This window comes from Hydrogenophaga sp. GW823-FHT04C09, from assembly GCF_058796355.1.
In genome coordinates this window covers 547,118-656,635 of sequence record NZ_JBXAIO010000003.1, presented here as the reverse complement: position 1 = coordinate 656,635, position 109,518 = coordinate 547,118, and the positions used below count along the sequence as shown (strand labels likewise).

Below are 109,518 nucleotides of genomic sequence, written 5' to 3'. Positions count from 1 at the left end.
CGTTGAGACGGTTCACGTCCAGCAGCGTGGAGAACAGGCGCGGCACGCCGCTGCCCGGCGTGCCCACGTTCACGCGCCAGCCCTTGAGTTCGGAGAGCTTGCTCACGGTGGGCGACTTGCGCAGGCGCTTGGCGGCGTCCTCCCGGTAGAACAGCCAGAGCGGTTCCACGAACAGGCTGCCCAGGGAGGTGATGGAATCTTCGTCGTCGTAGCCGATGTCGGCCGTGCCGCCCTGCACGAAACCCAGGTCGGCCTGGCCGGTGCGCAGCAGCTCCAGGTTGGCGGACGAACCTTCGGACGGCAGCAGCTCGACCGTGATGCCGTTGCGCGCGAGCGCCTCGGCGTAGCGTTTGCCGAAGGCTTCGTAGGCGCTTTGCGCGGGCCCGGTGGCCAGCACCACGCGGTCCGGCGGGTTGGGCTTGAGCCACCAGTAGGTGAAACAGAGCAGGGCGACCGTGAGGATGGCGAACGGGCCGGCAGACAGCAGCATCTCGCGCAGGGAGAGCAGGGTGTATCGCAGGGTCTTGGGCATGGCGCGACATTAGCATGCCGACCCCCTGCGCCTGCTGTGACAGGATGTTCGGCCGGTGTCCGCTTTTCTCCTGGCGGAATCCGCCCAATCTCGCTTTGACGCCCTGGAACGCGCTTCCTACGATGGGCTCCATCGCTGCCTGTGGCGCAGCAGATTCCAACGGAGACACCATGAAGACCCTCGCCTGCGGCGCATTCGCCGCGATCCTCGCCTGCGGTGCCGCGCACGCGCAGCAGGATTTCCCGAACCGCAACGTGACCCTGGTGGTGGGCTACGCCGCCGGTGGCGCGATCGACCAGTCGGCCCGCCTGGTGGGCCAGGCGCTGGCCGCGCAGTGGGGGCAGTCGGTGATCGTGGAGAACCGCGCCGGTGCCAATGGCACCATCGCCGCGGCGGCGGTGGCCCATGCCAAGCCCGATGGCTACACCCTGCTGGTCACGGCCACCAGCCACACGCTCAACAAGTTCGTGGTCAAGGGCCTGCGCTACGACGTCGAAAAGTCGTTCGCACCCATCGCGCTCACCGTCGATGTGCCCAACGTGCTGGTGGTGAACGCCGCTTCGCCCTACCAGAACGTCGGCCAGCTGGTGGCCGCCCTGCGCGCGAAGCAGAAGTCCTTCAGCTACGCCTCGCAGGGCGTCGGGGGCATTCCGCACCTGGCCGGCGAGATCTTCAAGTTGCGCACCGGCACCGACATGCTGCACGTGCCCTACAAGGGCGCGGCACCGGGCATGACCGACCTGGTGGGTGGCGTGGTCGACATGTCGTTCCCGTCGCCTGGCTCGATCACGGCCTTCGTCACGGCGGGCAAGCTGCGCCCGCTCGCGGTCACGTCCAGCCAGCGCTTCCCTCATCTCAAGGACGTGCCCACTTTCGCCGAAGCCGGCATCGCCGACTTCACCATCGGCACCTGGCACGGCGTGCTCGCGCCGGCCGGCACGCCGCCCGCGATCGTGGCGAAGATCAACGCCGACATCAACGCGATCATCCAGACGCCCGAGTTCCGCGACGCCCTGGCCAAGCAGGGCAACGTCGCGGCCCAGCCGGTGACGCCGGCACAGTTCGCCGCCAAGCTCGCCGGCGAACTCAAGGCCTTCGAGGCCGTGGCGGCGAAGATCGACCTGAGCGCGAACTGAAGGCCGCTCAGGCCCGCACGGCGCCCGCGCGCTGCTGCAGGCGGAAGACGCGCACCGCGTCGTTCATCACCTGGGCCTGGGCCTGCAGGGAGCCCGCGGCGGCGGCGAGTTGCTCGACCATGGCCGAGTTCTGCTGGGTCACCGCGTCGAGCTGGCCCACGGCCTGGTTGATCTGGCCCAGGCCCAGGGCCTGTTCCTGCGTGGCGTGGGTGATGTCGGCGATCAGGCCGTTGACCTGTTCGACCGACTGCACCACCTCGGTCATGGTCTTGCCGGTGCTGTGCACCAGCTCGCTGCCGGCGGTCACCTGGCCCGTCGACTCGTCGATCAGCGCCTTGATTTCCCTGGAGGCGGTCATGGTGCGCTGGGCCAGGCTGCGCACCTCGCCGGCCACCACCGCGAAACCCCGGCCCTGTTCACCCGCGCGCGCCGCTTCCACCGCCGCGTTCAGGGCCAGGATGTTGGTCTGGAAGGCGATGCCGTCGATCACACCGATGATTTCGCCGATGCGCTTGGACGAGCGGCTGATGTCGTCCATGGTGTGGATCACGCGCGCCATGGCATCGTTGCCTTCGCGCGCCACGCTGGCCGAGCGCTGCGACAGCACCGAGGCCTCGCGCGAGGCGTTCGCGCTCTGCTGCACCGTGCTGCTGAGTTCTTCCACCGAGGCGGCGGTCTGCTCCAGGCTGCTGGCCTGCGACTCGGTGCGCGAGGACAGGTCCTGGTTGCCGGCGGCGATCTGGCTGGAGGCCACCTGCACGCCCTCGACCTCGTGGCGCACGTCGGCCACGACGGCCTGCAGGTTCACATTGAGCTGGTTCAGGGCCTTCGTGAGTTCGCCGAATTCGCCATTGGCGTGGCCCTGGATGCGCGCGGAGAGATCCCCCGCGGCCATCTGGTTGGCAAAGGCCACTGCCCGTTGCAGGGGCGTGAGCATCTGCTGGCGCAGCAGGAGCGCGGCCACCGAAGCCACGGCGAGCAGGGCCACGCCGGCACCGAGGTGCGCCATGGCGCCGAAGGGGGCGGCGAGTTCGCCCATGACCAGGCCTGCCGCCGCCATGCCCACCGAGCACAGCGCGATGCGTTTGCCCAGCGTGAGCCGGGTGATGTCCTGCAGCCGGCCGAGCCAGCCGCCCTGCACCACATGTCCTTGCCGCAGCGAGAGGGTGGGGCGCCCGTCCTGGCCTTCGGCCCGCATGCGGGCATAGAGGGCTTCGGCCTGCTGCACCTTGTCGCGGCTGGGCGCGGTGCGCACCGACATGTAGCCCACGGTCCGGCCGTTTTCCAGCACCGGGGTGGCGTTGGCTTCCACCCAGTAGTGGTCGCCGTTCTTGCGCCGGTTTTTCACCAGCGCCGACCACGGCGAACCGCTGGCCAGGGTGGCCCACATGTCCCGGAAGGCCTCGGTGGGCATGTCGGGGTGGCGCACGATGTTGTGCGGCTGCCCCAGGAGTTCTTCGCGATCGAAACCGCTCACGGCCACGAAGGCCGGGTTGCAGTAGGTGATGCGGCTTTGCAGGTCGGTGGTGGACACCAGCGTGACCCCTTCGGGGATCACGTATTCGTTGGGGGTGACGGGCAGGTTGTTGCGCATGGGATGGTCATCGGCCATTGCGGCCGAAACCGAAGGGGAAAAACGCAGCAGCCGGCCCAGACTGGCCGCGGTTTGACGCAGATCAAACCGCGGACCACCCACCCCCGCCGGCTCAGGGCGCCGGTTCGAGGCTCATCACGGTGTAGGCGCCGTTGACCTTGTCCGCCGTGAAGCGCACCTTGTCGCCGGCCTTCACCTTGCCCAGCAGGGCCGGGTCGCGCGCCTGGAAGACCATGGTCATGGGCGGCATGTCCAGGTTCCTGATCTCGCCGTGCTTGAGCGTGATCTTGCCGGCGGCGGTGTCGACCTTGCGCACCTCGGCCTCGCTGGCCGGCAGCGCGCCGGCCGCCGCATCGCCCGAGGTCGGTTTGAAGCCGCCGGTGGCCGCGCCCGCGTGGCGCTGGAACACGCGCGAGCTGCCGTCGCGCTGCACCAGCAGCACGTCGTAGGCGTCGCGCCGATCGCCGTACACCGGGCCGTCCATGCCCGGGCTGCCCACCGGCATGCCGGGCACGGCCAGGCCGATCGCGTCGGGTTTCTCGGCAAGCAGGCGGCGGATCTCGCTGGCCGCCACATGGCCTTCGACCACGTAGCCACCGACCAGGGCGGTGTGGCACGAGCCGTACTTGGCGGGCAGGCCCAGGCGCTGGCGCACGGCGGTGTTGCCGGTGTCGAAGACCTGGACCTGGAAGCCGTCGGCGCGCATGAGCTCGACCCAGTCTTTGCAGCAGCCGCAGTTGGGGTCTTTCCAGACCTGCAGCGCAGGGGTGGCGGGCGTCTGGGCGAAGGCGCCGCTGGCCGCCAGGGACAGGCCGATCGCGGCGCTGAGCAGGTGTCGTCGTTGCATGGGGTGCTCCTGAAGGGTGGGCATCAGGCCTTGGGCTTGACGCGGATGGTGCCACGCATGCCGGCTTCGAAATGGCCGGCGATCAAGCAGGCGAACTCGAAATCGCCGGGGCGGTTGAAGGTCCAGACGATGTCGCCGGTCTTGCCGGCGGGCACGTGCGCCATGTAAGGCTCGTCGTGTGCCATGCCGGGGTGTTTCTTCATCATCTCGGCATGGGCCCGCAGGTCCGCGCCCGTGCCGAGCACGATCTCGTGCATCACCTTGCCCTTGTTGATGGCGCGCAGGCGCAGCGTCTCGCCCTCGCGCACCTCCAAGTGGTTGGGGCTGAGCTTCATGTCGTCGGTCATGCGGATGTCGATCGTGCGCGTGGCGGCGCCGGGTTCGCCCGCGATGCCCCAGGGCTTCTGCTCCTTGACCACCGTGCTGGCGGCTTTGCCGTGCTGGTCGCCGTGCGCGTGCGCGGCGGGCAGGGACAGGGCCCAGGGCAGGGCGAGCAGGCCGAGCTGGAACTGGCGGCGGGTGGTGGTGTTCGTCGTGTTCATGGTGTGTCCTTTCAAAAATGGAATCAGTGTTGGTGGTGGCCCGCGTCGGCGGCGGGTTTGCGCACGGTGGCGCTGGCGGGTGAGGATGCAGAAGGGGTCGGGCGCGCGGCCGCGGGTGCCGCGCCGGTCTCGACCAGGCGGGCCTGGGTGCCCGGCGGCATGGCGTAGGGTCCCGGATCGCTGTAGTCGCCGGCCTTCTGATCGGCGCGCACCTTGAAGGTGGTGAACATGCCGCCCATCTCGATCGGGCCGTAGGGGCCGGTGCCGGTCATCATGGGGAAGGTATTGGCGGGCAGCTCCATCTGCATCTCGCCCATGTCGGCCATGCCGCGCTCGCCCATCACCATGTAGTCGGGCGAGGCGCGCTGCAAGGGTTTGACCAGGCCTCGGTGGTCGGCGCCGATCATGGTCGGCACGCTGTGGCCCATGGCCCCCATGGTGTGGTGGCTCTTGTGGCAGTGCATGGCCCAGTCGCCCGGCTCGTCGGCCACGAACTCGATCTGCCGCATCTGGCCCACGGCCACGTCGGTCGTCACCTCGGGCCAGCGCGATCCCTTGGGCGTGGGGCCGCCGTCCGTGCCGCTCACCTCGAACTCGATGCCGTGGATGTGGATCGGGTGGTTGGTCATGGTGAGGTTGCCCACGCGCACGCGCACCCGCTCGCCCAGGCGCGCCACCAGCGGCGTGATGGCGGGGAACACGCGGCTGTTCCAGGCCCAGATGTTCTGCTCCAGCATGGTGTTGACCTGCGGCGTCATGCTGCCGGGCTCGACATCGAAGGCGTTGAGCAGGAAGCAGTAGTCGCGCTGCACGTCTTCAATCAAGGGATGCTTTTGCCTGGGGTGCGTGACCCAGAAGCCCATCATGCCCATGGCCATCTGCACCATCTCGTCGGCGTGCGGGTGGTACATGAAGGTGCCGGGTCGGCGCGCGGTGAACTCGTAGACGAAGGTCTTGCCTGCCGGGATGGCGGGCTGGTTCAGGCCGCCCACCCCGTCCATGCCATTGGGCAGGCGCTGGCCGTGCCAGTGGATGGTGGTGTGTTCCGGCAGTCGGTTGGTGACGTAGAGGCGCACGCGGTCGCCTTCCACCACCTCGATGGTCGGCCCCGGGCTCTGGCCGTTGTAGCCCCACATGTTGACCATGAAGCCGGGTGCCACCTCGCGCACCACGGGTTCGGCCACCAGGTGGAACTCCTTCACGCCCTTGTTCAGGCGCCAGGGCAGGGTCCAGCCGTTGAGCGTGACCACCGGGTTGTAGGGCCGGCCCGCACCGGTCACGCCCGGCGGCGTCCACGGCGCGGCGGTGTCGGCCGAGGTCTGCTGCACGGCTTCGGGCAGGGCGGCGAGCGCCACGCGGCTCACACTGGTGGCGGCGACCGCCGTGGCGGCCGCGCCGGCAAAAAAATGTCGTCGGTTGAGGGAGGGGGTCATGTCAGTGTCCTGCGGCGGCGGCCGTGCCATTGCCGGATGAAGAGGAGGGGGTGTCGGGGCCGGCGTAGTCGGCGCCGGCGAGCAGGGCCTGCCAGTCGGCCTGCGCGAGCCAGTAGCCACGGCGCGCCTGCAGCGCGGCATCGAGCGCGCCCATGCGCTCGCGTGCGCTGGCCAGCAGCTCCCAGGTGCTTTGCAGCATGCCGTTGTAGCGCAGCTGGGTGTCCTGCTCCAGGGCGGTCTGCAGTTGCGCCACCACGGTCTGCGCGTGCTGGGCGCTCGCATGGCGCACCTGCAGCGCGGTCCAGGCCTGGCGCGCCATGGAGCGCCGCTCGGCCGCCTGGCGCAGCAAGGCCGCTTCGGCGCTCACGGCGCGCTCCAGCGTGTGGTCGCGCAGCAGGCTCAGGTTGTCGATGCGGGGTGGCGCCGAGTCCGCGCCGGTGACGGTGTCGAGCGCGGCATCCACCGCCTCGTTCCAGGCCTGTCGGCGCGCGGGTGACGGTGGGGCGATGTCGCGCCCGGCCAGCAGCCGGCTCTGTGCCAGCGTCGGGTGACCGCGCAGCACGGCGGCTTCCAGCGCGGCCTCGCTCACGCCCTCGCCGGGCGAGGCTTTCGCGGGCAACTCCGGCAGGCTGGTGGGCAGCTGCTCGCCGAGTTGCGCCACGGCCTGCGCGTCCCACAGGCCCAGCAGGCGGGCCAGCCGCTCCTGCGCGGCCAGGGTGGTGCCGCGCGCGTTCACGCTGGCCTGCCAGGCGCTGGCCTCGATCAGTTGCTCGCGCATCTGCCGGGCCTGGCTCCAGTTGCCCGCCACCACCATGCGCCGGCCCAGCTCGCTGCCGGTGCGCGTGGCGTCCAGCACCTCGGCGAGCAGGCGCTCGCTCTGGCGCGCGGTCACGGCGTCGATCCAGGCGCGCTGCACGTCCCGCACGTGCGCCGCATAGGCCACGGCCACCTGGCGTTGAGCCAGGGGGTTCATGTCGGCGTGGGTGAAGAGCTCCGGCCGGTGCCGCAGCGAGAGCCGCAGCGCCTGCGTGAGGTCCAGGGTCGGCCCGCGCCGGGGCTCGGCGCGGGCTTCACCGGGCTGGGCCGATTCCCAGCGCAGCAGGTCGGCGTGGCCGCGCGGAAACTCGGCCACGCGCTGGTTGGCGCGTTGCCAGATCGCGCGCGCCGCGGCGATGTCGGTCGGTAGCGCGGGCAGCTCGGCGTTGCCGGTGGGCGGGAGCACCAGGGGCGGTGCGGTGACGGGGCGGGCCGGGTCGGCCGCGCCGAGGGCGTCGGAAGACTGCGCATGGGCCGACGCGAGGGCCAGGGCACAGCCGATGAAGAGGCCGGCCCGCGCGCGGGTGGGCCCAGGTGGCGACGTTCGCCAGAAAAGGGTCATGGAAATCTCCTGAAAACACAAACCAGCGCCCATCGCGCGCCCTCATCGGGCGGCGGCGGACGCACCTCGGGTGTGTGCGCTCAGGAAATGGGTGGCTTGATGCCTTGGTGCGGCTCGGAGCTGACGAAGCGCTCGGCCGGTGGCGCGAGCAGGCCGTGCCGTGGGGACAGGGTGGGCACGGCGGGCACCGAGAGCGCCATCGCCGGGCCGTTGCAGACCTCGCAGCTCTTGTGCGTGTGTTCGCCGCCGCCGTCGGCCTGCATGTCGGCACCGTGCTCGGTCATGCCGGCGGCGCCCTGGTCATGGCCCTGGGCGTGCCCGGCAGGCATGGCGTGGTCGGTGCCGGCCGCGGCGGGGTGGTGCATGGTGGCCTGCGCCGGCGCGACCAGCATCGACAGCGCCATGGCGTCGCCCATCCAGCCGCGAATCGGCAGCAGGGCGATCATGAGGGCGAGCAACAGGTGGCGCATGGACTGGAATGATACGGCGCGGGCCGATTTGGTTCCCGAGGTCAGGGCAACTGCGGCGCGACGCCGAAGCGCGGGGGTGGCGAGGGGAGGATCTCTTCCACCGGCGCGGGGGCCTTGGCCGCGCGCACCGCCACCTGCGGCGGCAGGGTCATGCCGCGCGCCTGCATCACCGCGCGCAGGCGGTCGGGGTAGTCGGTGATGATGCCGTCCACCCCCCAGTCGATCAGGCGCGCCATGTCCTGGGTGTCGTTCACCGTCCACGGGATCACGCGCAGCTCCAGCGAGCGGGCGCGCTGCAGCAGGTGCTGGTCGACGTCGTTGAAGTTGGGCGACCAGAGCTTGCCGCCCGCGGCGGCCACCATGCCGGGCGCGTCCTCGAAGTCGGCCAGCCGCAGGCCGGCCGTCCACTCGCTGCTCTTGAGCGTGTTGCGCGACGACAGGTAGGACAGCGGCATGCCGGGCGCGAGCTGGCTGGCCACCTTCTGGATGCGCCAGTCGAAGCTCTGCAGGCTCACGCGCTGGCTCATGCCATGGGCCTTGATGACCGCCAGCACCGCGCGCACGAAGGTGTCGGGGTGGGGGGATTCTTCCGGGCGGCTGGGGTTGATCTTGAGTTCGATGTTGAAGCGCACCTGGTGGGCGCCCAGCTGGCGCACGCGCTCGAACAGCGCGGCCAGGGTCGGGATGCGCTGGCCGTCCTGCGCCTGCTGCTCGGCGAAATCGCGCGCGTAGCGGCTGGCCGGGTTGATGCGGCCCACGTCCCAGGCGCCGATCTCGGCCAGCGTGAGGCGGTGGAAGGGCTGGCCGCGCGCCTGCAGCCAGCGGCCGTCGGCGTCGCGCGTGAGGTCGGGGTTGGGGGCGATGTCGTGCGAGATCACCGGCACGCCCTCGGCGCTGAGCACCACATCGAGTTCGAGCGTGCTCACGCCCACGGCGAGCGCGCGCTCGAAGGCCGCCAGGGTGTTTTCGGGAGCGAGGCCGCGCGCGCCGCGATGGCCCTGCACGTCGAATGCGAGCGCTGCGCTCGCGCACCACAGCGACAGGCCCAGGGCGGTGGTGCAGCTCCAGCGGATCCAGGTCAGGCGTTGCACGCCCTGCGGGGTGGGTTCGTTCATGGGGGCAGTCTGACAGCCTCCCATGTCCGATGCAAGACAGCTCAATGACCGAGGATTTTGGACAGGAAATCGCGGCTGCGTTCGTTCTGCGGGTGGTTGAAGAATTCGGTCGGCGTGTTCTGCTCGACGATCTGGCCCTGGTCCATGAAGATCACGCGGTCGGCCACCGCCTTGGCGAAGCCCATCTCGTGCGTCACGCAGATCATGGTGATGCCCTGGTTGGCCAGCTCGATCATCACGTCGAGCACTTCCTTGATCATCTCCGGGTCGAGCGCCGAGGTGGGCTCGTCGAACAGCATGATCTTGGGCGTGAGGCACAGCGCGCGCGCGATGGCCACGCGCTGCTGCTGGCCACCCGAGAGCTGCAGCGGGAACTTGCGGGCCTGCTCGGCGATGCGCACGCGCTGCAGCTGCTGCATCGCCTTTTCTTCCGCCTCCTTTTTCGGCAGCTTGCCGACCCACATGGGCGAGAGCGTGAGGTTCTCCAGCACGCTCAGGTGCGGGAACAGGTTGAACTGCTGGAACACCATGCCCACGTTCTTGCGCACGCGGTCGATCGCCTTGATGTCGTCGGTCAACTCGATGCCGTCCACCGTGAGCTGCCCCTGCTGGTGTTCCTCGAGCCGGTTGATGCAGCGGATCAGCGTGGACTTGCCCGAGCCCGAGGGCCCGCAGATCACGATGCGTTCGCCCCGGGCCACGTCCAGGTCGATGTCGCGCAGCACGTGGAAGTCGTTGCCGTACCACTTGTTGACCTTGTCGAATCGGATGATGGAATCGGACATGTGTGTTTTCTTTCAACGGGCCTTGCTGGCGCTGAGCTGTGTTTCGACCCACAGGCTGTAGCGCGACATCGAGAAACAGAACGTGAAATACACCAGGGTGATGAACAGGTAGGCCTCGATCTTGAAGGGCCGCCAGTTCACGTCGGAGTTCAGCGCGAGCGCCAGCGCGCCGGTGAGCTCGTAGAGCGAGACGATGGTGACCAGCGAGGTGTCCTTGAACACCGAGATGAAGTTGTTCATCATGCTCGGCACCACCATGGCCAGGGCCTGCGGCAGCACGATCTTGCGCTGCGTCTGCCAGTACGACAGGCCCAGCGTGTCGGCCGCTTCCAGCTGGCCCTTGGGGATGGCCTGCAGGCCGCCGCGGATGATCTCGGCCATGTAGGCCGCCGCGAACAGGGTGATGCCCACGATCACGCGCACCAGCACGTCCAGCGTCACGCCCTGCGGCATGAACAGCGGGAACATGAACGAGGCCATGAACAGCACCGAGATCAGCGGCACGCCGCGGATGAGCTCGATGTAGACGATGCAGGCCGAGCGGATCGCCGGCAGCTGGCTGCGCCGGCCCAGGGCCACCACGATGGAGAGCGGGAAGGCCATGAAGAGCGAGAGCGTGGCCAGCATCACCGTGAGCGGCAGGCCGCCCCAGAGGTCGGTGCGCACCGGGCTCAGGCCCAGCACGCCGCCGCGCATGAGCGTGAAGAACACCACCAGCACGCCGAGCCAGAGCAGCGGCAGCCAGGGCTTCCAGAAGGCGCGCATGCAGCTGAGCACCAGGCCGCCGAGCATGACGGCGGTGGCGATCAGCGGTCGCCATTGCTCGTCGTAGGGGTAGCGGCCGAACAGGATGATGCGGTACTTCTCGGTCACCACGCCCCAGCACGCGCCGATGCCGCGCGCGGCCTGGCAGGCGTCCGCGTCGTTGACGTAGACGGCGCGCAGGAACGCCCAGTGGATCAGCCCGGGCAGCAGGTAGACGATGAGCGCGCCGACGAACAGTGTGGTGAGGGTGCTGCGCCAGTCGGCGAACAGGTTGCGCCGCGCCCAGGGCACGAAGCCGGTGGTCCTGACCGGCGAGGGGCGGGGCGCGATGGGCACATAGGTGTCGGCCATGCTCAGCGCTCCTGGATGGCCACGCGCTGGTTGTACCAGTTCATGAAGGCCGAGGTGGACAGCGAGGTGGTGAGGTAGACCAGCATGATGATGGCGATGCACTCCACCGCGCGCCCGCTCTGGTTGATGGTGGTGTTCGCGATCGAGACCACGTCCGGGTAGCCCACCGCCACCGCGAGCGAGGAGTTCTTGGTGAGGTTGAGGTACTGGTTGGTCAGCGGCGGGATGATCACGCGCATGGCCTGCGGCAGGATCACCAGGTTCATCTTCTGCTTGGGGTTCAGCCCGAGCGCGGCCGCCGCCTCGTCCTGCCCGCGGCTGACCGACTGGATGCCGCCGCGCACCACCTCCGCCACGAAGGCCGAGGTGTAGATCACCAGGCCGATCAGGATGGCCATGAACTCGGGCGTGGCGCTCACGCCGCCATCGACCATGAAGGCCAGCTGCTCGGGGATGTTCCATTCGCGCGGCATGCCGGCCACCAGCCAACCCACCAGCGCGAAGACCGCGATGAGCGCGATCGGCGCCCAAACGCGGTCGGCGTTCTGGCCGGTGCGCTCGAAGCGCTTCTGCACGCCCTGCCGCCACGCCCAGGCCGCCACCAGGCCCAGGCCCACGCCCGCCAGCACCTGGCCCACGCCAGCCGAGGGAAACGGGAACGAGAAACCGCCCTTGCTCAGGTAGAACAGGTGGCCCAGGTTCCAGGCTTCGTTGGAGGGTGGCAGCAGCTCGATGAACACCAGGTACCACATCAGCAGCTGCAGCAGGATGGGCACGTTGCGGAACACCTCCACGTAGCCGTAGCACAGGCCACGCACCAGCGCGTTGCGCGAGAAGCGGCCCACGCCGAGCAGCACGCCCAGCAGCGTGGTGAGCACGATGCCGATGACGGCGACCTTGAGCGTGTTGAGCACGCCCACCCCGATTGCCTTGCCGTAGCTCTCGCTCGGGCTGTAGGGAATCAGCGTCTCGCCGATGTCGAAACCGGCGGCGGCGCCCAGGAAGTCAAAGCCGCTCTGGATGCCGCGAACGCGCATGTTTTCCTGCGTGTTGTGCGCAAGAAACCACACGCCCGCGGCGATCAGGAGCAGGGCGATGGCCTGGAAGATGAGACCGCGCGTGGCCCGGCTGTTGAGCGACCACGTGCGTTTCTTCGGCGGCGGCGCGGCGCTCAACTCAGCGCACCGGCGGGGCGTACATCAGGCCGCCCTGGGTCCACAGGTTGTTGGTGCCGCGCGGCAGGCCGATGGCCGTCTTGGGGCCGACGTGGCGCTCGAACTGCTCGCCGTAGTTGCCGCCGGCCTTGATGGCGCGCAGCGCCCATTCCTTGTCCAGGCCCAGCAGCTTGCCGGTGTCTTCGGTGCCCGCGCCCACCAGCCGCATGATGTTGGGGTTGGTGCTGCTCTTCATGGAGTCGGCGTTGGCCTGGGTGACGCCGTATTCCTCGGCTTCGATCAGCGCGTAGCCGACCCACTTCACGATGCTGAAGAACTCATCGTCGCCGCGCCGCACGGCCGGGCCCAGCGGTTCCTTAGAAATCAGCTCGGGCAGGATCACGTGCTCGTCGGGCTTGGGCGTTTCCTTGGCGCGGATCGAGGCCAGGCCCGAGGCGTCGGTGGTGTAGGCCTGGCAGCGGCCGGCCACGTAGGCGGCGGTGGCGGCCTCGACCTTCTCGAACACCACGGGCTTGAGCGCGAGGTTGTTGGCGCGCGAGAAGTCGGTCAGGTTCAGCTCGGTGGTGGTGCCGGACTGCACGCACACCGTGGCGCCCTTGAGTGCCTTGGCGCTCTTCACGTTGAGCTTCTTGGGCACCATGAAGGCCTGGCCGTCGTAGAAGTTCACGCCGGTGAAGGTCAGGCCCAGCGAGGCGTCGCGCGTCAGCGTCCAGGTGGTGTTGCGCGCCAGCATGTCGACCTCGCCCGACTGCAGGGCGGTGAAGCGCTGCTGCGCGTTCAGCGGCACGTAGCGCACCTTGTCGGCGTTGGAGAGGATGGCGGCGGCCACGGCGCGGCACACGTCCACGTCCATGCCGCTCCACTTGCCCTGGCTGTCGGCGGCCGAGAAGCCCGCCAGACCGGTGTTCACCCCGCAGATCAGCTCGCCGCGTTTCTTGACCGCGTCGAGGTCCTTGCCGGCGTGGGCCGGCAGGCCGATCAGGGTGGCGGCTGTGCCCAGGCCCAGGGCCGCCAGTTTCAGGGAATGCTGTTTCATCGGGGTCTCTCCAGTGGTAAGTGAAAGGGCAATGGCCGTCCCGCGAAACGCACCTGTTGGGTGCATGTTGCGGTGGCCACCGAAATGTAGACCCGCCTTTTTGGGGTAGGGATCGGGGTTTACGTGGGCGGATCATGCAAATTGCACATGAGGGCATCACGCTGCAGATTCCGTGCCATCGCGGTCTCTCGCGCGACAAACGCGGGTTTCGGCGGGCGAAGGCGCCCCGTATGCTTGTCCCACAACACCCGTCACGGAGACATGTGGTGAGCAGCACCACTCCACCGTCATGACGGGCAGACTACCTGCTGCGTCGGCACACACGCTTCCGGATCCAGTGGTGGTGGAGGCGGTGGTGGCGGGCAAAGCCGCCTCCTTTCCTCATACTCCGCTCGTTCCTCCAGATAGCGCTCATAGCGACGAAACTCTTCTGTCGCATGGGCGCGCTGGGCTGCCAGCCACGATTCATAGGCCTCCTGGTTCTGCAGCACGCCAGGTTTGATCGTGTAGGACTCATTCCACACGCGCTCACCCTGCATGCCCGTGAACCCGCGCAGGATGGCTCCCGACATGAAGCCGACCGATGCATCAGTTGCGCTGACGCCCACCACCCCCAGACGCAGGCCCAGATAAGTCATCGTATTCAAACGCACGACCGTGCCCTTCGGGGCGTCTTTGTACGCAGCCAGTTCCTCAGGCAACGCCGGACCATACGACCTATATCCGAGAGGCACTCTCTCGAAGACACATTCAAAAGTCGGCTGAGCGCTCGCCCATCCTTCCACGTGCTGTTCGCCCCACAAACACTGTCGAGAGCCACCCATGCCCTTCCCTTGGAAGAGCTTTCGGCTCCACCCACTCTTTGACTCTTCGGGTGGCGCGAGCGACCAATATCCACCACCTGCGCTGACGAACACCGTCGCAGCACTGCTTTGATCAACGACTTTCTCCAATACATGCGACGCATCGTCTGGCGTCCGCACCACCACAGGCGCCGAGCCACCCGTCCACGGACGGGCCACGAAATCCGGAAACGGCGGCATGGGTTGGCGCGGCGGCGACTCCAACCCCCGCAGTGCGGCCAACACATGTTCGCGAATGCGGCCAGCCGTGGGCACCGCGGGATTGAGGTAAATCTCAAGCAGCCCATGCCCGATCAGATCGCGCAGGCCATTGAGGCCTGCGGGTCGACTGAAATACGGAGGAATGTCCGTGGTGTTGGGAACCACGGCGCCCACGGTCCTCAAGCCATTGATGACCAAGTCCTTGTCGGCCAGCGTGTGTGGGCCGGACAACATCGGCGATGCTGGCGCTACATGCACCACCCTGACCGACTTCGCATCGGTCCTGCTGAGGGCATGCGCATAGGCCATGTTGACAAACAGATTGCCTTGCGAGTGCGCGAAGAAGAGCATCTTCTTCTCAAGGCGCGCCCAATGATCGATCTGTGCCCGGTGGCGACCGGCCACTTCGGCCATGTTCGGGTTCCCGAGGTTGGCGGTCAGCTCGGTCATCAGTGCCGCCCGAGACAGATCAAACAAGGAATCCAGAAAACCGACCAGACTGGGGATGGCCGACGTGATCGCTCGCCACCAAGCCCCCTCACCGCGCGTGGCAGAGAAGAACAGTTCGAAGCGGCCGGCCAGCAGGCCCCCATGTTCGTGAAGACGCTGGTCGAATGTCTCCACGAAATCGGCGAAGCCTTGGGTGTCGTTGTAGAACAGGTCGTACGTGATAGGTTCGCCGTTGGGGGTGGTAGATCCATAGAGAACAGAAATATGTTGACGCACCGCACGTTGCGCATCGCCTTCTTGCGTCTGAACTCCGTTGAAAAACCCGAACACCACTCCATTGCGCTCACATTGTTCTTGACCAAATGCATTCGACGCAGATATGACGCTGAGCACTAGTACCCATCGTCGCCACCACCCCAGAAGAGATCGGTCAGTCACAGCTATCCACCTTCGGCATCGAGGAAACAGAACCACTGCGAGCTGCGTTGTATGCGAGGAAGGCTTGGAGCCGCTCCTTGGTGTTGGTCGTCATTGCCTTGATTTCTTGAGCCATCTCCCAACTTTGTGTTGAGCCCTCTGGCCCGGAAAAAGCCAGTGATTCACACCCCACGGCCCTCCACGACGCTTGCGACACGCGCTCAAGCGCCACCGCATCGTTCTTGTCCACCAACAGCATTTGCTGTAACGCTCGCGCCGTCTGCATCGCAGCCTTTCTTTGTGCCGGGTCCGTGTACTTGCGATGAATGTGGGTCTCGATGTCATCCCGCACGCCGTTGCCATTCGCGTCCATGCCTTCAACGCTGGGCAGGCGCTCGAGCTTGGGCAATTCGCCGCTCGCTTCCAGTTGCTCGATCACTTGTTGAGGCGTGCGCGCTGCGTCGCCACCCTCCGCACGCTTGTCCCCCCCGCAACCAATTAGTGCGAGCGTCCCAATCAACGCGCTTACCTCTCCGAAGACTTTGCGTATTTCGCGACGCGCATCATTCGCCTGCAGGTATGTCGTTTGTACGCCATTGAAGAAGCCCAAGGTAACGCCGCTCCTGTCGCACGGCTCTTGACTCATGGCGGAATGGTGCATCAACAATCCGCAGATCGTTGCGCGCAATAGGCGGTTGCGAAGCAGCATCTCAATCACAGCCGCGACTTTCATAGGACGAAGTTACGGAGCCACTTACAGCCTTGTTGAACGCAAGGTACGCATTCAGCCTCTCTTTGGTATTGGTGGTGATGGACTCCAACTCGTTGGACATCCGATAGCGGTGCTTCTCGTTGTCGGCTCCTGCAAAGATGTCAAAAGAACAGTCAACCGCTTTGGCTATTGCCTGTGCTGCCGCAGTACTTGCGATGAATGTGGGTCTCGATGTCATCCCGCACACCATTGCCATTCGCGTCCATGCCTTCAACGCTGGGCAGGCGCTCAAGCTTGGGCAGCTCACCACTCGCTTCCAGTTGCTCGATCACTTGTTGGGGTGTGCGCGCTGCGTCGCCACCCTCCGCACGCTTGTCTCCCCCGCAACCAGCCAGCGCGAGCGTCCCAATCAACGCGCTCACCCCCAGCCCTTTGGCCAACTTGCGACCCTGTTTCATTTCAATGCCCTCCTTGAATATTGCAACTGCTGAGTGGTCGACACATGCCGCGTTCGACTCCAGTCAAAGTAAATGTAGTCCAATAGAACTACACATACTCCAGGGAGCATTGCTGCAGCTGCGTGCCCTGTTGGATGCATGAAAGACATGAACTTGGATCGTAGGGGTCGTCATTGCCCTGATTTCTTGAGCCATCTCCCAACTTTGTTTTGAGCTGCCATCGCGGTCTCTCGCGCGACAAACGCGGGTTTCGGCGGGCGGAGGCGCCCCGTATGCTTGTCCCACAACACCCATAACGGAGACATGTGATGAGCAGCACCACCGAAGGCGGGCGCGCCGCGTCCACGCCCGATCCGCACGCGCACCACCGCTTCTGGCCCACGCGCCTGCCGCACCGCATCACCACGCCCGCCACCTCGCTCTGGTGCAACCTGGACGTGAGCGCGCAGCGTTACCCGGACAAGCCCGCGCTGGTGTTCTTCGATCACGTGCTCAGCTACCGCGAGCTGCGCGCGCAGGTGGAGCGCCTGGCGGCGCACCTGCGGCAGCAGGGTGTGCAGGACGGCGACCGCGTGATCCTGTTCATGCAGAACTGCCCGCAGTGGGTGGTGGCGCACTTCGCCATCCTGCGCGCCAACGCGGTGGTGGTGCCGGTCAACCCCATGAATCGGGCCGAGGAGCTCAAGCACTACCTGATCGATCCCGACGCGCGCGTGGCCATCGCCGCGGCCGACCTGGCCGGTGAACTGCTCAAGGCCAACAGCGAGGTGCGCGAGGGCGACCGCCTGCGCCACCTCGTGGTCTCGCACTACAGCGACGCCATCGGCCCGGCCGCCGAGATCCCACCGGCCTGGGCCGACTGGCTGGGCACGCGCCACCCCACACCCTCGCTGCCCGGCGGCACGGTGAGCGACTGGGCCGAGGCGCTGGCCTGCGGCGGCAGCGCGCCCGCGCACAACCGGGGCCCGGACGACCTCGCCGTGCTGCCCTACACCAGTGGCACCACCGGCCTGCCCAAGGGCTGCATGCACCCGCACCGCACCCTCATGCACAACGCGGTGGGCGTGGGCCTGTGGACCAACAGCACGTCGGAGAACGTGGGCCTGCTGGTGGTGCCCATGTTCCACATCACCGGCATGGTGGCCGGCATGCACGCGGGCGTGTACAACGGCGCGACCATGGTGGTGATGCCGCGCTGGGACCGCGAGCTCGCCGGCCGGCTCATCTCGCGCTGGCGCTGCACCCACTGGACCAACATCCCCACCATGGTGATCGACCTGCTGGCCAGCCCGAACTTCGACCAGTACGACCTCTCCAGCCTGGTGCTGGTGGGCGGCGGCGGCGCGGCCATGCCGCAGGCCGTGGCGCAGCGCCTGCTCGACCAGTTCGGCCTGCGCTACTCGGAAGGTTATGGCCTGACCGAGACCGCCGCGCCCTCGCACAACAACCCGCCCGACCACCCCAAGCAGCAATGCCTGGGCATTCCTTTCCTGGGCACCGACGCGCGCGTGGTCGACCCGATCACGCTGCAGGAAATGCCGCAGGGCGAAGCGGGCGAGATCATCATCCACGGCCCCGAGGTGTTCGACGGTTACTGGAAACGCCCCGAGGCCACCGAGGCCGCCTTCATCACCTTCGAAGGCAAGCGCTTCTTCCGCTCGGGCGACCTCGGCCGGGTGGACGAGGACGGTTACTACTTCATCACCGACCGGCTCAAACGCATGATCAACGCCAGCGGCTTCAAGGTCTGGCCGGCCGAGGTCGAGGCGCTGATGTTCCGGCACCCGGCGATCGCCGAGGCCTGCGTGATCGCGACCCAGGACGCCTACCGGGGCGAGAGCGTCAAGGCGGTGGTGGTGCTGCGCGAAGCCGCGCGCGGACAGACCAGCGAGCAGGCCATCCTGGACTGGTGCCGCGAGAACATGGCGGCCTACAAGTGCCCGCGCACGGTGGAGTTCGTCACCGCGCTGCCCAAGAGCGGCAGCGGCAAGGTGATGTGGCGCCTGCTGCAGGAGCAGGAGGCCGCGAAGGCACCGCCCAGCACCGCCTGAGGTTCAGCCCGACAGCTCCGGGTGTTTCGAGAACAGCTCGGCGACCCATTCCACGAAGGCCCGCACCTTGGCGCTGAGGTGGCGGTTCGGCGGGTACACCACGTAGAGCGGAATGGTGTGGGTCGACCAGTCGGCGAGCACCCGCACCAGCTCGCCGCGCTCGATCAGCGGCACGGCGGTGAAGGCCCCCATCTGCGCCACGCCCAGGCCCGCGAGCACCGCCGCGGTCATGGCGTTGCTCTCGTTGACGGACAGCCGGGTCGGGCCCGTGATCTCCACCGTCTGGCCGTCCTTCTCGAACTCGTTGATGAAGGGGCGGCCGTTGCGCGGGGAGAAGTAGTTCAGCATCGTGTGCTCGCTGCCCAGCTGGTCCGGGTGCGTGGGCGTGCCGTGCGCCTGGAGGTAAGCCGGCGAGGCCACGGTCATCAGCGCCATGTTGGCCACGCGCCGGGCCACGAGCGACTGGTCCAGCAGTTCGCCGCCGCGGATCACGCAGTCCACGTTGTCGGCGATGAGGTCCACCGCGCGGTCGGAGACACCCAGGTCGAGCTGGATGTCGGGGTAGCGGCGGTAGAAGTCGGCGAGCGCGGGAATGATGATGTGCTGCGCCACCGAGGTCCCCACGTCCACGCGCAGGCGCCCGCTGGGGCTGGCCTGGGCGTTGGTCATGCTGGCCTCGATGTCGTCGAGGTCGTTGAGCACGCGGGCCGTGCGCTCGTAGTACGCCGCGCCATCGGGCGTGACGGTCACGCGCCGGGTGGTGCGGTTGAGCAGCTTGACCTTCAGCCGCGACTCCAGGTGCTGCACCATCTTCGTCACCGTGCCCTTGGGCAGGTCCAGCGACTCGGCCGCCTTGGTGAAGGTGCCGGCCTCCACCACCCGCGCAAATACCCTGATCGATTGGATCTGATCCATGCCCTCTGTCCTTGATGTGCTTTGTGGCGGGATTGTTCATGCAATGGAAACAGACAACTGGCGGCAGGTGGCTTTATCCGCAGAAAGGGTGTGTCTATAGTTCAGGTCATGGTTTCAACTGCCTCATCCTCTGCCGCCGTGCCGCCCGCACGCACCTTGTCGGTGCCTGGCAAGCCCCCGCTGGCGCTGCGCGTCTGGGGCGCGAAGCCGCGCGGCGGCGTGGTGCCGCTGGTGCTGCACTTCCATGGTGGCGCCTTCATCTCGGGCGATCTGGACAGCGGCGCCTGCCTGGCCGAGCTGCTGGCGAGCTCGGGCGCGGTGGTGGCGTCATTGGCCTATCCGCTGGCGCCGGCGCACCGGTTTCCCGATGCGGTGGAGGCCGGCTACACCACGCTGGAATGGCTGTTCAAGCAGCGCACGCGCCTGGCGGGCACGGGCGCGCCGCTGTTCGTCGCGGGTGAGGAGGCCGGCGGCAACATCGCGGCGGCCGTGGCCATGATGGTGCGCGACCGCGCGCACCCGCCGCTGGCCGGCCAGATCCTCGTCGCGCCCATGCTGGACCCGTGCGGTGCCACGCCCTCGCTGCGCCAGACCATGGGCGAATCCACCGGCTGCAAGTGGATGGATGGCTGGCAGCAGTACCTGCGCGGCCCGATGGACGCGGAACACCCCTATGCCGTGCCCTGCCGCGCGCAACGGCTGGCCGGCCTGCCGCCCGCGCTGATCCTCACCGGTGGCGACGACCCGATGCGCGACGAGGCCCTGGCCTACGCCGATCGCCTGCGCGAGGCGGGCATCGCGGTGCACAGCGGCCTGCTGCCCCCCACCACCGGCTGGCCCGAGTCGCTGAGCGAACAGCCCGCCGGGGAATGTCCGTGCGCCATCGAGGTGCGTGGTCACGTCCGGGCCTTCTTCCAGGCCGCGACGCCCCCGCCGTCCTGACGGACCCGCACCCCCCTTTCCCATCCACCTGAAATGCCCACCCCGGTGATCCACCGGGGGCGGCCCCGTTCGCCCTCAAAAAGGAAAAAACATGTCCGACCTGTCCCAATTCAAGCGCCGCGTCTGGTGGCCCACCGCCGCCGCCCTGGCCGTCCTCATCGTCGCGGGCGTCGTGCTCGTCCAGGAAGCGAGCCCGGCCCGGGCCAGCGCACCGGTGGGCGCACCCCCGCCCATGCCGGTCTCCGTGGCCACCGTGGCCGAGAGCGACGTGGCCGCCTGGCAGGAGTTCTCCGGCCGCCTCGAGGCGGTCGAGCGGGTGGACATCCGCTCCCGTGTGGTCGGTGTGGTGCAGGCCACGCATTTCCGCGAAGGCGCGCTGGTGGCCAAGGGCGACCTGCTGGTGTCCATCGACCCCGCGCCCTACGAAGCCGAGTTCGCGCGCGCCGAGGCCCAGGTCATCGCCGCGCAGGCCCGCGTGACCCACGCCAGCAACGAACACGCCCGCTCGCGCCGCCTGTGGGACGACAAGGCGATCGCCCAGCGCGAGCTGGACGATCGCGAGAACGTGCTGCGCGAAGCCGAGGCCAACCTCAAGGCCGCGCAGGCGCAGCTGCAGGCCGCGCGCCTGAGCCTGGGCTACACCCAGGTGCGCGCGCCGGTGGCCGGGCGCATCGGCAAGCTGGAGGTGACCGTGGGCAACCTGGTCGCCGCCGGCCCCGGCGCGCCGGTGCTCACCACCCTGGTCTCGGTCAGCCCGATCTACGCCAGCTTCGATGCCGATGAAAGAACCGTCTCCGGCGCGCTGCAGGGCCTGGCCGGCGGCGCGCGCCCGGCGGTCGAGCGCATCCCCGTGCAGATGGGCACCTCGGCCACCAGCGACACGCCTTACGCCGGCCAGCTGCAGCTGATCGACAACCAGGTCGACCCGCGCAGCGGCACGGTGCGCGTGCGCGCCGTGTTCGACAACAAGGACGGCCGCCTGATGCCCGGGCAGTTCGCGCGCATCCGCATGGGCCAACCGCAGACCGCGCGCACCCTGCTGGTGAGCGAGCGCGCCGTCGGCACCGACCAGGACAAGAAATACGTGCTGGTGGTGGGCGAGGGCGACAAGACCGAGTACCGCGAGGTCACGCTGGGCGCGCCGGTCGACGGCCTGCGCACCGTGCTCAGCGGCCTCAAACCCGGTGAGCGCATCGTCGTCAACGGCCTGCAGCGCGTGCGCCCGGGCGACGTGGTGCAGCCGCAAGCCGTGCCCATGAACAACGCCCGCGCCGGCACGCCCGAGCGCGCGGTGGCGGTGGCCAGGTCCTGAGCCCCGCGCGTGAAAAGAACACCATGAACCTCTCGAAATTCTTCATCGATCGGCCGATCTTCGCGGGCGTGCTCTCGCTGCTGATCCTGATCGCCGGCCTGGTCGCGCTGCGCGGCCTGCCGATCTCCGAGTACCCCGAGGTGGCCCCGCCTTCGGTGGTGGTGCGCGCCCAGTACCCGGGCGCCAACCCCAAGGTGATCGCCGAAACCGTGGCCACGCCGCTGGAGGAATCCATCAACGGCGTGGAGGGCATGCTCTACATGGGCAGCCAGGCCACGACCGACGGCGTGATGACGCTGACCGTGACCTTCAAGCTCGGCACCGACCCCGACAAGGCCCAGCAGCTGGTGCAGAACCGCGTGTCTCAGGCCGAGCCGCGCCTGCCCGAGGAAGTGCGCCGACTGGGCGTGACCACGGTCAAGAGCTCGCCCGACATCACGATGGTGGTGCACCTGGTCTCGCCCAACGACCGCTACGACATCAACTACCTGCGCAACTACGCGGTGCTCAACGTGAAGGACCGGCTCGCGCGCATCCAGGGCGTGGGCCAGGTGCAGATCTTCGGCGGTGGCGACTACTCCATGCGCGTCTGGCTGGACCCGCAGAAGGTCGCGCAGCGCGGCCTCTCGGCCAGCGACGTGGTGAGCGCGATCCGTGGCCAGAACGTGCAGGCCGCCGCCGGCGTGGTCGGCGCCTCGCCGGGCCTGCCCGGTGTGGACATGCAGCTCTCCATCAACGCGCAGGGCCGCCTGCAGACCGAAGAGGAGTTCGGCGACATCATCGTCAAGACCGGTGGCGACGGCGCCGTGACCCGGCTGCGCGACATCGCGCGGCTGGAGATGGGCGCGGCCGACTACTCGCTGCGCTCGCTGCTCAACAACCAGCCCGCCGTCGGCATGGGCGTGTTCCAGGCGCCGGGTTCCAACGCGCTGGACATCTCGGCCGAGGTGCGCGCCACCATGGCCGAGCTGCAGAAGAACATGCCCGAGGGCGTGGAGTTCCGCATCGCCTACGACCCCACGCAGTTCGTGCGCGCCTCGATCCAGTCGGTGATCACGACCCTGCTCGAAGCCATCGCGCTGGTGGTGCTGGTGGTGATCCTGTTCCTGCAGACCTGGCGCGCCTCCATCATCCCGCTGCTGGCGGTGCCGGTGTCGGTGGTGGGCACCTTCGCGGTGCTGCACCTGCTCGGCTTCTCGATCAACGCGCTCTCGCTGTTCGGGCTGGTGCTGGCGATCGGCATCGTGGTCGACGACGCGATCGTGGTGGTGGAGAACGTGGAGCGCAACATCGAGGCCGGCCTGTCGCCGCGCGACGCGACCTACCGCGCGATGAAGGAGGTCTCCGGACCCATCATCGCGATCGCGCTGGTGCTGGTGGCGGTGTTCGTGCCGCTGGCCTTCATCAGCGGCCTCACCGGCCAGTTCTACAAGCAGTTCGCGGTGACCATCGCGATCTCCACCGTGATCTCGGCCATCAACTCGCTCACGCTCTCGCCCGCGCTCGCGGCCCTGCTGCTGCGCGGCCACGACGCGCCGAAGGACGCGCTCACGCGCGGCATGGACCGGATCTTCGGCGGCCTGTTCCGTGGCTTCAACCGCTTCTTCCACCGCGGCGCCGAGGCCTACAGCGGCGGCGTGCGGCGCGTGATCTCGCGCAAGGCGCTGATGATGGTGATCTACCTCGCGCTCGTGGGCGTGACCTTCGGCCTGTTCAAGGCCGTGCCCAGCGGCTTCGTGCCGGCGCAGGACAAGCAGTACCTGATCGGCTTCGCGCAGCTGCCCGACGGCGCCACGCTGGACCGCACGGAAGACGTGATCCACCGCATGGGCGAGATCACCAAGCAGAACCCGAACGTGGAAGACGCGATCGCCTTCCCCGGCCTGTCCATCAACGGCTTCACCAACAGCTCGAACTCCGGCATCGTGTTCGCCACGCTCAAGCCCTTCGCCGAGCGCCGGCGCGCCGACCAGAGCGGCGGCGCCGTCGCGGGCCAGCTCAACCAGGCCTATGGCGAGATCCAGGACGCCTTCATCGTGATGTTCCCGCCGCCCCCGGTGGCGGGCCTGGGCACCACGGGGGGCTTCAAGCTGCAGCTGGAAGACAAGGCCTCGCTCGGCTACGAAGCGATGGACGCGGCGGTGAAGGCTTTCATGGCCAAGGCCTACCAGACGCCCGAACTCGCCGGCATGTTCACGAGCTGGCAGGTCAACGTGCCGCAGCTCTACGCCGACATCGACCGCACCAAGGCGCGCCAGCTCGGCGTGCCGGTGACGGACATCTTCGACACCATGCAGATCTACCTCGGCAGCCTGTACGTGAACGACTTCAACCAGTTCGGCCGCACCTACAGCGTGCGCGCCCAGGCCGACGCGCCCTACCGCGCGCGCGCCGAAGACGTGGGCCTGCTCAAGGTGCGCTCGACCTCGGGCGAGATGGTGCCGCTGTCGGCGCTGATGAAGGTGAACTCCAGCTTCGGCCCCGAGCGCGCCATGCGCTACAACGGCTACCTCTCGGCCGACATCAACGGCGGGCCCGCGCCCGGCTTCTCGTCCGGCCAGGCGCAGGACGCGATCGAGCGCATCGCCGCCGAGACGCTGCCGCAGGGCATCGGCTTCGAGTGGACCGAGCTCACCTACCAGGAGATCCTGGCCGGCAACTCCGCGCTGTGGGTGTTCCCGCTGGCCATCCTGCTGGTGTTCCTGGTGCTCGCCGCGCAGTACGAAAGCCTCACGCTGCCGCTGTCCATCATCCTGATCGTGCCCATGGGCCTGCTCGCGGCCATGACCGGCGTGTGGCTGGACGGCGGCGACAACAACGTGTTCACCCAGATCGGGCTGATCGTGCTGGTGGGGCTGTCGGCGAAGAACGCGATCCTGATCGTGGAATTCGCGCGCGAGCTGGAGTTCGCCGGGCGCTCGCCGGTGCAGGCCGCCATCGAAGCCAGCCGCCTGCGGCTGCGCCCCATCCTCATGACCTCGCTGGCCTTCGTGATGGGTGTGCTGCCGCTCGTGCTCGCCACTGGCGCGGGCGCCGAGATGCGCTCGGCCATGGGCGTGGCCGTGTTCGCCGGGATGATCGGCGTGACCGCCTTCGGCCTGTTCCTCACGCCGGTGTTCTACGTGCTGCTGCGCCGCCTGGCCGGCAACCGCGCGCTCAAGCTGCACGGCACCGTGCCGCACCTGGAGGGTTTCGCCTCCGGCGGTGGCGGCAGCGCCCGCGCCGTGCCCGCCGCTCCCCTGACCCATTGAAGACCCGGAAGGTGAACCCTGTGAAACATTTTCATCGCCTGCTGACGCTGACCGCCGCGCTCGTGCTGGCCGGTTGCGCCACCGCGCTGCCGCCCTTGCCGGCGTCGGTGCCCACGCCGCCGCAGTTCAAGGAACAGCCGCGCCAGAACGAACACTGGACCATCGCCCAACCCGCCGAAGCGCAGGCCCGGGGCACCTGGTGGAAGGCGTTCAACGACCCGGTGCTCGACGACCTGGCCGAACGCGCCGCCGCCGGCAACACCAGCATCCACGAAGCCGCGGCCCGCCTGGCCCAGGCGCGCTCGCTGGTGCGCGGCGCGCAGGCCGATCGCCTGCCGCAGATCGGTGTGGGCGCCGACGCCTCGCGCGGCGCCGGTGCCAACACCGCCAACGGCACCACGCCGGCCACGCTGCTGCAGGCCGGCGTCAACCTTTCCTACGAGCTCGACCTGTTCGGGCGCCTGGCGGGGGCGCGCGACGCGGCCGCGCTGGACGCGCAATCGCGCGAAGCCCTGCTGCAGAGCACGCGCCTGCTGGTGCAGGCCGAGGTGGCCCAGACCTACCTGGCGCTGCGCGCGGTGGACACCGAGCGCACCCTGGTGCAGGACACCGCCGCCGCCTATGCGGACACGCTGCGCCTCACGCAGCGCCGCTTCGAGGCCGGCGACGTGGCCGAGCTGGACGTGATCCGCATCCAGACCGAGCTGGCCGCCACCGAGGCCGAGGGGTTCGCGCTCGGCCGCAGCCGCGCCGAACTCGAACACGCGCTGGCCGTGCTGGTGGGCGAGCCGGCCTCCGGCTTCGCGCTGGCGCCCGCCGACGGTGCCCGGGTGCTGCCCGTGATCCCGGCCGGCGTGCCCGGCACCGTGCTCACCCGCCGGCCCGACGTGGCCGCCGCGCAGGCCGCGCTGCTGGCCGCCCAGGCCCGCGTGGGCGTGGCGCAGGCGGCGTGGTTCCCCAGCGTGTCGCTCACGGCGGCCGCGGGTTATGCCTCGCCCGACCTCGGCGACCTGTTCAAGTGGTCGGCGCGCGCCTGGGGCGTGGGCGCGCTGCTGTCGATGCCGCTGTTCGACGGCGGCCGGCGCGAGGCCGGTGTGCAGGGCGCGCAGGCGCAGCTCGACGCCGCCGCCGCGAGCTACCGCGGCCAGGTGCTCACGGCCTTCCGCGAGGTCGAAGACCAGCTCTCCGCCCTGCGCTGGCTGCAGGACCAGTCCCTGGCCCAGGGCCGCGCGGTCAGCGCCGCGCAGCGCGCCAGCGCGATCTCGGAAACGCGCTACCGCAACGGCCTGGTGAGCCAGCTCGAATTGCTCGACGCGCGCCGCAACGAGCTGATCAACCGGCGGCAGGCCCAGCGCGTGGAGGCCGCCCAGCAGCAGGCCACGGTGCGGCTCATCCGCGCCATCGGCGGCGGCTGGGAGGCGGGCGCCCCCGCCCGGGGCGCCTGAGCGACCTCGGCGGCGGGCCGGGGCCGGCACAATAGGGCATGCCGTCCCCGTCCGAGACCCTCCGCCGCCTCTGGCAGCCGCACCGTGGCCTGTTCTGGCTCATGGTCGGCCTGCAGCTGCTGTCGTCCTGCATCGTGCTGTTCGTGCAGCTCACCGACCCGCCCGACGCGCTGCGCCTCGTGCTCGGTCTGATGGCGCTGACCGATTCGCTGCTGGCCTGGTGGCTCACGGTGCGCCTGTGGCGCGAGTCGGCCCCTGCCACCCCTTCCTAGGAGATGCCCGTGTTCGAAGCCCTGCTGATCACCCGACCCGAGTCGGGCTACCGCTGCGAACTCACGCAGCTCGACGAGGCGCAACTGCCCGCCAGCGGCGACGTGACGGTGCGCGTGGACTGCTCCACCATCAACTACAAGGACGGCCTGGCCATCACCGGAAAATCGCCCGTGGTGCGCAGCTTCCCCATGGTGCCCGGCATCGACTTCGCCGGCTCGGTGACGCAGAGCGACCACCCGAAATGGAAGGCCGGCGACCGCGTGCTGCTCAACGGCTTCGGCGTGGGTGAGACGCACTGGGGCGGGCTGTCGCAGATGGCGCGCGTCAAGGGCGACTGGCTGGTGGCCCTGCCCGACACGCTGAGCGAGCGCGACGCCATGTCGCTGGGCACGGCCGGCTACACCGCCATGCTGTGCGTGCAGGCGCTGCAGAAACACTGGGCCGACGCGGGCGTGGCCGCCGGCAGCGGCGAGGTGCTGGTGACCGGCGCGGGTGGTGGCGTGGGCAGCGTGGCGATCTCGCTGCTGGCCGGTCTGGGCCACACCGTGGTGGCCTCCACCGGCCGGCCGCAGGAAGCCGACTACCTGAAATCGCTGGGCGCGGCCAGCGTGATCGACCGCAACGACCTGAGCGCGCCGGGCAAACCGCTGCAGAAGGAGCGCTGGATCGGCGTGGTGGATTCGGTGGGCAGCCACACCCTGGCCAACGCCTGCGCCAGCACACGCTACGGCGGCGCGGTGGCGGCCTGCGGCCTGGCCCAGGGCATGGACCTGCCCGCGAGCGTGGCGCCGTTCATCCTGCGCGGCATCACGCTTTACGGCATCGACAGTGTGATGGCGCCCATGGCGAAACGCGAGGCCGCGTGGGACGCGCTCGCGAAGACGATCAACCGCGAACAGCTGGCGTCGATCACGACAGAGATCGCGCTGCCCGACGCGATCGCCGCCGGCAGCCAGATCCTGGCCGGCCAGGTGCGCGGGCGCCTGGTGGTGAAGCTCAAGGCCTGAGCTTCATCGCGGCGGCACCACCTGGCGGTAGGCGTGCCAGGTGGCGTGGCCCACCACCGGGCCGACGACGATCAGACCCAGGAACCAGGGCAGCATGGCCAGCAGCACCAGCAGCGTGATCAGCGCGCCCCACCAGGCCATCACGCCCGGGTTCTGCAGGCAGGCGCGGATGCTGGTGAGCGCGGCCGAGATCGCATCGACCTCGCGGTCCAGGATCATGGGGATCGAGACCGCGCTGGTGACGAAGATCAGGCCCGCGAACACACCGCCCACCAGGGTGTAGGTGATCAGGAACTCCAGGTTCTCGCGCGCCAGCAGCTGCGAGAGCAGGTTGGCGGTGTCGGGCAGGGTGCTGAAGCTGACCGCGAACACCACCAGCGAGGCGCGGCCCCACAGCATCTCCAGGATGAGCAGCACGCCCGCGAAGATCGCGATCGAGCCCTTGGTCTGCTCCCAGGCCAGCAGCGAGTCCGGCAGCGAGGGCTCGCGGCCTTCCTGCAGCGCGCGGCTCACGTGGTACAGGCCCAGGCACAGGAACGGCCCCAGCAGCAGGAAGCCGGCCGAGAGCGCCAGCACATAGGCCGGCGCGGCGCGGAACACCGCCATGAGCGCGTGCCCCATGAGGAAAAAACACAGGCCGTAGAACAGGCCGACGCGGCTGCGCAGGAAATCGCGCCAGCCCAGGCGCAGCCAGCGCAGCGGGTCGCCGGCGTTCAGCTCGGCCAGTCGCAGCTCGAACACCGACGGCGGTGGCGGTGGGGATTCTTCGGTCATGGCTTGTCTCCTCGGGAATGGCGCGCCACCTCGTGGGTGGGTGGCTGGTGCGCGGGAACGGTGGCGGGTCGGTGCAGCGGATCGGCTCAGCTGAGCGCGTGGCTTCGCAGGTGCAGCGCCAGCCCGGCGTCGAAGGCGTGCGTGTGCTTGGCGAACCACGAACCCAGTTCGCGCGCGATCTGGCGCACGGTCCCGAGCTGGCCGCCGCGGACCTGTCCCAGGCCCTCGCGCAGCAGGTTGAGCACCACGCGGTGCGCCAGCGCGTGCGCGTCCGCCTGGCCGTGGCCGGTCTCGCGCATCCAGCTGTCTTCCTGGCCGAAATGCGTGGCCACGTGCGACACCAGCTCGGCCCAGGCCTGCGGCAGCTCCGCGTCGCTGGCGGTCTGCGCGCGGGCCAGCCGCGCCATGAGTTCGCGGTTCATGTTGTCCAGCGGGTCGAAGTCCAGCCAGAGGGCTTCGGTCCATTGCGCGGTGCTTTCCATCGGGTGCTGCTCCTTGGGGCCCAAGCTTGGCAGCGGCGGCGCGCCGGCGCCTTGATCCAGCGCAAACGCGCGCCACGCCAAGGCCCGACAGGCCGTGGGCCTGCTGGCGCGCCGCTACACTGGGCGGCCATATGACCAGCGAATTCCAGCCCCCTTATGTGCCGCTGTCCGATGTGCACAGCGCCTTGAAAACCACCGGCTTCGCCTTGCTGAGCGCCGAGGCCGTGGGCGAGTGGCTCGCCGCGCGGCCGGTGGACCTGGCCGGGCTGCACACCGGCTGGAACCAGCTGCCGCCCGACGCCTACCTGAAGGACGGCGGGCGCTACCGCAGCCGCCGCCACAGCTGCTTCGTGGTGGACGACGACCGCGTGCGGCAGGTGCCGCACCGCGCGCACTGGCAGCCGCTGGAGTACAACGCCCTGCACGGCGGCATGCAGCGCTGGTTCGAACCCATGGAGCCCGCCACGGTGGCGCAGCCGGTGTGGAGCCGCCTGCTGGCCCGGCTGGGCGAGGCCGCCAGCGCGCTGCGCGGCGCGCAGCCCTGGAGCGTGGAGGCCCACGTGTTCCGCATCGACACCACCGACGGCATCGGCCGGCCCACGCCCGAAGGCGCGCACCGCGACGGTGTGGACCTGGTGGCCGTGTTCATGGTGGACCGCCACGCCATCAAGGGCGGCGAGAGCCGCGTGTTCGAAGCCAACGGCCCGAGCGGCCAGCGCTTCACGCTGCGCGAGCCGTGGTCGCTGCTGCTGCTCGACGACGCGCGCGTGATCCACGAGAGCACGCCGATCCAGCCGCTGGAAGGCGATGCCCTCGGCTGGCGCGATACGCTGGTCGTGACCTACCGCAGCGGGGCCTTCCAGGGCGACGCCTCAGCCTGACGGCGGCGGTTCGTAGGCGCGGATCGGCGGCAGCGGTCCGTCGAAACGCTCGACCTGAACCGTGCTGAGCTGGCCCGCGCAGCCCTGGGCCAGCGACGAGGTGCCGATGTCCCGGGTGAGCACATTGGGGTTGCCGTGCGCGCACATCGGCCGGCCCTGGGCATCCTGCACGGGGTCGTACCAGGCGCCGGTGGGCAGCTGAATCACGTCTTCGCGCATGTCGGCGCACAGGCGCGCGCTGGCCAGGCAGGCCCCGATCTCGTTGAAGAGGCGCACGGTGTCGCCCTCGCGGATGCCGCGCGCGGTGGCCGCGGCCGGGTGCAGGGTGCACACCTCGCGGCCCTGGCGCTTGGTGGACTGGCTGTGGGCGCCGAAGTCGAGCTGGCTGTGCAGCTTGGAATGCGGCTGGTTGGCCACCAGCCACAGCGGGTGGGCCGCATCGGGCGCGAAGCTCGGGGGCAGCCAGGCCGGGTGGCCGGGGCAGTCCACGTAACCGAAGCCGGCCACCACGGGTGAGCTGATCTGCACCTTGCCGCTGGGCGTGGCGAGCTTCGCGCCCTCGGGGTCGTGGCGGAAGGCGCGCAGGATGCCGCCATCGTCGTCCTTCTGCGGCAGCAGGAGCTCGCCGCGTTGCCAGAAGGTCTCGAAGTCCGGTGCCTCCTGGCCCATGGCTTCGAGCCCGGCGCGCGTGCGCTCGTAGAGGTGCACCAGCCATTGGCGCGTGTTCCGGCCTTCGCTGAAAGCCTGCAGGCCGCCCAGGCGCCCGGCCAGGTCGCAGAAGATGTCGTAGTCGTCGCGCGCCAGGCCATGGGGTTCGGCGATGCGGTGCATGGCGACCACCAGCGGGTCGGTGGGGGTCGCGCCGATGTCTTCGCGCTCCAGCGTCATGGTGCAAGGCAGCACGATGTCGGCGTGGCGCGCGGTTGCGGTCCAGGCGATCTCGTGCACGACGAAGGTGTCGAGCGTGCGGAAGGCGTCGGCCAGGCGCTTGAGGTCCTGGTGGTGGTGGAAGGGGTTGCCACCGGCCCAGTAGGCCAGGCGGATGTGCGGGTAGGTGCGGCGCTGGCCGTTGTAGTCGAAGGGCTGGCCCGGGTGCAGCAGCATGTCGCTGATGCGCGCCACCGGAATGAAGGCCTTCACGCCGTTGTCGCCCTGCGGCAGCGCGGCGGCGGGCACCGCGTTGTTGCGCTTGCCATAGTGCGCCAGCGTGCCCAGCGCGTAGTTGTAGCCCCCGCCGGGCAGGCCGAGCTGGCCCAGCGCGGCCGCGAGCACCGCCCCCATCCAGACCGGTTGTTCGCCGTGCTGCGAGCGCTGCAGCGAATGCGCCACCACCACGAGCACGCGCTGGCCAACCAGCGCGCGCGCCAGGTCGACCAGTTGCTGCTCGGGCAGGCCGCAGATCGGCGCGGCCCAGGCGCAGCTCTTGGGCACGCCGTCGCCGCGGCCCATCAGGTAGTCCTCGAAGGCTTCCCAGCCGTCGCAGTATCGATCGATGAAGGCGCGGTCGTGCGCGCCGTCGCTCACGATCTGGTGCACCAGGGCCAGCATCAGCGCGGTGTCGGTGCCGGGCACGGCGGGCAGCCAGTCGAACGCCGCCTCGTCGGGCAGGTCGCTCTTGAGCGGGCTGATGGAGACGAAGCGGCAACCGCGCGCGGCGGCCGCGCGCATGGACTCGCGCTCGATGTGCCGGCTGATGCCGCCCGAGGCCACGCGCGAATTTTTCAGCGCCATGCCACCGAAGGCCAGCACCACGTCGGTGTGTTCGACGATCTGCTCCCAGGTGACGTTGCGCCGCGCCACTTCCTCCATGGTGCCGATGACGTGCGGCAGCATCGGGCCCGAGGCGCCGGCGCTGTAGCTGTTCACCGAGCGCACGTAACCGCCCAGGGTGGTGTTCAGGAAGCGGTGGACCTGGCTTTGCGCGTGGTGGAAGCGCCCCGCGCTCGACCAGCCGTAGGAGCCGCCGAAGATGGCCTCGCAGCCGTGGGCCTGCTGCACGCGCCGCAGTTCGTCCGCGAGCCGGTCCAGCACCTCGTTCCAGGCCATGGGCACGAAACGGTCGTCGCCGCGCCGCGCGTCGGGCCCCGGGCCGTTCTCGAGCCAGCCGCGCCGCACCATCGGCGTGGTGACGCGGGCGCGGTGGTGCAGGGCGGTCTTGAAGTTGTCGATCAGCGGGTTCGGGTCGGGGTCGCCCGCGTGGGGCCGCACGACGAGTTCGCCGTTCTGCCAACCGGCGGAGAAGACACCCCAGTGGGCGCTGTGCGGGCGCAGGGCGATGTCGGGCTCAGATGAAAACGAGGAGGGCAAAGACACTATTCCGCCTTGAGGTTGCCGCGCTCCACGCCGCGCTTGTAGTTGGCGATGTCTTTCAGCACGAAGTCGCGGAAGGCCGCCCCGGTCAGGGACGACGCCTGGGCGCCGTCCGCGCTGTAGACGCGCTGCACCTCGGGCGCCTGCATGGCCTGTTTCACGGACCGGGTGATCTTGTCGATGACGGGCTGCGGCGTGCCTTTGGGCGCGGCCAGACCGTACCACTGCGTCATCACCACGTCGATGCCCGACTCCTTGAGCGTGGGCACCTGGGGCATGCTGGGGATGCGCTTGTCGGTGCTGACCGCGAGCAGGCGCAGCTTGCCGCCGTTGATGGCGCCCATGAGCGGCGTGTAGGGCGCGAAGAAGCTGTCGACCAGGCCGCCCATGAGGTCGGTCATGACCGGGCCCGAGCCTTTGTAGGGCACGTGCAGGATGTCCAGGCCCCCTTGCTGCTTGACCATCTCCATCACGATCTGCGCGGCACCGCCCGTGCCGGTGGAGGCGTAGGTCATCTTGCCGCCCTTGGCGGTGGCGATGTAGTCCTGGATGGTCTTGATGGGGGAGTCGCCACGGACCACCAGGCCATAGGGCGTTTCCACCAGCTGGCTGACGAACACGAAGTCGTCGGGCACCTTGTAGGGCAGGTTGGTGCGGATTGCCGGCGCGCTGCCCACGTTGCCGCTCATGGCGAGCAGCAGGGTGTAACCATCGGGCTTGGCCTGCGTCATCAGTTCGGCGGCGATGTTGCCGCCCGCCCCGGGCCGGTTCTCGACCACGATGGGTTTGCCGATGTGTTTGCCCAGCTCGTTGGCGATGGTGCGCCCATAGAGGTCGCCCCCGCCCCCGGGTGGGAAGCCGATCAGCAGGCGGATCGGCTGATCCGGGTACTGGGCCGAGGCCACGGCGGCGAGGCCCATGAGCCCGGCCGCCACGATCGCGCGGGCGCCGCGGCGCAGCAGGGGTGTGAGGTGCATGAAGGTCTCCAGTCTGTTCTTGTGGGGTGTGTTCTTACGCTGCGCCCGTGGCAATCGGGGCGCCCGGCTGGGCGCTCCATTCGCTCCACGAGCCGGGGTAGAGCGCCGCGCCGCGCAGCCCGGCGACCTCCATGGCCAGCAGGTTGTGGCAGGCGGTCACGCCGGAGCCGCACTGGTTGACCAGTTGCGCCGCCGGCCGGCTCCCGGTGATGGCGTCGAATTCCTGGCGCAGCTGCGCGGCCGGTTTGAAGCGGCCGTCCGCACCCAGGTTGTCCTTGAACAGCCGGTTGCGCGCGCCGGGGATGTGCCCGCCGATCGGGTCCATGGTTTCGTTCTCGCCGCGAAAGCGGTCCGGCGCGCGCGCGTCCAGCACCAGCCGCTCGGCGCTGTCGATGTTGGCCTTGACCTCGTCGTACGACACCGTGGTGACCAGCGAGGGTTTCAGGCGGAAGCTGCCCGGGGCGGGCGCGCCCGGCGCGTCCGGCGCGTCCTGGCTCAGCGCGTGGCCCGCCGCTTTCCAGGCGGCGATGCCGCCGTCGAGCACCGCCACGGCCGGGTGGCCGGCCCAGCGCAGCATCCACCACAGGCGCGCCGCGTACATGCCGCCGGCGTTGTCGTACGCGACCACCTGCGTGTCCGCATCGAGCCCGAGGGCGGCCATGGCCGCGGCGAAGGTCTCGCGGCTGGGCAGCGGGTGGCGGCCGTTGCGGCCGGTCTTCGCGGTGGACAGCACCTGGTCCAGGTGCACGTAGCGCGCGCCCGGGAGGTGCCCGCTGTCGTAGGCGCGCTGGCCGGCTTGCGGGTCGGTGAGTTCGAAACTGCAGTCCAGCACCATCAGCGGTGCGCCGCTCTTCTGGGCGGCCGCGAGTTCGTCGGCGGAGATCAGGGTGTCGAAGGTGATCATGAAGCGGGTGCCCTTACTTGCTGGAGATTTCCTTGAGCAGGGCCGGCGTGAGCGCGGCCTTGTAGCGCGCGATGTCTTCGAGGATGAAGCCGCGGAACGCGTCCATGGGCAGGTTGCGCTCGGTGGCGGCGTCGCGGCGGATGGCGTCGCGCACTTCCGGTGTGGCGAGCGCGCGGCTCAGGTGGTCCGACAGGTGCTTGACCACGGCCTCGGGCGTGCCTGCTGGCGCGACCAGGCCGTACCACTGCGTCACCGGCACGTTCACGCCGAGCTCCTTGAAGGTCGGCACATCGGGGATGGCCGGGTTGCGCTTGTCGCCGGTGATGGCCAGCAGCCGCAGCTGGCCCTGGCGCACCTGGTTCACCAGCGGCGAGGCGGTGGCGAAGAAGCTGTCGACCTGGCCGCCCAGCATGTCCGTGAGGGCCGGGCCGGAACCCCGGTAGGCCACGTGCAGCATCTCCACGCCGGCCTCCTTGACCACCATCTCCATGCCCATGTGCGCGGCCGCGCCGGCGCCGGTGGAGGCGAAGCTGAGCTTCTGCGTCTTGGCCGCGTCCAGCAGCTCGCGCGCCGTCTTGAAGCGCGAACCGTGCGCGACGAACAGGCCGTGCGGCGCTTCCAGGATCATGCCGATGGGCGCGAAGTCTTCGGGCACCTTGTAGGGAATGCTCTGCGGCCGGGTGGCCGGCGCCACCGCGAGGTTGCCGCTCATGGCCAGCAGCAGGGTGTAGCCGTCGGGCTTGGCCTTGGCCACCAGGTCGGCGGCGATGTTGCCGCCCGCGCCGGTGCGGTTGTCGGCCACGACCGTCTGGCCCAGGCTCTTGCTCAGCGCGTTGGCGATCAGCCGGCCGTAGAGGTCGCCACCGCCACCGGGCGGGAACCCGATCACCAGCTTGATGGGCTGGTCGGGGTAGGCCGCGAAGGCCGGTGCGGCCGCGCCCAGGCCGAGCGAGAGCGCGAGGGCCAGCACGGTGCGGCGGCGAAGGGCTTTGAGGGCAGGGTGGTTCATCGGTTGGTCTCCATTGTTGTGGGGGAAGGAAGCAGCTGCGCCGCAGGCAGAGAATCTCAGTCCCGCAGCCAGGGCTGCTGCTGGGCCACCACGCGGTCCACCGTGGCGCCGCATTGGCCGAGGTACTGCAGCGGGTCGGTGAAGTCGCGGATCTCGTCGTCGCTCAGCAGCTTGGAGAGGCCTTCGTGCTGGCGCATGGCGTCGGCGAAGTCGAGCCGGGACGTGATGCCGTGCATGGAGGCCTCGTAGATCCACTCGTGGGCCGTCTGCTTGCCCACGCGCTCGGAGAGCTCCAGCATCACGCGCTCGGACAGCAGGTAGCCGCGCATCTTGTCGAGGTTGGCCGCCATCACGTCCGCGTTGACCTTCAGGCCGGCCAGCAGGTTCCTGGCCTGGAACAGCATGGCGCCGGCGATCAGGCAGCACTCGGGCAGGGCCTTCCATTCCATCTTCCAGGCGATGCCGTCGCGCTCGCTTTCCTGCACCATGCCCTCGACCATCATGGCGGCGTTGTAGCGCAGCGGGCGCGAGAGGCCGGCCAGGTTTTCGGCGGAGGTGGGGTTGCGCTTGTGCGGCATGGTCGACGAGCCCAGCTTGCCGTCGGAGAAGCCTTCTTCCACCTCGCCGAATTCGTTGCGCTGCATGTTGAACAGCTCGTTGCCGATCTTGGAGAGCGTGGCGCCCAGCATGGCCAGCAGGTTGGCGTACTCGGTGAAGCGGTCGCGCGCGGGCGCCCAGCTGATGGCGGGTGTGCCCAGGCCCAGCTTGGTGAGCATGAGCTGTTCGAGCTCCTGTGCCTTGGGGCCCAACGAGGCTTGGCTGCCCACGGCGCCGGCCAGCATGCCGACCAGCACGCGTGGCGCGGCCTGCACCAGGCGCTCGTGGTGGCGCCCGAGCTCGTCGAGCCAGATCGCGCATTTGTGGCCGAAGGTGATGGGCAGGGCCTGCACGCCGTGGGTGCGGCCGGCCATGGGCACGTCCCGGTGCGTCACGGCCAGGCGGGCCAGCTCCTGGCCGACCGCCTTCAGGTCGCGCAGCGCCACGGCGTGGAACTCCTTGAGCTGCAGGGCCACGCCAGTGTCGACCACGTCCTGCGTGGTCGCGCCGTAGTGCACCCATTCGCCGTTGTCCTTGCTGCAGCGGGCCTGCAGCTGCTTGAGCGCCGGCACCAGCGAATGCTTGATGCGGCGGATCTCGGCCGACATGGTGGCGATGTCGATGTGCTCGACCCGCGCCTGCTGCGCGATCTCCTGTGCGGCGGCGGCCGGGATGAGGCCCAGCTCGGCCTGGGCGGCGGCCAGGGCGGCCTCGAAGTCGAGCCACTTCTGGATGCGGTTCTCTTCGCCGAAGATGCGGCGCAGCTCATTGGTGCCCCAGAGGTGCTGGAGCGATTGCATGTCGAAGACGGAAACGGGCATGGAAATCCTGAAGGGTTAGAGAACGGGTTGGGGGACGGGCAGCGCGCGCGGCAGCACGCGCCCGGGGTTGAAGGTGTTGGCGGGATCGATCGCCTGCTTGATGCGCGCCATCAGCTCCAGCGCGATGGGCGGCTTGTGGTGGAGGAAGGCGGCCTGCTTGAGGCGGCCGATGCCGTGTTCGGCCGAGATCGAGCCTTGCAGGCGCGCGGTGATCTCGTGCACCGTGTCGTGGATCTGGTCTTCGTGGCGCAGGAAGTCGCTGTCCGGCATGCCCGGGGGCTTGCTCTGGTTGTAGTGCAGGTTGCCGTCGCCGACGTGGCCGAAGCAGACCACGCGCACGCCGGGCAGCAAGGCCTGCAGCGCCGCGCCGGCCTCGGCGATGAACTCGGGGATGCGCGAGACGGCGACCGAGATGTCGTGCTTGATGGACGGGCCGTCCAGCCGCTGGGCCTCGGGCACGTGCTCGCGCAAGGCCCACAGGTCGTGGCTTTGCTGGCCCGAGCGGGCCAGCACCGCGTCCAGCACCAGGCCCTGCTCGATCGCCTGGCCCAGCACGTCTTCCACCGCGGGCGAGGGGTCCATGCGGGTGGAGGTTTCCGACACGTCGAACAGCACGGCCCAGCCGTACCCGCCGGGCAGGGGATCGCGCATGCCCGGTGTGCCGTGCGCCAGCACCTGGTCCAGCGCCTGGCGCCCCATCAGCTCGAAGGCCGTGACTCGTTCGCCGACCGCCGCGCCGAGTTCGGCCAGCAGCTCCACGGCGGCCTGCGGGTCCCGCACGGCCACCCAGGCGGTGATCACCTGCCGGGGGGGCGCGAACAGCTTGAAGGTGGCGGCCGTCACGATGCCCAGGGTGCCCTCACCGCCGATGAACAGCTGCTTGAGGTCGTAGCCGGTGTTGTCCTTGCGCAGGGCGCCCAGGGCGTCGAGCACGCGGCCATCGGCCAGCACCACCTCCAGCCCCAGGGTCAGGTCGCGCGTGTTGCCGTAGCGCAGCACCTGCTCGCCGCCGGCGTTGGTCGACACCACACCGCCCACCGTGGCGCTGCCCTCCGAGGCCAGCGAGAGCGGGAACAGGCGCCCATGGGCGGTGGCGGCTTCCTGCGCCGCCAGCACGGTGCAGCCGGCCTCCAGCGTCATGCTGTTGTCCAGCGGGTCCACGCGCCGCACGGCGGTCATGCGGTCCAGGCTCAGCAGCACCTCGCTGCGCGAGGCGTCGGGTGTGGAGCCGCCCACCAAGCCCGTGTTGCCGCCTTGCGGCACCACCGCCACCTGGTTCGCCGCGCACGCGGCCACCACGCGCGACACCTCGGCCGTGCTGGCGGGGCGCACCACGGCGCGCGCGGCGCCGGGAAAGTTGCGCCGCCAGTCGCCGACGTAACGCGCGGTGGCCGCGTCGTCCGTCAGCACATGGCTGGCGCCGACGATCGCGACCAGTTCGGCAACCAGGGGGTCAGGGGCATTCGACATGGTGGGTGTGTTGGGTTTGTTCATTTCATTCAATGAACTATGATTCAATGAATGAAACTATAAATCCGGCCACCCCCGCTGTCAACCGAGATAATCCGCAGTCGCGGACACCCACCATGAAGCCAAGCAAAAACCACCCAGCCCCATCGGTCCTTTCTGGCGAGCCGGCGAACGCCAGCGCCCCCAAGCCGCCCGCGGGCGTGCTCGAGCGCGGCATCTCCATCCTCGAATGCTTTCGCGAGGACCGCCTGCGCATGTCCCTGCGCGAACTGGCCGAGTGCACCGGGCTGGACAAGGCCACGCTGCTGCGCCTGCTGGGCGTGCTGCAGCGCGCGCGCATGGTCCACCGGTTCGACAGCGGCAGCTACGCGCCGGGCCCGGCGCTGCTGCACATGGGCATGCTCTACCGCAGCACCTTCGATCTGGGCACGCGCCTGCAGCCCGTGCTGCACGCGGTCATGCAGCAGACGGGTGAGACCGTGGCCTTCTACATCCGCAGCGGCGACGACCGCGTGTGCCTCTACCGCGAGAACACGGTCAAGGAGGTGCGCCACCATGTGGAGGTGGGCACGCGCCTGCCGCTGGCGGCGGGCGGCTCATCGGCCCACATCCTGCTGGCCTTCACCGGCAGCCCCACGCCGCACCAGGCCGAGATCGACGCCAAGGGCTACGCCATGACGCGTGCCGAACGCGTGGACGAGATGGCCTCGGTGGCGCTGCCGGTGTTCGACGGCGATGGGACCTTCCTGGGCGCCATGGTCGTCATCGGCCTGGCCTCGCGCCACAACATCGTGGCCCAGCGCAAGGCGGCGGACATCGTGCGCCAGGAACTCGCGCTGCAGGGCTTCGCTAGTGCCGCGCCCAATGGCTGGCGCGTGCCGACCGCCTGACGCGGCCCTGCTCAAATGCCGAAGAGGTCGGCGCTGGGCCGGCAGGGCGCCTCGTCGTTCGACGCGTCCGCGAAGGCCCCGCACCAGCGGGTCAGCTGCGCGGCCTGCGGGTCGGTCATGGCCGGCGCGAAGGCCCGCATGCGCGCCTGCAACTGCGCCCAGTCGAAAGGGTCTTCCGGGTCGCCCCGGCGCAGCTCGCGGTAGGCGCTCAGGCTGCGGCCGTCCTTCAGCGTGACCGTCACGCGCGAGGGGCGTTTTTCCGGGAAGCCGCGCTGAAAGGCCTCGTCCGTGCTCACGTGCACGCGATCGGCCAGGGCCAGCAGCACGGGCGATGACAGGTCGGGCGTTTCCATGTCGGCGATGCCGAGCCGACCCTGGATCAGCAGCGTGGCCACCACGTAGCGCAGGCAGAACGGCGTCTCCGCGGGCTTGGTGGGCCAGTGCACGCCAGCGATCTTCAGCGCGTGCGGAAAGATGACCACCTGCACCGACTCGATGTCCTGCACGGCAGGCGCATGCTGGTCGAGGATCTCGCGGGTGGCGTCCAGCGGCGTGAAGAGCTGGGCGCAGCAAGGCCAGGCCTTGATGGTGGCGGTGTTCAGGCGCTCGGGCGCGTCCAGATCGCTGTCCAGCGCGGTCAAGGGGCCGTCGCCACCCAGCAGCGCGTAGAGGCCGCGCCGCCCCGTGACGAATGCGCGCGCGCCGGGGAAACCTGCCTGTGCCGCCCAGGCGGCCATCAGGCCGTTGCGCACCGCGAAGCCGGGGTGCAGCGATTTGGCCTCGTGGGCCTCGTCATCGACCAGTTGCCACAGGCCAGCCGACTGGGTGGCCGCGATGCCCAGGGCGTGGTGCAGCTGTGCCTGCGGCAGGCCCAGCGCCACCGCGCTGGCCGCCGCCGCCCCCACCGTGCCCGCCGTCGCGGTGGCGTGAAAGCCCGCGGCGTGGCGGGTGCCCAAGGCCTCGCCCACCCGCAGCGCCACCTCGTAGCCGGCCACGATGGCGTCCGCCGCGCGGCGCATCGACAGCGCCTGCGTGGCCGCCAGCGCGAGCACCGGCGAGATCGCCACCACACCCGGGTGCAGCATGGCGGCGCGGTGCGCGTCGTCGATCTCGCGCAGGTGCGCGATGCCCGCATTGGCGAAGCCGGCCGCCAGGGGCTGCGCCGGGGCGCCACCGAACACCGGCGCCGGCCCGGGGCCGGGCACGCTGGTGCGGGCCAGCGCCCTCAGCGCCGAGGCGCCCGGCATGCCGACGGCGGCCCAGCCGGCGGTGAACCAGTCCAGCAGCGCCTGGGCCAGCCGCTCGCGCGTGGCGTCAGGGAGGGGCCGCTGCTGAAGGCCGGCGAGGTGGGCGACCAGGGTGGACTCGGGGGTGGAGGGCATGTGGTTGGTTCATTAAATGAAATGTGTTTCATTATATAAACCAAGCCCCACCACGAACCGATGCGCCGATTCAGACGCTCACCCAGCCCCTGAACCCGCGCGAGGCGTAATACGACTGCACGCCGTTGTGGTACGTGAACACCTGGTCGTAGCGCCGGTCGCAGAACAGGGCGCCCCCCAGCTTGCGGATCTCGGGCGGCGTGGCCACCCAGCTGGAGGTCTTCAGGTCGAACTCGCCGAATTGTTGAAGCTGGCGGTACTGCGCCTCGGTCAGCAGCGACACGCCCATGGCCTGGGCCATCTCGGCCGCGCTGCCCGCCGGCTTGTTCTCCTTGCGCGCGGCCAGGGCTTCGCCGTCGAAGCACAGGCTGCGGCGCCCCGCCGGGCTTTCGGCGGCGCAATCGCAGAACAGGTAGGCGCCGTGCTCGTCCGCCGTGCCGATGACGTCGGGCTCGCCGCCCGTGCTCTCCATCTCGGCCAGGGTGTTCAGCTTGTCGGGCTTGCTTTGAAGGCGGGCCAGCACGTCGGCCCAGCCGACCTTGGCGTGCCGCTTCATGTGCTTCTCGAACCGCTGCTTCAAGGTGCGCAGCAGCTCGTCGCGTTGTTCGGCTTTCATGTGGCGCCCCCTGTGTTCAAACCCGTTCGAAGATCGCAGCGATGCCCTGGCCGCCGCCGATGCACATCGTCACCAGCGCGTAGCGGCCCTGGATGCGCTGCAGTTCGTGGAGGGCCTTCACGGTGATCAGCGCGCCCGTGGCGCCGATCGGGTGGCCCAGCGAGATGCCCGAGCCGTTGGGGTTGACCTTGGCCGGGTCCAGGCCGAGGTCGCGCGTGACGGCGCAGGCCTGCGCGGCGAAGGCTTCGTTGGCCTCGATCACGTCCAGGTCCTTCACCGTGAGGCCGGCCTTCTGCAGCGCCAGCTTCGTGGCCGGCACCGGGCCGATGCCCATGTACTTCGGGTCCACGCCCGCGTGCGCATACGCCACCAGGCGGGCCAGCGGCTTCGCGCCGCGCGCCTTGACCGCGCCGCCATCCATCAGCACCACGGCCGCGGCCGCGTCGTTGATGCCCGAGGCGTTGCCGGCGGTCACGGTGCCGTTCTCCTTCAGGAACACGGGCTTGAGCTTGGCCAGGTCGTCCAGGGTGGCGTTGGCGCGGAAGTGCTCGTCGGTGGCGTAGGCCACGTCGCCCTTCTTGCTCTTGAGCATCACGGGCACGATCTGATCCTTGAACAGGCCGGCCTCGGTGGCGCGCTGCGCGCGGTTGTGGCTTTCCACGGCGAGCCTGTCCTGGTCCTCGCGCGTGATGCCCCACTTGGCCGCGATGTTCTCGGCCGTCACGCCCATGTGGATGGTGTGGAAGGGGTCGTGCAGCGCGCCGACCATCATGTCCACCATCTTGGTGTCGCCCATGCGCGCGCCCCAGCGCATGTTCAGGCTGGCGAACGGCGCGCGGCTCATGCATTCGGCACCGGCGCCGATGGCCACGTCGGTGTCGCCCAGCAGGATGCCCTGCGCGGCCGACACGATGGCCTGCAGGCCAGAGCCGCAGAGGCGGTTGACGTTGAAGGCGGGCGTGCCTTCGGCGCAGCCGCCCTGGATGGCCGCGACGCGCGAGAGGTACATGTCTTTCGGCTCGGTGTTGACCACGTGGCCGAACACCACGTGGCCCACGTCCCTGCCTTCGACGCCCGCGCGCGCGAGCGACTCGCGCACGACGAGCGCGCCGAGTTCGGTGGGAGGCTGGTCTTTCAGGCTGCCGCCAAAGGTGCCGATGGCGGTGCGAACGGCGCTGACGACAAAAACTTCTCGCTGGTTGCTCATGGAGGTCTCCGGGTGATGAAGGGGCACCTGCCATCGTAGCTCGTTGCCCGAGAGGAAGTCGCGGACCAGCTCACCGCTGCAGTGGGTGTGGTACTGGGTTAGATGGTCGGCATCGCCGTGAAGCTCCCGGAGTCGCAGATCGCGGCTGCGAGCCATTCGTCAGTGAAGTGTTCGTGCGTTGGAGGGACGAAGACGGTTGCGCCCGGTGATTCCACGGGGTCTGGGAGCGCTGCCATCTGGTTGAACAACAGGGCCATCTGGGCGATCCTTGCGTCTTCAGCCGTGGCAGCCGCAGCGGCGAGCAAGGCCTGCACCGCGGCGTCGGGCAGTGGCACGCCGTCGCCCGCGAACATGACGTCCGCAGCCCGCGTCGCGCTGCCATCCGACCACGTCACCGCCGAGGTGCCGAAGACCACGTTGCCCTGGTTCATCTCGGGCTCGCCTTCGCGCGTCAACGAGATGCTGCGAAGCCCTGCCGCCTCAAGAGACAGGAACTCGCCTTCGTCCTGCACGCCATTGCCGTTGCGATCCTGGAACAGGCCAAAGTCCTTCCATCGGTCATCGGCCGAGGTGATCTGGCCATCGCCATTGCTGTCGTGGGCGACGAGGCCTTCCAGGTCCGTGCGCGCGCCAGGCAGGTGGCCGACAAAGCTCACCTCGTGGTCGATGTCCACGCGGCCGTCCTGATTGGCATCGAGCACCAGCACCGCATCGGACGGCGCGGCCCAGCCCATGCGGTCTCTGTGGCCATCGCCATTGATGTCCATGAAGACGTTCGAATCGGCCGGCCGGACCAGCTCGATGCCGTCGTTGGCCAGATCGATCACGACCGGATACCACCCGCCCGAGGGAGGGGAGCCGCTGTGTGTTGCAGCGATCGCCACGGTCGTGGAGGCGCCCTGCCCATCGGTCACCCGGATCGTGAACGGATCGCTGCCGCTGTAGGTGTCACCCCGGTGGGACAGGTATTGCCAGGCGCCCGTCTCCGCGACCGACGCACCCGGCACCTGAGCCGCATCGTAGATGTCGAGAGCATCAGCCGTCAGATACCGATTGGCCCATGCATGGCCGTGCACGGGGCCAGAGCCCATGCTGAAACTCAGCGATGACGAATCACCGTCCGGGTCGAAGGCCACCACCGCGCCGTTCTGGCGATAAGGATGGTCCATGGAACCCACCCAACCTTGCTCGGCATCGTAGAGATTCAAATCCCTTGGATCGAACGCAACGGGGCGCATGTGCCCGTTGCGGTAGAAGCTGGCGGTGAGAGTGGCGCCAGAGGACGTCATCAAGCCGTTCCAAGAATTGAGGAGCGCCGCTCTGTCCTCCGAGTAGATGGGCCGGTACCAGTGAAGCCTCTGCTGACGCAGCCTGCGTGGTGGTCGTAAAGGGCTTCGTTGTCTGGGCGCATGCCGCCAGAAGACATGAGAACAGAGCAATGACAGTTTTTGAAGAATGCGTCACCCGAACCTCCCTCGTGAGTTGATAGAGGTTCGATTCTGTTGAGCGAGCAAGCTATGTCGATCCCACAAAACAGTGAGACGCACCGCTTATTCGCCGCTCGCACGCGCCATTCGCGCGGCTTATGCGACGTTCAAATAGAAAGCTCTTGTATCGAGTGGTTTCTGCGGGCCGCCACCGACCCGCCTAACTCAGAACATCTGCCGCGCCACCACCCGCAACTGCGTGCCGCTGCCGTCCTTGCCCGGCCGGGTGAGCAGGATCTCGCCCATGGCCGGGGTCTGGCCGGTGAGGGCGGCGACGTTGATGTGGTGCGTGACCAGCGCCAGGTTGCGCGGGGCCGACCAGCCTTGCACGGCATCGAGCACCTCGCGCGTCTGCTCGTCGCGCTCGTCGGGGCTGAAGAAGGCGTTGAGCGGCGCCCAGACGGTGTTCTTCTTGAAGGCCAGCATGGCGGTGTCCACACAGCGGCACCAGGCGCTGGAGCGCACCTCGTTGATCTTCACGCGCTCGCGCAGAAAGGCTTCGTGCATCTTGTTGGCCTGTTTGCGGCCGGTGTCGCTGAGCATGCGCTGGGTGCGGCAGTCGCCGAGCGTGAAGCCCGGCGGGTCGCCCGCGCCGGGCTCGGTCTGCGCGTGGCGCATCAGCAGCACGCAACCGCCTTCGCGCAGCAGGGTCCAGAAGCCCGCGTCCTGCGTGAAGGCGAGGGTGGGCAGGGTGGTGAGGGCGAGGGCGGTGGCCTGGGTGAAGTGGCGTCGTTGCATGGGGTCTCCCGGTCGCGGTCAATCGCGCACGTCGGCGACAGGGTTGCTGCCGAAGTCGGGCCGGTCCAGCCAGGCCAGCACGCTCGCGGCGGCGTCTTGCGGGGTGCTGAGCTGGCCCTGGCTTTTCAGGTCCTTGAAGCGTCCGACGTCGGGGAACGCCGCCGGGTCGCCCGAGCGCAGTTGCGACTGCATGTCGGTGTCGATCACACCCGGAGCCAGCGACACCAGCCGCGCGCCATGTGGGCGCTGCGCTTCGTCGAGCGCGCTGCAGCGGGTGAAGTGGTCCATGCCGGCCTTGGCGGCGCAGTAGGGCGCCTGGGCCGCCATGGCGCGCCGGCCCAGGCCCGAGGAAATGTTGAGCACCTTGCGCGGGCCGCGCCAGCCGGTGTCCACCCAGGCGCCGGTGGCGCGCAGGAAGGCGGCGGTGAGCTGCATGGGCGCCTCCAGGCCCACGCGCAGCGCGTTGGCGAGGTCGTCGGGCGGGCAGTCGTCGATGGGGCCGATGCGCGGGATCACGCCAGCGTTGTTGATCAAGGTGGCGCTGGCGAAGCCCTGGGCGGCCTGCTCATTCAACCAGTCCTCCAGGCGCTGCGCGGCGCCGGTGGTGTCGGCGAGGTCTTGCGCCCATTGTGTGAGGGTGGCGTCGAGTCGCTGGGCTTCGTCGGCGAGCTGGGTGTTGATGTGGCGTGAGATGCAGAGCAGGTGGCCGTTGGGCCGCAGCGACTGCAGGGCCATGGCCAGGCCCATGCCGCGCGAGCCGCCGGTGAGGATGGTGAGTTGGAGTGGGGTGGTGGTCATGTCAGAAGGGGCAGGGGCTGTGGAAGTGCACGGTGTCGCCGTGCTGCGGATGGGGCAACGAGAGTTGGTGGGCGTGCAGCAGCAGGCGCGGGGCGCGGGCCTGCTGCTCGGGGGTGGCGTACAGCATGTCGCCGAGTATGGGGTGGCCGATGGCTTGCAGGTGCACGCGCAGTTGGTGGGTGCGGCCGGTGACGGGTTCGAGTTCGAGCCGGGTGGTGGTGTCGTCGTCGGTGAGGGGGCTGGCGAGGCGCCAGCGGGTGACGCTGGGTTTGCCGAGTTCGGCGCTGACGATGCTGCGGGGCCGGTTGGGCCAGTCGATGGTGAGGGGCAGGTCGATGGTGTTCCAGCCGTTGTCGGGTTGGGGTTTGTGCAGGGTGCCGGCGACGACAGCGGTGTAGCGTTTGTGGACTTCCCTTTGTTCGAAGGCGCGGCTGAGCTGGCGTTGGGCTTCGATGCCTCTGGCCATGACGACGAGGCCGGAGGTGGCCATGTCGAGCCGGTGGACCACCAGGGCGTCGGGCCATTTCGCCTGGGCCCTTGCGCTGAGGCAGTCCTGCTTGTCGGGGCCTCTTCCGGGGACGGCGAGCAGGCCTGCGGGTTTATCGAGGACGATCATTTGTTCGTCTTCGTGGATTACCTTTAGGGTGCTCACTCGCTGCACCTCGCGGGCGCGTGGGCGCATGGCGCTCTGCTCCGCGGGTGTCCCCCGGCGGCTGGTGCCGCCTCCTCCTTTACCCCGCTGCGCAGAGCGCCATGCGCCCACGCGCCGGAAGCGATGTAGGCATGCAGTCTTCCGAATACCCAGGAGGTCATCGGCGACCGGGGGGGACGGCGCAGCGAAGTCAAGGAGGAGAACCGGCGAAGCCGGTTCGGGGGACATGAGCGGAGCCGTCCCCCCCGGTCGCCGATGACCGGACCAGCCGGAGAAAAAGAGCAACACATCCACACATTCTCCAGGCAAAGGACAATACGCAGCATGCTGCTGCTGGCCCCCATGGAAGGATTGCTCGACGCCACCCTGCGCGATGTGCTCACGCGCACGGGCGGGATCGACCGCTGCGTGAGCGAATTCATCCGCGTGACCAACACCGTGCTGCCCGAGCGTGCCTTCATCCGCGTGGTGCCCGAACTGCTCAATGGCGGCCGCACCCGTGCCGGCGTGCCCGTGCGCGCCCAACTGCTCGGCTCCGACCCGACCCTGCTCGCGGAAAACGCAGAACGCCTGGCCGGCCTGGGCCCGCACGGCATCGACCTGAACTTCGGCTGCCCCGCCAAGACCGTCAACCAGAGCCGGGGCGGCGCCGTGCTGCTCGACGAACCCGAGCTGGTCGGGCGCATCGTGGCGGCCGTGCGCCGCGCCGTGCCGGCCCACATGCCCGTCTCCGCCAAGATGCGGCTGGGCTACAACGACGACGAACGCGCCGAAGACTGCGCCCACGCCATCGCCGAGGCCGGGGCGGACGAACTCGTGATCCACGCGCGCACCAAGGCCCACGGCTACCGGCCTCCCGCCTACTGGGACCGGCTGGCCGAGGTGCGCGCCTCGCTGCCACCGGCCCACCGGCGCCTGCCGGTGATCGCCAATGGCGAAATCTGGACCGCGGCCGACGCCGCGCGCTGCCGCGAGGTGACCGGCTGCGAACACCTCATGATCGGCCGAGGCATGGTGACCGACCCCGGCCTGGCCCTGGCCATCAAAGGCCTGGGCGGTGTGCCCTGGTCGGTCCTGCCCCCGCTGTTCGAGATCTTTTGGCGGCAGGTGAGCGCCCGCGTGGAGCGCCGCCACCGCTCCGGGCGGCTCAAACAATGGCTCAACTACCTGCGCAAACGCTATCCCGAGGCCCAGGCCGCGTTCGACGAACTGCGCCTGGTGAACGAGCCCGACGACATCGAGGCCTGGCTGCGGCGGGCCCAGGGACCGGACATCCTTACCACAGAGTCGATCCGGGCGCTGCCAGCAGAAATGGCGCCGGCGTGTTAACTTCCGGCCCCGGACCCGAACCACGACGCCTGTATGACCTCTCTCGAACAACGGCTGGCCGCCCTCCCAGGAGACCGTCTGCGCGGCATGCGTCGCGGCATTGAAAAGGAAAGCCTGCGCGCCCAGCCCGACGGCAAACTGGCGCTCACGCCACACCCGGCCGCGCTGGGCAGTGCGCTCACGCACCCCCACATCACCACCGACTACAGCGAGTCCCAGCTCGAACTGATCACGGGCGTGCACGACAGCGTCGAAGCCTGTCTGGCCGAGCTGACCGAAGTCCACCAGTACACCGTGCGCAGCCTGCGCGCCCAGGGCGACGAGATGATGTGGGCGTCGAGCATGCCCTGCGGCCTGCCGCCCGACGAAACCATCCCCATCGGCCGCTACGGCTCGTCCAACGTGGGCCGCGCCAAGAGCGTCTACCGCATGGGCCTGGCGCACCGCTATGGCCGGCGCATGCAGACCATCTCGGGCATCCACTACAACTGGTCGCTGCCGGGCGTGGACAACGACGGCTACTTCGCGCTGATCCGCAACTTCCGCCGCCACGCCTTCCTGCTGCTCACGCTGTTCGGTGCCTCGCCCGCGCTGTGCTCCACCTTCGTCGAAGGCCGCCAGCACGAGCTGCAGAAACTGGGCGACACCGGCACGCTGTACATGCCGCACGGCACCTCGCTGCGCATGGGCCGCCTGGGTTACCAGAGCGAGGCCCAGGCCACGCTGGCGGTGAGCTACAACGGCCTCGAAGGCTACGCGGCCTCGCTGCACGACGCGCTCACGCGCCCCTGGCCCGCGTACGAGGCGGTGGGCATCCGCAACCCGGGCGGCGACTACAACCAGCTCGCCACCACGCTGCTGCAAATCGAGAACGAGTTCTACGGCACCATCCGCCCCAAGCGCGTGATCCGCCCTGGCGAGCGCCCGCTGCACGCCCTGCGCGAGCGCGGGGTGGAGTACATCGAGGTCCGGCTGATGGACCTCAACCCCTTCGAACCCATCGGCATCGGCGCGCCCACGCTGCGTTTCCTCGACGTGTTCCTGCTGCACTGCCTGCTGTCGGACAGCCCGCCCGACACGCCGGCCGAGATCCGCGAGCTCGCGCACAACCAGCACCTGACCGCCGCGCGCGGCCGCGAACCCGGCCTGAACCTGATGCGCAACGGCCAGAGCGTGCCGCTGATGCAGTGGGGCGCCGAGCTGCTGGAGCAGCTCGTCCCGATCGCCGCGCTGCTGGACGAGGCCCACGGCGGCAACGAGCACGCCCTGGCCGTGGCCCTGGCGCAAGGCCATCTGCAGGACCCCGACAAGCTGCCCTCGGCCCGCGTGCTGCAGGCCATGCACAAGCACCATGGCGATTCCTTCGTCGCGTTCGCGCGCGCCCAGTCGCGCGTGACGCACCAGCACCTGGCGGGCCTGCCCTGGGCCAGCAAGCTGCAGGCGAAGTACGAAGCGATGGCCACGAAGTCGGTGGAAGACCAGCGCGCCATCGAAGCGGCCGACTCCATGCCGTTCGAGATTTACCGGCAGGAATACACCTCGCCGGCGCGGCTGGGCCGTCCGCAGGCGCAGACCGCGTCGCTGGCGGCCTGAGGCAGGGCGGCAAAGCCCGCCTGACCGGATGGGCAATGGCCCGCCCGGCCCCGGGGGGACCTATCCTGCGATCTTTTTGCCGGAGATCGCCCATGACTCGTCTGACCGCCGCCGACTTCGATCAGGAACTGCTGATCCTGTTTGACGCCTACGTGCATGGCGACATCGACCGCCGCGCCTTCCTGGACCGCGCGTCCAAGTTCGCGGTGGGCGGCATGACGGCGGCGGGCCTGCTGGCCGCGCTCAGCCCGAACTTCGCCGCCGCCCAGGTGGTGCCGGCGAACGACCCCCGCATCAAGACCGAGACGGTGAGCGTGCCTTCGCCGATGGGTTACGGCACCATCAAGGCCTATGTGGCCAAGCCCGTGGCGCCCCCCGCCGGCGGGCGCCTGCCGGCCGTGCTGGTGGTGCACGAGAACCGGGGTCTGAACCCCCACATCGAAGACATCGCGCGCCGCCTGGCGCTCGACGGTTATCTGGCATTCGCGCCCGATGCGCTCACGCCGCTGGGCGGCTACCCGGGCGACGAGGACAAGGCGCGCGCCCTGTTCGCCCAGCTCGACCAGGCCAAGACGAAGCAGGACTTCCTGGCCTCGGCCGCCACGCTCAAGGCCCGGCCGGACGGCAACGGGCGCATCGGCGTGGTGGGGTTCTGTTATGGCGGGGGCGTGGCCCACACGCTGGCCACCGAGCTGCCCGACCTGGCGGCGGCCGTGCCCTACTACGGCAACCACCCGCCGGTGGAGGCCGCGGCCAAGGTGAAGGCGCCGCTGCTGATCCATTTCGCGGGGGTGGACGAGCGCATCAACGCGGCCTGGCCGGCCTACGAGGCCGCGCTCAAGGCGGCGAGCGTGCGCTACACCGCGCACCAGTACCCGGGCACCCAGCACGGCTTCAACAACGACACCACGCCGCGTTTCGACGCCGCCGCGGCCAAACTCTCGTGGGACCGCACGCTGGCGTTCTTCAGGCAGCACCTGGTGTGATCAGCCGTTCGCCACCGGCCGACGTGGCGCTTTCCGCGAACGCATTCCCGCCCAGGGCCCGCGCCGTGACCACATGGGACGCCGCCGCCTGCCCATTCACATCGAGCAGGAACTCCGAGGTGACGACCCGCGCGCCGCAGAAATCGAAGATGCCGTGGTCGATCTGGGTGCGCATCGCCTTGTCGTAGCCGTGCCGCGCATAGGTGCCGCCGTCCGCGCCGCCGATGCCGATGAGGTGGACCGCGAGGCGGCCCAGCCGCTTGCCCAGCGTGCCGTCGGGCGCCTCGTCGTAGGCCCATCCATTGGCGAACACGCGGTCGATCCAGCCTTTGAGCTGACCGGGGAACGACCACCAATAGACGGGATAGACCAGCACGAGCGCGTCGGCGCGGTCGATGCGCGCCTGCTCGCGCAGGACGTCCGAAGGCAAGGGCTTCTGGAGAAAGTAGGCGTTGCGGTCGGCCTGGTTGAAAGCCGGGTCGAAGCCTTCCGCGGCAAGGTCGGCGAACTCGGTGGTGTGCTCGCCCGAGGCCGCAATGCCCTCGGCAAACGAGCGCGCGACGGCGTGTGTGAGGGACTGGGCATCGGGATGGCTGACGACGATGAGGGCGTGCATGGTGGCTCCTTGGGGTTTGGGTGTAAACTACCTTTGGTAATCTACTGTCTGTAGGTTACCTTTGGTAGGTTAACAATGTCAAGCCATCCGATGAACCCTGCTGATCAAGCCGCGCCGAAGAAGCGCCTGTCCAAGGAAGACCGCAACCGCCAGCTCATGGAGGTCGCGTGGTCCATCGTGCGGGGCGAAGGCACCGATGCGCTCACGCTGGGCTACCTGGCGGAGCGCGCGGGGGTGACGAAGCCCGTGGTGTACGACCATTTCGGCACGCGCACCGGCCTGCTCAGCGCGCTCTACGAGGAGTACGACAACCGGCAGCACGCCTTGATGGACGAGGCCTTGCAGGCATCGGGCAAGTCGCTCCCGGCCGTGGCGAAGGTGATCGCTGCCACCTATCTCAACTGCGTCATGGCGATGGGCCGCGAGATGCCCGGCGTCAGCGCGGCGCTGGCGGGCTCACCCGAACTCGACGCCCTGAAGAAGAAGCTGGAGGCGGCGTTCCAGGCGAAGTGCCAGGCCGCGCTGCAGCCGTTCGCGAAGCAGCCCATCGGGCCGGCGGGCATGCGCGCCATGCTGGGCACGGCGGAGGCCGTGTCGTTCGCGGCGGCCGCGGGCGAACTCGACCCGGTGGATGCCGAGCACGAGATCTACGACGCCATCGTGCGGATCGCGCGCAGGACTTGAAACGCGCTCACTGAAGGCGGCAAGGGGCGGATCAGGCCTCGCCGCCGAAGCGCTTGATGAGGTTGGCGATGTACTTTTCGACCAGCTTCTCGAACTCGCCCTCGACCACGGGGGCCACCACCATCTTCATCAGGCCGGGCAGAGGCACCTCGATCTCGCCCTGGATGGCCAGGGTCAGGCCGGTGGACTTCTTGTTGTCCACGATCTTCCAGTTGCCGCCCACCAGGGCGTTGCCCACGCCCTTGACCGGGGTCCATTTAACGGTGCCGCGCGCCTGGTCGCTCACGTATTTGCTGGCGTACACGGTCTGGATGTTCACCTGCGCGGTGCCGACCTTTTCCATTTCCCACTGGTAGACACCGCCGCCCAGGTCGCTGAGCTTCTCCACCTTCGGGAAATGGCTGACCGACTCGGGCACATTGGAGAGCACTTCGAACACCTCGGCCGCCTTGGCCTTGACGTCGAACTCGTAGCCCAGATCGATCTTGACGGTGATGCTCATGAGGCGCCTCTGCGGGTGTTGGATTGAGGCCGATTGTAGGGACGGCCCAGGCGCGCGACCCCGGGAGTTACACCAAGGCACAATCCCTGCACCCGCCCCGCAACCCCCGTTTCCCCAGAGAGATTCCCCCGATGAGCATCCAGTGGTTTCCCGGGCACATGCACCTCACGCGCAAGGCCATCACCGAGCGTGTGAAGGACATCGATGTCGTGATCGAGATGCTCGACGCGCGCCTGCCCGGCTCCAGCGCCAACCCGCTGCTGGCCGAACTCACCTCGGCCAAGCCCACGCTCAAGGTGGTCAACAAGCAGGACATGGCCGACCCCGAGCGCACCGCGCTTTGGCTCGCGCACTACAACGCCCAGCCGAACACGCGCGCGATCCCGCTGGACGCAAGCGTGACGGCACCGGCGCGCGCCATCATCGCGTCCTGCCACGAGCTGGCGCCCAACCGGGGCGGCATGGTCAAGCCCATGCGGGTGCTGATCTGCGGCATTCCCAACGTGGGCAAGTCCACGCTGATCAACACCTTCATGGGCAAGCGCGCGGCCAAGACCGGCGACGAGGCCGGCATCACCCGCACCGAGCAGCGCATCGCCCTGGCCGACGACTTCTACCTGTTCGACACGCCTGGCATGCTCTGGCCGCGCATCGTGGTGCCTGAAAGTGGCTTCAACCTCGCCGCCAGCGGCGCGGTGGGCCGCAACGCCTACGACGACCAGGAGGTGGCGCTGGAGCTGCTCAACAAGCTCAAGCTGTCTTACGCGCCCCTGCTGGAGGCGCGCTACAAGCTGGGCCTCGCGCCCGAGGCCATCGCGGCCCTGCCGGACGAAGAGCTCATGGAGGCGATCGGCCGCAAGCGCGGCGCGCTGGCGGGTGGCGGCGCGGTGAACTGGCAGAAGGCGGCCGAGCTGGTGATCGCGGACTTCCGCAGCGGCACGCTCGGGCGCATCACGCTGGAGACGCCCGAGCAGTTCGTGCGCTGGCTTCAGGCCGGGCAGAAGGCGGATGCCGAGCGCCAGGGCCGCAAGAAGGAACGCGCGGCCAAACCGCGCAAGCCCGACCGGCGCTGAGCCGGTGAGCGGGCCTTGACCCGCGTCAAGGCGCCCGCGCCCGCGCGGTGCGAGCATGGGCTCCACCCCTTCTGGAGCCTGCCATGAGCACCTCTCCCCGCCGCATCCTGCTGATCGAAGGCCATCCCGACACCTCGGGCCGGCACCTCAACCACCTGCTGGTGGAGGCCTACGCGGGAGGCGCGATCGCGGCCGGCCACGAGGTGCGCCGCGTGGCGGTGGGTGAACTGGACTTTCCCGTGCTGCGCAGCGCGCACGACTGGAAACACGGCGGCGTGCCCCCGGCGCTGCAGGCTTCGCAGCAGCACATCCTCTGGGCCGAGCACGTGGTGCTGTTCTTTCCGCTCTGGTTGGGCGAGATGCCGGCGCTGCTCAAGGCCTGGCTGGAGCAGGTGGCGCGGCCGGGTTTCGCGGTCGGCCCCGAGGGAGCCAGGGAGTTCGGCCGCAAGCCCCTGAGCGGCCGTTCGGCCCGTGTGGTGGTGACCATGGGCATGCCGGCACTGGCCTACCGCTGGTACTTCCGCGCGCACAGCCTCAAGGCGCTGGAGCGCAACATCCTCGGGTTCATCGGCTTCGCGCCGATCCACGAAACGCTGGTGGGCTCGGTCGAGCAACTGGGGGAGGCCGGTGTGGCCCGGTGGCAGGCCAAGCTGCGCCGGCTCGGCCGCGACGCGGCCTGAGGCGTGCCGGTGCTCAGGCCTCGATCTTCACGCCTTTCCAGAACGCCACGCGGCCCTTGACCATCTCGGCTTCGGGCTTGGGGTCGGCGTAGTACCAGGCGGCGTCGGTGTTGAGTTCGCCGTTGACCAGCAGCGAGTAGTAGCTCGCCTGGCCCTTCCACGCGCAGGTGGTGCGGTGGTTGCTGAAGGTGACGTGATCGCGGTTGAGCGAACTCTCCGGGAAGTAGTGATTGCCTTCCACGACCACGGTGTCGTCGCTCTCGGCGATGGTCACGCCGTTCCACGTCGCCTTCATGCGGCGGCGCTCACTTGTTCTTCTCTTTGCCGCGCGGCATCACGGACGTGACCGGCGGCACCGGCCGGTCGGAGGACACGGGGCCCTTGGGCGCCGAGGTGTCCTTCTTGGGTTTCTTGGCCATTTTTTCGTTGCGTTGTTCCTTGCCCATGGGGACCTCCAATTGACACCGCGAAACGCGGCAGATGCGCCGATGGTAAGCGACAAAATGCGCGTTTCAAGCCCCTGCCGGGCGCCCGGAACGCGCAGCCTCGGGCTACTGCCCCATGCCCAGGAAATTGGCCAGGGCCTCGACGCCGAGGGCGCCGCTTTGCGTGATCACGGCACCCGTGCGCTGGTGCTTGGCCACCATGAACGGCACCGAGGTGGCGCCCAGGCGCTCCAGCAGCGCGGTGTTGGCCTTGATGCTCGCCATCACGTCGTCCGGAATGCTGGCCGAGGCCGACATGCCGCCCTGGCCCGTGAGCAGCTGCTGCTCGTGCGCGTTCATGGTTTCCACCGGGTTGGCGGCGGTCATGATGGCCGCGCCTTGCGGCGCGCTCTTGGCGTTCATGATGGCCACGGGCAGCCACACGAACTTCACCTTGCTCTGCAGCGGCACGGACGCCTGCCACAGGTGGCCGCAGTGCGGGCACTGCGGGTCGAACAGCACGTAGACCGTGTTGGCGCTCATCAGGGCACCGGCGGTGAAGCCCTTGCCTTGCGCGGCGAGCACATCGTAGGCCTGGGCCGGGGGGATGGGGCTGGTGTCGGCCGCGGGGGCGCCAGCGGCGCTCGGCGCGCCGGTGGTTTCTTCCTTGGAGCAGGCGGCCAGCGAAAGGGCCAGGGCGGCCATCAGGGGGAGGGTGAGGTGGCGGAGTTTCATGGCGGATCGCATCGGTGGTTTTCCTGGGCCGCATCATCGCAGAGAAGGCGCACCCCCGTGAGCGTGGGGCCCATGGCAAAGGGCGCAGCACCCCGGCTTGCGGATGTGCTGCGCCCTGGGCGCGGCGGTGTCTGCGCCGTGGAACGTCAGTTGTTCAGGATCAGGTTGGCGATCAGGCCGGTGGCGATGGCGACCAGCACATAGTCGGTGCCGACCTGCACCCACTGGTGGCCGCGCGGCGGCGCGTACAGGCGGTGCTGGTGCGGGTTCACCACCACGTACTGGCGGTTGCGGTATTCGTAGGGGATGTAGCCACCGCGGCGGAACTCGGGGCCGCGCGCGTTGTAGTAGTAGTGGTGGTAGTGCCGGTCGTTGCGCGAGTGGCGGTAGTCGCGCCGGTCGTCACGGCGGTCGTGGCGGAAATCGCGGCGATCGTCGCGCCGGTCCTGGCGGTAGTCCCGGCGGTCATCGCGCCGGTCGTCCACGCGCTGCAGGTGGCTGGGCTCGAATCGCGCACCTTGCGCGAAGGACAGCGAACTCACGCCGAGGGAGGCGGCCGCCAGGGCGTACACAACAAGGTTTCGGGATTTCATGGAGCTTTCTCCTGGGGTTGGTGAGACTCCATCGTGTCCGGCGCATGTGAACGCCCGGTAAATGCCGCGCTCCGCCTGTGCAAAGTTCTGTACCGGCTTGTGCCGCCCACCGAAGCCTTGCCGCTCAGCCTTTCATGGCGGCCTGGGCGTGCAGCTTGGCCGCGATGTACTCACCATGTGTCACATGCAGCAGGCCGGCCACCTTGCTGATGACATGGTGCTCGTGCGCGTCCAGGTGGTGGTCGGCGAAGGCCACCTCCCACATCGCTTCCACCACGCGGATCTTCTGCGCCTGCGTGAAGCGCTCGTTCATCAGCGCGGTGAAGCGCTGGTAGTCGTAGGCGGTGCGCGCGGTCTCGTGGGCCAGCTCCAGCAGGCGCTGCAGCTCGTCGTCGCTCAGCGCGAACTTGCGGCGCAGGGCCGTCAGCACCGCGTCGCGCTCGCTGTCCTGCAGGCTGGGCTCGGCGCGCATCACTTCCACCAGCAGCACGGCGGTGGCGAGCTGCAGGGTGTGTTCCTGCTCGGCGGGCGCCTGGGCGCCGGCCGGTGCCGTGAGGCTGGCGGTGAGGGTGTCGAACAGGTCCTTGAGGTTTCTGAGCATGGTGTGGAAAAGGTGTGGCGCGGTGGTAGAGAGGTGGAGCCGGGGCGAGGGCTCAGGGTTCCCGGCGCCAGACCAGCAGCAGGTTGTTGGCCGGCAGGGCATGCCGTTCGCTCAGCACCAGGCCGGCGTGCCGGGCTTCACCTTCCACGGCTTCCCGCCGGCGGATGCCCCAGGCCGCGTTCTCGCGCCGCAGGCTCTCGTCGAACGCCAGGTTGCCTGGCGAGGTGGGCACGCCGTCTTCCAGGTAGGGGCCGTAGGTGATGAGCGCACCCAGCGGCGTGAGGTGCCGGGCCGCGCCCTGCATGAGCGCCGCGCAGGTCGCCCAGGGCGCGATGTGCAGCATGTTGGCGCAATAGATGCCGTCAAAAGGCTCGGGGCCCACCGGCCACGCGGGTGCGAGCACGTCCAGCTGCAGCGGCGCGAGCACATGGCCTGCGGTGGTGTCGGCTGCCCAGGCGCGGATGGAGGGCAGGGCGTCGGCCTGGAAGTCCGTGGGCTGCCAGCGCCAGCCCGGCATGGCGGCGGCGAACCAGGCCGCGTGCTGGCCCGTGCCCGAGGCGATCTCCAGCACGCGGCTTTGCTCGGGCAGCACCTGGCGGAGCACGTCCAGAATGGGCCGCTTGTTGCGTTCGGCGGCGGGGCTCAGGCGCAGGATGTTGGCGTTCATGAGGCCATTGTCCGGCACGGACTGGGCGCTCAGGGCCGTCAGCGCAGGCGCGCGGGCTCGGTTTCCACCCCTTGTTCGCCGTCGCGGGGTGCCGTGCTGGCCATGGCCAGCGCCTGGCGCTCGGCTTCGTTGATCACGTCGGTGGGCGTGGCGCTGGCGGGGTCCACCGTGACCACGCCCAGGCCGATGCGCGGGCGAAACGGCTGGCGCTTGCGCTGCTCGTCGAACACCGTCAAGGGGTTGGACACCGTCAAGGCCATGCGCGCGGCCGTGGCGCGCACGGGGGGCTGGTGCGGGTCCATGGTGAGCACCACCACGAAGCACCGGGGGTGGTACAGCCCCACCACGCAACGAAAGCCCGCCGCGCGGCGGATGCGCGCCGCCACGGTGGACAGGATCTGATGCTCCGCGCTGGGACCGGCCGATTCGGCCAGTTCATACAGGTTGCTCACGTACAGGCACAACACGGCTGCCTCGCAGTCCAGGCGGGCGGCGCGCCAGAGGGCGTGCTCCACGTCGGCGATGAGCGCCGAACCCGTGGACAGGCCGGTGGCCGGGTCCGTGCTGTTCGACAGGCGCGAGAGGCGCGCGATCTCGCGGTTGTGCCGGTTGCGCAGCAGGCCCAGCACCGAGGCCATGAGGAAAAACACCAGCGTGATCACCGCCGTGAACAGCCAGGCGCCCAGGCCCAGCCCCGGCACGTCGAGGCCGCGCAGGTAATGGCCGATCGTCGTGACGGCCAGGCAGCCGATGGCCACCACCATCCAGCGCGCGAGCGGGTCACCCAGCCGGGCGGCGCGCAACGCGGCCGCCAGCGCGAGCAACACCGGCACCATGTTCACCACCGCGGTGGCCACCAGCAATTCGCGGAAATTGTCGGGTTCGATCTGGCTGGCCAGCACCACCAGGATGACCGTGGCAGACACCAGCAGCGCACCGCCCACCGCCGTGAGCCGGTGCACCCGCCCGTCCTCGCGGGCGCCGCCCAGCCACGTGCCCACGTAGTACAGGCCCATGGCCCCGGCCGCCGGGCCCAGGCCGGCCTTGAGCACCATCATCAGCCGCTCGGGCAGATCGGGAAAGAAGACCTCGGGCAAACCCGTCATCACCACGCAGCTGGCGCCGGTGATCGACACGAACAGCAGGTTGCGAAGAGAGCCGATGCTGTGGCCCTGGAACAGGTCGGCCAGTGCCAGTGCCGCGAGGGTGCACAAGCCACCCAGCATGGCGGACCAGACAGCGATTTCGGCAATGGGCATGCGAGGATTATCGGGAGTCGACCGGGAGGGCGAGGTCCTATCCCGTCAAGTTTGTCACGCCCTTTCGCATTGCGTGCGGATCCAGCAGCGCAAGCGCTACCGGCCCGTGGCCGATGTGCGCTGCTGCTGTCCCTGAAAGGGCTCCTTGTGCCTGGGCTTGCTGGGGCGGGGCTTGAGCCGCGGCATCGGTTCGAGGAATGTCGAGTGCTGGCGCAGCAGCATGGCCGCTTCGGCCTGCGCGCGGCGTTTGGACATCACGTGCAGCACCAGCAGCCCCACGCCCAGGCCCAGCGCCATCCAGGCCGGTGCAAGCAAGGCCTTGGCGGCGGACTTGAGCGAAGCCTCGGTCGCCATCGCCAAGGACACCATCCACAGGAAGATGCCTGCCAACAGCGCGCCGAGGCCGTTGAAAAGCAGGGGTTGGGTTCTGCGCCGATGGGCTTTGCGCCGCCCGGACTTGGTCTTGGAGCTGGTGGTCTTGGTCATGAGAAATCCCCGCCATCATGTGCCAAACGCCGTTCAGGCCGCCCCGCAGGGCGACCAACGGAGCCAGGGCCGGCTGACCGCGAAAGGCGTTACATCTGGCGACCGCGGGTGTAAGAAAAATCCCTGCCTGGGCACTTGCGCCTACATTCCTTGCATGCATTCTGTTTCCGCCTCCGGGCATGCCGTCTCGCGCCTGCGCACCGCCCGCCTGGCCGCCAGTGCCAAACCTTTTGTGGCCCGCGGCTCGGGCCTGGGGCGCTGCGCCGGTTGCCGGCTGACCGCCAGCCATTGCCTGTGCGCCTGGCGCCCGCGGACGCCCACGCACGCCGGCGTCTGCCTCATCATGGGCGACATCGAAGCGCTCAAGCCCAGCAACACCGGCTGGCTGGTGGCCGACGTGGTGGCCGACACCTGGGCCTTCAAATGGTCCCGCACCGAAGTGGACCCCGGCCTGCCCGCCCTGCTGGCTGACCCGCAATGGCAGCCTTACCTCGTGTTTCCCGGCGAGTTCGTGCCGCCCGAGCGCGTGGTGACCGAACTGCAGCACGCGGAGCCCGCACACGGAAGCGCCAGGAAACCCTTGTTCGTGTTGCTCGACGGCACCTGGTCCGAAGCGCGCAAGATGTTCCGCAAGAGCCCCTATCTGGACCACCTGCCCGTGCTCAGCCTGCACCCCGAACAGGTGGTCTCCAACTACCGCCTGAGGCGGTCGTTCCGCGAGAGCCACTTCTGCACATCCGAAGTGGCGGCGCTCTGCCTGGACCTGGCCGGTGAAAGCCATGCGGCACAGACGCTGGCCGCGTGGCTGGACGTGTTCACCGCGCACTACCTCAGCATCAAGCGCAGCACCCCGCTGGACATCGCCTCCGAGGCCCACGGGCGGCTGCAGGCGCTGCGTGCGGTAGATTGACGCGATGCAAAAAAAGGTCTTGCTCACCGGTTTCGATGCCTTCGGCGGTCAATCGCTCAACCCCAGCTGGCTGGCCGTGCAGGCGCTGCACGGTCGCAAAGTGCTCGGCCACACCGTGGTGGCGGCGCAGTTGCCCACCGTGTTCGACGCCTCGCTGTGCGAGCTGGACGCGCTGCTGCGGCAGCATCAGCCTGCCCTCGTCATCTGTGTGGGGCAGGCCGGTGGGCGCAAGGTGTTGTCGCTGGAGCGCGTGGCCATCAACGTGAACGACGCGCCCCTGGCCGACAACGCGGGCGCGAGGCCCGTGGACACGCCGGTGGTCCGGGACGCGCCCGTGGCCTACTTCACCGGCCTGCCCATCAAGGCCATGCTCGCCGCGCTGCACGAAGAAGGCGTGGGCGCCGAGGTGTCGCAGACCGCCGGCACCTTTGTCTGCAACCACGTGTTCTACGGCCTGATGCGCACCCTGTCCACGGTGCCAGAACTGGCGCACACGCGCGGTGGTTTCGTGCACGTGCCGTGGCTGCCGGAACAGGGGGTGCCGAACATGGCGCTCGACGACATCGTGCGCGGGCTGCGGGTGGCCGTGCGCAGCGCGCTGCAGGTGGACAAGGACCACGCGCTGGGCGCCGGCACCACCCACTGAGCCGGCCGACTCAGGCCTGCCAGACGCCGAAACCGGCCGAGCGCAGGTCGATGCCGATCTCGATTTCCTTCTCCACGGCGGCTTCATACCGCATGGGGTTGAAAGCCTCGTAGAGGTCGGGCAGCAGGCGCAGACCGTACTTGAACACGTAGGCATTGGCCTGGATGCCGGCCTTGTGCTTGTCGAAACGCACGTCCGGGTCGAGGCCGGTCATGCCGACGTAGACGCAGGGTTTGCCGTCGATGTAGCCCGGGTTGTTCTTGCGGAATTTGCTTTCGTTCAGCACGTCCCTGGAGAGTTCGATCACGTAGACGTGGTGGTGGGGGCGGGCCATGGTGTTGGGATTTTGCCTTTGAAAGGTGCGGCGCCATTCGTTGCATGAATGCCGCCAATCGTCGGCCACGGCAGGCTCATTGGCGAATATTTCCGCTATTGGCGTTTGAATCCGTGTGGTATTCGGTCAATCGATATTTAATGCGGGTGATTGGCAACGAGGCATGGCGTTGCCGCATAAAAATCAATAGGAGGCTCGCTTTCAGATGGCTACCCTGATTCCTTCTCTCGGGAGTTGCGTGTCCCGCATGACCACCGGCGAGCGCCGTGTGGCCGAGCGGCTCGAGCAAAAGCTCGATGATGACTACCTGCTTTGGTACGACGTGGCGGTGGGGCCTCGCCACTCTCACCCTGATTTCGTCGTGATGCACCCGCGCCGTGGCGTCCTGGTGTTGGAGGTCAAGGATTTCCGGCTCACAACCCTCATTCAGGCCAACAAGCAGTCTTGGGAAATTCATGGCGACACGGGGCCCAAGACCGTACCCAATCCATTGGAGCAGGCAAGGCAGTACGCGCATCAGGTGGTGAATGCCTTGGAGCGGGATGCCCAATTGGTGCAACCAGAAGGTCCCTACCAGGGCAAGCTGGCATTTCCCTGGAGTTATGGCGTGGTGCTGCCCAACATCACACGCAAGCAATTTGAACAGGCCCAGCTCGGGCAGGCCATCGAGCCGCACCGCGTCATCTGCCAAGACGAGATGATCGAGTCCGTCTCACCTGAGGAATTGCAGAGCCGCTTGTGGGGCATGTTTCCGTTCATGATGCGTGGGGTCATGTCGTTGCCGCAGTTGGATCGAGTGCGGTGGATTCTGTTTCCTGAAGTGCGTGTGCCCGATCAGGGTGGATTGTTCGACGCGGATGATCCGGCGATCGAACTGCCGAGCATCATGCGGGTGATGGACCTGCAGCAGGAACAGCTGGCGCGCAGCCTGGGGGATGGCCATCGCGTGATTCATGGCGTGGCGGGTTCTGGCAAGACCATGCTGTTGGGCTACAGGGCGGAGCATCTGGTGAAAGCGCAGACCGCCCGCACCAAACCGATCCTCGTGCTTTGCTACAACGAACCCCTCGCGCGCCAACTTGCGCGAGCCATGGACAGCAAGAATCTCTCGGCGCATGTGCACGCGGTGCATTTCCACAAGTGGTGTCGCAGCCAGCTTGTGGCCTACGGGCAGACGCTCCCTGCCGACAACCTGCCGACCGATGTGAAGATGGACGACATGGTGCAACGTGTGATCGACAGCGTGGATCGCAAGCAAATCCCCAGCGGCCAGTACCAGGCCGTGCTCATCGACGAAGGCCACGACTTCGCGCCCGAATGGCTCAGGCTCATCACGCAGATGGTGGACCCGACGACCAACAGTTTGCTGGTGTTGTACGACGATGCGCAGAGCATTTACGAGCGCAGTCGAAGCAAGCAGTTCAGCTTCAAGAGCGTGGGCATCCAGGCCCAGGGCCGCACCACCATCCTCAAGATCAACTACCGGAACACGCGGCAGATTTTGCAAACAGCCAGTCTCATCGCCGCCGACCTGCTGACAGCGGAAGACAAGGACGATGACGGCGTGCCGCTGCTCAAGCCGGTGAGCTGTGGACGCGACGGCGAAAGGCCGATCGTCATCCGCCTGCCCAACCTTCGTGCGGAAGTGAGCGAGGTGGCCGATCTGCTGAGCGCGGCACACCGCGAAGGCCACGCCTGGGGCGACATGGCGGTACTCTGTCGGCACTACAACGAGATGGAGGCGTGCGCCAGCGTGCTGCAACAGCGCCGGCTACCGCATCAGGTTCGAAAAGGCGCGGGCAGTTTCAACCCCGCAGCGGACACCATCAAGGTGATGACCATGCATGTGAGCAAGGGGCTGGAGTTTCCAGTGGTCGCCTTGGTGGGTGTGGGCAGCATGCCTGCCAAGGATCAGGACGAGCGCGACGAGGCGCGGTTGTTTTATGTGGGTGCCACGCGTGCCACGCAGCGACTGATCGTGGGCGTGGGCGGGCAAGGCCAGTTCGGCCAAAGGCTGGCGGCTTATTGACCGAGACTCTCGAGCCGGCGACGCAGATTGGGCAAAGCCGTCTGCACAGTTTCCCAAACCACTTCCAGGTCGATGTCGAAGTAGCCATGCGCGACGCGGTTGCGCATGCCGCGCATGTTGCGTCAAGGAATTTGAGCGTTGGCCGCTGCAAAAGCCTCGTGCCGATCCATCACTTTGGTGGCCGCTTCGCCTAACACGATCAGGCTCAGGATGACCGCTTGCTGTGTGCGTTTGTCTTGAAGAAATTCGGATCTGCTCATGCCTTCGACAAAGTCGCAGGCATCTGCCGCTGCCTGTCGCATGTGATCGAGGTAGTCGGGCAGACGGTTGCTGTCGCTCATAGCGGTTTGGCTTCCGCCAGCACAATGCTCCGAAACTTCGATGGCAGATCCCGTGGCGTTACCAAGTCCACGTGCACGCCCAGCAATTGCTCCAGTTCGTCCTGGAGGCCGCCAAGGTCGAACAGCGTGGCGCCGGGCAGTGGGTCCACCAGCAGATCCAGGTCGCTGCTGTCCGTGTCGTCACCGCGCAGTGCCGAACCAAAGACGCGCGGATTCGTCACGCGATATCGCCCCGCAGCGCGGTGCACGGCGTCTCGGTGTTGGAGGATTGCGAGGGAAGGGCGCATGGCCGGAGTTTAGCGACAGGTCACTCTGAGGTCATCCGCATGGCCGTGTCTCAAAGCCAGACAGACCCAGGCCCCGGGCTGGTCTCGATGGTGTACTCCGGCGAGCCGCCCAGCACGAAGGCGCCGAGCACCACGCTGAGCAACGACATGAACAGGCTGGCCCAGAACGCCGTCCAGAAGCCATCGACCTTGAAGCCGTTCACCACCTTGGCCACCAGCAACAGCATCAGCGCGTTGATGACCAGCAGGAACAGGCCGAAGGTCAGCAGCGTCAAGGGCAAGGTCAGCAGCACGAGCAAGGGTCGCACGATCGCGTTGGCCAGGCCCAGCAGCAGCGCCGACACCACCAGCGATGACGTGCTGCTGAACTGGATGCCCTTGAACACATGGCTCGCCACCCAGAGCGCGAACCCCGTGATGGCCCAGTGCAGCAGGAACGGCGTGAGGTTGGTGAGCATGGTGGGATGTTCCCTTGGATGTGTTTATTTGCCCCAGGAGTCTTTCAACCCCGTCGCCCGGTTGAACACCGGTTTGCCCGCCACGTGGTCCTGGCGGTCGGCCACGAAGTAGCCGTGTCGTTCGAACTGGAACTTGTCGTCCGGCTTCGCCTGGGCCAGTGAAGGCTCCACGTAGGCGGTCACCACCATCAGGCTGTTCGGGTTCAGGGCTTCGATGAAGTCCTTGCCACCGGCGTCGGGCTGCGCATCGAGGAAGAGGCGGTCGTAGAGCCGCACTTCGGCTTGCACCCCATCGGCCACGCTCACCCAGGTGATGGCGGCCTTGGCCTTCACGCTGTCGGCGCCCGGGGTGCCGCTCTTGGTGCCGGGGATGACCTTGGCGTGCACTTCGGTGACCTTGCCGTCCGCGTCTTTCGCGCAGCCGGTGCATTCGATGACGTAGCCGCCCTTGAGGCGTACCACGTTGCCGGGGAACAGGCGCTTGTAGCCCTTGGGTGGCACTTCCTCGAAGTCCTCGCGCTCGATCCACACGGCTTTGCCGATCTTGAACACGCGCGGCGCGGGCTCGGGCTGGCCTTCGGCGATGGCCGAGTGGGGCAGGGCGGGCTGGGTGCAGTCTTCGGTGTAGTCATCGCTGCCGAAGGTCTCGGCCCAGTTGGTGAGCACCAGCCTGACCGGGTCGAGCACGGCCATGCCGCGGTGGGCCTTGTTCTCCAGGTCTTCGCGTAGGCAGCCTTCGAGTGTGCTGTAGTCGATCCAGGAATCGCTCTTGGTCACGCCGATGCGTTCGGCGAACAGCTGGATGCTCTCGGGCGTGTAGCCGCGCCGGCGCAGGCCGACGATGGTGGGCATGCGCGGGTCGTCCCAGCCGCTGACCTTGTGGTCGTACACCAGCTGCGCGAGCTTGCGCTTGCTGGTGATCACGTAGGTGAGGTTGAGCCGCGCGAACTCGTATTGGCGCGGTGGCGGGGTCTGCAGCAGGCCGCCTTCGCACAGGCGCTCGAGCAGCCAGTCGTAGAACGGGCGCTGGTCTTCGAACTCCAGCGTGCAGAAGCTGTGGGTGATCTGCTCCAGCGCGTCCTCGATGGGGTGCGCGAAGGTGTACATCGGGTAGATGCACCAGGTGTCGCCCGTGTTGTGGTGCGTGGCGCGGCGGATGCGGTAGATCGCCGGGTCGCGCAGGTTGATGTTGGGGCTGGCCATGTCGATCTTGGCGCGCAGCACCATGCTGCCGTCCTCATGCAGGCCGTCGCGCATCTCGCGCAGGCGCTTGAGGTTTTCAGCGGGCGTGCGGCTGCGGAAGGGGCTGTCCACGCCGGGTTTGCCGAAGTCGCCGCGGTTCAGGCGCATCTGTTCGGTGGTCTGCTCGTCCACGTAGGCGTGGCCGGCTTGCACCAGGTACTCGGCCGCGCGGTACATGAAGTCGAAGTAGTCGCTGGCCTGGTAGAGGTGCTGCCGGCCGTGGGCCTCCCAGCTGAAACCGAGCCATTTCACGGCATCGATGATGCTGTTGACGTACTCGGTGTCTTCCTTCTCCGGGTTGGTGTCGTCAAAGCGCATGTGGCACACGCCGCCATAGTCGCGCGCCAGCCCGAAGTTCAGGCAGATGCTCTTGGCGTGGCCCACGTGCAGGTAGCCGTTGGGCTCGGGGGGGAAGCGGGTGCGGATCTTGGCCGGGTCGGGCTGGCCCTGGGCCTGGTGCGCGGCGTCGCCGGGGCTGCCCGCCCAGCGGCGGCTCTGGTAGGTGCCTTTGTCCAGATCGTTCTCGATGATCTGGCGCAGGAAGTTGCTGACCTTGTGTTCGCCCTCGGTGGCGGGGGTGCTGGTTTTGTTGCTGGGGTGGGTGGAGCTCATGCGCCATTCTATTGATCCGGCCCGATGCCCACCGCGCCGGGCCGAGTGCTACTTTGGTTCCAGGGTGGCGCTTTCCGGTATCGTGGCCGTTCCCGGACGAGGAAGAGGAAGCCCGAGATGAACAACAACGACAACCCCGACACCATGCCCACCGACGAGCCGACGCGGTGGGAAATCACGCAGACGGAGGACGTGTTCCTGCCCTCGGTGCGCGTGCAGCTGGGCTGGCGCGACGTGGAGGCCGCCGTGGAGAGTGGGGCCATCCAGCCGGCCGAGGCGCATGCGCTCTGGGCGTCGTGGGCGTCGCCGGGCAGCCCGTTGCGGGTGGCGGCAGGTGCCTCGCCGTCCCCCTCCGTGGTGCCCACGGCGGCCGAGCTCGCCCAGGAAGACCTCGCCGCCGGCTGGGCGGCACCGCCGGCCCAGGCCCCGCGTCCAGCGTTGGACCGGGGCCCGGCGTTCAGCTTCACCAACACCCTCTACTACTTCGGCGGCATGCTGGCCATCGGCGCCATGACGCTGTTCATGACGCTGGGCTGGGAGCTTTTCGGCGCCTGGGGCGTGTTCGTGCTGGCCCTGGGCTACCTCACGGGGGCGCTGCTGGTGGCGGGCAACCTGCTGGAGAAGGGCCTGCGCACGCCCGCCGGCGTGCTCGCCACGCTGGCCGTGTGCCTGGTGCCGCTGGCGGTGTGGGCGTTCCAGTCGGGCATCGGCCTGTGGCCCGAGGGTGGGCCCGACAGCTACCGCGACTACCACCGCTACATCGATTGGCGCTGGCTCACGCTGGAACTGGCCACGCTGGCCGCCGCCGTGGTGCTGCTGTACCGCTACAAGCTGCCCTTCATGGTGATGCCGGTGGCGGTGACGATCTGGTACCTCAGCATGGACGTGGCGCACATGCTGATGCAGAAGGACGGCTTCGACTGGACATTCACGCGCGACGTGTCGCTGGTGTTCGGCCTGGCCACCTGCGCCATCGCGGTGTGGGTGGACCTGCGCACGCGCACCGCCGACAACGCCGAAGACCGGCAGGACTTCGCCTTCTGGCTCTACCTGTTCGGCGCGATCATGTTCTGGGGCGGCCTCAGCCTGCGCGACAGCGATTCCGAGCTCAACAAGTTCCTGTACGCGCTGATCAACGTGTTCCTGGTGTTCCTCGGCGCGGCCATCGGGCGGCGCGTGTTCACCGTGCTGGGCGCCATCGGCGTGGCCAGCTACCTGGGCTACCTGGCCTACCGCGTGTTCGAGGACAGCCTGCTGTTCCCGTTCGCGCTCACCCTGCTGGGCCTGGGGGTGGTGGCGCTGGGCATCTGGTGGCAGCGCAACGAAGACCGCCTCCACGCCCGGCTGGCCGACTGGCTGCCGGCAGCACTGAAGCCACTGGCGCGTCCCGAATGAAGTGACCGCATCCAGAGGCACCGAGGGTCCGGCTCCGCCGGCCCCAGGTGTCGCCCCCCTCCCGCCGAAGGCGAGAGAGGGGGGAGCGCCGAAGGCGCGCGGGGGGAGCCCTTCAATACGTGAGGTTGAGCTGCATCACCGCGGTGGTGCCGCTCACTTCGTTGCCCACCACCAGCAGCGGCTTGCCGTTGGGCGAGCGGGCCGCGGGGATGAACACCAGGCCTTCGGGGCCCAGGTCGCCCGCCGTGGCCAGGCTCGGCGGGTTGGTGACCCACTCGTCGCGGGTGTTGAGGTAGTCCACGCGCTTGGGTGCCGTGGGGCTGGTGATGTCGTACACCAGCACGCCGCCCATGCGCTCCAGGCCGATGAAGGCGAAGGTCTTGGTGCCGATCTGGCCGAGCGCGATGCCCTCGGGTTCCGGGCCCTTGGCGTCGCTGCGGCTGTCCTTCGCGTTGCCTTCGTCGTGGCCGGAGTTGAAGTACGTCGCGCAGGGAATGCTGCGGTCGCGGCCGAGCTTGCAGTCGCTGCTGGCGAGGAACTTCTCGATCTCCGCGCCCGAGTCCCACACCAGGCCGCCGTTGGCGTTCCAGATGCTGAAGGAGCGCGCGCCGTAGCTGTACAGCTGGTCGTACATCAGGCGGTTGCCCAGCGGATCGGCCACGCCGGCGGCGCTGAACATCATGGGCGAGCCATCGGGGTTGGTGCGGTAGCCCATGGTCCAGCTGATGTTCAGGCGGCCCAGGGCGGCATCGGCGCGGCAGCCCATCGGGTCGCCGGCAATGGCACCGCAGTAGCCGAAGGTGGCGGGGTCGAGCAGGCCGCCCGCGGCCATGGCGTTGAGCTGCGGCGGCAGGTCGTCGCCCGCGCGGCCGGCCCAGCCGTTCTTGTTGACCAGGTGCTTGACGCGGAACTCCTCGACGAAGCCCTTGGTGGCGTCACCGCCCCAGTACGCCGCGTTGCCTTCGCCCCAGGCGCGCGCGTCGCCTTCGTTGGCGGTGACCAGGTAGGTCGCGCCGCCCACCGTGTACGAGGCCATGGCGTCGGGCAGGTACATGCCGCGCACGCCGGGCCAGGTCTTGATGTTGATGGTCCCGCCGTCGGTGTCCGAGGCGTCGAGTTCGTTGCCGGCCACGCCGTGGTCCTTGTGGCCCAGCGGCAGCACGCCGGTGACGGTGGCGGTGGCGATGTCCACCTTGGCCATCGCGTTGTTCTCCTGCAGCGTCACCCAGGCGGTCTTGCTGTCGGCCGAGACGGCGATGTACTCGGGCTCGAAGTCCTTCGCGGCGGTGGCGTTCGGGCCGTAGATGCGCACGCCGGCGGCGCGCAGGGTGGCTTCCTGGCCGTTGAACGCGGTGAAGGTCGCGGTGCGCACGACCGGCGCGGCGGGGTTGCGCACGTCGATGACGCTCACGCTGCCTTCGGGGTCCACCTGGTAGTCGTCGCTGGGCTCGCCCTCGTTGGCCACCAGCACGGTGTTGCCATCGGGCGTGAAGGTCACCATGTCGGGCAGGGCGCCGATGGTGACCGAGCTGATCAGGCTCAGGTCGCTCGCGCGGTACAGCGCCATGCGGCCGGTGTCGGTCTTCACCGGGGCCTGGATGGCCACGGCCACGATGCCGTTGTGCACCGCCACGCTGTTGATCTCGGCGCCGGCCAGCACCGCGGTGGCGTCGATCACGCCGATCTTCACCGGGTTGGCGGGGTTGGCCAGGTTGAGCACGTCCACGGCGCCGAGCTGCGCGTTGACCACGAACAGGCGCTTGCTGGCGGCGTCAAAGGCCGGAATCTCCGCCGCGCTCACACCGAACTGGCCGGTGCTGTAGCCGCCGATCTTCTCCAGCTTCAGGCTCACCGGCGTGGCCTCGGGCGTCGGCGTGGTGGGCGCCGGGGCATCGCTGCCGCCACCGCAGGCGGCGAGCACGGCGGTCATGAGCAGTGAGGCGGTGAACAAGCGGGTGGTGGGGGTGCTGGGGAGCAGGGGGCGCATTCGGGCGGTCTCGACGTGGTGGTTGAAAACCACGGTTGTAGAAACCGGCCGTGACGCGATCGTGACTTATCCGTGTCTTTTTGGTGACGTTTCCCTGGGGCGCGCCGGCCTCACTGCCCGAAGCGCGGCCCGTCTTTCAGGAAGTCTTCTTCCGCGGGCGTGCTGGTGCGCCCGAGCACGGCGTTGCGGTACGGAAAGCGGCCGAAGCGGTCCACGATGTCGCGGTGCAGCCGCGCGAATTCGAGGTTGCGCTCCAGGGTGTCGCGCAGCTCGGGCGCGCAGGTGTCGAGCAGGCGCTGGAAACGCAGCACGCTCTCGGCCTGCAGGGCGGCGTCCTCCGCGTGCATCAGCGGCATGTTCAGGAACACCAGGCCCACGGTGGCGAGTTCGGCGTCCATGCCGCTGGCGTGCGCCTGCAGCGACAGCTGCTGGGCCCGCGCATCGCCCGCGAACGCGCGCGCCTGGCCCCGGTGCACGTTGCGGGTGAACTGGTCGAGCAGCAGCACCAGGGCCAGCCGCGTGTCGATGCGCGCCTCCCACTCGCCCAGGCCGCCGTCCAGCGCCTGTGCCACCAGCGCGCCAAAACGCTCGCGGATGCGCGTGTCGATCTCGGGGCTGCCGCCAAACCAGAGCTCGTCGCGCTTGTCCGAACACCAGCCGCGTTCCAGGCCGTCCCCGAGCCAGAAGTCGAGCACGTCCTGCGCGGTGGGTGGCATGAGGGTTTTCATGGGGGTTTCAATGTAAAGATGGGGCAGGCGTTACGTCTGGCAACGACTTTGACCGAGTATGTGGAACAGGTTAGCGCGGAATTGCCTGTAATACGGTCACGGGGTGCGCAAACCACCCTGCATTGGAGCCCCACATGAACACACAGACCTTGAAAACCCCCTGGAGCCGCACCTCGGCGCTGGCCCGTGGCCTCACCCTCGCCACCCTGGCCGCTGGTGCCTGGGCCTTGTCGGCCATGGGCTCGCAGGCCCACGCCCGCAGCGACGTGCATTGGTCCATTGGTGTGAACACCCCGGGCGTGGTCGTGGGCGTGTCGAACGCACCGCCGGTCTACTACGCCCCGCCCCCCGTGTATTACGGGCCGCCGCCGGTGTACTACGCCCCCCGTCCGATCTACTACGCTCCCCGCCCGATCTACTACGGGCCGCCGCCGGTGTACTACGCGCCGCGCCCCGTCTACCGTTCCGGCTGGGGCCCCGCGCCACGGTGGGAAGGCCGCCGACACGGCCATCGCCACGATCGTGACGACGGCCGCTACGACGGTCGCCGCCGCTGAGCAAGGCGCGTGCGTGGTGATCAGGCCGCGCCGCGGGCGATGCGCGCGGCCAGCCGCGCCGCCAGGCGCGAGGTGATGCAATCGCGGTCGAGCACCGGGCAGAGTTCGGCGATGTCGGCCGCGACGACGCGGCCGGACGCCATCACCTGATCGATCAGCCGCTCCACATGAGCCAGCGGCACGCCCAGCGTCGCGGGCGCTGACACCCCCGGGGCCTGCGCCCCGGGCAAGACATCCAGACACACCGTGAGGTACACGGCATCGCACTGCGCGAGGTCGAGAGACAGCGCCTGCTGCGCGTCGTGCACGCCGCCCGCGTCCTGCAGGTGCTCGTCCAGCCAGTAACGCGCGCCGATCTGCCGCGCCCGGTCGAACAGGGCCTGGGTGTTGGCGAAACGGCTGATGCCCAGCGCCCGGTAGTTGAAGGCCTGCTGGTGTTGCACGCACCAGTCGTGCATCTGGCGGAAGGGTGTGCCCGAGTTGGCCTGGGCCGCGGTGCGCAGGTCGAAATGGGCGTCGAGGTTGACCACCAGCAGGCGGTTCGTGTCGTGGCGTTTCTTCACGATGCCCTGGAAAGTGCCCCAGGCCATTTCGTGGCCGCCGCCCAGCACCAGCGGCAGGCTCTTGTGTTGAATGGCCTGGGCCACGCGCGCGGCCAGCCGGGTCTGGGCGTCCTCGAGCCCACCCTTCCCACAGCTCACATCGCCGGCGTCCCACACCACGGGCTCGCCCAGCACCGGCAGGTTGCACAAGGCGTGGCGCAGCGACACGGGCCCGCGCGCCGCGCCGGGGCGACCGCCGTTTCGGCGCACACCCTCGTCCACCGCGAAGCCGATCAGCGTGACGCCACCGGTGGATCTGGTGGTGGCCGCGCGCACGTGCTGGTGCCAGCGGGTGGTGACGCCGGTCTCTTCGGCGTCCACGCGGCCGCTCCATTCAAAGGGGGGTGCCATGTCCATGGGGTGTCCTTTCCTGTCCGCCCACCACCACGCGGTGGCAGGGGTTGCGGCCAAACCAGTAGGCCAGTTCGTTCGGGTGGTCGAGGTCCCAGGCCACGAAGTCGGCGCGCTGGGTGGTGGCGAGCCGGCCCCGGTCGGCCAGGCCGAGGGCGCGCGCGGCGTTCACCGTGATGCCCTGCACCGCTTCCAGCGGCGTGAGGCGGAACAGGGTGCAGGCCATGCTGGCCATGAGCAGCAGCGAAAGGCCCGGCGAGGTGCCGGGGTTGTGGTCGGTGGACACGGCCAGGGGCACGCCGGCCGCGCGCAGTGCCTCGATGGGCGGCAGTTTCGTCTCCCGGAGAAAGTAGTACGCGCCCGGCAGCAGCACGGCCACGGTGCCGGCGGCCCGCATGGCCGCGATGCCTTCGGCGCTCAGGTGTTCGAGGTGGTCGCACGAGAGCGCCCGGTAGGAGGCCGCGAGCGCGGCACCGCCCTGGTCGGACAACTGCTCGGCGTGCAGCTTGACCGGCAGGCCCAGGCCGACCGCGGTGTCGAAGACGCGCCGCGTCTGCGCGGGTGAAAAACCGATGCGCTCGCAGAAGGCATCGACCGCGTCCACCAGGCCCTGCGCGTGCAGCTCGGGCAGCCAGGCGCAGACGGCGTCGATGTAGCCGTCCGGCCGGCCTTCGAACTCCGGTGGCACGGCGTGGGCGCCCAGGAAGGTGGTGCGCACGGTCAGCGGCAGTTCGGTGCCCAGGCGGCGCGCCACGCGCAGGCAGCGCACCTCGGCCTCCAGCGAGAGGCCGTAGCCGGACTTGATCTCCAGCGTGGTCACGCCCTCGGCCATGAGGCACAGCGCGCGCTGCCGGGCGCTGGCCAGCAGCTGCGCTTCGCTCGCGGCGCGCGTCGCGGCCACGCTGGAGCGGATGCCGCCACCCGCGCGCGCAATGGCTTCGTAGCTCACGCCCTGCAGGCGCTGTTCGAACTCGGTCGCGCGCTGCCCGCCGTAGACCAGGTGGGTGTGGCAGTCCACCAGGCCGGGGGTGACGAGCGCGCCGCCCAGGTCCACCTCCTGGGCGGGGCGGGCGAGGGCGGGCAGGTCGGCCAGCGCGCCCACCCAGGCGATGCGACCGCCCTCGGTGAGCAGGGCGCCCCGATCGATCAGGCCCCAGCCGTCGCCGCCCCGGGCCGGGGTCAGAGTGGCCAGTCGGGCGTTGCGCCAGAGGGTGAGGCGGCTCATGGCGGCGCGGGCCTCAGGGGGTCGCCCAGATGGCGGCGCACAGGTCCTGCTGCCCCGCGCCGGCCTCGCCTTGCAGCACCAGCCGCAGCGCGGCCTCGATGTCGGGCGCGAACAGGCGGTCCTGCGCGTAGAAGGGCACGCGCTCGCGCAGCGCGGCGTGGGTGCGCGCCAGGCGCGGGCTGGTGGCCAGCGGGCGGTGGAAGTCCACGCCCTGCGCCGCGGCCAGCCACTCGATGCCGAGGATGGTCGCGGTGTTGCGCGCCATCTCGTCGAGCCGACGCCCCGCGAAGGTGGCCATGCTCACATGGTCTTCCTGGTTGGCGCTGGTGGGCAGGCTGTCCACGCTGGCGGGGTGGGCGTGCGACTTGTTTTCCGAGGCCAGCGCGGCGGCGGTCACGTGCGCGATCATGAAGCCCGAGTTCAGGCCCGGGTTGTCCACCAGGAAGGGCGGCAGGCCCGAGAGCGTGCTGTCGATCAGCAGCGCGATGCGCCGCTCGGAAATGGCGCCGATCTCGGCGATGGCCAGCGCCAGCGTGTCGGCCGCGAAGGCCACCGGCTCGGCGTGAAAGTTGCCGCCCGAGATGACCTCGTTCGTGTCGATGAACACCAGCGGGTTGTCGGTCACGGCGTTGGCTTCGATCAGCAGCGTGCGCGCGGCGTTGGCGATCAGGTCGCGGCAGGCGCCCATCACCTGGGGCTGGCAGCGCAGGCTGTAGGGGTCCTGCACGCGCTCGTCGTTGTCCAGGTGCGAGAGGCGGATCTGGCTGCCCGCCAGCAGCGCGCGCGTGGCGGCGGCCACGGCGATCTGGCCGGGCTGGCCGCGCGCCGTGTGAATGCGCGGGTCGAACGGCGCGTCGCTGCCCTTGGCGGCGTCCACGCACAGCGCGCCGATCACGGTGCCGGCCTCCAGCAGGCGCTCGGCCATGAAGAGGCCGTGCAGCGCGAGCGCGGTCGACACCTGGGTGCCGTTGATGAGGGCCAGGCCTTCCTTGGCGGCGAGCACCAGGGGCGAGATGCCGGCGTTCTTCAAGGCGGTGGCGGCGGGCACGCGCCGGCCTTGCACGAACACATCGCCTTCGCCCATCAGCGCCAGCGTCATGTGCGAGAGCGGGGCGAGGTCGCCCGAGGCGCCCACCGAGCCCTTGACCGGGATCAGCGGCGAGATGCCCGCGTTGAGCAGGGCCAGCAAGGTGTCGATCACCACCGGCCGCACGCCCGAGTGGCCACGCGCCAGGCTGGCGGCCTTCATGAGCATCACCAGGCGCACCGTGGCGTCGCTCATGGGCTCGCCGGTGCCCACCGAGTGCGACAGGATCAGGTTGCGCTGCAGGGTCTCGAGCTGTTCGTCCGGGATGCGCGTGCGCGCGAGCTTGCCAAAGCCGGTGTTGATGCCGTAGGCCGCGTCGCCTTTCTGAACGATGGCGTGGATCGCCGCGGCCGAGGCCGCGATGCCGGCCTGGGCCTCGGGCGCGAGTTGCACGGGCACAGCCTGCTGCCAGACGGCGCGCAGGTCGCCCAGCGCCATCTGGCCGGGCTGGAGGGTGAGGGTGGGAAGGGTCATGGGAGGGAGTGTCTCGCGCCTGCGTTCAGGCCACCATCGGGAGTTTCAGGCCGTGCTTCTTCGCAGTGGCGATCGCCAGCTCGTAGCCCGCATCGGCGTGGCGCATCACGCCCGAGCCGCAGTCGTTCACCAGCACGCGCGCCAGGCGCTCGGCGGCCGCGTCGCTGCCGTCGGCCACGATCACCATGCCGGCGTGCTGCGAGTAGCCCATGCCCACGCCGCCGCCGTGGTGCAGGCTGACCCAGCTCGCGCCACCGGCGGTGTTGAGCAGGGCGTTGAGCAAGGGCCAGTCGCTCACCGCGTCCGTGCCGTCGCGCATGCCCTCGGTCTCGCGGTTGGGGCTGGCCACCGAGCCGGTGTCCAGGTGGTCGCGGCCGATCACGATCGGCGCCTTGAGTTCGCCCGTGCGCACCATCTCGTTGAATGCCAGCCCCGCGAGGTGGCGCTCGCCCAGGCCCAGCCAGCAGATGCGGGCCGGCAGCCCCTGGAAGGCGATGCGCTCGCGCGCCATGTCCAGCCAGCGGTGGGTGTGGTGGTTGTGCGGGAACAGCTCCTTGATCTTGGCGTCGGTCTTGTGGATGTCTTCCGGGTCACCCGAGAGCGCCACCCAGCGGAACGGGCCCTTGCCCTCGCAGAACAGCGGGCGGATGTAGGCCGGCACGAAGCCGGGGAAGTCGAAGGCGTTGCTCAAGCCCTGGTCGAAAGCCACCTGGCGGATGTTGTTGCCGTAGTCCACGGTGGGGATGCCCATGGCGTGGAAGTCGAGCATGGCCTGCACGTGCACCGCGCAGCTTTTCGCGGCGGCGTCGACCAGCTGCGCGTGCTGGGCCGAATCGCGCTGCGCGGCCTTCCACTGCGCCACGCTCCAGCCCATGGGCAGGTAGCCGTTGATCAGGTCGTGAGCCGAGGTCTGGTCGGTCACGAGGTCGGGCCGCAGGCCGCCCGCCTGGGCGCGTTTCACCAGTTCGGGCAGCACCTCGGCCGCGTTGCCCAGCAGCGCGATCGAGACGGCTTCCTTGCGCGCCGTGTGGTGGCGGATCAGCGCCAGCGCGTCGTCGATGTCGCTGGCCTGCTTGTCCACGTAGCGCGTGCGCAGGCGGAAGTCGATGCTGCTCTGCTGGCACTCGATGTTGAGCGAGCAGGCACCGGCCAGCGTGGCGGCCAGCGGCTGCGCGCCGCCCATGCCACCCAGGCCGGCGGTGAGGATCCAGCGGCCGGCCAGGTCGTTGCCGTAGTGCTGGCGGCCGGCCTCGACGAAGGTCTCGAACGTGCCCTGCACGATGCCCTGGCTGCCGATGTAGATCCACGAGCCTGCCGTCATCTGCCCGTACATGAACAGGCCCTGGCGGTCCAGTTCGTTGAAGTGTTCCCAGTTGGCCCATTTGGGCACCAGATTGCTGTTGGCGAGCAGCACGCGCGGCACGTTGACGTGCGTCTTGAACACGCCCACCGGCTTGCCCGACTGCACGAGCAGGGTCTCGTCCTCTTCGAGGTCTTTCAGCGAGGCCAGGATCTGGTCGAAGCAGGCCCAGTCGCGCGCGGCGCGGCCGATGCCGCCATAAACCACCAGGTGCTGCGGGTTCTCCGCCACCTCGGGGTCCAGGTTGTTCTGGATCATCCGGTAGGCGGCTTCGGCCACCCAGTTCTTGCAATGCAAGGTGTTGCCGCGCGGGGCGCGGATCACGCGGGTGGGGTCCAGACGGGGGTCGACGGTGGTGGTCACGGGGCGGGTTCCTTCAGGCGGGTGGCGGCTGGTGATGGTGTACATATTTTCCGGATAATCTTGAATATGTATAGACAACTTTATCTGCCGATAATCGATGCTGTCAAGACCACTTCAGCGGTTCACGCCCTGGTAGAAACCCTATGACCTCCGCTCCTCCCGCCTTGCCCGCCGCCGAACGAACCCCTGCCTACCTGCGGGTGAAGCAGCACGTGCTGTCGCAGATCCAGGCCGGCGTCTGGCGCGAGGGCGACGCCATCCCGGCCGAAGAGGCGCTGGCGCGCGAGTTCGGCGTCTCACGCATGACGGTGAACCGCGCCATCCGCGAGCTGAGCGACGAGCAGATCGTCGAGCGCGTGCAGGGCTCGGGCACCTACGTGGCGCAGCAGAAGTACCAGGCCACGCTGGTGGCGATCCGCAACATCGCCGACGAGATCACCGCGCGCGGCCACGCCCACCGCAGCGAGCTGCACAAGCTCGAACGCGCCAAGGCGGGCGAAGCGCTGGCGCGCCGCTTCGGGCTCAAGGCCGATCAGCCGCTGTTCCACTCGGTGGTGGTGCACTTCGAGAACGGCGAACCGATCCAGGTCGAAGACCGCTGGGTCAACCCCCGGGTCGCGCCGGACTACATGGCGCAGGACTTCAACAGCCAGACGCCCAACGCCTACCTGATGCGCGTGGCGCCGCTGCAGGGCGTGCATTTCGTGATCGAAGCCAGCGCGCCGCCACCCGAGGTGGCCGAGATGCTGCACATGGCGCCGGGCGACCCCTGCCTGGTGCTGCGCCGGCAGACGCAGTCGCAAGGGCAGGTGGCCTCGGTGGCCGCGATGTGGCACCCCGCATCGCGTTACCAGTTCACCGGCAGCTTCTGAGCCGCACCGCTGGCCTCACATGGCCTTGAACTGCGCCGCGTAGAGCCGGCTCACCGGCCAGTTCTCGGGGCGGCCGCGCAGGCGCAGGCTGTGCTTGCCCGCTTCGTCGCGCTGCACGCTGTCGATGGCATCGGCGCGCACCACCGTGCCGCGGTGCACCTGCCAGAACACCGCCGGGTCCAGCTGCGGAATCAGCTCCTTGAGCGGCGTGCGGATCAGCACCTCGCCCTTCGCGGTGAGCACGCGCACGTACTTGTCGGCGGCCTCGAACACCAGCACCTCGCCGATGGGCACCATGCGGATGCCCTGGCCCACGCTGGCCTGGATCACCTGCAGGCGCGGTGGTGCCGACGGTGCCGGCGCATGGCCCGAGAGCAGGGCGCGCAGGCGCACGAGCGTGGCCTCGTCGAACGCCGCGCCCCCGGCGCTGGCAGGCTGCCTTTGCGCCAGCACCTGCTGCACGCGCTGCACCGTGCGCGCCAGCCGATCGGGCTGCACCGGCTTGAGCACGTAGTCCACCGCCTGCGCCTCGAAGGCCTGCACCGCGTAGGCATCGTAGGCGGTGACGAACACCAGCGCGGGGAACGGCACGCCGTCGGGCCACTCGTCCGCCAGCTCGGCAGCGGCCTGCAGGCCGGTCTGGCCGGGCATGCGGATGTCGAGGAACAGCACATCGGGCTGCAGGCGCAGCGCGTGCGCCACCGCCGCGTCGCCATCGCCCACGGTGGCCAGCACCTGAAGGCCGGGCCAGACCCGGGCGAGTTCGGCCTGCAGGGCCTGGGCCAGCAGCGGTTCGTCTTCGGCCAGCAGGGCGGTGGCGTTCATGGGGATGGGGTCCATGGCAGTGTGAGCAGGGTGCGCGTGCCGCCGCCGGGCTGGCCTTGCCAGTCCATGCGCGCACGGCCCGGGTAGGCCGTCTCCAGCCGCTCGCGCACCTGCGAAAGGCCGAAACCGGGTGTGGGCGAGGGCTCGCTGCCCACGCCCGTGTCGCTGACCTCCAGCACCAGGTCGCTGCCTTTGTGGCGCGCGCTGACGCGGACCTCGCCGCCCTGCAGGCTGGGCTCCAGGCCGTGGCGGATGCAGTTCTCCACCAGCGGCTGCAGCAGCAAGGGCGGCACGGGCTGGGTGGTGAGCTCGTCGGGCAGGTCCAGCGTGTAGCGCAGGCGCGGGCCCATGCGCACCGCCATCAGCTCCAGGTAGTCGCGCAGCCGGGCGAACTCCTGATCCAGCGTGTGGCGGCCGGCGCTGGCCTCGGTGCGCGAAGCGGTCAGCGTGGCGCGCAGGAAGTCGTTGAGCCGGTCCAGCATGGCCGTGGCGCGCACCGGGTCGGTGCCGATGAGCACGCGCAGGTTGGCCAGGGTGTTGAACAGCATGTGCGGTTCGAGCTGCGATTCGAGCAGCCTCAGGCGCGCCTCGCTGGCCTGGCGCTGGGCCTCTTCCTGCGCGAGGCGCGCATGGGCCAGCATGGCCCGGCTGGTGAAGTAGTAGGCGCCAAAGCCCCCGGCGGCCAGCGACATCAGCACGAAGCCCAGCGTGGCGCGGGGCACGTTGCTCAGGCTCGCGAACAGATCGCGGCCCAGCAGCAGGTTCGCCACCACGCTGCCGCCCCCATAGGACGTCAGCACCGCGACCACCACCAGCAAGGCCATGCGCCAGGCGCCGGGCCAGCCGCTGGGGTTGAGCACGTGGCGGCCACCGTCGATCATCGCCCAGATGCCCAGGCCGATGCACTGCGAGTACACGAGGTTGACCGCGAACGCGTCGCCGTTGACCGCCGTGATGATCAGCGCGATCACGGTGTTGACCACCACGACCACCAGGGCGCGGCGCGCGGCGATGTCGGGCTTGAGCTTGAACGGCGGCATGGCCGCAGTATCCCGCATGCCTGCCGCCGCCACGGGGCTCACCGGCCGTGTTCCCGCTGCAGCCGCTCGCGTTCCTGCGCCACCAGGCGCTGCTGCAGCCCGCCGCCGCCCAGCACGAGCCAGACCACCAGGCCATGGATCAGCAGGCCCAGGCCCCAGCCCAGCGCGGGGTAGATGGCCCAGTGGCGGCCGCTGGAGAAGGACAGCATGGCCAGCACGCTGTTGACCGAAAGAAAGACCAGCGCGTGCATGTACCAGCCCATGCGGGCGCCCGCGCGGCGGCGTGCCAGGCGGTCCAGGTCCTGGTGTTGGGGGGTCGAGAGGTTCATGGTGTGCTCCAGTTCAAGGGGGAAAGAAAGGACGGGTTCAGGCCAGGCCCAGCCACTGGTGCCAGACCAGGCCGCCGAGGTAGCGGCTGGGCAGCAGGGTGAAGGCGCCGGCCACCAGGCAGGCGCTCACGTACAGCCACACCATCACGCGGCGGTGGGTGTTCACGTTGCCGCGCAGCAGGGCGCGGAACGCCAGGAACAGGCTGCCGAAGACGATGGGCACCAGCAGGTGCACCGGCGTGTAGCCCGCGATGTTGGGCAGCTTGAAATCGCGGATGAAGATGGCCGAGATCGCGGTGACCAGCATCAGCGTGACCCAGGCGTAGCCGATGGCGCGGTGCAGGCGCGGGCGCTGGCTGTGGGCCTGGCGCGCGGCGTGCCCGCGCCGCGCCCAGAGCGCCACCGGGCCCAGCAGCACGGCGGTGATGGCGGCGGTCATGTGAACGGCGATGAGGGGCGTGAGTTGCATGGTGGGTTCCATCGGAGGGGATGGAGCGCACTGTGCCGGGGGCGCCGCCCGGGTGCCAGCGGCCTGCGACCGAACCGCCGAAGCCCTGGGGTGAAACGCCGCCAGCGCGGCGCGAAATGCAGGCGCGGGAACTCAGCTCGCCAGGGGTTTGGCGCTCAGCGTGAAGCTGAAGGTGGCGCCGCGCCCAGGCTCGGCGCTGGCCTGCAGTTCCCCGCCATGGCGCTGCACGATGCGCAGCGCGGTGGCCAGGCCGATGCCCAGGCCGCTGAACTCGTGCGGCATGTGCAGCCGCTGGAAAGGCTGGAACAGCTTGGCCGCGCGCGCCATGTCGAAGCCCGCGCCGTTGTCGAGCACGCTGAAGCGCTGCTGGCCGTGCTCGTAGGCGCCCTCCACGCGGATCAGCGCCTCGGGCGTGTTCGCCGTGTATTTCCAGGCGTTGTGCAGCAGGTTCTGCATCAAGGCCTCCACCAGCGCCGGGTCGGCCATCACGTGCAGCCCGGGCTCGATCTGCCAGCGCACGCGGCGCTGCGGCTCAGCGCCCGCGAACTCCTCCAGCAGCCGGGTGGCGATGGCGCTGAGGTGCACCGGCTTGCGCTGCAGCTCGCCGCGCGCGAACTGCGACAGCGTGAGAAGGCCATCGATCAGCTCACCCATCTTCTTGCTCGCGGCGGTGATGCGCTGCAGGTGCGACTGGCTGTCGCTGCCCATGCCGGGGTTGTCTTCGTGCAGCGCCTGCGCGAAGCCGTTGATGATGCGCAGCGGCGAGCGCAGGTCGTGCGCCACCGCGTACGAGTAACTTTCCAGTTCGTCGTAGGCGGCCTTCAGGGCCTCGGTGCGGCGGTGGATGCGCTGCTCCAGCGAGGCGTTGAGCTGCTGGATCTCCAGCTCCGCGCGCTTGCGCTTGGTCACGTCCTGGATCACGCCGAGCGCGCGCACCGCGCGGCCCTGCGCGTCGCGCTCGAACTCGGCCTGCACCAGGAACCAGTGCTCCTCGCCGCCGAACAGCAGCCGGTACTCGATGTGGTAGTCGGCCTTGCCCTGCACCGCGAGCTTCCACAGCTCGAATGCCCTTGGAAAGTCGTCGGGGTGTGTCAGCGCGACCAGGTCCTGGGCGCTGAAGTCCGCCGAAGGCAGGCCCAGGATTTCGTGCGAGCCCGCCAGCGTGACGAAGCGCCCGGTGGTCAGGTCGGCGCGCCAGCTGGCCAGGCCCGCCAGGCCATGGGCCTGGCGCAGCAGGTGCTCGCTGGTGCGAAGCGCGTCCTCGATGGCCTTGCGCGCGCTGATGTCCTGCACCACCGCGATCAGGTAGTCCGGCTCGCCCGAGGCCTTGCGCACCAGCGAAATGGTGACGTGCGCCCAGACCACATGGCCCTGCCGGTGGATGTAGCGCTTCTCGAAGCTGTAGTGGTTGATCTCGCCGGCCAGCGTGCGCTTGAGCTGGCGCATGTCCAGCTCCAGGTCGTCGGGGTGGGTGAAGTCGCGGAAATGCTTGGTCAGCATTTCTTCCTTCGTGTAGCCCACGATGTCGCAATAGGTCTGGTTCAGTCGGATCCAGCGGCCATGGAGGTCGTTGTGCGCCATGCCGGTGGCGCTCTGTTCGAACGTGTCTTCCAGCTGCCGCTTGCTTTGCTGGAGCTGCTCGGTGGCCTCCTGAAAACGCTGGTTGCGGCGCTGCATCAGGGTGATGGCGCCCACCACCACGATCTGCGCCAGCAGGTGCCAGAGGTTGAGCCAGAAGGCCTCCACCGGGTGGTCGATCGCCAGGCTCCAGTACGGTTTGACCATCAGGAAGTTGATCAACACCGTGCCCAGCACCGCGCTGAGCATGCCGGGCAGGAAGCCGCCGTACAGCGCGGCCAGCGCCGTCGCGAGCGAGAGCGTGATGAAGCGCCCGCCCGAATCGGCCGGCGCCAGCGCCATGCGCAGCCAGACCGCCGCGAAGGTGAGCAGCACGGCCACCGCGCAGCGAAGCCAAAGGCTGTGTTCCTCGGGTTGCCAGTTCGCCACGCGCTGCCAGCCTTGCTGCAGCAGGTTCGTGGAGGACGGTGGGGTCGTCATGGGCGCGCGGTCGGAGGGGGTGCCCAGCTTACACCGGCTCGTGTCAGGCGGGGTGCCCCGGAGGCCGGCCGGCGGGGGCCAGGGCGCCCAGCACATCGTCGATGGCGGCGGCCGTCTCCAGCGGATTTTCCATCGGGAACAGGTGGCTGCCCTCCAGGATGCGAAGCCGCTCGGGGTGCGCCTTGCCCACCAGGCGCAGCGTCATCGCCATGCCCACCTGCTTCATCTCCTGCGAGTCCGTGCCGCCGATGAAGCCCACCGGGCATTGCAGCGGGTGGCGGCGCAGCAGGCGGTCCAGGTTGTGGGGCAGGGTGTTGTAGATCGCGGTCTCCACCTCGCGGTCGAAGGCCAGCACGCGGTGCGGCCGGCCTTGCGCGTCGGCCGCGTCGCGCGTGCCGTGGTGGATGTAGTCGCGCAGCACGTGCGGGTCCCATTGGGCAAACGCCTTCTTGCTGCTGAAATGGGCGTGCGCGGTCTGCGCATCGGGCCAGCTGTGGCGCCGGCGCCGGCTCACCTTGCCGGGCGAGACCGAGCCCACCAGCTGCGTGCGCTTGATCAGTTCGAGCGTGCGCGCGCGCCAGCCACCGAGCACCGGCGAGTCGATCAGCACCACGCCGCGCACCGCGTGGCCGCCCAGCTTGGGGTGGCGCGCGGCGCACATGAGGCTGAGGAAACCGCCCAGCGAATGGCCCACCAGCCAGGCGCCCTGGCCGTGGCGTTCCACCTCGGGGGCGGCGAAGTCCGCCAGCTGCTGCACCAGATGGGGCCAGTTGCTGGTCACCGGGTAATGCGGCTCATGGCCGAAGCGGTCCACCGCGCGCACCGTGTGGCCGCGGGCGCGCAGCGACTTGAAGAGCACCCCGTAGGTGCTGGCGGGGAAACTGTTGGCGTGGGAAAAGACGATCAGCGACATGCCTCAGATCAGCTTCTCTCGGGCGTTGGTGATCTTCTTGAGCGGCGCGTTGCGCGGGTTGTCGCTCAGCAGCGGCACGTCGGTGTGCGCGTCGTCCCAGGTCGGGTCCTCGATCTCGTCGAACACCTCGCGCAGCTTCTGGCCCCAGGTCTTGTGCAGCATGCGGAAGTAGGGGTTGTCGTTGTCGATGCAGGTGATCTTGTCGGACTGCAGCATGTTGGCCTCGTACACCGCCAGATCCAGCGGCAGACCCACCGACAGGTTGGACTTCAGCGTGGAGTCCATCGACACCAGCACGCATTTGGCGGCCTCGTCCAGCGGCGTCTCGGGCGCGATCACGCGGTCCAGCACCGGCTTGCCGTACTTCGACTCGCCGATCTGGAAGAACGGGGTCTCCGACGTGGCCTCGATGAAGTTGCCGGCCGAATACACCTGGAACAGGCGCATGCCCTCGCCGCGCACCTGGCCGCCGAAGATCATGGAGGCATTGAAATCCACGCCCGCGCGCTGCAGCGCATCGCCGTCGCGCTCGTACACATGGCGCACCGCCGAGCCCAGCACGCGCGCGGCATCGAACATGCTCTTGGCGTTCCAGATCGTGATGGGCTCACCCCCATCGGGGTCGGTGAGCTGCTCCACCTGCAGGATCTCGCGCACCGACTGCGAAATGCTCAGGTTGCCGGCCGACAGCAGGCACATGAAGCGGTCGCCCGGCTTTTCATAGACGATCATCTTGCGGAAGGTGCTGATCTGGTCCAGGCCCGCGTTGGTGCGCGAGTCGGAGAGGAAGACCATGCCCGCGTTGAGTTTGACGGCGACGCAGTAAGTCATGATGAGGCGGCGAGTTTCTTGAGGGCGTAAAGCTGTTCCAGCGCTTCGCGCGGGCTCAGGGTGTCGGGGTCGATCTGCGCCACGGCCGCCTGCAGCGGGTGCGCTTCAGGCTCCAGTGTGGCAGGTGGGGGCGCGAACAGGTCCACCTGGCTGCGGCTTTCTTCGCTCTGGGCCTCCAGAGCGGCCAGGGCGTGGCGCGCATGCTGCACCACCCCGGCCGGCACGCCGGCCAGGCGCGCCACCTGGATGCCGTAGCTTCGGCTGGCCGGGCCCGGTTCGATCTGGTGCAGGAACACGATGCCGCCACCGCCCTTGCCGCCCGACTCCACCGCGCTCACGTGCACGTTCACGGCCGCGTGGTGGCTGGCGGGGAATTCGGTCAGCTCGAAATAGTGCGTGGCGAACAGCGTGTACGCGCGCGACTTGTCGTGCAGGTGCGTGGCGATGCCGCCGGCCAGCGCCAGACCGTCGAAGGTGGACGTGCCCCGGCCGATCTCGTCCATCAGCACCAGGCTCTCGGGCGTGGCGGCGTTCAGGATCTGCGCGGCCTCGGTCATCTCCACCATGAAGGTCGACTGCGCGTTGGCCAGGTCGTCGGCCGCGCCGATGCGGGTGTGGATGGCGTCGATCGGGCCCAGGCGGCACGAGGTGGCCGGCACATGGCTGCCCATGCTGGCCAGCAGCACGATCACCGCCACCTGCCGCATGTAGGTGCTCTTGCCGCCCATGTTGGGGCCGGTGATCACCTGCATGCGCTGCTTGGGGCCCATCACGGTGTCGTTCGCGATGAAGCTGCCGCCCGAGCTTTCGTTCAGCCGCGCCTCCACCACCGGGTGGCGGCCGCCGCGGATGTCGATGCAGGGCTCGGGCACGAACTGCGGCGCGCACCAGTTCAGCGTGAGCGCGCGCTCGGTCAGCGCGCACAGCGCGTCCAGCGCGGCCATGGCGCGCGCCAGCTGCGTGAGCGCGGGAATGTAGGCCTGCAGCTCGTCCAGCAGGTGGTCGTACAGCCACTTCTCGCGCGCCAGCGCGCGGTCCTGCGCCGACAAGGCCTTGTCCTCGAAGGCCTTGAGTTCGGGCGTGATGAAACGCTCGGCGTTCTTCAGCGTCTGGCGGCGGCGGTAGTCGTCCGGCACCTTCGAGGCCTGGCCTTGCGTGACCTCGATGTAGAAGCCGTGCACCTTGTTGAACTGCACGCGCAGGTTGGCGATGCCGGTGCGCGCGCGCTCGCGCTGCTCCAGCTCGATCAGGAAGGCGTCGCTGTGGTTCTGGATGCCGCGCAGTTCGTCCAGCTCGGCATCGAAGCCGTCGGCGATCACGCCGCCATCGCGCACCAGCGCGGCCGGCTCGGGCAGCAACGCGTCGCGCAACAGCTCGGCGCAGCCGTCGGGTGGTGTGAGGTGCGCGGCAATGCCGTGCAGCAGGCCGCCAGCGGCCTGCGGGCCCAGCTGCGCCGCCAGCTGGCGCGCGCGGTCCAGCGTCTGGCCCAGGCCCACCAGCTCGCGCGGCTTGACCTGGCGCAGCGCCGTGCGCGCGGTGATGCGCTCCACGTCGCTCGCGCCCTTGAGCGACTGCCGCAGCGACTGCCACAGGCCACCGCGCAGCGTGGCGATGGCGGCCAGCCGCGCGCGCGCCTCCGCGCGGTCGCGCCGGGGCTCCAGCAGCCAGCTGCGCAGCGCGCGGCTGCCCATGCCGGTGCAGCACACGTCCAGCAGCGAAAACAGCGTGGGGCTGGTCTCGCCGCGCAGCGTCTGCGTCAGTTCCAGGTTGCGCCGCGTGTTCAGCGGCAGGTCGATCCGCTCGCCGCTGCGCGCCACCTGCAGGCTGCTCACGTGCGTGAGCGCGCGGCCCTGCGTGTGTTCGGCGTAGTTCAGCAGCGCGGCGGCGGCCGCGTGCGCATCCGGCATGTCCTGCGCGTCCCAGGCGGCCAGGCTCGCGGCCTGCAACTGCTCCAGCAGCTTGCGCTGGCCCAGCGCGGCGTCGAACGCCCAGGCCGGGCGCAACACCGCCACCAGCCGCCCGCCATTGCTGCCGCTCTGGCTGGCCAGCGCCTGCACCGACCTTTCGAACGCGGGCGTGGCGTCCGCGCTGTACAGCACCTCGCCGGGCGAGACGCGCGCCACCCAGTCGGCCAGCTCGTCGCTCGCGCACTGCGCCAGGAACACGATGCCCTGCGTGACCGACATCCACGCCAGCCCACAACCCGTGCGCGCACCCGGGTGCACCGCCATCAGCAACGCTTCGGACTTGTCCGACAGCAACTCGCTGTCCGTCAGCGTGCCCGGTGTCACCACGCGCACCACCTTGCGCTCCACCGGCCCCTTGGCCGTGGCCACGTCGCCCACCTGCTCGCAGATCGCCACGGACTCGCCCAGCTTGATCAGGCGCGCCAGGTAGGTGTCCACCGAGTGGAAGGGCACGCCGGCCATGATCACCGGCTGGCCGGCCGACTGGCCGCGCTGCGTGAGCGTGATGTCCAGCAGGCGCGCGGCCTTCTCCGCATCCGCGAAGAACAGCTCGTAGAAATCGCCCATGCGGTAGAACAGCAGCGTGTTCGGATGCCCGGCCTTCAGGCCGAGGTACTGCTGCATCATGGGCGTGTGCTGCGACAGGTCCGGCTGGGCGGAAGGGCTGTCGGAAAAATCCTTTTTCATCGATGAGGTCGTGAATTTCTGGCCAGGGGTTCACCGCGCTGTGCCGTGGCACGGGCTGCATCGGTGGCAGCGGGCGAAGGGCGGTGGGAACGGTGAACGGCGCGGGTGGGTCTGTGGAAGGCGGCTTCGATGCCCGAGCTATATCTTATGTCTTACGACAGGGGCGTCGGCGGCACTGCCCGTTTTTTTGGCAACACAGTGCCAAGCCCCGCAGGAACTCGCTGCCGCCAGGTTGCTCCAGCGACATCCACAAACTTATGCACAGAAAGAAGGGACAACTCGGGGTGGGAGCCATCCCCGATGGGCGCCTACAGCGCGTTCGCCGGTTTCACGTTCAGGCCGAAGTGCCTCAAGGCACCGACGGCGAGGGAGTCGATCGAGTCCACCACCGGCAGGTCGAGCGGCCCCCTGCCCAGGGCCGCGAGCGCAACCGGGAGCTCCGTGCAACCCAGGATCACCGCCGCCGCCCCTCGGTCGTGCAGCACCCGCACCGAGTGGGCAAGCGCCGCGCTGGCCTGCGGCAGCCGATTCTGTTTGACCGCCTTGATCGGCCGCACGCAAAGCCGCTGCACGTCGTCTTCGCTGAGCGGCAGCACCGCATAGCCCGCTTGCGCCAGTGCGTCCCGGTACAGGCTCGAATGCACGGTCGCCGGTGTGCCAAGCAGGCCGACGCGCCCGCCAGGGATGCCACTGGCCCGGAGCCTTTCAACGACCGACGAGACGATGTGGATCAAGGGCATCTTCACGCACATGGCCAGCTCGGGGTACCAGTGGTGCGCGGTGTTGCAGGGGATCACGGCGCAGCTGCATCCGCTGGCCTCGAGGAACTGCAGGCCTTTTCGCATCGCCGGCAAAGGGCTTGTTCCACGCCCGAGCACCGCATCGGAGCGGTCCGGGATCTGCGGGTCGTTGACCAGCAACACCGGAAGGTGCTCCTGATCGCTGCCGACATCGGTCAGCAACGCCAGGCGATAGGCGAAGTACGCTCCCGCGGCAGGCCCCATGCCTCCAAGCACACCCAGCATTGATGCAAATCCCCATCGCGTTGTTCGGCGGTCAGGTCGACCGGGCTGCCCCACTCATGGACCCGCTCAATCCATGGTGATCTTTCCCTTCTTGATCACCTCGCTCCAGCGTTGGGTTTCGAACTGCACCAGCGCGGCATAGTCCGCACTCGACCCCGACAGCGGCACGGCCCCCTGGGCTGCCAGGCTTTCGGTGGTGCTCTTCTCCCGGCTGATCTTGTGGATCTCGGCGGAGAGCCTGTCGATGATCGCCTTCGGCGTGGCCGCTGGCGCCAGCACACCCGTCCAGGAATCCACGACCACGTCGGGAACCCCGGCCTCTTCCATGGTGGGCACGTCGGACACGCTGGCCGATCGCCGTGCGCTCGCCATGGCCAGTGCACGGATCTTTCCGCTCTGGATGTACGGCAGCACGTTCGGCAGGTTGACGAACATCAGGTCGATCTGACCGGACAGCAGGTCCGTGGTCGCCGGGCCGGCGCCCTTGAAAGACACGTGCTCGAACTCGGTGCCCGTCTTGTGCTGGAACAGCTCGCCCACCATCTGGTTGACGCTGCCATTGCCCGCGGAGCCCATGAACAGCTTCTTGCCGCTCGATTTCGAGTACGCGATCAACTCCTTGACGTTCTTCGCGGGCACCTTGGTCGAGACCACCAGCACATTGGGCACGGAGGCAAACAGGGCCACCTGGGCGAAGGCCTTGTTCGCGTCGTACGGCAGGTTCTTGTAGAGCAGCGGGTGGAACGACTGATGGCTCGATGAGGCGAGCAGCAGCGTGTAGCCATCCGGCGGGGCCTTGGCCACGATGTCCGCGCCCACCGTGCCGCCCGCGCCCGGCCTGTTGTCCACAATCACCTGTTGGCCCAGGCTTTCCGACAGGCGTTGCGCGAGCACCCGGCCGATCAGATTCACCGTGCCCCCCGGCGCAAAAGGCACGATCAGCCGGATGGGCTTCTCCGGATACGGGGCCGCCGAAGCGCCCGTGGCAAGCAGGACGGCAGAGGCCACCCCGATGAGCGTTTTGGAAATGGTGTTCATGGTCAACAGCCTTGAAGGAAGGTGAAGGGGATTCAGCTGGCCGCGATGGCCCCGATGTCGCGTTTCATCTGTTGGCGAGCCGTGCCGAGCCGGCGCCTGATTGCCTGCACGCTGGCCAGCACGCTCTCGAGGTGGCGGCGTTGCCGCTCGACAGCCCGCACCACCTCCGCCGGGGCGGGCCCGCCGTGGCGCCGGGCATTCACGCTCGCGACAGGGTCCAGGTACTGGCTCAGCTTGTCCTCAGGCCACCCGATGGCGGTCCCGACCACATCGACGGCCACGCGGTCCAACATGTCGCTGGTCAGTTCCAGTGCCGACTTGCCCGAGTCCAGGGCGAGCCGCACCAGACCGCCGACCACGTGGTGCGCATCGCGGAAAGACAGGCCTGCTTCGGCCACGAGGCCGTCGGCCAGATCCGTGGCCACCGAAAAGTCGAACCGCACGTGTTGCAGCATGTGCTCCCGCTTCGGCTCGGCGCTGCTCAGGATCAGCTCGAAGAGCGAGAGGCAGCGCAGGGTCTCTTCCGAACACTCCCAGAAGCTCCGCATGCTTTCCCGGCTGCTGTCGCCCGAGTGCGTGAAGTGCGTGCCCTTCACCGCGATCAGGGACGTCGTGAGCAGCCCGATCACGTGGCTGGTCTTTCCCTTCAGGTATTCGAGCACGGCCGGGTTCTTCTTCTGCGGCATGATGCTCGACGTGCTCGCCACCCGGTCCGGGAAGGTGATCAGCCCGAACTCGGCGGTGGACCACACATAGAAGTCCTGCGCCACACGGCCCCAGGTCTGGGCCAGGATGGCCATCGCCGACATGGCCTCCCAGGCGAAATCCCTCGAGGCGACCGCATCCAGCGTGTTCGCCACGACCGAGCTGAAACCGAGTGCCTCGGCCGTGACATCCCGGTCGATGGGGAACCGGGTGCCCGCCAGGGCGCCCGCGCCCAGAGGCAGTGCGTCGATGCGAGGCAGGACGCCCTGCAGGCGATCCATGTCGCGGCCAAGGGCCTCCGCCACCGCGCTCAGGTAGAAACCGAAGGTGATGGGCTGCGCGGGCTGCAGGTGGGTGTAGCCCGGCATGACCACCTCCTTGAACGCCTCGGCCCGTTCCAGAGCGACCTGCCGCACGCGGCCCATCGCTTCGATCGTGTCGAGCACCACCGTTCGCGCCCGGATGCGGTCGATCGTGGCGGCGATGTCATTGCGGCTGCGCGCCATGTGCAAGCGGCCCCCCACATCGCGCCCCGTGAGCGCCATCAGCCGGGCTTCGTAGTTGAAGTACGGGTCTTCCTTGGCGGGGTCGAGCTCCACCGCGGCCGGCCCCTCCCTCTCCATCCGCAGCAGACCGTTCGCCAGCTTTCTGGCGATGTCCGGTGAGACCAGGCCCGTCTTGTGCAGCATCAGCAGATGCGCCTGGTTCACGTCGGTGAGGTAGGTGAACTGCTTCGTGAAGTCACGCGCGAGGCGTGGCCCGTAGATGTGCTCGCAAATCTCTTGCGCTAGGGGCTGCGTGAGCCGCCGACTGACTTTCGATTCCATCGTCAAATCCTTTCGAGATGGACGAAGTATCGGAACCGCCATGCATGCCGTCAAATGACAGTTTCTGGTACGACCATACGCTTTTGATATGGCCTGTCGGGCGTACCATCGCGCCATGAACTTCAAACAGATCGAGACATTCCGTGCCGTCATGCTGACCGGATCGATGACCGCGGCCGCGCAGCAACTTCACACCTCGCAGCCCAACGTGAGCCGCGTGATCGGCAAGCTGGAGAACGAAGTCGGCTTCGAGTTGTTCGACCGCCTCTCCGGGCGCGTGGTCGCCACCAAGGGCGGCGAGGCCCTGTTCCGGGAGGTCGCGCGAGCGTTCGTGGGGTTGGACAGCCTCGCCGAATCGGCGCTGTCGATCCGCGAGGCGGGCGTGGGCACGCTTCGTGTCGCGGCGGCGGCCTCGATCTCCATCAGCGTCGTTCCGTTGGCCATCCGGATGTTCAGTGAACGCTACCCCGCCGTTCGCATCGTCGTCGACACCAGCGAGTCCGCCGTGATCGCCAACTGGACCGCCATCCAGCACTGCGACATGGGGTTTGTCTCCAACGTCTCCGACAAACCTGGCGTGGTGGCGTCCGTGCTGCACACCGAGAACGCGGTGTGCGTCATGCCTTCGGACCACCGGCTGGCGAAGAAGCAGCGCCTGTCGCCGCAGGACCTGAACGGGGAGCGCTTCATTTCCCTGCCCAATGGAGGCTCTTCGCGCCACGCCATCGATGCCGCTTTTCCCAAGGATGGCCGCATCCTCGCGCTGGAGACACCGTTCGCCGCCACCATCTGCAGAATGGTCAGCGAAGGCCTGGGCGTGAGCCTGGTCAACCCGATCCTGACCCGGACCATGAAGCTCCCAGGGATCGTCACCGTCCCCTTCAAACCCAACATCCCGTTCACCAGCTACCTGCTCAGGTCGCAGCTCGCACCGCGCGACACCCATGCGAGCTTCTTCATCGCCTGCATGCGGGCGGCGTTCAAATCGCTTTGACGCGCGCGCCGCGCATGGCGCGGTTGGCGCTGCCTGCTCATTTCCTGGGCAACACAGCGGCAGGCCCCGCAGGCACTCGCTGCGGCAAGGTTGCTCCAGCGACATCCACAAAGTTATGCACAGAAAGACGGGACAAGTCGGGTACGGCCGTCTTTCGACAGGCGCCGACGGTATTACGCGGCCACCACGCTCGCGTGCGCGGCGACGATTCGCCAGTGCGCGCCCAGCAGTGCCCAAACGCGGGTGTATCTGAACCTGCCTTCAAAAGAATCGTTGCCATAGCGTCCAGCCAGCTGCACTCGCACCGCGACAACGGCCACATTGCCGAGCAGCCGGACGCTGCGGTCCGACGCATCGAGCGAGTCCAGCTTCAACAAGCCCGACCTGTGAACGTCAAGGTCTTCCTGCTTCGTCACAAGCATGCCTTGGTGGTTCGTGAACAGCAGATCGTCCGCCAGCAGTTCGTCCAGAACCGGGACATCGGAGGTGCGCATGGCGCGCGCCAGCCGTTCTTCGAGTTCAACAATGGTGTCGAGATTTGCATCATTCATGACGACATATTAGTTGGGCCTGGCCACACCATGAGTTCGAGGGGTGCAATCCCGCAGGATTGCACCCCTCTGGTCAAGCTGCAGCCAACTCGGCCACAGCGGGCGGCGCCACCTGGTAGCCATCGAACTGCATCGTGTACTGCGCACGGCCCGATGAAAGCGCGCGCAGCGTGCTGATGTAGCCGAACATGTCCTTCAGCGGCACCAGCGCGTCGACCACCGTGGCCGTGCCGCGCACCTCATGCCCTCGCACCTGGCCACGGCGGCGGTGCAGATCGCCGATCACGTCGCCCAGGTATTCGGTGGGCGTGATCACCTCCACGGCCATTACCGGCTCCAGCAGATGCGGCCTGGCCTTGGCGAAAGCATCGCGCAGCGCATGGCTTGCAGCCAGCTCGAAGACCATGGCCGAGGAGTCGCGCTCGTGGAAAGCACCATCGAGCAGCACGGCGCGGAAGTCCACGGCCGGGTAGCCCGAAGCCGGACCGGCTTCGGCCGCGCGCCGGATACCCGCTTCCACCGCGGGAATGAACTCGCGGGGAATGGCGCCGCCGACGATGCGGCTTTCGAACTGCACGCCCGCACCTCGCTCCAGAGGCTCCAGGCGCAGCGTGAGCTGCGCGAACTGGCCCGGGCCGCCGGTCTGCTTCTTGTGCACGTGCGTCAGCTCCGCGGCCGTGGCAATGGTCTCGCGATAGGCCACCTGAGGACGGCCCACCACCACGCCCACGCCATAACGGTCGCGCAGCTTGTGCACGGCGACCTCCAGCTGAAGCTCGCCCATGCCCGACAGAATGGTCTCCCCCGATTCCTCGTCCTGGCGCACGCGCAGGCTCGGGTCCTCGCGCAGCATGCTCTGCAGCGCCTTGGACAGGCCTTGCTGGTCGACCTTGGTGCGCGGCTCCAGCGCCATGTGGATCACCGGCTCCGGCACGGCGATGGACTCCAGCTGCACCGGGTGCCTGGGATCGCTCAGGGTCTGGCCCGTGAGGGTGTCCTTGAAGCCGACCACCGCGGCGATCTCGCCCGCCACGAGTTCATCGCGTTCGATGCGTTTGTCGGCATGCACCTCATAGAGGCGGGCCGCGCGTTCCATGCGCCCGGTGCTGGTGTTGAGCACCGAGTCGCCACGCCGCAACCGGCCCGCATACAGGCGCACGAAGACCATGCTGCCGTGCTCGTCGGTCACCACCTTGAATGCCAGGGCGGCCAGCGGCGCGCTGTCGAGGCCCGTGGCCGTGCCTTCGCGCTCGCCAGGCGCGGGCAGCCAGTCGACCACCGCATCCAGCAGCGGCTCGACACCGCGATTGCGGAAGGCCGAACCCGCCAGCACCGGCACAAAGGCACGCTTGCGCACGCCCGCACGGATGCAGCGTTGCAGCAGTTCCACCGAGGGCTCTTCGCCCCGCAGCCAGGCCTCCAGGGCCTCATCGTCTTGCTCGACCACGGCTTCCAGCAGGCGCGCGCGGGCCGCCTGGGCTTCGGCCAGGAGGTCAGAGGGAATGGCGGCTTCCTGCACCGGCTGCGATGCATCGTCGCGCTCCCACAGCAGGGCACGCATGCGCACCAGGTCCACGACGCCGCGGAACTCGCCCTCGGCGCCGATGGGCAGGTGCACCGGGACGGCCTGCACACCCAGGCGCTCGCGCATCGACGCGATCACGCGTTCGAAGTTCGCGCCCGTGCGGTCGAGCTTGTTGACGAAGGCGATGCGCGGCACCTCGTGCCGGTCCGCCAGGCGCCAGTTGGTTTCGGTCTGCGGCTCCACGCCAGCCACACCGTCGAGCACCACCACGGCGCCATCGAGCACGCGCAACGCGCGGCCCACCTCGATGTTGAAGTCGATGTGGCCGGGTGTGTCGATCAGGTTGATCTGCACCCCGCGCCAATGCACGGTGGTGGCGGCGCTGTTGATGGTGATGCCGCGTCGGCGCTCCTCGGGGTCGAAGTCCATGTGGGCAGCGCCGTCGTGCACTTCACCCATGCGGTGGCTCTCGCCCGTGTAGTAGAGGATGCGTTCGCTGGTCGTGGTCTTGCCCGCGTCCACATGGGCAATGATGCCGATGTTGCGGATGCCGTTGTTGTTGTTGGTGCGGTTCATGGTGAATCTTTCCGGACCCCTCGAGGGTCCACATGTCAGGACGATCAAGCCGCCCCGGCATGGATTCACCAGGGCTGGCTCAGGAGGGAATGGGTCGGCCGGACCACGGGCGCACGCGCACGTATCCCACGTTCCGGCGGGCGGAAATCGTGGCGATCAGCTTGTCGTAAGTGCGCGTGAACATGTTGGAACCTGAAAAAACAAAAACCCCGGAAGACCATGCCTGCCGGGGTTGTGGGGCCGGAAGGTCATCTCCTTCCGATTGCCATCGAAAGGACGCAGCTAGGCAGCGAACGTGGGTTGGACGACGTTGAAATTGAACATGCCGCAATTTTCCTGGAATTGGAGTGCCCTGAGTGTCAGTAGGGCTGGAACTGGGCAAGATGAACATTCCGCTCGATGTGCGACGCAATCTCGTCTGGCGCTGCAACGACGGACCGACGAGGTGAAGAACGGATGTCACTGGCCGATGACCGTCAACGCCGATGATCCGTGTTGGCACGGTAACTGAGCCAGCCGGCCGTCATCGGCCCGCCGTCGCCCCGGTCTTTGGGATGGTTTCGGCCTTCCAACACAGGCACTTCATCAAAGTCAAACGGGCTCAGGCCAGCAATGCACGCCACGTTCACACCGTATTGGCTGGGGACGGAACGCCTGGAGTGAAAGGTATAGACGCCGCACACCGAGCAAAAGTAGTGCTTCGCCTGCCCAGTATTGAACTGGTAGAGCGTCAGCTTGTCCGCGCCCTGCACGACATGGATATCGTCCAGGTTGGCTGAGACGGCCACTGCGCCACGCATGCTGCAGTACGAGCAGTTGCACCGCCGCACGCTGCGCAGCCCATCAGTCAGAACCAAACGAAAGCGCACGGCACCACAATGGCAGGCCGCCTCGAGTTCGCGGCGTTCGTCAAAGTCAGAGGGAGTCAAACTGCATTCCTTTCTTGGCCGATGGGCGCCCATCGCAGCCTAAGCCCGAATCAAGCCAGCGGCAGCACATGCCCCGTGCCCAACAAAGTGCGGCCCGACAGCAACGCGAATTTGGTGCCATTCTTGAGCTGGGCCAGCGCCAACTCCGGGCGCAGGAACTGCACCTCCAGCGTGCAAGGCACCTCGGGCACCGGCTCACCATCGGTGGGCACGGCCAGGCGCGTGGTGAATCCCTCGGAGCCCACCACCAGCGCGCCATCGAAATACCCCGCACGGATCGGCCGGCTCAGCACCGGCGTGTCGGCTGCGAGCAAGGTGAGTTCGATCCGCGCATCTGGCTTGAACACCGTGCCCGCCGCGAAACCCTGCGGCAGGTGCTTCGGCGCTTTCGCGCGCTGGATCAGCCAGCCAATGATGTTGCCAATGATCGGCAGCCACAACACCATCAGCACCGAACCCAGATCGCGCGCCAGCGAAGGCTGTGGCGCGAGCCAGCGCACCAGGCCGCCGATGAGCGCCAGCACCAGCATCATCACCGTGATGATCTGGCGGCGCTTGGAAATGGAGGAGGAAGAAGAGGGAGAAGATCGTTGTGTCATGGTTGTGCAGGATACGGCTTGCCCAGCTTCCAGCGCGATTGCCAGTGCGCCATGTACTGGCTCGACACCTCGGGCATGCCGCGAATCACCACCACGTTCTCGGAATTCATCGTCTCGGCCGACGGCGCGAAATTGAACGAACCCGTCTGCACCGTGTGGCCGTCCACGATGATGGTCTTGTCATGGTGGATGTGGAAATGGTCGTTCGTCCGCAACTCCACGCCGTTGCGGGTCACGAAGTCCATCGCCTTCTTGCTCGTCTTGCCCCGGTTGCGTTTCTTGTCCACCACCACGCGCACCTCCACGCCCCGGTTCTTCGCGTCCACCAGCGCCTGCATGATGTCTGGCGCCTGGAACGCATAGGCCAGGATGTGAATGCTCTGCTGCGCGCTGGCGATCGTTTCCAGCACCAGCTGGCGCGCCGAGCCCTCCGGCGAGAAGCCCACCTGCACGCTCGGCGCCGCATGCAAAAGCAAGGAAGCGCCCAGCAGCCACGCCGCCAGCGCGATGGATCGAAGAAAAGTCGTCATGCCCATGCCCCCAAGCTGCGCCGGCACGAGGCGCGCGCCCGATGTGGGCCGCTGCGCAGGGCTGGCAGCCCACATCGTAGCCACAGGGGCTTGGCTTGGCCGCTCTCGGCCCGTTCAGTCCCAGCGAAGGGAAAACGTCGCGTTGTCGAACTCGCCGCAGTCGGCAGCGGCGTCCAGCAGGCGGGCCGCGAGTTCGCGCGCCTGCTCGGCGCTGAGGGTCCATTCCGTTTCCAGCGGCGCCTTGCAGGCCTGCAGCACCACGTCATAAGGGGCATCTTTCACCTTCGTGCGACGCGTGGACACCTTCAGCTCCGCCGACGTGCTGTGGTGAAGCGAAAACCACATGCGCTGCGTCGACACCGGTTTCGGGAAGAAGGGCATGTGCTCCGGATCGGGCGTGCACGTAGGCACTGCTGCTGACGCTGCTGCCTGAGGGGATGGTTTGCGGCCAAAGAGTTTCATGAGGTCACCTTTTCGTTGTCGTTCAAGCCCAGCTCGCGCAGCACCGCGAGGCGGCACACGCTGGCCATGGAGCGGTGTTCGAGCCTGGCCCGCTCCTTCACATGTTCCAGCTCAAACGGGGTGAGCCGAAGCGCGATGGGGCGCGAACTGTTGACCCCGTTGGGGACGCGTTTGCGAGACGAAGAGACAGCGAATGTGGACATGGTCGAAATTGCTCCTTTCCCTGGGCTAGCATTGAGTAACGGAAAAATACACAACAGGTACTTTTTAGGTACATGTTCATTCCATCATATCCCAGCTGTGGCAAAAATGAGTAACTTCGTGGAGCGATTTTTGGAGGAGAGGCGTCGGCTCAAACTCAACCAACAGGAGCTCGCCGACGCCGTTGGGATCTCGAAGCGCTCGATCGGAAACTACGAGCGAGGGGAGCGCAACCCGGACGCGGAAGTCCTCGTCAAGTTGGGGGAGGTGGGTGTGAACGTCTGCTACCTGCTGACGGGCAAGCGCATCTCGACCAGGCTGGGCCTGGAGCCGATGCAACGAGCCGTGCTCGATGACTTCGACCGTTGCACGCATGAGATGCAGATCGAAGCGGTGAGGTACATGGCGCTACTGGCTGAGGGCGCGGTTCCGTCTGCGCCTTCTAATCAGGTCCACAAGCCTCGGACGAGGAACGCCGAAGCCAAGAGCAAGAAGAGTAGCTAAGGCATTGATCCAGAAAACAGAAAGGCCTCATGGAGGCCTTTTTTCTTTTCGCCTTCACATGGGGTTGGAGACTGCTTCAGACTGGTCTCGGACGTTCATGTTCTCTGCGTGAACGATCGCAGTCGGCAAGAAGCGGAAGTAGCGTTGATGCGAAAAGCGATCTTTCAACGTTTGACTTCAGCGGCGCCGATGGCGTCCGCTGGAAGGTAGGGCTGTGCATCAGTCGTTGCCGCAGGCTTCAGTGGGCCGACGAACAGTGGCGAATCTGATCTATACGGCACGCGACCCGCAGGAACATACTTCGCAGCAGGATCAAGGTGAAGATCCTGATCGTCGAAGAAGACGTGGGCTCCAAATGCCTTTACGACCTTCGTCTTTTCAACACCGCCCAAGAAGAAGATTTCGTTTGCGTAGATGCCCCATTTCCGCAGTGTCTTGATGACGCGCAACTCGGCAGGAGTGTTCCTCGCGGTCACTATTGCAATGTGAACAGGCGAGAACTCCACGCTAAAGGGCAATCTCCGTTGAAGGCTGGCGAGCTTCTGCAGTAGCGTGGCATATGGACCTTCTGGCATAGGAACATCTTGCTGCCCGTCCTCATTCGCATGAAACCCATCAAGGCCTTTAGTCTTGTAGACAATTTCGCTGCTGTCATCAAAGAGAACGGCATCACCATCAAATGCAATGCGAACCTGATCGTCGCGTAGCTTGGCGCAGTCCGTTGGAGGGTCTTTCAGTACGGCCGCCGCGCAAGTTCCCGCATCAATCACACGCTGAGCATCCGCCACGTTTGTGGTTAAAAATAGATCCACATCAAAAGCATCTAGATAAGGGACCACCGACTCACCACCCGTAAACGCGTGCCGGCTGATCTTGAGGTGCTTCGAACGAATGTTATTGAACACACGCACGCCGGTTTCGGGACTGTTCCGCGACATCACAACGACTTCAACTAAGAGTTTTGGGTCGTCGGAATTTTTGTATTTGTTCAATGCTAGTAGAGCTTTGACCAAGTGCATCCCGGTCCCATCGGCGAGCTCATCATCTTCCCGTTCAAGCATGTAGGCGCGGTACTCCGCGACGGCTGTTTCTCTGTCTTCGTGAAACTTCGCTCTGAAGACTCGATCCGCCTCTGCAAGATCGAAAAGAGCCGTTGCAGAAATTCCTACTACCAGCGTTTGCGAGAGGTCTAATGGCATGTTTCTCCTGTCGCGCAGAATTGGAATTCGGCAGTCGCCGAAGTCGACTCACGGGAAAGACGGATAGTTCTAAGCCGAGTAGTTGAAATGGGAGGACTCGCCAAAGTCATAGAGAGACACGTCGTTTCCATTGACCGTCCCGCTAAAGTGGTGCCCATCACCATAGTCATACCCACTAAAGCTGTTGCCATCGCATTGCAGCGAAACGTGACAGCCCCGGCCGTAGTCATACAAGCTGCCGCCTGATCCAGAAAAATGACAGCCTCTGTCGTAGTCGTACAGTGAAACACTGTCGCCGTTAGCTGAGCCGGAGACCTGAATATGACGAGATTGTGAGTAGTCATAGACAGCGCCCACGTTCCCACCTCCCGCGACAAGCTTCGAGGCTGCTGCCGCAACTAAAGCACGAGTATTGGGGTGCATGTTCTCCTCGACTTAAAATTTGATTCATCCTTAGAACAGCCTACCTACTGAAAAGGCTTTCGTCCATTGGGAAAAAGCCTTTGTGTTTCGTAACCCGCACGGTTTACGAGAGTCAGCGCTGCTCTCCCCGTTGCGCGATGATTGGCAACGGCGAGCACAACCATTCGGAGAAGCCAAACGGTATGACTGGTCGGAGCTTGTCGCGCGAGTGAAGCGACAGAACTACCACGACGCCTTTCATTATTCAATTCGTATCAAGCGGGTGGCGTTTTACACTTTTGGGAGAAAAGCGATGAGAGCATCGGTGCAACATGAGGGAGCTCGTAAGTTGTTGGCGGTTCTGAGGGTTGCCAAGGCGGGCGATGAACCGCTGACGTATGCGAGCATGGCAGAGCGGATTGGGCGGCCTAGGAAGGATGCTCGCGCTGTCGCGCAAATGTGCGACTTGCTTGATGCGGCTGCGGCCTACTCGCGCACCCCGTTGCTTGCTCTCACCGCTGTGCTGGCGGGATCTGGGAAAGTCAACCCCAAGGCTTGGGCAGGCCCGGGAATTCCCTCAACGTTGCGTGATGCAATCGTCGAGCAATCGCTCAAGTGGAGGTTTTCTAGTGATGACTACAAGGCGATCGAACGGGGGTTGGATGCTCTTCAGGGACTGGGCAATCGGGCGGCGTGGGAGAGGCTGCGACAGGAAGTTATGCCGTTCGAGCTTGCGAACTTTGTTGCGGGGCTGGGGCCGACGCTTGGACCGGACGTCGACGCCGGGGCGATTGAAGGGCAGAAAAAGCTCATTTCTCACCTGCGGCGCGAACGCAATCCCTCGTTAGCTGACGAAAAGCGTCGATTGGCGATGACAGAGGACGGGTTGGAGTGTGAGGCGTGCGGATCATATTCAGCGCTCAAGTATCCCGGACTAAACGCTGCCATATGGGAAATCCATCACAAAGTCCCCCTCTCGGAACTGGAGGCACCGACCAAGACGTTCATGAAAGATCTAGCAGTTCTGTGCCCTAGTTGCCATCGCGCCATCCACCGCACCACACCAATGATGAGCGTTGAAGAGTTTGCTGAAAAGTTCTTCTCTCTCGAGTAATGACGCAGCAAATGCGGCTGTGGCCAACGTTTTTAGCCTCATGCCGGAGCGATACATGGGTGGGGCGTCGTTGAGAGGAGTGGCGATTTCGCATCTGACAGCGGTGTGGCGAACGCCCATACAAGGATTCAACCATCGTCATGCCTCCACCAAGCGTCCTGCGGCGAATGTCCGGTCTTCAATGGATAGCGTGAGCTCAGAGTCGGCCTGCTTCGGCAGCTATCGCTGCATAGCGGCTATTGCCCGCTTCTTTTTACGACGCGTCGTCTAATGCCAAGAAAAAGCCCGTCCCCCAACAAGGCGGACGGGCTAAAGCTGTAGATCCACAAGGAGACAACAACAGCAACTGCGTGGCGCCACACACCGCATGGTGTCTGGCTTGGTGTCATTTTACTGTATGTTGATACAGTATCTTCTGCAGAGCTGGCTAAGCCGCCGACCCCAGCTGCTCCGAAAGAAACTCCAGCACCACACGCACCGAAGGCAGCAGGCTGCGGCGGTGCGGCACCAGCGCGGTGGTGGTGACGCTGCCCGCCGTCCAGCGCGTCAGCACGCGCACCAGTTCCCCGCGCGCCAGGTGGTGCTGGCAGATGCTCTCGGGTAGGCACACGATGCCCAGGCCGGCCGTGGCCGCGTGCAGCAGCGCCACGGATTCGTCGGCCACCAAACGCGGCTGTGGCTCGGCGATCTGCACTTCGCCCTTGCTGTTGCGCAGCGTCCAGCGTGTGGCGTCCACACCCGTCAGCAGGGCCTGGTGCGCCGCGAGGTCGCTCGGCTGGCGCGGTGTGCCGTGCTCGCGCAGGTAGGCGGGGGCCGCGACCACCATCACGGGCTCCACCTTGAGCGTGCGCTGCGCCAGGCCCGAGTCGGGCAGGGGGGCGAAGTGGCTGCGCAGCGCGATGTCGAAGCCTTCCTGCACCAGGTCCACAAAGCGGTCGCTCGCGTGCAGCTGCAATTGCAGGCGGGGCCAGGTGCGGGCGAGCGCGGGCAGGTGGGGCGCCAGCTGGAACTGCACCACCGGCACGGCGGCGGTGAGCCGCACGGTGCCGCTGGGCTCGGCCAGGCGCGACTGCACCACCTGCCGCGCGCTCTCCACCTCCACCAGCGCGGCGCGCGCGTGTTGGTAGAAGTCGTGCCCGGTGTCGGTGAGGCGAAAGCTGCGCGAGTTGCGCTCGATGAGGCGCACGCCCAGGCTGGCTTCGAGCGCGGCCACGCGTTTGCTCAGGGTGGATTTCGGCACCGAGAAGCGCCGGGCCGCGGGCGCGAAGCCGCCGCTTTCCACGGCCTGGGCGAACAGGGTGAGGTCGTTCAGGTTCATGCCGCCATTGTCCACATATGTGGACGATGCGTTGCCTTTTGCCCGTCTAGGCGGCCATCGTCCACGCCGCAAGAATGCACTCCTTCGTCAATGCAACAGGAGTTGAAACCCACCATGAAACTTATTCTTCTTTTCTATGGCGTGCCTGAAGGCTGTTCGTTTGGTGCCATCGTGGCGCTGGAGTGGAGCGGCCTGCCTTACCAGCTGTGCCGCATCCAGATGCCCGAGGTGGTGAGCAGCGAGGCCTTCAAGCGCATCAACCCGGGGGGCGAAACGCCCTCGCTGCGCACGGCCGATGCCCGCTTCGTGAGCCAGAGCGTGGCCATCCTGCATCACATCGGGGCGGCGGCTGGGGTGGCTGCCTCCAGCGGCTTGGTGCCTGCGCAGGGCAGCGCGGAGTTCGACCGCTTCAACGAGATGCTGGCGTTCCTGAACACCGATTTCTTCGAGTCATTCGCACCGCTCTGGTACGCAATGGAGCACGGCCTGCAAGGCGAAGCGCTGCGCGCGGTAACGGCCATGGGGCACGACAAGGTGCGCCGCGCCCATGCCGCGCTGGAGGGTTTGCTGGGCGGGCGCGACTGGCTGGTGGGCGAGCACCGCAGCGCGGCGGACGCGTACTTCATGGGCATCGCGCGCTGGAACGATTTCCACCAGGTGCTGGACCGCCGCGACTACCCGGCGTTGAACGCCCTGTATGAGCGCCTGCAGGCCGACCCCGCCGTGCGCTTCGCGCATGGGGTGGAGCATGGGGAGGTGGTGCGCAGTGGCGGGGCGTTTGCTGGGCATGTTGAACTGCAATGAGCGGCCGTGGGTCGCCTCGATGGTTCAGCCTGAGCTAGCATGTCGGGCATCGGCCAGAAGCAGTCGCGCGCTGCGCTCCGCAAGCGCTTCTCCAAACCACGTATGGCATCCATGACCTCTACAGTCCCCGGAGCGGCTGGATACGGTGCGAACGCATCGGCCTTGGCTTCTCAATACGAGAGCATCACTTTCGCTGAGGTCTACCGTGACCTGATTCACCTGTTTCCCACACAGCCGGCCACGGTGGTCGACATCGGCGCGGGGTCGGGGCGCGATGCCGCGGCACTCGCCCGCTGCGGTCATCAGGTCGTCGCCGTGGAGCCCACAGGCGAACTTCGCCGCGAGGGCCAGCGCCTTCATGGCGCGCTGCCCATCGATTGGATGGACGACCATCTGCCGACGCTGGGCGTTTTGCGGCAAGCAAAGCGCCGGTTCGACGTCGTCCTTCTCACCGCCGTGTGGATGCATCTGGATCCTCAAGAGCGGGAGGTGGCCATGGAAGCGGTGGCCGCGCTGACGGCCGACAACGGTCAGGTCTTCATGTCTCTGCGGCACGGCCCGATACCGGAGGGCAGAAGAATGTTCGACGTCTCCGCTGAGGACACGGTTCGGTTGGCCGCACGGCACGGGCTGCACAGCCACCACCAGGCCGAGCGCGAAGACATGCTTGGGCGGGCGGACGTCAGATGGAGCTTTCTTGCACTGCGCCGGCTGGCCGCTTCAGCAGAGTAGCCCGTGCTTCTGGATGGGCCAGCCACGCCGTGTGCTGACACCCGACGGAAATCGACGAAGCGGAAGTCCGCGTCACTCAGAGGGCGTGGAGCGCTTGACCAAGTGCCAGCTGATCGCCTGAGGACCCACGGTCGCGCACACCGGCCCGCCGTCTCGCGCCGTGCCGTGGATGCGACCTTCGATGGCGCAGTTGGCGTCTCCTGTGGCGGTCTCCACCAAGGGCTGGGGGATGCCGGCCAACTTGATCTTCGCCCTTCGCTCCCAGCGTGAATCGGGTTGGCCTGCGTAGGTCCCCGAGTTCAGGTAAATGAAGCGGTCGGCCGGTGTGCCTTGCGCGAACGGGCCACGGAAGTTGAACGATCCGTCCGGCAGCGTGGGGCCGAGACTCATGGTGATGGCGAACGACACGAGCTCGGCCGTCGACGCGTAGGGCGGCAGCAAGCCATCGCGACCGTGTTGCACCGCAAAACGGACCCCGAATGGGAATGCCGTGACGGCAAGGATGATCTGAAGTTCAGCGGTTGTTCCGTTTTTCATGGCTTCCGGGTGACAGGCTTGTGAAGGCTCTGGCGCGTGCTCGCTGCTGGCCGACAGCCATCCTAGCTGAGATGCGAAAAAACAAAGGGCCCCATCGGGGCCCTTGCTCTTGAAGCTGCGCTCGCGCTCAGTCCGCCTTCAGCTTCACCGCCTGAAACACCCGCTGCAGCCGCTGCGCTTCGGCGTTGTAGAAGGTCTGCGCCTGTTTCAGCGGCATGGCGCGCGTGAGCGCCACGCCGCCGGCTTCGCGGGTGTACACGCCGAATTCCGGCCCTTGCAGTGCGGTGTCGATGGCTTTGTGCACGGCGGCCACCACGTCGGTGGGTGTCTGGCGCGGCAGGAAGACGCCGGTCCACACGGTGTAGACGAAGTCTTTCAGGCTGGCGTCGACTTCGCTCAGGCGCGGCAGGCCGGCCACGGTCTTGTCGGCGGTGTGGGCCAGGGCGCGCAGGGTGCCGGCTTCGATCAGTTTGGCGGTGCTGCCGGCCATGGGCAGAAAGGCCACGTCCACCTGGCCGCCAATGAGGTCGTTCACGGCCGGTGCCAGGCCCTTGTAGGGCACGTGCATGAGCTGCTGCGTGCCGGTGAGCATCTTGAAGTGCTCGCCCATGAGGTGGTAGAGCGTGCCGCTGCCGGGCGTGGCGTAGGTCAGGGCTTTGTTGGACGGGTTCTTGAGGTAGTCCACCAGGGCCTGCGCCGAGTTGATCTGCAGGCTGGGCCGCACGACGAGCGCGATGTTGGTGTACGAGAGTTGCGAGACGAGCACGAGGTCGTCGGGCTTGTAGCGCACGCTGGGCATGGTGAGGGGCGGCAGGATGGGCTCGGCCACGGTGGTGAGCAGCATGGTGTGGCCGTCGGCCGGCGCGGCCAGCACCTTGCCCACGCCCATGGCGCCGCCGACGCCGGCGAAGTTTTCCACGATGACGGTTTCGCCCAGGGCTTTCTGCATCAGCGGTTGCATGACGCGCGCGACCATGTCGGCCGGGCCGCCGGCGGGGAAGGGCACGACGACGGAGATGCGGCGCGCGGGGAAGGCCCCCTGCGCATGGGCCAGTGGGGCGACGAGGGTGCCGAAGGCGGGTGCCAGGGCTGCGGCCAGCAGGGAGCGGCGAGCGATCTTCTTCATGGTGTCTTGTCTCCGGTGTGATGGGGTGGTCAGGCGGCGGCCTTGGCGGGCGGCGTCGCGGGGCGGTGCTGTTTGCTCTGGTCGATGCGGTAGAGGCGCGTGGCGTTGCCGCCGAGGATGAGTTCGAGCGCGTGGTCGGGGATCTCGGGCATGTCGAGAGCGCGCGCGTGTTCGTTGATGTTCTGCACGGTCTTGTGGAAGGTCCACATGAAGGGATTCTCCGAGCCGTAGAGCAGGCGTTCCCAGGGGTTGACGCAGCCGAAGTCGTGGATGAGCTGGTAGACGGTGCGCGGATGGTAGAAGCCCAGCGCGCTGAGGTCGGCGTGGAAGTTGGGGTTGCGCGCGACCACGCCCATGGCTTCGGCGGCGTAGGGGTAGCCCAGGTGGCAGATGACCACTTTCATCTTGGGGAAGCGCTGGCCCACTTCGTCGAGCAGCCAGGGCTGCTGCAGCTTCATGTCGGCGCCGCAGACGGGCGTGAAGCCCATGTGGAAATGCACCGGCACGCCGAGCGCGGAGGCGGCTTCGTACAGGGGTTCGCAGGCCTTGTCGCGCGGGTCGAAGTGCGCGTAGGTGGGGTAGAGCTTGATGCCGCGGAAGTCGTGCTCGCGCACGCAGCGCTCGAGTTCGTCGGCGGCGCCCCAGGGGTCGATGATGGGGTCGGCGCTGCAGATGCCGATGAGCCGGCCCTTGGAGGCCTTGACCTGCTGGGCCACGAATTCGTTGGGCACGTTGTAAGGGCGCTGCTCGGGCGGGAGCACGCGGTTCCAGTTGCCGGCGAGCACGCAGCACACGTCGATGCCGACTTCGTCCATCACGTGGACGAGCATCTCGCCGTCGCGGCGCTCGGACTTCACCTCGGTGCTGTGGTACCGGAAGCCGCGATCGCTCCAGTTCTTGCGCAGCTCGCTGTAGATGTGCTGCGAAACGTGAACACCCGGCTGGCCCAGGTGGATGTGGTTGTCGACGACGAACATGCGGTCTCCTGATTGATGTTGGACCGAAGTGTAGTCATCGAATAGTTTGATGTCAAACTAATAGACAGAGAATGATCGAGTGGCTGCGTGCTATCCTGCCGGCTGCCCATGGCCGATTGCACCCCTCCTTCTTCTCCCGCGCTCGACGCTTACGTCGGGTACCACCTTCGAAAAGCGCACAACCAGGCGCTGCGCCGCCTGGACCTCGCGCTGGGCAAGCTGCAGCTGACGACGGCCATGTATGGCGTGCTGGAGCTGTTGAGTTGCAATGTGGAGTTGCCGCAGGGCCAGCTGGCGCGCGGCGTGGGGCTGACGAACCCGTCGATGGTGCCGCTGGCGGACAAGCTGGCCGAGCGCGGCCTGATCGACCGCACGCGCCAGGAGCACGACCGGCGCACGGTGTACCTGAAGCTCACGCCCGAGGGGCGCAAGTGCTGGAGCCGCGCCGCGCGCATCGTGCGCGAGCACGAGGCGGCGCTGCGCGCCGCGCTCTCCGATGCCGAGACCGCCGAACTGATCCGGCTCTTGGGCAAGATCACCGGGGACTGAACCCCGGGCCTGCCCCGGGGCGTTCAGGCCAGTTCGGCCTCGATCGGGTTGCGCAGCACGCCCAGCGCATCCACTTCCACTTCCACCACATCGCCCGGCCGCATGTAGAGCGGCGGCTGGCGCTTGAAGCCGACGCCGCCCGGGGTGCCGGTGACGATGACGTCGCCCGCTTCGAGTTCGGTGAAGCAGCTGATGTGCGCGATGAGCGAGGGGATGCTGTGGATGAGCAGGTCGGTGGTGGTGCGCTGCACTTCTTCGCCGTTGAGGCGGGTGACCAGGGTCATGACCTGGTCGGGGCGGATCTCGTCGGCCGTGACCATCCAGGGGCCGAAGGCGCCGGTGCGTGCGAAGTTCTTGCCGGCGGTCCATTGCGAGGTGGCGGTCTGCCAGTCGCGGATGCTGGCGTCGTTGTAGCAGGCGTAGCCGGCCACGTGCGCCCAGGCCGCGCTCTCGGCGATGCGGCGCCCCGGCTTGCCGATGATGACGGCGATCTCGCCTTCGAAGTCGAGCGCGGGCGATTCGGGCGGGATGAGCAGGGCCTGGCCGTGCCCGGCCTGCGAGTTGGCCACGCGCAGGAACAGCGTGGGCGCTTGCTGCTGCGTGACTTGCCGGCCGGTCTCGCGCACGTGGTCGGCGTAGTTGAGGCCCACGCAGACGATCTTGGCCGGCCGGCCGATCACGGGCAGAAACTCGACGGCGTCGAGCGGGATGCGCTCGGTGGCGGCGCGTGCGAGGGTGGCGGCCTTGTCAAGCAGGCCTTGCGCGATCGCGCTCTGGAGGTCGGGCGCGAGCGCGCCCAGGGCGGGGCGCAGGTCCACGAGGTGCTGGTCGTCGATGACGGCGCCGTAGGTGGCGGTGCCCTGGTGCAGGAAGCTGGCGAATTTCAAGAGAGGCCTTTGGGGTCGGGGTTCAGTTCAGGGGGATGCCGGCGGCGTCGATGGCGCGTTTCCAGTAGGTGAATTCGGCTTTCCAGAAGGTGTCCATGGCCTGGGCGCCCATGGGGTCGGGCACGGCGCCGAGTTCGGTGAGCGTGCGCACCACCTCGGGCCGCGCGCAGGCTTCCAGCGTGGCTTTTTCGAGCTGGGCGACGATGTCGCGCGGCGTGCCCGCGCGCGTGAAGACGCCGAACCAGCTGGCGTTGGAGAAACCCTTGACGCCCGCTTCAGCGAAGGTGGGCACGTCGGGCAGGGCGGGCGAGCGCTGGTCGGTGGAGACGCCCAGGGCGCGCACCTGGCCGGAGCGGATGGGGCCGATGACGCCGGTGATGTTGTCGAGCACCGCGACGATGCTGCCGCCCATGAGGTCCTGGATGGCGGCGGCCGCGCCCTTGTAGGGCACGTGTTCCATGGCGAAGTCGCCGTCGCGCTTGAGCAGTTCGCCGGTGAGGTGCATCACGCTGCCGGTGCCGCCCGTGCCGTAGCTGGCGCGCTGGGGGTTGGCGCGCGCCCAGGCGGCGAACTCCTTGAAGGTGCGCACCGGAATGTCCTTGTTGATGATGAGCACGTTGGGCAGTTTTGCCACCATGGCCACGGGCTGGAAGGCGCCGATGGGGTCGTAGGTGAGCGTCTTGGCCTGGGTGATGGGCGTGAGCACGGCCGAGGTGACGATGTTGGAGAGCAGGGTGTAGCCGTCGGGTGCGGCGCGGGCCACGTCGGCCGCGCCGATGGCACCGGCCGCGCCGCCCTTGTTGTCCACCACCACGGTGCCCTTGAGCACTTCGCCGAGGTGCTTGGCGACCAGGCGGGCCACGATGTCGGTGGAGCCGCCGGCGGGGTAGGGCACCACCATGCGGATGGGGCGCTCGGGGTAGCCGGCGGCGCGGGCCAGGCCACTGCCCATCAGGGCGGCCAGGGCCGTGCCGCCGGCAACAACGTGGCGGCGGGTGAGGCCATGCGGGTGGTGTGCGTTCATGGAGCTTCTCCTGTGGGGCGGTGGGGGTGGTGAGGGGTGTTCAGCGAAGCGACTGGCGCAGGTGGCGGATGCCATCGCCCTGGCGGCCGATCCAGGTGTCGTCGAGCGCGCGGGCGCGGCGGATCAGTTCCTCGAACACGCCTATGCCGCTGAGGCGGCCGAACACGTGGCCGTGGATGGAAGGGTTCAGACGCACCGCGCCGGGCTCGTGGCGCTGCACGAAGTCGAGCCAGTCGTCGAACAGCTCCAGCATCTGGCGCGGTGCGTTGCCGTAGCGGATGGCGTGCGGCGTGTCGTTCATCTCCATGCCGCCGGGAAAAGCCGCGATCTCGCGGTCGCCGAAACGCACGAGGTAGGGCAGGTCGTCGTTCATGGTGTCGCCGTGCCATTCGTAGCCTTCTTCGGCGAGCAGGCGCGCGGTGCGCACGCTGGGCGAGGCGCGCGGGCTGATCCAGCCCACGGGGCGCACGCCGCAGGCCTGTTCCAGCAGCTCGGTGGTGCGGCGGATGTTGGCGCGTTCGGCGGCTTCGTCGAGGTAGGCCGGGATCACGTCCATGCCCCAGGAGTGCGCCACGATTTCGTGGCCGGCATCGGCGATGCGGCGCAGCGTTTCAGGGTAGCGCTCGGCCAGCACGCCGCAGACCAGCATGCTGGTCTGGATCTGCTGGCGCTCCAGCACGTCGAGGATGCGGTGGATGCCGCGCCGGATGCCGTACTCGACCCAGCCGAGCGCGTTCAGGTCGGGCGTGCCGGGCTTGAGCGGGTTGCCCATGGGGCCGAAGCCCGGCCACTGGTCATCGGACCAGCCTTCCAGCGCAACGCGAAAGAAGATGCCGAGGCGTTGGCCGCCGGGCCAGCGGAAATCGGCGGGGGGCAGGGTTTCGATGGCACCGGCGTGCACGTCGAGTTTCTGGGGCATTGGGGGCTCCGGGTTCCAACCGCAAGGCGCCAGTGCCTTGCCTGAATGGTCCCGAGCTTACGGAGTCGACTGTGCAACCACAAACGACTTCTTTTGCACGCAGTGTTGATCTGCGCGCAACGCTGACGCACCGCTTCAGAGCGCGGCGCGCCCCACTTCGGTGAGGTGCTTGAGGAAGGCCGCCGAGGCCACGGGCAGCTTGCGCTCGGAGAGCACGCAGACGTCGATGCCGCCCTGGCAGAGCAGCGCGTCGTCCAGCGGCACGCCCACCAGCTGCTCCATGGCCAGCTCGTTGCGGATGGACATGTGCGAGAGCAGGGTGATGCCGCCGCCGTTGCGCGCGAAGCCGCGCAGCACCGCGAGCGAGTTGGCTTCCAGCGCGGGCGTGATGTGGACCTTGGACATGTGGCTCTGCAAGTCGATCAGGCGGCGCACGCCGAAGCTGTTGTCGGGCAGCGCCAGGCGCTGCCCGGCGATCTGCGAGAGCGTGAGGCTCTTGCGCCGCGCCAGTGCATGGCTGGGCGCCATCACGGCGAGCAGGGGCGCGTGCAGGTGCAGGGCCGAGTGCATCTCGGCCTTGGGCTGCAGGTTGAAGACCAGGCCGATGTCGGCCTCGCCGCTGGCGATGCCGTTCTCCACCGCGCCGGTGCCGGTGATGCGCAGCGAGAAAGTGATGTTGGGGTAGGCGTCCTGGAACTGGGCGATGGCGGGGGCCAGGAAGTCCGAGGCGTAGCCCTCCACCGAGAGCAGCGAGACGTGGCCGCGGTGCAGGTTCTGCAGCGCGTCGAGCTCGGAGCGCATGCGCTCGATGCCGTTGAGCGCGTCGCGCACGTGGTTCAGGTAGACCTTGCCGGCGGCGGTGAGCACCATGCCGCGCGCGCGCCGCTCGAACAGGGTGACGCCCAGGTCTTCCTCCAGCTTCTGCAGCTCGCGGCTGAGCGCGGAGGGCGTGACGAAGAGCCGCTCGGCGGCGGCGCGGATGGAGCCGCTTTGCGCCACTTCGAGGTAGCGCAGCAGGGAGGTCTGCAGGATCATGCGGCGATTCTAGGATGTGTGTTGCGAAAATGGCAACTCATTGTTCAAAACAAATCGTTTGTTGCGACGCCAAACGGCAGGCACATTTGCGTTTCCAACGTTTTTCCGCACACAGGAGTTCCCATGACCAAACAAGTGATCTACAGCCCCAAGGTGACCCGCACGAAGGCGCCTCACGCCCACGCCGTGCGCACCGGCAACCTCGTGTTCGTCTCCGGTTGCCCGGCCTACCACGGCGAGATGCAGCTGGCCAAGGGCGACTTCACCGCGCAGATGCGCCAGTGCATGACCAACCTGCAGAACATCCTGGAAGAGGCCGGCTCGTCGCTGGCGCAGGTGGTGAAGGTCAATGTGTTCCTGGACCGCCGCGCCGACTTCGACGAGATGAACGAGATCTACCGCGAGTTCTTCGGCAACGACCCGCAGACCTGGCCGGCGCGCACCACCGTCGAGGCCCGCCTGCCGCGCAAGGATTTCCTGCTGGAAATCGAGTGCGTCGCCGAAGTGGAGTGAGACCCATGGGCAAGATCGAATCACGCCTGGCCGAGCTGGGCATCGTGCTGCCCGATGCGCCCATCATCAAGGCCAACCCGGCGCTGGTGCCCGGCGTCGCGGTGGGCAACCTGTTCTTCTGCCAGGGTGCCCTGGGGCACCACAACGGCGAGTTCCCCTACCTGGGCAAGGTGGGCGACAAGGTCTCGGTGGACGAGGCCTACCAGTCGGCCCGGCTGTGCGCGATCAACCACCTGGCCCAGGCCAAGGCCGTGCTCGGCGATCTGGACCGGATCGTGCGTGTGGTGCAGCTGCTGATCTACGTCAACGGCGCGCCCGGCTTCGAGCGCGCGCCCTACGTCTCCAACGGCGCGTCGGACCTGTTCGTGGAGGTGCTGGGCGCCGAGCGCGCGGCGATGGCGCGCGCCAGCCTGAGCGTGCCCGACCTGATCTACACGGCGCCGGTCGAGACGATCTGCACCTTCGAAATCCAACCCTGACCCTTCACCCCCTCACCCCGCGCAAAGGACCACCACCATGCAAAGACGTCATCTCATCCAAGCCCTGGGCCTCGGCAGCCTCACGTCGGCATGGCCGGCCTTTGCCGAGGCTTTTCCCTCCCGCCCCATCACGCTGGTGAGCCCCTGGGCGGCCGGCGGCACGAACGACCTGCTGTGCCGCCTGCTGGCGCGCGAGGCCGGTGGCGTGCTGGGCCAGCCCATGGTGGTGGACAACAAGCCGGGCGCCAGCGGCGTCGTGGGCACCACAGCCGTGGCCCGCTCCAAGCCGGACGGCTACACGCTCACGCTGGGCAGCACGCCCGGTTACGCCACCGCGCCCGCGCTGTACCCGAACCTGCCCTACGACCCGCTCAAGGACTTCACGCCCATCATCGGCGTGGCGACCGTGCCCAACGTGCTGGTGGTGCCGCCCTCGCTGCCGGTGAACTCGGTGCAGGAACTCATCGCCTACATCAAGGCGCGGCCGGGCCAGGTGGCCTACGCCTCGGTGGGCAATGGCTCGACGCAGCACCTCTGCGCCAAGCTGTTCGAGCGCATGACCGGCACCGAGATGATCCACGTGCCGTACAAAGGCACGGCGCCGGCGATGCAGGACCTGCTGGCCGGCCGCGTCACGCTGGCGTTCGAGAACATGCCGCCGCTGCTGCCGCAGATCCGCAGCGGTGCCCTGAAGGCGCTGGCGGTCACCTCGTCGCAGCGCGTGGCGCAACTGCCCGACACGCCGACCCTGGCGGCCTCGGGCTTGGCCGATTTCGGC

Annotated in this window: 109 protein-coding genes and 1 pseudogene (2 of these 110 only partly in view); 31 read left to right on the top strand and 79 right to left on the bottom strand. The window is 68.1% G+C overall.

Annotated elements, in window-relative coordinates; translation table 11 throughout:
* A protein-coding gene (locus AC1Q9M_RS12240; RefSeq protein WP_382156196.1) for a TAXI family TRAP transporter solute-binding subunit crosses the window boundary here: on the bottom strand, positions 1 to 532 show its start. 797 nt of this gene lie to the left of the window's left edge; only the first 532 of its 1,329 coding nucleotides appear in the window; it begins with the start codon at positions 530 to 532; the stop codon falls past the left edge of the window.
* 170 nt (positions 533 to 702) lie between these two features.
* On the opposite strand from AC1Q9M_RS12240, the gene AC1Q9M_RS12235 reads away from it, so the two are divergent.
* A complete protein-coding gene (locus tag AC1Q9M_RS12235) occupies positions 703 to 1,668 on the top strand; it encodes a Bug family tripartite tricarboxylate transporter substrate binding protein (RefSeq protein ID WP_382321026.1) in 966 nt (321 codons plus the stop codon).
* Between the two features lie 7 nt (positions 1,669 to 1,675).
* Here AC1Q9M_RS12235 and AC1Q9M_RS12230 read toward each other — a convergent pair whose 3' ends face one another.
* The 14 genes from AC1Q9M_RS12230 to AC1Q9M_RS12165 form a co-directional block, all read right to left on the bottom strand.
* Positions 1,676 to 3,262 (bottom strand): methyl-accepting chemotaxis protein, encoded by a 1,587-nt coding sequence (locus tag AC1Q9M_RS12230; RefSeq protein ID WP_492433997.1) that lies wholly within the window; start codon positions 3,260 to 3,262, stop codon positions 1,676 to 1,678.
* A gap of 112 nt (positions 3,263 to 3,374) precedes the next feature.
* Positions 3,375 to 4,109 (bottom strand): copper-binding protein, encoded by a 735-nt coding sequence (locus AC1Q9M_RS12225; protein ID WP_444687115.1) that lies wholly within the window; start codon positions 4,107 to 4,109, stop codon positions 3,375 to 3,377.
* A 23-nt stretch (positions 4,110 to 4,132) separates the two neighbouring features.
* The gene (locus tag AC1Q9M_RS12220) at positions 4,133 to 4,651 is read right to left on the bottom strand and encodes a cupredoxin domain-containing protein (protein ID WP_382321021.1); all 519 of its coding nucleotides are present in this window, start codon (positions 4,649 to 4,651) and stop codon (positions 4,133 to 4,135) included.
* A gap of 23 nt (positions 4,652 to 4,674) precedes the next feature.
* The gene (locus AC1Q9M_RS12215) at positions 4,675 to 6,084 is read right to left on the bottom strand and encodes a multicopper oxidase family protein (protein ID WP_382321019.1); all 1,410 of its coding nucleotides are present in this window, start codon (positions 6,082 to 6,084) and stop codon (positions 4,675 to 4,677) included.
* A 1-nt stretch (position 6,085) separates the two neighbouring features.
* Entirely contained in the window at positions 6,086 to 7,462 is a 1,377-nt protein-coding gene (locus tag AC1Q9M_RS12210) for a TolC family protein (protein WP_382321017.1), read from the bottom strand.
* Positions 7,463 to 7,542: 80 nt separating this feature from the next.
* Positions 7,543 to 7,932, bottom strand: a complete 390-nt coding sequence (locus AC1Q9M_RS12205) for a hypothetical protein (protein ID WP_382321016.1) — start codon at positions 7,930 to 7,932, stop codon at positions 7,543 to 7,545.
* 41 nt (positions 7,933 to 7,973) lie between these two features.
* Positions 7,974 to 9,047, bottom strand: a complete 1,074-nt coding sequence (locus AC1Q9M_RS12200; RefSeq protein WP_492433993.1) for a glycerophosphodiester phosphodiesterase — start codon at positions 9,045 to 9,047, stop codon at positions 7,974 to 7,976.
* Positions 9,048 to 9,088: 41 nt separating this feature from the next.
* Positions 9,089 to 9,832: an amino acid ABC transporter ATP-binding protein gene (locus AC1Q9M_RS12195; protein ID WP_444687109.1), complete on the bottom strand. Its 744-nt coding sequence runs from the start codon at positions 9,830 to 9,832 to the stop codon at positions 9,089 to 9,091.
* A gap of 12 nt (positions 9,833 to 9,844) precedes the next feature.
* Positions 9,845 to 10,948: an amino acid ABC transporter permease gene (locus AC1Q9M_RS12190; RefSeq protein ID WP_492433991.1), complete on the bottom strand. Its 1,104-nt coding sequence runs from the start codon at positions 10,946 to 10,948 to the stop codon at positions 9,845 to 9,847.
* Between the two features lie 2 nt (positions 10,949 to 10,950).
* Complete coding sequence (locus AC1Q9M_RS12185; protein ID WP_492433989.1) at positions 10,951 to 12,123, bottom strand: amino acid ABC transporter permease; 1,173 nt, start codon at positions 12,121 to 12,123, stop codon at positions 10,951 to 10,953.
* A gap of 1 nt (position 12,124) precedes the next feature.
* On the bottom strand, positions 12,125 to 13,159 hold the full coding sequence (locus AC1Q9M_RS12180; RefSeq protein WP_382321010.1) for an amino acid ABC transporter substrate-binding protein: 1,035 nt from the start codon (positions 13,157 to 13,159) through the stop codon (positions 12,125 to 12,127).
* Between the two features lie 287 nt (positions 13,160 to 13,446).
* Positions 13,447 to 15,066, bottom strand: a complete 1,620-nt coding sequence (locus AC1Q9M_RS12175) for a hypothetical protein (protein WP_382321008.1) — start codon at positions 15,064 to 15,066, stop codon at positions 13,447 to 13,449.
* Between the two features lie 37 nt (positions 15,067 to 15,103).
* On the bottom strand, positions 15,104 to 15,823 hold the full coding sequence (locus AC1Q9M_RS12170; protein WP_492433986.1) for a hypothetical protein: 720 nt from the start codon (positions 15,821 to 15,823) through the stop codon (positions 15,104 to 15,106).
* Between the two features lie 152 nt (positions 15,824 to 15,975).
* On the bottom strand, positions 15,976 to 16,260 hold the full coding sequence (locus tag AC1Q9M_RS12165) for a hypothetical protein (protein WP_382321002.1): 285 nt from the start codon (positions 16,258 to 16,260) through the stop codon (positions 15,976 to 15,978).
* A 308-nt stretch (positions 16,261 to 16,568) separates the two neighbouring features.
* On the opposite strand from AC1Q9M_RS12165, the gene AC1Q9M_RS12160 reads away from it, so the two are divergent.
* Positions 16,569 to 18,311, top strand: coding sequence for a long-chain fatty acid--CoA ligase (locus tag AC1Q9M_RS12160; protein ID WP_382328479.1), 1,743 nt, complete (start codon positions 16,569 to 16,571; stop codon positions 18,309 to 18,311).
* Positions 18,312 to 18,314: 3 nt separating this feature from the next.
* On the opposite strand, the gene AC1Q9M_RS12155 is transcribed toward AC1Q9M_RS12160, so the two are convergent.
* Entirely contained in the window at positions 18,315 to 19,226 is a 912-nt protein-coding gene (locus tag AC1Q9M_RS12155) for a LysR family transcriptional regulator (RefSeq protein ID WP_382156226.1), read from the bottom strand.
* 108 nt (positions 19,227 to 19,334) lie between these two features.
* Here AC1Q9M_RS12155 and AC1Q9M_RS12150 point away from each other — a divergent pair, with 108 nt between their 5' ends.
* The 6 genes from AC1Q9M_RS12150 (at position 19,335) to acuI (ending at position 27,456) form a co-directional block, all read left to right on the top strand.
* A complete protein-coding gene (locus AC1Q9M_RS12150) occupies positions 19,335 to 20,168 on the top strand; it encodes an alpha/beta hydrolase (protein WP_382321000.1) in 834 nt (277 codons plus the stop codon).
* A gap of 91 nt (positions 20,169 to 20,259) precedes the next feature.
* Positions 20,260 to 21,480 (top strand): efflux RND transporter periplasmic adaptor subunit, encoded by a 1,221-nt coding sequence (locus tag AC1Q9M_RS12145; protein WP_492433982.1) that lies wholly within the window; start codon positions 20,260 to 20,262, stop codon positions 21,478 to 21,480.
* A 23-nt stretch (positions 21,481 to 21,503) separates the two neighbouring features.
* Entirely contained in the window at positions 21,504 to 24,731 is a 3,228-nt protein-coding gene (locus AC1Q9M_RS12140) for an efflux RND transporter permease subunit (RefSeq protein WP_444687101.1), read from the top strand.
* A gap of 20 nt (positions 24,732 to 24,751) precedes the next feature.
* Positions 24,752 to 26,176: an efflux transporter outer membrane subunit gene (locus tag AC1Q9M_RS12135; RefSeq protein ID WP_444687100.1), complete on the top strand. Its 1,425-nt coding sequence runs from the start codon at positions 24,752 to 24,754 to the stop codon at positions 26,174 to 26,176.
* Between the two features lie 38 nt (positions 26,177 to 26,214).
* The gene (locus AC1Q9M_RS12130; RefSeq protein WP_382320994.1) at positions 26,215 to 26,448 is read left to right on the top strand and encodes a hypothetical protein; all 234 of its coding nucleotides are present in this window, start codon (positions 26,215 to 26,217) and stop codon (positions 26,446 to 26,448) included.
* Positions 26,449 to 26,451: 3 nt separating this feature from the next.
* On the top strand, positions 26,452 to 27,456 hold the full coding sequence (gene acuI, locus AC1Q9M_RS12125; protein ID WP_492433979.1) for an acrylyl-CoA reductase (NADPH): 1,005 nt from the start codon (positions 26,452 to 26,454) through the stop codon (positions 27,454 to 27,456).
* A 3-nt stretch (positions 27,457 to 27,459) separates the two neighbouring features.
* Here the strand turns inward: acuI and AC1Q9M_RS12120 are convergent, their stop codons facing one another.
* Both AC1Q9M_RS12120 and AC1Q9M_RS12115 read right to left on the bottom strand, forming a co-directional pair.
* Positions 27,460 to 28,230, bottom strand: a complete 771-nt coding sequence (locus AC1Q9M_RS12120) for a DUF2189 domain-containing protein (RefSeq protein ID WP_492433977.1) — start codon at positions 28,228 to 28,230, stop codon at positions 27,460 to 27,462.
* 86 nt (positions 28,231 to 28,316) lie between these two features.
* Entirely contained in the window at positions 28,317 to 28,712 is a 396-nt protein-coding gene (locus AC1Q9M_RS12115) for a bacteriohemerythrin (protein ID WP_492433975.1), read from the bottom strand.
* Positions 28,713 to 28,843: 131 nt separating this feature from the next.
* On the opposite strand from AC1Q9M_RS12115, the gene AC1Q9M_RS12110 reads away from it, so the two are divergent.
* Entirely contained in the window at positions 28,844 to 29,593 is a 750-nt protein-coding gene (locus AC1Q9M_RS12110) for a 2OG-Fe dioxygenase family protein (protein WP_492433973.1), read from the top strand.
* Here AC1Q9M_RS12110 and AC1Q9M_RS12105 read toward each other — a convergent pair.
* The 6 genes from AC1Q9M_RS12105 to AC1Q9M_RS12080 are packed head-to-tail and all read right to left on the bottom strand — an operon-like array spanning position 29,585 to position 37,681.
* Positions 29,585 to 31,906, bottom strand: coding sequence for a molybdopterin-dependent oxidoreductase (locus tag AC1Q9M_RS12105; protein WP_492433971.1), 2,322 nt, complete (start codon positions 31,904 to 31,906; stop codon positions 29,585 to 29,587). The genes AC1Q9M_RS12110 and AC1Q9M_RS12105 overlap by 9 nt on opposite strands.
* Complete coding sequence (locus tag AC1Q9M_RS12100; RefSeq protein WP_492433969.1) at positions 31,906 to 32,880, bottom strand: Bug family tripartite tricarboxylate transporter substrate binding protein; 975 nt, start codon at positions 32,878 to 32,880, stop codon at positions 31,906 to 31,908. Before AC1Q9M_RS12100 ends, AC1Q9M_RS12105 begins: the two co-directional genes overlap by 1 nt.
* Before the next feature lie 34 nt (positions 32,881 to 32,914).
* The gene (locus AC1Q9M_RS12095; RefSeq protein WP_492433967.1) at positions 32,915 to 33,784 is read right to left on the bottom strand and encodes a sulfurtransferase; all 870 of its coding nucleotides are present in this window, start codon (positions 33,782 to 33,784) and stop codon (positions 32,915 to 32,917) included.
* A gap of 13 nt (positions 33,785 to 33,797) precedes the next feature.
* Positions 33,798 to 34,793 carry a tripartite tricarboxylate transporter substrate binding protein gene (locus tag AC1Q9M_RS12090; protein WP_492433965.1) on the bottom strand — a complete coding sequence of 332 codons (996 nt, stop codon included), beginning with the start codon at positions 34,791 to 34,793 and terminating at the stop codon, positions 33,798 to 33,800.
* A gap of 56 nt (positions 34,794 to 34,849) precedes the next feature.
* Positions 34,850 to 36,211 (bottom strand): adenylosuccinate lyase, encoded by a 1,362-nt coding sequence (gene purB, locus AC1Q9M_RS12085; protein ID WP_492433963.1) that lies wholly within the window; start codon positions 36,209 to 36,211, stop codon positions 34,850 to 34,852.
* A gap of 15 nt (positions 36,212 to 36,226) precedes the next feature.
* Positions 36,227 to 37,681: an FAD-binding oxidoreductase gene (locus AC1Q9M_RS12080; RefSeq protein WP_492433961.1), complete on the bottom strand. Its 1,455-nt coding sequence runs from the start codon at positions 37,679 to 37,681 to the stop codon at positions 36,227 to 36,229.
* Between the two features lie 116 nt (positions 37,682 to 37,797).
* On the opposite strand from AC1Q9M_RS12080, the gene AC1Q9M_RS12075 reads away from it, so the two are divergent.
* Positions 37,798 to 38,571, top strand: a complete 774-nt coding sequence (locus AC1Q9M_RS12075; protein WP_382320970.1) for an IclR family transcriptional regulator — start codon at positions 37,798 to 37,800, stop codon at positions 38,569 to 38,571.
* 11 nt (positions 38,572 to 38,582) lie between these two features.
* Here the strand turns inward: AC1Q9M_RS12075 and AC1Q9M_RS12070 are convergent, their stop codons facing one another.
* From AC1Q9M_RS12070 to AC1Q9M_RS12040, 7 genes are all read right to left on the bottom strand, one after another.
* Positions 38,583 to 39,953, bottom strand: a complete 1,371-nt coding sequence (locus AC1Q9M_RS12070; protein ID WP_492433958.1) for an MmgE/PrpD family protein — start codon at positions 39,951 to 39,953, stop codon at positions 38,583 to 38,585.
* Between the two features lie 70 nt (positions 39,954 to 40,023).
* The gene (locus tag AC1Q9M_RS12065; protein ID WP_444687095.1) at positions 40,024 to 40,569 is read right to left on the bottom strand and encodes a DUF4256 domain-containing protein; all 546 of its coding nucleotides are present in this window, start codon (positions 40,567 to 40,569) and stop codon (positions 40,024 to 40,026) included.
* Positions 40,570 to 40,585: 16 nt separating this feature from the next.
* On the bottom strand, positions 40,586 to 41,776 hold the full coding sequence (gene bktB, locus AC1Q9M_RS12060) for a beta-ketothiolase BktB (protein ID WP_492433956.1): 1,191 nt from the start codon (positions 41,774 to 41,776) through the stop codon (positions 40,586 to 40,588).
* A gap of 98 nt (positions 41,777 to 41,874) precedes the next feature.
* Positions 41,875 to 43,065, bottom strand: a complete 1,191-nt coding sequence (locus tag AC1Q9M_RS12055) for an SPM autocatalytic domain-containing protein (protein WP_492433954.1) — start codon at positions 43,063 to 43,065, stop codon at positions 41,875 to 41,877.
* Positions 43,066 to 43,428: 363 nt separating this feature from the next.
* Positions 43,429 to 44,001, bottom strand: coding sequence for a histidine phosphatase family protein (locus tag AC1Q9M_RS12050; protein WP_492433952.1), 573 nt, complete (start codon positions 43,999 to 44,001; stop codon positions 43,429 to 43,431).
* 18 nt (positions 44,002 to 44,019) lie between these two features.
* Entirely contained in the window at positions 44,020 to 44,799 is a 780-nt protein-coding gene (locus AC1Q9M_RS12045; RefSeq protein ID WP_382320959.1) for an SDR family NAD(P)-dependent oxidoreductase, read from the bottom strand.
* Between the two features lies 1 nt (position 44,800).
* The gene (locus AC1Q9M_RS12040; protein WP_444687094.1) at positions 44,801 to 45,415 is read right to left on the bottom strand and encodes an RluA family pseudouridine synthase; all 615 of its coding nucleotides are present in this window, start codon (positions 45,413 to 45,415) and stop codon (positions 44,801 to 44,803) included.
* Between the two features lie 360 nt (positions 45,416 to 45,775).
* Here AC1Q9M_RS12040 and AC1Q9M_RS12035 point away from each other — a divergent pair, with 360 nt between their 5' ends.
* The 3 genes from AC1Q9M_RS12035 (at position 45,776) to AC1Q9M_RS12025 (ending at position 49,359) form a co-directional block, all read left to right on the top strand.
* Positions 45,776 to 46,780 carry a tRNA dihydrouridine synthase gene (locus tag AC1Q9M_RS12035; RefSeq protein WP_444687093.1) on the top strand — a complete coding sequence of 335 codons (1,005 nt, stop codon included), beginning with the start codon at positions 45,776 to 45,778 and terminating at the stop codon, positions 46,778 to 46,780.
* A gap of 33 nt (positions 46,781 to 46,813) precedes the next feature.
* Positions 46,814 to 48,373: a glutamate--cysteine ligase gene (gene gshA, locus AC1Q9M_RS12030; protein ID WP_382156282.1), complete on the top strand. Its 1,560-nt coding sequence runs from the start codon at positions 46,814 to 46,816 to the stop codon at positions 48,371 to 48,373.
* Between the two features lie 92 nt (positions 48,374 to 48,465).
* The gene (locus tag AC1Q9M_RS12025) at positions 48,466 to 49,359 is read left to right on the top strand and encodes a dienelactone hydrolase family protein (protein ID WP_444687091.1); all 894 of its coding nucleotides are present in this window, start codon (positions 48,466 to 48,468) and stop codon (positions 49,357 to 49,359) included.
* On the opposite strand, the gene AC1Q9M_RS12020 is transcribed toward AC1Q9M_RS12025, so the two are convergent.
* Positions 49,340 to 49,975, bottom strand: a complete 636-nt coding sequence (locus AC1Q9M_RS12020; protein ID WP_382320955.1) for an NAD(P)H-dependent oxidoreductase — start codon at positions 49,973 to 49,975, stop codon at positions 49,340 to 49,342. The two genes, AC1Q9M_RS12025 and AC1Q9M_RS12020, sit on opposite strands and share 20 nt — an antisense overlap.
* Before the next feature lie 75 nt (positions 49,976 to 50,050).
* On the opposite strand from AC1Q9M_RS12020, the gene AC1Q9M_RS12015 reads away from it, so the two are divergent.
* Positions 50,051 to 50,659: a TetR/AcrR family transcriptional regulator gene (locus tag AC1Q9M_RS12015; protein ID WP_382320953.1), complete on the top strand. Its 609-nt coding sequence runs from the start codon at positions 50,051 to 50,053 to the stop codon at positions 50,657 to 50,659.
* A gap of 31 nt (positions 50,660 to 50,690) precedes the next feature.
* Here the strand turns inward: AC1Q9M_RS12015 and AC1Q9M_RS12010 are convergent, their stop codons facing one another.
* Entirely contained in the window at positions 50,691 to 51,161 is a 471-nt protein-coding gene (locus tag AC1Q9M_RS12010; RefSeq protein ID WP_382156290.1) for an SRPBCC family protein, read from the bottom strand.
* 131 nt (positions 51,162 to 51,292) lie between these two features.
* On the opposite strand from AC1Q9M_RS12010, the gene ylqF reads away from it, so the two are divergent.
* Both ylqF and AC1Q9M_RS12000 read left to right on the top strand, forming a co-directional pair.
* The gene (ylqF, locus tag AC1Q9M_RS12005; protein WP_291113434.1) at positions 51,293 to 52,234 is read left to right on the top strand and encodes a ribosome biogenesis GTPase YlqF; all 942 of its coding nucleotides are present in this window, start codon (positions 51,293 to 51,295) and stop codon (positions 52,232 to 52,234) included.
* 83 nt (positions 52,235 to 52,317) lie between these two features.
* Complete coding sequence (locus AC1Q9M_RS12000; RefSeq protein ID WP_492433947.1) at positions 52,318 to 52,914, top strand: NAD(P)H-dependent oxidoreductase; 597 nt, start codon at positions 52,318 to 52,320, stop codon at positions 52,912 to 52,914.
* A 13-nt stretch (positions 52,915 to 52,927) separates the two neighbouring features.
* On the opposite strand, the gene AC1Q9M_RS11995 is transcribed toward AC1Q9M_RS12000, so the two are convergent.
* From AC1Q9M_RS11995 to AC1Q9M_RS11960, 8 genes are all read right to left on the bottom strand, one after another.
* Positions 52,928 to 53,209, bottom strand: coding sequence for a DUF427 domain-containing protein (locus AC1Q9M_RS11995; protein WP_382156294.1), 282 nt, complete (start codon positions 53,207 to 53,209; stop codon positions 52,928 to 52,930).
* 10 nt (positions 53,210 to 53,219) lie between these two features.
* The gene (locus AC1Q9M_RS11990) at positions 53,220 to 53,360 is read right to left on the bottom strand and encodes a hypothetical protein (RefSeq protein ID WP_382328490.1); all 141 of its coding nucleotides are present in this window, start codon (positions 53,358 to 53,360) and stop codon (positions 53,220 to 53,222) included.
* 105 nt (positions 53,361 to 53,465) lie between these two features.
* On the bottom strand, positions 53,466 to 54,074 hold the full coding sequence (locus AC1Q9M_RS11985) for a DsbC family protein (RefSeq protein ID WP_382156296.1): 609 nt from the start codon (positions 54,072 to 54,074) through the stop codon (positions 53,466 to 53,468).
* A gap of 146 nt (positions 54,075 to 54,220) precedes the next feature.
* Positions 54,221 to 54,667 carry an RcnB family protein gene (locus AC1Q9M_RS11980; RefSeq protein WP_291113444.1) on the bottom strand — a complete coding sequence of 149 codons (447 nt, stop codon included), beginning with the start codon at positions 54,665 to 54,667 and terminating at the stop codon, positions 54,221 to 54,223.
* A gap of 124 nt (positions 54,668 to 54,791) precedes the next feature.
* Positions 54,792 to 55,268: a tellurite resistance TerB family protein gene (locus tag AC1Q9M_RS11975; RefSeq protein ID WP_382320948.1), complete on the bottom strand. Its 477-nt coding sequence runs from the start codon at positions 55,266 to 55,268 to the stop codon at positions 54,792 to 54,794.
* Positions 55,269 to 55,320: 52 nt separating this feature from the next.
* A complete protein-coding gene (locus AC1Q9M_RS11970) occupies positions 55,321 to 55,935 on the bottom strand; it encodes a DUF938 domain-containing protein (RefSeq protein WP_444687086.1) in 615 nt (204 codons plus the stop codon).
* Between the two features lie 38 nt (positions 55,936 to 55,973).
* A complete protein-coding gene (locus AC1Q9M_RS11965; protein ID WP_492433942.1) occupies positions 55,974 to 57,194 on the bottom strand; it encodes a GGDEF domain-containing protein in 1,221 nt (406 codons plus the stop codon).
* A gap of 96 nt (positions 57,195 to 57,290) precedes the next feature.
* The gene (locus AC1Q9M_RS11960) at positions 57,291 to 57,680 is read right to left on the bottom strand and encodes a hypothetical protein (RefSeq protein WP_382156306.1); all 390 of its coding nucleotides are present in this window, start codon (positions 57,678 to 57,680) and stop codon (positions 57,291 to 57,293) included.
* A gap of 154 nt (positions 57,681 to 57,834) precedes the next feature.
* Here AC1Q9M_RS11960 and AC1Q9M_RS11955 point away from each other — a divergent pair, with 154 nt between their 5' ends.
* The gene (locus AC1Q9M_RS11955) at positions 57,835 to 58,590 is read left to right on the top strand and encodes a tRNA-uridine aminocarboxypropyltransferase (RefSeq protein WP_382320945.1); all 756 of its coding nucleotides are present in this window, start codon (positions 57,835 to 57,837) and stop codon (positions 58,588 to 58,590) included.
* Between the two features lie 4 nt (positions 58,591 to 58,594).
* On the top strand, positions 58,595 to 59,236 hold the full coding sequence (gene pcp / locus AC1Q9M_RS11950) for a pyroglutamyl-peptidase I (protein ID WP_444687084.1): 642 nt from the start codon (positions 58,595 to 58,597) through the stop codon (positions 59,234 to 59,236).
* A 10-nt stretch (positions 59,237 to 59,246) separates the two neighbouring features.
* On the opposite strand, the gene AC1Q9M_RS11945 is transcribed toward pcp, so the two are convergent.
* Entirely contained in the window at positions 59,247 to 59,570 is a 324-nt protein-coding gene (locus AC1Q9M_RS11945) for a hypothetical protein (protein ID WP_382320942.1), read from the bottom strand.
* A gap of 205 nt (positions 59,571 to 59,775) precedes the next feature.
* Between AC1Q9M_RS11945 and AC1Q9M_RS11940 the strand changes: the two genes are divergently transcribed.
* Positions 59,776 to 61,599 carry a 3'-5' exonuclease gene (locus tag AC1Q9M_RS11940; RefSeq protein WP_492433939.1) on the top strand — a complete coding sequence of 608 codons (1,824 nt, stop codon included), beginning with the start codon at positions 59,776 to 59,778 and terminating at the stop codon, positions 61,597 to 61,599.
* Here the strand turns inward: AC1Q9M_RS11940 and AC1Q9M_RS11935 are convergent.
* The 4 genes and pseudogenes from AC1Q9M_RS11935 to AC1Q9M_RS11920 form a co-directional block, all read right to left on the bottom strand.
* Positions 61,593 to 61,901 (bottom strand): annotated as a pseudogene (locus AC1Q9M_RS11935) (HepT-like ribonuclease domain-containing protein). The gene AC1Q9M_RS11940 and the pseudogene AC1Q9M_RS11935 overlap by 7 nt on opposite strands.
* A gap of 35 nt (positions 61,902 to 61,936) precedes the next feature.
* The gene (locus AC1Q9M_RS11930) at positions 61,937 to 62,227 is read right to left on the bottom strand and encodes a nucleotidyltransferase family protein (protein ID WP_492433937.1); all 291 of its coding nucleotides are present in this window, start codon (positions 62,225 to 62,227) and stop codon (positions 61,937 to 61,939) included.
* A gap of 50 nt (positions 62,228 to 62,277) precedes the next feature.
* Complete coding sequence (locus AC1Q9M_RS11925) at positions 62,278 to 62,685, bottom strand: phage holin family protein (protein ID WP_382320934.1); 408 nt, start codon at positions 62,683 to 62,685, stop codon at positions 62,278 to 62,280.
* A 24-nt stretch (positions 62,686 to 62,709) separates the two neighbouring features.
* Entirely contained in the window at positions 62,710 to 64,539 is a 1,830-nt protein-coding gene (locus AC1Q9M_RS11920) for a glutamine--tRNA ligase/YqeY domain fusion protein (protein ID WP_492433934.1), read from the bottom strand.
* Positions 64,540 to 64,656: 117 nt separating this feature from the next.
* Between AC1Q9M_RS11920 and AC1Q9M_RS11915 the strand changes: the two genes are divergently transcribed.
* Positions 64,657 to 65,934: a DUF2157 domain-containing protein gene (locus tag AC1Q9M_RS11915; RefSeq protein WP_492433932.1), complete on the top strand. Its 1,278-nt coding sequence runs from the start codon at positions 64,657 to 64,659 to the stop codon at positions 65,932 to 65,934.
* 112 nt (positions 65,935 to 66,046) lie between these two features.
* Here the strand turns inward: AC1Q9M_RS11915 and AC1Q9M_RS11910 are convergent, their stop codons facing one another.
* Together AC1Q9M_RS11910 and AC1Q9M_RS11905 are read right to left on the bottom strand one after the other, a co-directional pair.
* A complete protein-coding gene (locus AC1Q9M_RS11910; protein ID WP_492433930.1) occupies positions 66,047 to 67,921 on the bottom strand; it encodes a choice-of-anchor I family protein in 1,875 nt (624 codons plus the stop codon).
* Between the two features lie 110 nt (positions 67,922 to 68,031).
* Entirely contained in the window at positions 68,032 to 68,649 is a 618-nt protein-coding gene (locus tag AC1Q9M_RS11905; protein ID WP_382320925.1) for a DUF924 family protein, read from the bottom strand.
* Positions 68,650 to 68,783: 134 nt separating this feature from the next.
* Between AC1Q9M_RS11905 and AC1Q9M_RS11900 the strand changes: the two genes are divergently transcribed.
* Positions 68,784 to 69,206 (top strand): hypothetical protein, encoded by a 423-nt coding sequence (locus AC1Q9M_RS11900; protein ID WP_492433928.1) that lies wholly within the window; start codon positions 68,784 to 68,786, stop codon positions 69,204 to 69,206.
* A gap of 20 nt (positions 69,207 to 69,226) precedes the next feature.
* On the opposite strand, the gene hutG is transcribed toward AC1Q9M_RS11900, so the two are convergent.
* The 4 genes from hutG to hutU are packed head-to-tail and all read right to left on the bottom strand — an operon-like array spanning position 69,227 to position 74,668.
* Complete coding sequence (hutG, locus tag AC1Q9M_RS11895; protein ID WP_492433926.1) at positions 69,227 to 70,165, bottom strand: formimidoylglutamase; 939 nt, start codon at positions 70,163 to 70,165, stop codon at positions 69,227 to 69,229.
* Positions 70,143 to 71,384, bottom strand: coding sequence for an imidazolonepropionase (gene hutI / locus AC1Q9M_RS11890; RefSeq protein WP_492433924.1), 1,242 nt, complete (start codon positions 71,382 to 71,384; stop codon positions 70,143 to 70,145). The genes hutG and hutI overlap by 23 nt, the downstream gene beginning before the upstream one ends.
* A 13-nt stretch (positions 71,385 to 71,397) precedes the next feature.
* Positions 71,398 to 72,945 carry a histidine ammonia-lyase gene (gene hutH / locus AC1Q9M_RS11885; protein ID WP_492433922.1) on the bottom strand — a complete coding sequence of 516 codons (1,548 nt, stop codon included), beginning with the start codon at positions 72,943 to 72,945 and terminating at the stop codon, positions 71,398 to 71,400.
* A gap of 25 nt (positions 72,946 to 72,970) precedes the next feature.
* The gene (gene hutU / locus AC1Q9M_RS11880; RefSeq protein ID WP_492433920.1) at positions 72,971 to 74,668 is read right to left on the bottom strand and encodes a urocanate hydratase; all 1,698 of its coding nucleotides are present in this window, start codon (positions 74,666 to 74,668) and stop codon (positions 72,971 to 72,973) included.
* Between the two features lie 143 nt (positions 74,669 to 74,811).
* Here hutU and hutC point away from each other — a divergent pair, with 143 nt between their 5' ends.
* A complete protein-coding gene (hutC, locus tag AC1Q9M_RS11875; RefSeq protein ID WP_382156338.1) occupies positions 74,812 to 75,540 on the top strand; it encodes a histidine utilization transcriptional repressor HutC in 729 nt (242 codons plus the stop codon).
* A 15-nt stretch (positions 75,541 to 75,555) separates the two neighbouring features.
* Here the strand turns inward: hutC and AC1Q9M_RS11870 are convergent, their stop codons facing one another.
* The 11 genes from AC1Q9M_RS11870 to argH all read right to left on the bottom strand — a co-directional run bounded on the left by AC1Q9M_RS11870 (position 75,556) and on the right by argH (position 88,254).
* On the bottom strand, positions 75,556 to 76,365 hold the full coding sequence (locus AC1Q9M_RS11870; RefSeq protein WP_492434021.1) for a LytR/AlgR family response regulator transcription factor: 810 nt from the start codon (positions 76,363 to 76,365) through the stop codon (positions 75,556 to 75,558).
* On the bottom strand, positions 76,362 to 77,423 hold the full coding sequence (locus AC1Q9M_RS11865) for a sensor histidine kinase (RefSeq protein WP_492433917.1): 1,062 nt from the start codon (positions 77,421 to 77,423) through the stop codon (positions 76,362 to 76,364). The genes AC1Q9M_RS11870 and AC1Q9M_RS11865 overlap by 4 nt, the downstream gene beginning before the upstream one ends.
* Before the next feature lie 20 nt (positions 77,424 to 77,443).
* Complete coding sequence (locus AC1Q9M_RS11860; protein ID WP_492433915.1) at positions 77,444 to 77,734, bottom strand: 2TM domain-containing protein; 291 nt, start codon at positions 77,732 to 77,734, stop codon at positions 77,444 to 77,446.
* A 37-nt stretch (positions 77,735 to 77,771) separates the two neighbouring features.
* Positions 77,772 to 78,203, bottom strand: a complete 432-nt coding sequence (locus AC1Q9M_RS11855; protein WP_492433913.1) for a DUF2306 domain-containing protein — start codon at positions 78,201 to 78,203, stop codon at positions 77,772 to 77,774.
* 132 nt (positions 78,204 to 78,335) lie between these two features.
* Positions 78,336 to 80,261 (bottom strand): PAS domain S-box protein, encoded by a 1,926-nt coding sequence (locus AC1Q9M_RS11850; RefSeq protein ID WP_382320913.1) that lies wholly within the window; start codon positions 80,259 to 80,261, stop codon positions 78,336 to 78,338.
* A 43-nt stretch (positions 80,262 to 80,304) separates the two neighbouring features.
* Positions 80,305 to 81,174, bottom strand: a complete 870-nt coding sequence (locus tag AC1Q9M_RS11845) for an alpha/beta fold hydrolase (RefSeq protein WP_492433911.1) — start codon at positions 81,172 to 81,174, stop codon at positions 80,305 to 80,307.
* A gap of 3 nt (positions 81,175 to 81,177) precedes the next feature.
* Entirely contained in the window at positions 81,178 to 82,005 is an 828-nt protein-coding gene (locus AC1Q9M_RS11840) for a proteasome-type protease (protein ID WP_382156352.1), read from the bottom strand.
* Entirely contained in the window at positions 82,002 to 84,659 is a 2,658-nt protein-coding gene (gene mutS, locus AC1Q9M_RS11835) for a DNA mismatch repair protein MutS (RefSeq protein WP_492433908.1), read from the bottom strand. Before mutS ends, AC1Q9M_RS11840 begins: the two co-directional genes overlap by 4 nt.
* A 308-nt stretch (positions 84,660 to 84,967) precedes the next feature.
* Positions 84,968 to 85,684 (bottom strand): cysteate racemase, encoded by a 717-nt coding sequence (cuyB, locus tag AC1Q9M_RS11830; protein WP_382328506.1) that lies wholly within the window; start codon positions 85,682 to 85,684, stop codon positions 84,968 to 84,970.
* A 66-nt stretch (positions 85,685 to 85,750) separates the two neighbouring features.
* A complete protein-coding gene (locus AC1Q9M_RS11825; protein WP_492433906.1) occupies positions 85,751 to 86,722 on the bottom strand; it encodes a Bug family tripartite tricarboxylate transporter substrate binding protein in 972 nt (323 codons plus the stop codon).
* A gap of 32 nt (positions 86,723 to 86,754) precedes the next feature.
* Positions 86,755 to 88,254 (bottom strand): argininosuccinate lyase, encoded by a 1,500-nt coding sequence (argH, locus tag AC1Q9M_RS11820; protein ID WP_492433904.1) that lies wholly within the window; start codon positions 88,252 to 88,254, stop codon positions 86,755 to 86,757.
* 115 nt (positions 88,255 to 88,369) lie between these two features.
* Between argH and AC1Q9M_RS11815 the strand changes: the two genes are divergently transcribed.
* Positions 88,370 to 89,248 carry a LysR substrate-binding domain-containing protein gene (locus tag AC1Q9M_RS11815; protein ID WP_492433901.1) on the top strand — a complete coding sequence of 293 codons (879 nt, stop codon included), beginning with the start codon at positions 88,370 to 88,372 and terminating at the stop codon, positions 89,246 to 89,248.
* Positions 89,249 to 89,421: 173 nt separating this feature from the next.
* On the opposite strand, the gene AC1Q9M_RS11810 is transcribed toward AC1Q9M_RS11815, so the two are convergent.
* From AC1Q9M_RS11810 to AC1Q9M_RS11780, 7 genes are all read right to left on the bottom strand, one after another.
* Positions 89,422 to 89,799, bottom strand: a complete 378-nt coding sequence (locus AC1Q9M_RS11810; RefSeq protein WP_492433899.1) for a nuclear transport factor 2 family protein — start codon at positions 89,797 to 89,799, stop codon at positions 89,422 to 89,424.
* 73 nt (positions 89,800 to 89,872) lie between these two features.
* On the bottom strand, positions 89,873 to 91,900 hold the full coding sequence (fusA, locus tag AC1Q9M_RS11805) for an elongation factor G (RefSeq protein WP_492433897.1): 2,028 nt from the start codon (positions 91,898 to 91,900) through the stop codon (positions 89,873 to 89,875).
* A 476-nt stretch (positions 91,901 to 92,376) separates the two neighbouring features.
* Positions 92,377 to 92,829: a GFA family protein gene (locus AC1Q9M_RS11800; RefSeq protein WP_382320896.1), complete on the bottom strand. Its 453-nt coding sequence runs from the start codon at positions 92,827 to 92,829 to the stop codon at positions 92,377 to 92,379.
* 50 nt (positions 92,830 to 92,879) lie between these two features.
* Positions 92,880 to 93,428, bottom strand: a complete 549-nt coding sequence (locus AC1Q9M_RS11795; protein ID WP_492433895.1) for a hypothetical protein — start codon at positions 93,426 to 93,428, stop codon at positions 92,880 to 92,882.
* Entirely contained in the window at positions 93,425 to 93,958 is a 534-nt protein-coding gene (locus AC1Q9M_RS11790; protein WP_492433893.1) for a phospholipase D family nuclease, read from the bottom strand. Before AC1Q9M_RS11790 ends, AC1Q9M_RS11795 begins: the two co-directional genes overlap by 4 nt.
* Positions 93,959 to 94,072: 114 nt before the next feature.
* On the bottom strand, positions 94,073 to 94,420 hold the full coding sequence (locus AC1Q9M_RS11785) for a hypothetical protein (RefSeq protein WP_382320890.1): 348 nt from the start codon (positions 94,418 to 94,420) through the stop codon (positions 94,073 to 94,075).
* Positions 94,417 to 94,623 (bottom strand): hypothetical protein, encoded by a 207-nt coding sequence (locus tag AC1Q9M_RS11780; RefSeq protein WP_492433891.1) that lies wholly within the window; start codon positions 94,621 to 94,623, stop codon positions 94,417 to 94,419. Before AC1Q9M_RS11780 ends, AC1Q9M_RS11785 begins: the two co-directional genes overlap by 4 nt.
* Positions 94,624 to 94,729: 106 nt before the next feature.
* Here AC1Q9M_RS11780 and AC1Q9M_RS11775 point away from each other — a divergent pair, with 106 nt between their 5' ends.
* Complete coding sequence (locus AC1Q9M_RS11775; RefSeq protein ID WP_492433889.1) at positions 94,730 to 95,125, top strand: helix-turn-helix domain-containing protein; 396 nt, start codon at positions 94,730 to 94,732, stop codon at positions 95,123 to 95,125.
* Between the two features lie 164 nt (positions 95,126 to 95,289).
* Here AC1Q9M_RS11775 and AC1Q9M_RS11770 read toward each other — a convergent pair whose 3' ends face one another.
* Complete coding sequence (locus tag AC1Q9M_RS11770) at positions 95,290 to 96,324, bottom strand: 5'-nucleotidase (protein WP_492433887.1); 1,035 nt, start codon at positions 96,322 to 96,324, stop codon at positions 95,290 to 95,292.
* Between the two features lie 631 nt (positions 96,325 to 96,955).
* On the opposite strand from AC1Q9M_RS11770, the gene AC1Q9M_RS11765 reads away from it, so the two are divergent.
* Positions 96,956 to 97,840 (top strand): HNH endonuclease, encoded by an 885-nt coding sequence (locus AC1Q9M_RS11765; RefSeq protein ID WP_492433885.1) that lies wholly within the window; start codon positions 96,956 to 96,958, stop codon positions 97,838 to 97,840.
* A 427-nt stretch (positions 97,841 to 98,267) separates the two neighbouring features.
* On the opposite strand, the gene AC1Q9M_RS11760 is transcribed toward AC1Q9M_RS11765, so the two are convergent.
* Complete coding sequence (locus AC1Q9M_RS11760) at positions 98,268 to 99,158, bottom strand: LysR substrate-binding domain-containing protein (protein ID WP_492433883.1); 891 nt, start codon at positions 99,156 to 99,158, stop codon at positions 98,268 to 98,270.
* A 114-nt stretch (positions 99,159 to 99,272) separates the two neighbouring features.
* Here AC1Q9M_RS11760 and AC1Q9M_RS11755 point away from each other — a divergent pair, with 114 nt between their 5' ends.
* Together AC1Q9M_RS11755 and AC1Q9M_RS11750 are read left to right on the top strand one after the other, a co-directional pair.
* Positions 99,273 to 99,962, top strand: a complete 690-nt coding sequence (locus AC1Q9M_RS11755; protein ID WP_492433881.1) for a glutathione S-transferase family protein — start codon at positions 99,273 to 99,275, stop codon at positions 99,960 to 99,962.
* Between the two features lie 111 nt (positions 99,963 to 100,073).
* A complete protein-coding gene (locus tag AC1Q9M_RS11750) occupies positions 100,074 to 100,694 on the top strand; it encodes a class I SAM-dependent methyltransferase (protein WP_492434019.1) in 621 nt (206 codons plus the stop codon).
* Positions 100,695 to 100,766: 72 nt separating this feature from the next.
* On the opposite strand, the gene AC1Q9M_RS11745 is transcribed toward AC1Q9M_RS11750, so the two are convergent.
* The 3 genes from AC1Q9M_RS11745 to AC1Q9M_RS11735 form a co-directional block, all read right to left on the bottom strand.
* Entirely contained in the window at positions 100,767 to 101,231 is a 465-nt protein-coding gene (locus AC1Q9M_RS11745; RefSeq protein WP_492433879.1) for a DUF5990 family protein, read from the bottom strand.
* Between the two features lie 127 nt (positions 101,232 to 101,358).
* Positions 101,359 to 102,357: a Bug family tripartite tricarboxylate transporter substrate binding protein gene (locus AC1Q9M_RS11740; RefSeq protein WP_492433877.1), complete on the bottom strand. Its 999-nt coding sequence runs from the start codon at positions 102,355 to 102,357 to the stop codon at positions 101,359 to 101,361.
* Between the two features lie 29 nt (positions 102,358 to 102,386).
* On the bottom strand, positions 102,387 to 103,334 hold the full coding sequence (locus AC1Q9M_RS11735; protein ID WP_291115798.1) for an amidohydrolase family protein: 948 nt from the start codon (positions 103,332 to 103,334) through the stop codon (positions 102,387 to 102,389).
* Between the two features lie 108 nt (positions 103,335 to 103,442).
* Here AC1Q9M_RS11735 and AC1Q9M_RS11730 point away from each other — a divergent pair, with 108 nt between their 5' ends.
* On the top strand, positions 103,443 to 103,883 hold the full coding sequence (locus tag AC1Q9M_RS11730) for a MarR family winged helix-turn-helix transcriptional regulator (protein WP_382320874.1): 441 nt from the start codon (positions 103,443 to 103,445) through the stop codon (positions 103,881 to 103,883).
* 23 nt (positions 103,884 to 103,906) lie between these two features.
* Here the strand turns inward: AC1Q9M_RS11730 and AC1Q9M_RS11725 are convergent, their stop codons facing one another.
* From AC1Q9M_RS11725 to AC1Q9M_RS11710, 4 genes are all read right to left on the bottom strand, one after another.
* Positions 103,907 to 104,770, bottom strand: a complete 864-nt coding sequence (locus AC1Q9M_RS11725) for a fumarylacetoacetate hydrolase family protein (protein ID WP_382156394.1) — start codon at positions 104,768 to 104,770, stop codon at positions 103,907 to 103,909.
* A 22-nt stretch (positions 104,771 to 104,792) separates the two neighbouring features.
* Positions 104,793 to 105,794, bottom strand: a complete 1,002-nt coding sequence (locus AC1Q9M_RS11720) for a Bug family tripartite tricarboxylate transporter substrate binding protein (protein WP_382156396.1) — start codon at positions 105,792 to 105,794, stop codon at positions 104,793 to 104,795.
* Positions 105,795 to 105,834: 40 nt separating this feature from the next.
* Complete coding sequence (locus AC1Q9M_RS11715; RefSeq protein ID WP_492433874.1) at positions 105,835 to 106,713, bottom strand: polysaccharide deacetylase family protein; 879 nt, start codon at positions 106,711 to 106,713, stop codon at positions 105,835 to 105,837.
* 135 nt (positions 106,714 to 106,848) lie between these two features.
* Positions 106,849 to 107,748 carry a LysR family transcriptional regulator gene (locus AC1Q9M_RS11710; RefSeq protein WP_382156400.1) on the bottom strand — a complete coding sequence of 300 codons (900 nt, stop codon included), beginning with the start codon at positions 107,746 to 107,748 and terminating at the stop codon, positions 106,849 to 106,851.
* A 123-nt stretch (positions 107,749 to 107,871) separates the two neighbouring features.
* On the opposite strand from AC1Q9M_RS11710, the gene AC1Q9M_RS11705 reads away from it, so the two are divergent.
* The 3 genes in view from AC1Q9M_RS11705 to AC1Q9M_RS11695 are tightly spaced (at most 37 nt apart) and all read left to right on the top strand, a layout consistent with a single transcriptional unit that may run on beyond the window.
* Entirely contained in the window at positions 107,872 to 108,261 is a 390-nt protein-coding gene (locus AC1Q9M_RS11705; RefSeq protein ID WP_291115815.1) for a RidA family protein, read from the top strand.
* A gap of 5 nt (positions 108,262 to 108,266) precedes the next feature.
* Positions 108,267 to 108,740, top strand: coding sequence for a RidA family protein (locus AC1Q9M_RS11700; RefSeq protein ID WP_382156402.1), 474 nt, complete (start codon positions 108,267 to 108,269; stop codon positions 108,738 to 108,740).
* 37 nt (positions 108,741 to 108,777) lie between these two features.
* Positions 108,778 to 109,518, top strand: partial view of a Bug family tripartite tricarboxylate transporter substrate binding protein gene (locus tag AC1Q9M_RS11695; protein WP_382320867.1) — the 5' portion only. It continues 231 nt past the right edge of the window; 741 of the gene's 972 nt are visible here — the first part of the coding sequence; its start codon is at positions 108,778 to 108,780; the stop codon falls past the right edge of the window.

Coding starts and splice junctions, on each gene's coding strand:
- AC1Q9M_RS12235 (WP_382321026.1), top strand. CDS start 703: ATGAAGACCCTCGCCTGCGGCGCATTCGCCGCGATCCTCGCCTGCGGT.
- AC1Q9M_RS12230 (WP_492433997.1), bottom strand. CDS start 3,262: ATGCGCAACAACCTGCCCGTCACCCCCAACGAATACGTGATCCCCGAA.
- AC1Q9M_RS12225 (WP_444687115.1), bottom strand. CDS start 4,109: ATGCAACGACGACACCTGCTCAGCGCCGCGATCGGCCTGTCCCTGGCG.
- AC1Q9M_RS12220 (WP_382321021.1), bottom strand. CDS start 4,651: ATGAACACGACGAACACCACCACCCGCCGCCAGTTCCAGCTCGGCCTG.
- AC1Q9M_RS12215 (WP_382321019.1), bottom strand. CDS start 6,084: ATGACCCCCTCCCTCAACCGACGACATTTTTTTGCCGGCGCGGCCGCC.
- AC1Q9M_RS12210 (WP_382321017.1), bottom strand. CDS start 7,462: ATGACCCTTTTCTGGCGAACGTCGCCACCTGGGCCCACCCGCGCGCGG.
- AC1Q9M_RS12205 (WP_382321016.1), bottom strand. CDS start 7,932: ATGCGCCACCTGTTGCTCGCCCTCATGATCGCCCTGCTGCCGATTCGC.
- AC1Q9M_RS12200 (WP_492433993.1), bottom strand. CDS start 9,047: ATGAACGAACCCACCCCGCAGGGCGTGCAACGCCTGACCTGGATCCGC.
- AC1Q9M_RS12195 (WP_444687109.1), bottom strand. CDS start 9,832: ATGTCCGATTCCATCATCCGATTCGACAAGGTCAACAAGTGGTACGGC.
- AC1Q9M_RS12190 (WP_492433991.1), bottom strand. CDS start 10,948: ATGGCCGACACCTATGTGCCCATCGCGCCCCGCCCCTCGCCGGTCAGG.
- AC1Q9M_RS12180 (WP_382321010.1), bottom strand. CDS start 13,159: ATGAAACAGCATTCCCTGAAACTGGCGGCCCTGGGCCTGGGCACAGCC.
- AC1Q9M_RS12170 (WP_492433986.1), bottom strand. CDS start 15,823: ATGAAAGTCGCGGCTGTGATTGAGATGCTGCTTCGCAACCGCCTATTG.
- AC1Q9M_RS12165 (WP_382321002.1), bottom strand. CDS start 16,260: ATGAAACAGGGTCGCAAGTTGGCCAAAGGGCTGGGGGTGAGCGCGTTG.
- AC1Q9M_RS12160 (WP_382328479.1), top strand. CDS start 16,569: ATGAGCAGCACCACCGAAGGCGGGCGCGCCGCGTCCACGCCCGATCCG.
- AC1Q9M_RS12155 (WP_382156226.1), bottom strand. CDS start 19,226: ATGGATCAGATCCAATCGATCAGGGTATTTGCGCGGGTGGTGGAGGCC.
- AC1Q9M_RS12150 (WP_382321000.1), top strand. CDS start 19,335: ATGGTTTCAACTGCCTCATCCTCTGCCGCCGTGCCGCCCGCACGCACC.
- AC1Q9M_RS12145 (WP_492433982.1), top strand. CDS start 20,260: ATGTCCGACCTGTCCCAATTCAAGCGCCGCGTCTGGTGGCCCACCGCC.
- AC1Q9M_RS12140 (WP_444687101.1), top strand. CDS start 21,504: ATGAACCTCTCGAAATTCTTCATCGATCGGCCGATCTTCGCGGGCGTG.
- AC1Q9M_RS12130 (WP_382320994.1), top strand. CDS start 26,215: ATGCCGTCCCCGTCCGAGACCCTCCGCCGCCTCTGGCAGCCGCACCGT.
- acuI (WP_492433979.1), top strand. CDS start 26,452: ATGCCCGTGTTCGAAGCCCTGCTGATCACCCGACCCGAGTCGGGCTAC.
- AC1Q9M_RS12120 (WP_492433977.1), bottom strand. CDS start 28,230: ATGACCGAAGAATCCCCACCGCCACCGCCGTCGGTGTTCGAGCTGCGA.
- AC1Q9M_RS12115 (WP_492433975.1), bottom strand. CDS start 28,712: ATGGAAAGCACCGCGCAATGGACCGAAGCCCTCTGGCTGGACTTCGAC.
- AC1Q9M_RS12110 (WP_492433973.1), top strand. CDS start 28,844: ATGACCAGCGAATTCCAGCCCCCTTATGTGCCGCTGTCCGATGTGCAC.
- AC1Q9M_RS12100 (WP_492433969.1), bottom strand. CDS start 32,880: ATGCACCTCACACCCCTGCTGCGCCGCGGCGCCCGCGCGATCGTGGCG.
- AC1Q9M_RS12095 (WP_492433967.1), bottom strand. CDS start 33,784: ATGATCACCTTCGACACCCTGATCTCCGCCGACGAACTCGCGGCCGCC.
- AC1Q9M_RS12090 (WP_492433965.1), bottom strand. CDS start 34,793: ATGAACCACCCTGCCCTCAAAGCCCTTCGCCGCCGCACCGTGCTGGCC.
- purB (WP_492433963.1), bottom strand. CDS start 36,211: ATGCCCGTTTCCGTCTTCGACATGCAATCGCTCCAGCACCTCTGGGGC.
- AC1Q9M_RS12080 (WP_492433961.1), bottom strand. CDS start 37,681: ATGTCGAATGCCCCTGACCCCCTGGTTGCCGAACTGGTCGCGATCGTC.
- AC1Q9M_RS12075 (WP_382320970.1), top strand. CDS start 37,798: ATGAAGCCAAGCAAAAACCACCCAGCCCCATCGGTCCTTTCTGGCGAG.
- AC1Q9M_RS12070 (WP_492433958.1), bottom strand. CDS start 39,953: ATGCCCTCCACCCCCGAGTCCACCCTGGTCGCCCACCTCGCCGGCCTT.
- AC1Q9M_RS12065 (WP_444687095.1), bottom strand. CDS start 40,569: ATGAAAGCCGAACAACGCGACGAGCTGCTGCGCACCTTGAAGCAGCGG.
- bktB (WP_492433956.1), bottom strand. CDS start 41,776: ATGAGCAACCAGCGAGAAGTTTTTGTCGTCAGCGCCGTTCGCACCGCC.
- AC1Q9M_RS12055 (WP_492433954.1), bottom strand. CDS start 43,065: ATGACGTCCTCTGGCGCCACTCTCACCGCCAGCTTCTACCGCAACGGG.
- AC1Q9M_RS12050 (WP_492433952.1), bottom strand. CDS start 44,001: ATGCAACGACGCCACTTCACCCAGGCCACCGCCCTCGCCCTCACCACC.
- AC1Q9M_RS12045 (WP_382320959.1), bottom strand. CDS start 44,799: ATGACCACCACCCCACTCCAACTCACCATCCTCACCGGCGGCTCGCGC.
- AC1Q9M_RS12040 (WP_444687094.1), bottom strand. CDS start 45,415: ATGATCGTCCTCGATAAACCCGCAGGCCTGCTCGCCGTCCCCGGAAGA.
- AC1Q9M_RS12035 (WP_444687093.1), top strand. CDS start 45,776: ATGCTGCTGCTGGCCCCCATGGAAGGATTGCTCGACGCCACCCTGCGC.
- gshA (WP_382156282.1), top strand. CDS start 46,814: ATGACCTCTCTCGAACAACGGCTGGCCGCCCTCCCAGGAGACCGTCTG.
- AC1Q9M_RS12025 (WP_444687091.1), top strand. CDS start 48,466: ATGACTCGTCTGACCGCCGCCGACTTCGATCAGGAACTGCTGATCCTG.
- AC1Q9M_RS12020 (WP_382320955.1), bottom strand. CDS start 49,975: ATGCACGCCCTCATCGTCGTCAGCCATCCCGATGCCCAGTCCCTCACA.
- AC1Q9M_RS12015 (WP_382320953.1), top strand. CDS start 50,051: ATGTCAAGCCATCCGATGAACCCTGCTGATCAAGCCGCGCCGAAGAAG.
- AC1Q9M_RS12010 (WP_382156290.1), bottom strand. CDS start 51,161: ATGAGCATCACCGTCAAGATCGATCTGGGCTACGAGTTCGACGTCAAG.
- ylqF (WP_291113434.1), top strand. CDS start 51,293: ATGAGCATCCAGTGGTTTCCCGGGCACATGCACCTCACGCGCAAGGCC.
- AC1Q9M_RS12000 (WP_492433947.1), top strand. CDS start 52,318: ATGAGCACCTCTCCCCGCCGCATCCTGCTGATCGAAGGCCATCCCGAC.
- AC1Q9M_RS11995 (WP_382156294.1), bottom strand. CDS start 53,209: ATGAAGGCGACGTGGAACGGCGTGACCATCGCCGAGAGCGACGACACC.
- AC1Q9M_RS11990 (WP_382328490.1), bottom strand. CDS start 53,360: ATGGGCAAGGAACAACGCAACGAAAAAATGGCCAAGAAACCCAAGAAG.
- AC1Q9M_RS11985 (WP_382156296.1), bottom strand. CDS start 54,074: ATGAAACTCCGCCACCTCACCCTCCCCCTGATGGCCGCCCTGGCCCTT.
- AC1Q9M_RS11980 (WP_291113444.1), bottom strand. CDS start 54,667: ATGAAATCCCGAAACCTTGTTGTGTACGCCCTGGCGGCCGCCTCCCTC.
- AC1Q9M_RS11975 (WP_382320948.1), bottom strand. CDS start 55,268: ATGCTCAGAAACCTCAAGGACCTGTTCGACACCCTCACCGCCAGCCTC.
- AC1Q9M_RS11970 (WP_444687086.1), bottom strand. CDS start 55,935: ATGAACGCCAACATCCTGCGCCTGAGCCCCGCCGCCGAACGCAACAAG.
- AC1Q9M_RS11965 (WP_492433942.1), bottom strand. CDS start 57,194: ATGCCCATTGCCGAAATCGCTGTCTGGTCCGCCATGCTGGGTGGCTTG.
- AC1Q9M_RS11960 (WP_382156306.1), bottom strand. CDS start 57,680: ATGACCAAGACCACCAGCTCCAAGACCAAGTCCGGGCGGCGCAAAGCC.
- AC1Q9M_RS11955 (WP_382320945.1), top strand. CDS start 57,835: ATGCATTCTGTTTCCGCCTCCGGGCATGCCGTCTCGCGCCTGCGCACC.
- pcp (WP_444687084.1), top strand. CDS start 58,595: ATGCAAAAAAAGGTCTTGCTCACCGGTTTCGATGCCTTCGGCGGTCAA.
- AC1Q9M_RS11945 (WP_382320942.1), bottom strand. CDS start 59,570: ATGGCCCGCCCCCACCACCACGTCTACGTGATCGAACTCTCCAGGGAC.
- AC1Q9M_RS11940 (WP_492433939.1), top strand. CDS start 59,776: ATGGCTACCCTGATTCCTTCTCTCGGGAGTTGCGTGTCCCGCATGACC.
- AC1Q9M_RS11930 (WP_492433937.1), bottom strand. CDS start 62,227: ATGCGCCCTTCCCTCGCAATCCTCCAACACCGAGACGCCGTGCACCGC.
- AC1Q9M_RS11925 (WP_382320934.1), bottom strand. CDS start 62,685: ATGCTCACCAACCTCACGCCGTTCCTGCTGCACTGGGCCATCACGGGG.
- AC1Q9M_RS11920 (WP_492433934.1), bottom strand. CDS start 64,539: ATGAGCTCCACCCACCCCAGCAACAAAACCAGCACCCCCGCCACCGAG.
- AC1Q9M_RS11915 (WP_492433932.1), top strand. CDS start 64,657: ATGAACAACAACGACAACCCCGACACCATGCCCACCGACGAGCCGACG.
- AC1Q9M_RS11910 (WP_492433930.1), bottom strand. CDS start 67,921: ATGCGCCCCCTGCTCCCCAGCACCCCCACCACCCGCTTGTTCACCGCC.
- AC1Q9M_RS11905 (WP_382320925.1), bottom strand. CDS start 68,649: ATGAAAACCCTCATGCCACCCACCGCGCAGGACGTGCTCGACTTCTGG.
- AC1Q9M_RS11900 (WP_492433928.1), top strand. CDS start 68,784: ATGAACACACAGACCTTGAAAACCCCCTGGAGCCGCACCTCGGCGCTG.
- hutG (WP_492433926.1), bottom strand. CDS start 70,165: ATGGACATGGCACCCCCCTTTGAATGGAGCGGCCGCGTGGACGCCGAA.
- hutI (WP_492433924.1), bottom strand. CDS start 71,384: ATGAGCCGCCTCACCCTCTGGCGCAACGCCCGACTGGCCACTCTGACC.
- hutH (WP_492433922.1), bottom strand. CDS start 72,945: ATGACCCTTCCCACCCTCACCCTCCAGCCCGGCCAGATGGCGCTGGGC.
- hutC (WP_382156338.1), top strand. CDS start 74,812: ATGACCTCCGCTCCTCCCGCCTTGCCCGCCGCCGAACGAACCCCTGCC.
- AC1Q9M_RS11870 (WP_492434021.1), bottom strand. CDS start 76,365: ATGAACGCCACCGCCCTGCTGGCCGAAGACGAACCGCTGCTGGCCCAG.
- AC1Q9M_RS11865 (WP_492433917.1), bottom strand. CDS start 77,423: ATGCGGGATACTGCGGCCATGCCGCCGTTCAAGCTCAAGCCCGACATC.
- AC1Q9M_RS11860 (WP_492433915.1), bottom strand. CDS start 77,734: ATGAACCTCTCGACCCCCCAACACCAGGACCTGGACCGCCTGGCACGC.
- AC1Q9M_RS11855 (WP_492433913.1), bottom strand. CDS start 78,203: ATGCAACTCACGCCCCTCATCGCCGTTCACATGACCGCCGCCATCACC.
- AC1Q9M_RS11850 (WP_382320913.1), bottom strand. CDS start 80,261: ATGACGACCCCACCGTCCTCCACGAACCTGCTGCAGCAAGGCTGGCAG.
- AC1Q9M_RS11845 (WP_492433911.1), bottom strand. CDS start 81,174: ATGTCGCTGATCGTCTTTTCCCACGCCAACAGTTTCCCCGCCAGCACC.
- AC1Q9M_RS11840 (WP_382156352.1), bottom strand. CDS start 82,005: ATGACTTACTGCGTCGCCGTCAAACTCAACGCGGGCATGGTCTTCCTC.
- mutS (WP_492433908.1), bottom strand. CDS start 84,659: ATGAAAAAGGATTTTTCCGACAGCCCTTCCGCCCAGCCGGACCTGTCG.
- cuyB (WP_382328506.1), bottom strand. CDS start 85,684: ATGCTGGGTGTGCTTGGAGGCATGGGGCCTGCCGCGGGAGCGTACTTC.
- AC1Q9M_RS11825 (WP_492433906.1), bottom strand. CDS start 86,722: ATGAACACCATTTCCAAAACGCTCATCGGGGTGGCCTCTGCCGTCCTG.
- argH (WP_492433904.1), bottom strand. CDS start 88,254: ATGGAATCGAAAGTCAGTCGGCGGCTCACGCAGCCCCTAGCGCAAGAG.
- AC1Q9M_RS11815 (WP_492433901.1), top strand. CDS start 88,370: ATGAACTTCAAACAGATCGAGACATTCCGTGCCGTCATGCTGACCGGA.
- AC1Q9M_RS11810 (WP_492433899.1), bottom strand. CDS start 89,799: ATGAATGATGCAAATCTCGACACCATTGTTGAACTCGAAGAACGGCTG.
- fusA (WP_492433897.1), bottom strand. CDS start 91,900: ATGAACCGCACCAACAACAACAACGGCATCCGCAACATCGGCATCATT.
- AC1Q9M_RS11795 (WP_492433895.1), bottom strand. CDS start 93,428: ATGACACAACGATCTTCTCCCTCTTCTTCCTCCTCCATTTCCAAGCGC.
- AC1Q9M_RS11790 (WP_492433893.1), bottom strand. CDS start 93,958: ATGACGACTTTTCTTCGATCCATCGCGCTGGCGGCGTGGCTGCTGGGC.
- AC1Q9M_RS11785 (WP_382320890.1), bottom strand. CDS start 94,420: ATGAAACTCTTTGGCCGCAAACCATCCCCTCAGGCAGCAGCGTCAGCA.
- AC1Q9M_RS11780 (WP_492433891.1), bottom strand. CDS start 94,623: ATGTCCACATTCGCTGTCTCTTCGTCTCGCAAACGCGTCCCCAACGGG.
- AC1Q9M_RS11775 (WP_492433889.1), top strand. CDS start 94,730: ATGAGTAACTTCGTGGAGCGATTTTTGGAGGAGAGGCGTCGGCTCAAA.
- AC1Q9M_RS11770 (WP_492433887.1), bottom strand. CDS start 96,324: ATGCCATTAGACCTCTCGCAAACGCTGGTAGTAGGAATTTCTGCAACG.
- AC1Q9M_RS11760 (WP_492433883.1), bottom strand. CDS start 99,158: ATGAACCTGAACGACCTCACCCTGTTCGCCCAGGCCGTGGAAAGCGGC.
- AC1Q9M_RS11755 (WP_492433881.1), top strand. CDS start 99,273: ATGAAACTTATTCTTCTTTTCTATGGCGTGCCTGAAGGCTGTTCGTTT.
- AC1Q9M_RS11750 (WP_492434019.1), top strand. CDS start 100,074: ATGACCTCTACAGTCCCCGGAGCGGCTGGATACGGTGCGAACGCATCG.
- AC1Q9M_RS11745 (WP_492433879.1), bottom strand. CDS start 101,231: ATGAAAAACGGAACAACCGCTGAACTTCAGATCATCCTTGCCGTCACG.
- AC1Q9M_RS11740 (WP_492433877.1), bottom strand. CDS start 102,357: ATGAAGAAGATCGCTCGCCGCTCCCTGCTGGCCGCAGCCCTGGCACCC.
- AC1Q9M_RS11735 (WP_291115798.1), bottom strand. CDS start 103,334: ATGTTCGTCGTCGACAACCACATCCACCTGGGCCAGCCGGGTGTTCAC.
- AC1Q9M_RS11730 (WP_382320874.1), top strand. CDS start 103,443: ATGGCCGATTGCACCCCTCCTTCTTCTCCCGCGCTCGACGCTTACGTC.
- AC1Q9M_RS11720 (WP_382156396.1), bottom strand. CDS start 105,794: ATGAACGCACACCACCCGCATGGCCTCACCCGCCGCCACGTTGTTGCC.
- AC1Q9M_RS11715 (WP_492433874.1), bottom strand. CDS start 106,713: ATGCCCCAGAAACTCGACGTGCACGCCGGTGCCATCGAAACCCTGCCC.
- AC1Q9M_RS11710 (WP_382156400.1), bottom strand. CDS start 107,748: ATGATCCTGCAGACCTCCCTGCTGCGCTACCTCGAAGTGGCGCAAAGC.
- AC1Q9M_RS11705 (WP_291115815.1), top strand. CDS start 107,872: ATGACCAAACAAGTGATCTACAGCCCCAAGGTGACCCGCACGAAGGCG.
- AC1Q9M_RS11700 (WP_382156402.1), top strand. CDS start 108,267: ATGGGCAAGATCGAATCACGCCTGGCCGAGCTGGGCATCGTGCTGCCC.